Here is a 115,343-nt window from a genome sequence, read left to right as displayed (position 1 = left end):
TCACCCACAGCTTCGGTAAGCAATTCGATGGCATCTTCGGAGGTTAAACCATTATTTTTTGGAAAGTGTGGCAATCCTTCGAAATCAATCAACTCATTTCCTTTGGGATCAATCAAAAATACTTTCAGCTCATTAGGTGTGTAGAACTTGGTGGCGCTGCGAATCAAAGTATCCAATACCACTGATTTCCCGGAACCCGTTGTTCCAGCTAAAAGTAAATGCGGGGAGTTTGTGGAGGAATAATTCACACTCTGAACCTTGCCTTCAATGTCTGCACCAAATGGAACCCGGAATTCTTCATTCCGCTCAAATAGAGGCCAGATGTTTGAAGTCGTTACCATTACTTTCTGATTGTCCTGTTTTGGAGCTTCCAGCCAGATTTTTCCTCGGTCAGAGAATATCCGAACACTGGATTCTTCAGGAAGGTGTAGCGCGATATTAAGCTCTTCGGCTGCACCTTTGATTTTTTTAATAGTTGTCGTTGGTTCAGGCTTGATCTCAATTCTGTAAAATGCTGGTCCCTCAATAAAACTAATGTCTTGCGGCATTTCTTTCTTAATGCCAATATTGATTGCCGTCAACTTTTCATAAATCGCTGTACTGATTGTGGCTATCTCAGATTTACCGATTAAATTAAAAGCCAGATCTGCTTGCTGCTCTCCCCGTATTTCTGTTGGCAGCGGTCTTGTAGACTCTTCTTTAGATATTTGAACCCTGTTTAGTAGCTGAGCGCTTATGACAATTTCCTCATTGTTGGTAGTACTATCAAACCCAGAACTAGATATTTCAGGACTTGCAGGCGCTCCACCTCTATCTGTGGACTGGACAACTTCTTCAATAGGATTGTCATTTTCATCTTCCGGTTCTTGAGACCCGTCAAAGCTATCCTGGGAGTGTAGGCGGTTACGTAGTAGTTTAAAAGGAGACAGACCTTCGATACCCCCTTCACCCATTTCTTCACTGAGATCGTTGAGGCTCCTTGTTAGGTAATCTAAGCCATCATGCTTTAACAGCGTCATCACGCAGCCATCATTTTCGTAAACGATTGAACGGGATAAATAGTCCGCACTCCATTTAAACGCAATGACACCATAATACCCTACACGATTATCCAGATCTGTGCTTATTTTGAAATCATCACTTAACAAACGTGCCCGATAACTTGCCGCATTTATCCATTTCGACTCATATTCGGGCCAAACATGATAGATTGCGCATTTTTCAGCGCCAATCAGGAATAATTTGGCAAAAAAGTTCCGGTAAATTTTACTCGACAGCAGTTCCTTTTCCATCAAAAATTTGCGTAGCAAACTTGCCGAGCGAAAACTTTGATCGATGGCTTTGGCTATTGTGCCTGATTCGACATGGCCAATTTTAACTTCCCATGGATAAACGTACATATGTAATTCCCCGCTCTTGTCCTCCAAACCGATCAACAGCAGGTCATCACTATGGATCCCTTCCTCACCCAGGTTTTTCACTGAAAACAAACCGTCTGCCTTTTTCAGTCCAACAGCGCCAGATATCCTTAGAATTTCTTCCAGTGATACAGGTACCCAGGTGATCTGCTCGTCATGTAGCACGGCCATAGCAGCTTTAACCGCACTCAAAAGACTTACCTTTTCCATACGGAAGTAAGGGCTATTGGTCTTTTGTGGCGTGTTCATGCCCAGTAACCATTCGCCGTTAAGGGTATTGAACATATCAATGATGTGTATCACATCCTGTTCGCTGACGTGAATATCCTGTTCTTTAAACAACTCTAAAATGGTCGTTTTATAGGGTTCCCACTTGCTGGTGATGGTGATTGCATCATAGCCGCTGGCATTGTTGTATTGATCGCTGTAATGAATGATCACTACGTCATCGTAACCTTCAAAGAAGCTCAGATTGACTTTAGGCTCAATAAAGGTAACCCACTGTGATTTAGCATAGATTGCCCTCACTGCATTACTGACACTGCTATTGATGACAAATGCTGCTGTCATCTCTTGCTGAAATTGGTGGTCAGTATTGATCACATTTGCAACGGCATTCAATCCTTTCGTTAATCTCAACAACTCATTCTCTTTGGCTTGAAGACCACTATACCCAAAACCTGTTCTGAAAGCACCTGCTTGACTGATGGAAGGAACGTCAGCCAATAAACCATCTAAACTTATACCGGATGAAACCTCCAACATATTATTAGAGGAGCGGCTAACTTCCTCATAACCAAATTGAAAAAAAGATAAGTGTGCGTAGTCAATTGAAAAGGCATCGTCTATTTTAAAGAAAGTCACCTTGCGATTGTAAAGGTCCAGCAAGTTTTCCGGTTCGTTGACTTTCGGCAGTTTAAAATCAAAGGCCCGCTCGATCAATCGAACATCGTCGCACAAGGCAATTTCCTCAAATTTGGTCATATAATCCTTTGATCCATAAATGCGCACCTGGATAGGTACTGCCTCATCCGGATTATCCTTGCGATAGTAACGAGCATAGTATAAGAATATACCCTGCAATATTTCACGAGTATCACCCTGGTTAAAAAGGTTTATCCTCAAGGTAGATTGCCCGTTGATGAACAGATAACGAAAGTGCTTTAGAAACTGCTCGATCTTCTGATCTACCAATTTGTCCACAAAGAATCTGGAAACCTGTTGACTGGATGTCTCATCGAAGAAATAATACAACCATTCCGGAGAATGGGCTTGCTCTAATGGCTGGTAAAAATTCTGGCCGCTGCGCACAGATTTTTGCGGACCTTTTATGTAGGGAACTAAATTCAGCGGACGTAGTTTGTCAAGTAGGTGGCTAACTAGTTTCCCATAAAGCACATTTTTTAGTTGTAACTGATATGCTACATTAAGCGGATGCAAAGGTGTAAACTTTAAAAGCTTATTCCCATCCACCATTTGTATGGTGCCAATTCGAAGCAAGTTCATTTGCCTTACACTCAATGGTTGGCCATTGATCAGTGTTCCTAACAACGTATTGAAAACCTTGACATATTTTGTTAGTAATTCTTCTAAAGGCTCTGTGATGTATGCCAGGCTGGGAAGTAAGTCGTTACTCTTGTAGTAGCTTATAATCTGGCGGTACGCATCGGTCAGTTCATCGTCAACAGCTACCTCCGGGTTGTGATATATTTTTTTATTAGCATCCTGGTAATAAGCTAAGTTGCCTTCAGCGATTATTTGGCGCTCAAGGATTAGGTTTTCTCTAAATTCATCGACACAATAATATTTGGCGGTGTCCTGGATAAGGGTAATGACATATCTACCTGTATTTTCGTCAAGCCAACTATGATACCGGAACGACTTTTTATTTTCGATCTTTTGATATCTTACCTCAGGTCCAGAAATGTACTGCGGCTTTTCCGTTTCTACAGGAATGTGAATCGGAATTAAATTATCCAGGTAATTCAGCCTAAATAATACTTCTTCCTGTTCGAATTGTGTATTGAGCTCGGGAGCTTTTAACTCAAGGGTTTGATTCTCCCGAATTTCAAATTCACTATCTTCTTCAATCGCGTCGATCAAACGGGCTGGTTTGCCATCATTAAGCACCAATGCCCCATCGATAGCAATTTCTAAATACCAGGCTTTATGTTTGGCCTGTCGTATTGTAAAGAGCGGTTTTATTTCTTTTATAAGATCTTCTGGAAAAGGCAGTACAAGAATGTGAAACTGATATTTGGCTGAAAAACCAGGGTGCTCATAAACGAGCGATTTGTAAGTTATTTGGTCAGGCTCTGCCAATGTGCAGGTCAAGATGATTTTCTTGCCAGATATCTGATATTCGTGTTCGCCCAGATTTATTTTAGTTCCAAAGCCCTCTTTCCTAGGCTTATTGTCAAAGGTTAGCGTGATATTGATTTTATCTCGGTGTTCGTAGTTAAATACGACGAGATTACGGATGCGCGATTTAGCCACTGTCGCACCACTTGCTTTATCCCACAAAACAAGAAGGTCATCGGATCTACCAGAAGTGTTTTCCAAATAACTGATGTTCTTTGTTTCAGCCTTCTCGTTCTCCCAATGGATTAGTTCAGTTAAGTCATATTTTGTCCAGTCATCTTCCAATAACCGATCCACACCCTTTTGACTAAATTCTTTCTCCAGCTTTTTCTCCAATCCACCATACTGATGACCCGTATTGATGTCTTCGAACCATTCCTCATTTTTTCGCAAGCGCTTTTCCGCTTCTTCTTTATTTAAAGAAACCAGCTTACTGTCCTGAAATAGACCCAGTTTCACGTAATCCTCGGATTCAATTCTTTGCTTACCGAGTACCTGGAGGAAAATTGAATAGTTGAATAGCGAATAGTCATCACTATTACCGACGCCAATCTTTGCCAATTTAAAGTTCAGCAGGTGCTTTTCATGAGGTTTAAACACATCATCGGAATTGATTTTCTTATGAATGCTTGCCCGGATAAAATCTATATTCAAGGGCATGCCAGTGTCAGATAAACTTTTACACCCACCAATTAGACTGTCTAATGAAGTGTTGTGAATAAACAGAATCGCAGTGCCTTCAAAACCATCCCTATTGTTATCTGCAACCCGGTTTCTCAGGCCAGTTAAAAAATCAACTTCCACTCCAGGGCTGCTTGCAGCGATGATTAATTTTAACTTACCAAAATTAATGAGGTAGGAAGAATAGTCATTAAAGCTGAAGGGTTCGATAGCATAGCTCTTGGCTTTGGCGACGTCAGGAATGGCATTGTACTGCTCTACGACCTGTTCGCGCTTTTCGTACCTGATGTGGTAACGCTCCCCTGCGGATATGTTAGCCTCATCAAAAAAATTCAGAAGAACTTCAGATAAATAATCGAATATATACTGCTTCATAACTATGCTAGACTGACATTAAACTTTTTGATGTACTGTGCATCACCACTATCACTTTTCTTTTCCAAAAGATTCACCCTCTCAAAATGTGAGATGACATGATCCTGGGAAACTTTGTCTAGAAGTATTCCCCGCTTTGAAAGGCCTTCCCAAAATTCCTTGAGCCGTACCTTTTCCCCGTTTCCAACGCATAACCTGGTTAACAAGAGCAGGAAATCTTTTTTGATCGCCAATGAATACCCTAGCTGACCCCGAGGCTTTCCGTAACCTCGTTTAGAGAAATCCATCATCCATTGTTGATAAGCATCGTAAGCACGCTTACGCTTACTCTCTTTAAATTGGAAGGACACGGCATCATATAGGGCGATAATTGCCTGCTCCACTGCTGATTTATGGGCATCAATTTTAGGTTCAAATTTTGCCCATGAAACATCAGTTATTCGACTCTGATATAATGAGGTTAATTCCCTGATTTCTTCAGCAAGTTGCTCTTGTTTTTCCTCATTTAGTTTGGCAACCAAATCTCTTATATTGGTATACGCAACTTGAGTGCCGATCCCATCGATGTGATTCAGCATCTCCAACGTAATTGCATGTGCAAAGATCGGAGAAATTTGATGGGTAAAGCTATCCCAGCCATTAATCATGGCATCGCGGTATTCCTGCATCTTTTCCCACTCAACGGAAAAATATAATGGAGCTGGATGGGGGTTAAAAAAGCCATTCAGACGAATGGAGAGATCACACACATACTTGAAAAAATAATAGCGCAGCAGGTCGTGGAATCCGGCAATAAACAATTGCTGATCTTCCATCAACACATTTAAATCTGCACGGAACAATTCCTTAATTTCCGGGCTTGCCTGATAGTATGGATCCTGGATGAATTCCGCTGGCTGATTACCGGGGAGGCACTCAAGAATTAATTTATAGAATAAATTCGAAGGATCGGCTTCAGCAAGAGTTTTAAGACGGTCCTTATCTTCCTGTTCGAACCACAGCGCTACCATAAAGCGTGCGATGTCCGTCAGGGTTTTATTCTCCTTCGGTGTGCTGTTTCGAATATGCTGATAGACCAGTATATCAAACAAAATCAATTGCCCATTCTCACTGAAGGCAATCTTACTAACTATGTTTTTCAGGTGCTCATCACCTGGTGCCCCCGCCAAATCACAGATCTTCCTTAAAAACTCATCGTTGTCGAAAGCTGTTTCATGACTTAAATTCAAGCACTCCCGATAACAGGCACCCGCAATCCCCTTGAAGTTTTCCAGATCATCTAAAACAGCTTCATCCTTTAAGGTAACAGCATTGGCGATAAAAGGAAATAACATAATCTTGTTGCCCGGCCTGTGGATAAATCCACTCTTTGTAAACATGTTGCGGGCCAATTCTTCGCGGTTAAGCTTAAAAGTCATCGTCTCGTGTAAATTGAAAAGTGTTGAAGCCGGTGGTATAGGTCAGCTTAAATTTCTTTCTGGTCTCTCCATTGAATTCCTGGATGGTAAGTTCTTTAGTTTCCGACTTATACTGAATAAGTTCGTTTACAAATTTCGAAAACTTCACTTGAGTGTCCTTATCGACCCTATTAGGCTTGTAGCCTTTATTAACTAGGGCAACCAGCTGAAAAAGTAAAAAGTCAATTTCCAGTTCGAAATATCTTTCACCATGATTTTGTACTGCGAAACGAAGCCTTAGTGTATCCATAAACCGGTTCAGCTCATTACCACGAACAGGATTGACCCCGAATGGTACAAATTCCAAAATCAGGCTTCTTGAAACTTTGTATACACCCTGTTTGCGGCCGATATCTAAATTTATGAAATCTGCACCAAGTTTAGTGCTACCGTTCCATTGATATATGGCCGTGGAAACCATACGGTATAGCGGCAACAAATTCCTTACATTCCCCCTGTTGTAATCCAGCAGATACTTGATGAAGCTGTTAAAGATCTCATCTTTTCTGAGATCAAAGGCATTGTAGATAAAACTAAGCCTTAGAAAAAGCTGAACCCGTTGCTTGATGCCGAGCTTTTCAAGTGTAGCGAACAGGGCATCGTCAACCGTAAGTATCCCAAACTTTTGAAAGTAGCTGCCCGGCTCGGCTGCGCTGGAAAGTTTTACAATGACTTCATCCAGCTCCTCATTATCATCGCTCGCAGGATCAAGTTTGACGAAACTCTTAAAGATACTGGAGGTGGCGGCACTTTCAAACAAGATTACTGGAAGCGTATGCTTATAAAATTCAGAACGAAATTGCGCGGACAGTACTTTGCCTTTAATTTCTAAATCCGACATGGACGACAGCTCTGGTGGCACAATTAAATCATAAACAAGATTCATCAGTAAACGTACTGAAATGATCAACTTGTCAGTAACAATCGACTTCACCAGTAAACTATTTACAGCTGTCTGCACATGCGAATTATTCAACAATTGGTAATTGTAGTACAAAGGGCAGGCTAAGGGCTCAGGATGTGCAGCATAGGTGGATTGAAACGCTTTGTGAAAGGGGTTATGCGCAACAGGCGCGGTGATTTTTCGAATGATATCAGTCAATACATCCGACCTTGCTCCCTCTTCTGACAAGGAGTAAATATGGTAATCGGTCAGATTGAGCGCAAAGAAATGGGTGTGCTGAGCAATTTCGCTCTGTTGGATCTGTTGTTCTACCAGATGATTTTCAGCCACATATTGTTTCAATTGATTGAAACCAATAGGACATTCTTCCAAAAAATTTGTTAACGTACCAAGATTTATAGCGATGATGGTCTTGGTATGATGATCTCTGCTGTCAATATTTTCGTCATTGTAGGGCGCGAATACTTCCGCGAGATTTTGGAGATAAGTTTTGTTGGTATAGACACTTTCCGTTGCATCATTACACAAGATAAAATTTTTCAACAACTCTGGATGGCTTTGCCACATTCTGGCCAGCAAATGTGACTTACCGTCGCCCACATTCCCAAGCACTAGGATGAGCGAGGAAAGAGGGCTACTGGCAGCGTGGGAAATCAATTTACTGAGATCTTTCTCGACAGGACGCTCAATGTGTAAATAAGTTTTAAGTTCATTAAAAGAGTTTTTTTCTCCGTCTACAATAGCCTCCTTAGCAGACAGCCGAAGCGTGTCCAAATGTTGTTTGAAACTCATCCAGTATATATTTGAATTGAAATTACTTCGACCTAGCGTTCTGGAAGCCCTCTGCAAAAAATTCAGCAAGTGAAACATTCATCCCGTCCAGAATCTTACACAGGGTTAGAAACTTAAGATTATCCCCAGTTTCGTAACGTCCATATTGGGTCCGGGATATTCCGTACTCATTCGCGAAGTGCTCATAGTTGGTATATCCTTTCTTTATTCTAAACTGTTTGAGGCGTTTACCTAACTGAGTGATCAGTTCTCGTTGTTCATCTGTCTGACTTTTCATTTCAGAAATCTTCTAAACAAATGTTGTAAAATAGAACTGGTTATAGTACCACTCTAAAGCGGTAATTAGAACTGAATATTATAATGCTGCTCCGCCTTGAAGGATTTAGTTTTTTGTCTTGAGATCGAATACTCTCCTCTCCTAACCTTAGTTTATTAAGGCAAAGACTGGAATCGGGGCAAGTTTACCTACGTGATAGTTATCGCGGGAACGTAGTCAGCCTGAACAATTACCACGATTTGTTAGACATTCAACTGACTTGCAATAAATGCAGCCAGTGGAGAAGCCGCTTCCAAAAGACTGAGGGCTGGTCATTTGCCAGAATATAATACCCTGGTTGAACATATTCTAGATTTTTATAATGATCAATTTAAGAAGCTAGGCTGGTAAGTTTGACGAATTAGAAATCAGTACGGATTTGCTTGGAGGTCATAATCTTGGAAGTCAGTATCTTGACATACTGAAGATCTTTTTCTTTGTTGAGATGACTTTCTAAATGTTGAATAATGTCGAAAATCTCTTCTTCGTCTTTGACAATAATATAGGTGATATCCCTAATAGTAAAGGCCAGCCTGGTATCTGAAAGTCTTTGGTTAATCAGCTGCTTGAACTCCTTATAATATTCCACGTCGTGGATAATCAGCTCGTTGTCATGCAATTGCTCAAAATCTGGACAAAACCGCCATTCCCTCTCGTCGTAAAAACGATAAACTTTGTTAACCAATTTGTTATTGCGATAGAGTGCACCCTCATAGTTCTTAGTAAAGCGAAGGAATCCTTGAACTGCTCGATTTCCTGAGTTTTCAAATTTCTCCTTTATCAAAACGTCGTTTAATATAGCGGAATGCTTCTCTAAATACAACACTGGGTTCAATCCCTTTCGTTTAGCCCAAGCCTTTTTCAAGCCAATACCATAACCACCATATTTATCTACGTGTGTAATTACCTGGGAGAGCGGAATGTCACAAAATGAAGCCATTGGTACAGCATATGTTATAACTCTTTGCTTCGCCTCAATGGTTTCGACGCAGTATTTTATCCTAAAATTTGAAATGAGGATGCTTTTTATTGCTTCTATACTTTGAGTAAAGTGGAAAACGGAATTAGTACTAAGTGCCATGAGCGTATAGTGATTAGTTTAGACGGGTGCCTTTGAATGGCTATACCTTCTGATTGAGTAAAAATACTAAAAGATCTTCATAGATATATTGAGCGCGCCTACGATGTAGTTTTACAGTATGCGTTGAAAGTTAGCGGAGTCGATCTTCCATGCATTCATCTGAGAGCTCTTTTAACTAGAGCTGTAGGCTATGTAGTTTAGAGAGCATAATTAGCCCTGTTAATAAAGAGCACTTCTCGGGTCTAACCAACGGACACATCCAATATTGAGGGGAATGTTCAGCAGGCTTATTGATGTAGCCGACATGATTGACCACATAGGAGCAGGGAAAATCTCAACGTCATGCAGCTAATCAAAATGTCTTGATGCATTTCAAAGGGCGATTACACGCTTGCTTATGCGGTTCAGACATGCACGCATTTTATTTAAGCATTCGTCGCTTTCGAAATTGAAAAGTCTGTCATTTTCCGAATCTTTCTTGTATTTTGGCAAGAAGACAGCCCCCCCTCATCTCAACACCGAACTCTTCAGATAATACTCCTGCCGTCCACTCTTCCTCACCACCCAGCCATCGGTCTTCCTCCTCCTATAAAAAGTCCTCACCCCAATACAAAGCATTTCGATCACCGCCTCCCTGGTCAGCCAGATCTCCTCCTGCTCCGCCGCCGAAGCATCCAGGGCAGCTACCAGCTTCAACTGCCCCGTGCCCAGCCGGGCCAAACAATCCGAAACCTCCCGTTGCCAAGCCCGGAGCGCCTCCACATCTAGCCTCAGTTCCTCGCGCAGCGAACCATGCAATTCCACAAGCTGCCGCTGACTCTTCAGCACCTTCCGCTGGTCAATAGCCAGCGCATGCAGCTGGTCCAGCACCTCCTCGTTATTTTCCATGAAATTTTCTTAGAAAGGTTCCGCTCCCAAAAAGACGAACCAGCAGAAATCAGCCTGACACGCTACTCAGCACCAGTCCCCTCAGCCAAGAGCGCCAACTTTTCATCAATCCACTCCAGCAGCGAAGCATCCACCGCAGGCCGGTATCTATTATACCGCAGCTCCGTCACCAATTCCGCACGAGCAATCAACTCCCACTGCTCCCGCAGCACCCTAGCGCGATCAGCAGCGTCCAACTCAGCAATCAAACCCTCCATATACTCCACATAATAAGCCGCAAAGCGTACGCTATTAAAACCCAAGCCCACCAGATACAGCCTCAACAACTCATCTACATCAACTGCCTCCTCACCAAATCCCTCCTCAACCAGCCGAACCAACGCCTCACTGTACACAATCAAATAATGATAATCACACCACTTAACATCCGAATTCACTTTAAACTTCCGAAACGGAATACCCGCCAGGTTAACCAGTTCTGGAGAAACACCAGCACCGCGTAAGCTATAGTTAATCCGGCTCCACATATCCCAATACAGCGGGAACTGCGACTCGACCTCCGGGGCCGGCACAACTGCATCAGGATTTAACACCTCATCCCCAGACCCAGCCACAACGAAGCCATCAACTTCACCGCTACCCCGCACTCCCGAGCCCGAAGCAGCCTCCCATGCCCAGCCCAAAATCTGCGCTATAGTCTTATTCAATACTTCTAACTCCCGATCATTGTTGATATCTATACCACTTACAGTACTTCCGTTATTCTGCGCGTGAAGCACCAAACCATAGCACCCATACAACACAACAGCAAGTACCGACTTAAAACTTACATCTGTACCGGCGAAATACTTGTCTGTCAAAGCCAACAGCCGACGCGCCTCCAACTCTCTCTTATCAGACACTGCCCGCATCAATTTGTCCTTCACCGTCATTTGTCTCGCAATCAACACCTGCATCTCGAGATCCTCCCAAAACACTTTCAAATTATCCTGCATCAACCGCACAAACAAATCCTTCAACACCACCGCATCCAAACCATCGACGTCCAAACCCTCAATTACCCCCTCAAACAACAACCGCCAATGATCTTTACCCTCCACATAAGCCTGCATCAATGCCCTCAAAGAACCAAAAGCCTGGTTCACTGCCGTAGGCGCTCTGCCAGCTTCACGACCTATCGCACTCGCATTCAACGCTTCAAACCCTTTTTCTTTCACTATTCTGGATGCTGCTTCAAGCAGCAAAGCCTTTGTCTTATCTTTATCTCTCACTTTGTTTAATTTTTTTCTTGTCACAGTAACTATAAAAAATAACTCTATTCAAAATTCTTAATATTCGCTTTCACCTTTACCCATTCCCAGGCATTCAGCACGTGATCTAAATGCTCCTGCGTATGCGTAGCCATCACGCTCATGCGTATCCGCGCATCCTTTTTCGCTACCGCAGGGTAGCCCACTTGGTTCGCATAAACTCCCGCCTCCATCAACAGCCTGCACACTTCGGCATTCACACCAGCATTGCCAGTCAATACCGGCACAATCGCCGAAGCAGAATTCCCGGTATTCAAGCCAAGCTCATGCAAACCTTTTTTCAAATAATCAATATTCCGCCAAAGCCTTTTCCTCCAGTGTGGCTCTTCGTCTATCAGATCAATAGCTTTCAGGATACAAGCAGAAGCCGGAGTACCAGACACCGAGAAGATGTGCTGCCTCGCATGAAACTTCAGATAGTTAATCATCGCCTTACTACCTACCACGTAACCTCCCAAATGCGCAAACGTCTTACTGAAAGTACCGGTGATCAGGTCAACATCTTCATAAGCATTATGTAATTCTAAAACACCGCGCCCAGTATCCCCAACCACGCCCACACCATGGGCGTCATCCATAGCCAACAAGGCACCGAACTCCTTGCACAGCGCCACAATCTCAGCCAGCGGCGCCAGGTCTGCAGGCTGGCTGTACACGCCATCAACCACTACCATTATTGTTCTGAATTTACCAATCGCTTCCTTCAGCAGCTTTCGCAAATGCTCCATATTGTTATGCAAGAACCGCCGAACATTCGTGCCTGAAAACCCATCATACATGCTCGCATGAACACTCATGTCCGCAAGTACCAGGTCCGATTTCTTCATTACCGCGTGCATCGTAGACACATTAGCCGTATATCCTGTGGTAAACAACAAAGCTGCCTCTCGTTTAAAAAACGCAGCGATCTTCTCTTCAATAAGCCGGTGGTAAGTCATATGCCCACCGATGGCCGGGCTGGCCGCAGCGCCAACGCCGTACCGAACAATCCCATCAATAGCCGCCTGCTTAAGAGCAGGGTGCTGCGCGAAGCCCAGGTAATCGTTAAATACCATGGCCACGTACGTTCTACCAGAACTGCCAGGCAGGCTTAGCTCAACCTCGGGTGCGCAGCCATTTAAAGATTCCTGCCTGTAGTTCCAGTGCCCCCGGCTATCCCAATCATCAATATACTTTTCAAATTCTTTGGCCTTTTCGTAAGGCCCGCATCCTTCTATATCTTCAAAATCTTTGAAGCTCGCATTACGATAATCAATCGTGCTCATCATTGTTGTTTTTTACGTTAATAAGTTAATGATGCAAATATTGATCGTGATTTGAGTTTTAGTTTTTCATTAAGGGACATATTTTAATTCATTGGTTTTTTGTTATAAACAGCCTTTGCCGTTTCTGTCCTGTCGGGCATCAACAACACTCTCGTAAGCGTCAGGCTCTTTCCGTCCTTTTCAAGTTCATAGGTTTCCGTTCTTGAGTAATCGAAAGGCTCACCCTCTTCCGGAACCGTATGGGTTTTTGATTTTACAGTCAGCAGCATTTTGTCGGCCGACAAGGTCAACGTGCGTTTCGTTTCACTCCCTCCTTTTGCCGACACCAATTCAGCACCATTCAGCTTGAGGACCTGCTTTGAAGGATCGGGCATACTGTTAAAGATCCGTTCAAAACTTACTGTGGAATCCGTCATTATTAGACTTATCGCAGCCGGCATCTCATTACTTCGAGAAACGCTGCTCAGGTCGGTGCCAGCATCCAGTTTCCAGGTGCCGTTAAAGTCAGCGGCTATCATTGTATAAGCACTATTTACCACAAGCACCAGCAATAGCGGTGCGATCACTTTCATTAATTTTTTCATGATGTTTGTTTGCTAAATTATTAGGTATTAAAAGATTTTTTCTGGCGGTACTGGTCGGGCGATACCTTCACCCGGTGTTTTGATTTCTGTATCGTATTCAAGGCCGCTGTCAATTCCTTTCATCGCTGCCGGAATCCCTCGTGTCATCCAACGTGGGGCCGGTGCGCCTTTGAGGTAATGGTCGAAGAATTGCTGCATGCGGATGGTGAAGTCTAGTTTGTTTTCATCTTTTTCGATTGTGTGGCCTTCTCCGTCGTACTCCAACATCCAGATTTTCTTGTTGATTCTTCTCAATCCCAAAAATAGTTCCATAGCCTGTGAAAACAATATGGCACCATCTCTTTTGTTGTGTACTAATAACAAGGGTGTGTTCGACTTGTCAATATGAAAAACTGGAGAGTTTTCAATAAATACTTCTGGTTGCTCCCATGGGAACACGCCCAAATTCCTTTGTCCTCTATCTGAAGATGATTGATTGCTAAAACCGCTTGGCCGAATACTTCCATACTCACTAATTATATTGGAGGGACCTGCCATAGCACAAACTGCTTTAAAGAATTTAGTCTGGATTGCCAACACATTTGATTCATAGCCGCCAAAGCTTTGGCCTTGCGCACCCATTCTCGAGGTGTCAACATAAGGTAATTTGGCTAATTCAAAGATGGCAGCTTCGGCACAATTAATCACACTTTTAGATGTCTCTCCTCTCTTATAGTAAAAATCAGGCTCAAAAACCAGATAACCTCTGCTAACATACCAGGGAATGTTGATGTTATGTCCTGAAAGTTGAGGTGTCCTATTTACATTGAGTAGTTCACTTCTGCGCTCGTAATAATTAAAAATAACTGGATACTTCTTTTTCATATCCAGATCATCAGGCAAATGCAGTATACCCTCCACTTGCCTGCCATCCGGTAGTGTGTAGGTAATCAGTTTGGAATAAACTTTTACATATTCATCACTTGCCTTGATGCCCGAAAGCTGTTTAAAGTTTTTAAAATCTAAGGTACTATACAAATTAGCAGGATTAGCCGAATTCATCTTTCTTAACACAAATAGATTTTTCTTAAAGGCTTTTATCGGCTTGAAACACTCGGGATTTTCAGCTGCATTTGCTGTAATGATTGGCGCAAGAGGAGCAAAAAAATATGCGTCATCAGACATAACTAGTTTCACGGGCTCTACTGACTTTCCGACACTGATTTTCCAAAAGCCGTTCTGTTTGGACCGATTGTTAAATGCCGACACCAAATATTCCTTATCATTTATTTGAAACGGTGCATTTTCCTGGTCTATTATTTTAAAACGGATATCATGTCGGTGACCATAAGCATTGGTCAGATTAATTGGTTTTCGAACTCCTAACGGATCCAGTTGCCATATGTCATTTTTAGAATGAACAATTAGTGAGGCATTGTTCGCCACCCAATACTGTCCGTTTTGAGGATATCCATGAGATATATAACCTGCCGACTCTGCGCGTTGATCTATTAATCTTAAAGAGTTGTCCTTGAATCTAGAAATATTGATGATTTTTTGGTTTTCAAAATTATAGCTATAGTAATTTCCGTCCTGACCATCAAACCATACTAAAAATTTGTCATCAGGAGAAATCCCAATAACTGCGAATCCAGGAAAACCTGCCTTCTTAACTAACTTTCGTTCTCCAGTAGTAGTCGAAAAGAGATACAGACTCATTTTCTCTGTATTCCAATAAAATTCGTTTTCATTTACCACATTGGTAAGCAATAAGTATTCACTTTGTTCCCGTACAGATACAATGTTCATAGAATCAGATTCCAATTGAATCGTTTTTCCAGTTCTAACGTTAATCATTGCGGTATATGCGTTATGCTTTTTCAAATTAGCTAATTGATTTTGCTGTACATAGAAGTCTCTATTTGACCAAACATTCACGTCTTTGGTAATGACTGACTCCGATTGATCGTCAAGATTAATAACCCGCTTAGCAATTTTAAAGAAAACATTCCCATGCCCATTGTCAAAAGATATTCGATACGGTTCAAGCTCCCACCTGCTTTTTAGAAAATCTGAAGATTCATCCAACAACGTGATGTTTTCTCCGGTATAAATATTTGCACACCTTAATTCGCGACCAGTTTCTGTGTTCAAAATATAAGCAATCTCATTTCCGCTTTCACTGAAATCAGCGGCGTCGATATTCGCATCTTTGGATAAAACAGTATGATGGTATGTACTTAGATCAAGATAGATTAAGCCATTTTTCCCCTTTATCAACATCCCCTTTCCACCTTTATGCAGCCAATAATCATCTACATAAGATATCTCTTTAATTTGCTTTCCATCGAGATCACATATTGTAAGAGATTTCTTGCCACTTGTTTCAGTCAAATATGCAAGCCGATTACCGTTGCTAGACGGAATAACAAAGCAACGATTTACCGCGTTAATATAATGATACACACCCCGTTCAGTATCAAAGATGGCCAGCGAATCTTTACCGAATTGAAACGCAAACATTTTGTCGTTGTTAAATAGCAAATCATTTCCAGTACTTTGAAACTTTCTTTCGCTACCAGATTGAATGTTTTTTAATATTGTCGTAGCTCCTTGTGTCTCAGATTTTTCTTTGAATAAAATGTAATTGCCATTGGCACTTAATAGACCACTTTTACCGTTTAACTCCTCTAATTGTTCCCACTTGTTACAGGCAGCAACGTCAACAATTTTTTTTTGTCCAAAAGCACTAGTGACAACTAACACCAGGCAGAGTAATATGAAAGGTGATATTTTCATAGCTTCAATAATTCATATAATTATGGTTTTGTCCAGGTCGCTGTACCAGCTTTTAATTTCTTAAGGACTTGTTGATATTCCTCTTTCCCAGGATCTAAAGCTATTGCCTTTTGCTCCCAAGCGATAGCTTCCTTCGTTCGCCCTAGCTTATGCAAAATATTTGCGTGTGTATCTATTAACAAATCATCGTCCGGACTATATTCCAAAGCATTCGCTGTCATCTCCGAGACTGCGTTTAATATTTTGCTATCTTCAATTTGCTCAAAAGCTTTCCACGCCAAACTATTTATAAGTCCGGTGTTCGTCCGGCTCCTTTGAACGCCAAATCTCGAATACCATGGAACAAGGGAAGATTCAAATAGCTGCCACTGTTTATTATTCACGCTAAAGACAACTTTTGATAACCAAACAATGCTCGTTCCTATTTCTCCGTATTTCGAGGTTACTCTTTCCTCAATTTCCTTCCAATTCGGATTTCCGTCTTTCGTATTTGGGGCAATTTCTGATTTCTCGATCGCTGCTGCGATACAATCTTCAGCTGCATATTCACCAAGAACCTTGTTTACCCTGTCGACATTATTAAGGAAAATAGAAAAGCCGATGTCTGTTGTATTTCGTGTAAAACGCTTCAAAAACTTAAGATTATTCTCTGAAAATGGATTTTTGATTTGCGTAAAATAGGCCTCTGATAAAGACCTGGTCCAATCCGCATTCCTTTTTGCTGATGCCAGAAGCGTCAGGCTTCTGAGAAATACAGAATCTCTTTTCCCTTGTTGATAAAGAGCAATCTGCTTATCAAAATCAATATCGGATGTATCCGCAGGCCCGATTCGTAGGTTTTTTTTGCTGGATACAACTGGCCAAAGTTTGCCATTTATTGCCCGCATCACTTCAAAGGGTATTTTTGTTTTTTCCCGGTCGTAGGTCATTAGTCCGTTTTGCTCTCCTTCCACATCATAGGGTTGAGTATATATAGAAGCACTTAGCCCAATTTTTTCAAGCTTGATCAAGGAATCTGTCATCGTAGAATAAATTCTTCTCATTTCGCCACAGCTAACCATTTTCCCATAGCTGTATACGCTTTGCAGATCATCCCAAAGGTGTCCTTCTACCGAAACGCCAATTCCCCCAAATTCTCCAAGCACCATTGCTTTTCCCGGAATGTAGTTAGGAATTGCAGGGGGCGGGTAAGAATGTACGTCGGTCATATCACTATTAATTGATTTATTGGTTACCTCTGCTATATGTCTTTTTTCCAGCTTTCCATTAACTATAGCCGACCCTGAGTGGCCATTCACTAATCTGGTCGGATCGGTTTCTTTTACCCACTGTGTTAGGCGTTCCTGGTCATAGACACCCCAGCCTTCATTAAACAACACCCATGTCGTTATAGATGGGAAATGATGAAGCTGTGTCATCATTTCAGCACTCTCTTTTTCAAATTCTTTTTTGGACTCTTCGCTAACTGGTTTGCCAAACTTTACACCCGGCTGGACGAAATCCTGCCAAACGAGCACACCCAATTTATCTGCATGGTAATACCACCTGGCCGGTTCTACCTTAATGTGCTTACGAATGGTATTGAAGCCCATTGCGTTTGCAGCTTCAATATCAAATTTCAGTGCCTCATCGGTTGGTGCGGTATACAAACCATCCGGCCAAAAGCCTTGATCCAGTACAGCGAGGTTATAAGTGTACTTGTTATTTAAGAAAATCCGGTCAATTCCCTTCTCGTCCTTCTTAATCTCCACCTTCCGCATCCCGAAATAACTTTTTACCTTATCCTTACCGAGCGTTACCTCCAGATCATACAGAAACGGATCATCAGGACTCCACAATTTGGCATTTGGTACTTTCAATGTAATATTAGTATGGTCGTCATCCTGAACTTGTTTCAGAATCCTGCATTCGCTACATCCGGGAACCTTGACGGAGATTCCGGTCTTCGCCGGAATGACGGAAGAGGCATTTACAACAAGATTCAATAGACCCTTATCGACATCTGGCGTCACCTTAATCGACTTAATATAATGCTCGGGAACTTTCTCCAACCACACTGTCTGCCAAATACCACTGCTAGCGGTATACCACATTGAATTGGGCTCTAAGGTCTGCTTACCTCTAGGCCCGATCCCTTTTTCCAAAGGATTCCATACCTTAACCTCTATGTCATTCTTCCCGGCTTTAAGCAAACCGGTAATATCTAGTGAAAAAGAAGTATAAGCTCCTGTATGTTTCCCAGCCATTTTGCCGTTGACATATACAAAGGCTTCCCAGCTCACCGCCCCAAAATTGAGCAGTAGCTTTTCTCCTGCTTTTAGAACAGGCCTGTTAAAAGCTCTATGGTACCAAAGCGCCTGATCGGGTTGTAAGGGTCTTTTTACTCCTGATAGAGCGGATTCCAATGGAAAAGGAACTAGTATCTTCCCATCATATTGCAGAATCTTATCTACTTTTGCACCAGTGATTGCGTAATTCCACAAACCGTTCAAGCTAATCCAGCCTTTTCTTTCCAGCTGTGGCCTTGGATATTCTTTTAACACGTTATTTGGCCCGGCCTCTTTCGCCCATCTGGTTTGGATGGCAATTTGTTTCATCCGGTAATTTGCACCATTATTTAGCTGTTGCGCTTTCAAGGATATCGATATCAGGAATACTAATAAAAAATTAAATACAGATTTCATGTTGGTGTTTGTTTATGAATAATTGAGTTTAAGAAGCCTGAATGTAGAGGCACAGCATTCCCCAGCCGATAGCTTTACACTTCTGCATTCAGGCCTAAATATTTAACAAATGTTACTGTTCGGTATATCCTGGATTTTGGTGTCCTCTCAAACTCGGATTGTTTAACAATTCATTTGCTGGTATTGGTAGTAATTTATCCGTTGATTGCCAGTTATTACCTTTTATCAGTGAAAGTACCTCATCTGCCCTGCCAGTTCGTTTCAGGTCAAACCAACGGTGGCCCCATTCAGAAAATAGCTCCAGTTGCCTTTCCTTTTCGATCGAAAGTAAAAGTTCTTCTTGATTAAGAGAACTGTACAGCGGAACACCAGCACGTTTCCTGATCACATTCAAATCGCCAATCGCTTCGGTAAGATTATTTAGATGAGCCCTGGCCTCCGACCTAATTAAATATTGCTCTGCTAACCGAAATATCATTGTATACTCAGTAGTTACGCTACCAACATCGGTAACTCCTTGCTTATATTTAAATGGATAGTAAAAGATCTCAGACCCAATTGAAACACCATTCAGCCAATTTATTCGTCTTTTATCACCGATAGTTAATATGCTCATCAAATTATCGCTCAAAATAACGGTTGGCATGACACTGGAAGAGGGAGGTATAAAGAAGGCACCATCTCCTGAATTATCACCGATTGAAATATCACCTTCAATTTGCCAAATAGCCTCTTTACTATTCATTAAAAATACTTCATTAGGTAAATCCAAAATCGAATAGTTAGAATTCTCAATAACTTTAGTTGCCTCAATTTCCGCTTTCTCCCATTGTTTATTGTACAAGTATACCCTCGCTAAAAGCGATGTAACTACTGCTTTATTCGCTGTGACGCGCTCATTTGTAACAGTAATGAGATCCGGCTTCAGGTAATCAGCACTTACCAAGTTTTGCGCTTCTGTTAAATCTCTTATAATTTGATCATATACATCATTAATAGAACTTCTGGGAAGTACCATATTAATTTTATAATCAGTTGAAATAACTAGGGGAACATCACCATAAAGATTAGCAAGATAAAAATAGATAAACGCCCGAAGAAATTTAGCTTGCCCAATTAATTCATTTTTTGAAATATCGGGTATTCCATGTGAGCTTTGCACCCCCTCTATTACAGCGTTGACACGAAAGATCAGATCATAGCAACTGCTCCAATAATTAAGTCCACTTAGGTTAGAAGACAAAGAATTGGAAAACAGAGCCTGCAAATATAAATTATCCTCATTATGAAGGAAAAATTCATCTGCTGTAAGCCCATTTATAACCGACGGACTACTTGTCCCCGTTGCTATTTTACTTCTTATTTGATAGTAGATATTAGAAAGGGCAGCCGATGCTCCACCACTATTACTAAACACTGCTTCTGCAGTCGTTTTATCAATTGGAAGTTCTACTTCCACTAGCTTTTTACATCCTGTATCTAACAATATGCCAACGCAGATCATCAGAATTGCTAATAAAGTTTTATGAGATTTAGTTTTCATGATCGTTATTATAAAGTAAGCTGGATGCCCGCAGTTATGGTTCTAAGTGGCGGCAATATATATGGATTCTGCGTTTCAGGATCAGTTCCCTTGTAATTCGTCCAGGTATAAAGATTTTGTGCTTGGGCAAAAAACCTTAGGTTCTTTAAATGCAATTCTTGTTTTGCAAATCTAGTCAGATTGTATGATAGAGAAACTGTCTTCAGACGAACGAATGAAGCATCCACCCAGCTAATGTCACTTTGATCTCTAACTGCGTTATATGCATTAGTTACACTAATTGCGGAAACTGGACTTGTTCCTCCGGCAAAAAAACGCTGAAAGCGATTTTTATCACCTGAAGTCCTCCAACGGTCCATCACTTCTATTGGTTGATTGAAAGCCAATCCTGGTGGTTGCTGGAATTGAAACAAGTAATTTTTCCCATGTTGTTTAACGAACTGAAGGAAAACATTCAAAGAAAAGTTTTTATAGATAAATGCATTATTGAATCCACCAGAAAATAGTGGTTGAATTCGTATTTCCTTTCTGGCAGCATCTTCTGGTAAAAAAGTTGGACTACCATCCTTTCCCAAAAATTGATATTGCCCTGTAACAGGATCTACCCCATTAAACACAACAGCAGAAGTAAATCCGTAAAAAGGTTTGCCTACACCAACATCTGTCCTGCCACCTTCAAAATCTGCAAGTCTTTTATTCCTAAGAAAACCGATATTCAACGAGGACTCCCATGAAAAGTTAGTTTTTGTAACATTAGAAGAATTGATTAAAAACTCCCAGCCCATTGTTTGAATCAATGCTGGTTGATTTACTCGCAAACTTCCTGGCCCTGCCATATCAGGTAATGAATATGTTCCCAATAAATTAGAAGAGCGGTTCCTGAAATACGAACCTGAAAGGTTTAGTCGATCAGCAAAAAAACTCAGATCTATCCCGAATTCCATTTTTTTCACATTTTCCCAGCCGAAATTAGAATTTGAAAGCCCTGATGAGCTTAACAGTTTAATCCCTCTATAGCTTTCAATACCAACCACAGGAGTATATAATTCAAAAAATTGGTAATCTCCTATACCATCATTTCCAGATGTACCATAGCTAAATTTCATCTTACCAAAGCTTAGGAAAGGAGCGAGATATTTAACTAAATTTTCTTGGGTAAATATCCATGCTGATCCTACGGACCAAAAATTTCCAAACTGCCGACCAGGACCAAACCTGCTGCTTCCGTCCCTTCTTGCGCTTACATTGACGAGGTATTTATCGTTTAAGTTGTAATTTAGACGGGCAAATACCGCATTGTATTTGTATTCAGATAAAGTATTACCTATTAATTGGTATCCGGTAGCTTGACTTAAACTTTGCATGACAGCGTCACTATTGAAACCATATCCCTGAATTTGGTCAGTGGATGCTTTTTGGCTTTGTAGGGATCCTCCTAACAAAGCTTCAAACAAACCTATCCTAATCTTCTTATTGTATGTTAATTGTGGTTCTACGCTCCAGCTCTCGCTACTACTATCCATAAAACTGGCCATGCGCAAAAAGGAGCCGTAACTACTTGCAACTGCAGGATCAGTTGAAGCTAAGTTATTTACAATAATAAATGACCTTCCGGCTAGTTTATTATAGCCCATCGCGGTCTTTATGAATAATCCGGGAATAATTTCATAACTCAGAGCGGCGTTGCTGATCAAATTATTAACTTTTTGAGAATTGGGCCGCTCTAATAACGAAAATGGATTCAACCAGGTGCCCTCTCCTCCGGGAGAATAGGTATTAGCCCCCCAGTTTAAATCTCCATTGGTCAGATACAGATTAGGAGCATTGGGCGACAAAGACATAGCATAGCGAGTAAGATCTTCTTGCAATAAGCTGTTTTTATTGAACGTATAGCTCGCACTAAACATCGACCTAAATTTTTGATTTGTTGATGCTCCCATCACACTTAAATTTGCAGTGCCTTTTTGGTCGTAACTTTCTCCCGGGAATACATAGGCTTCATTATGATATGTACCGCCTAACCTATATTGCATATTATTGGTCCCGCCTGACACATTACCCTGTATATCAGTATACGTTGCTGTATTTCCTATCAAAACCTTTTGCCAGTCAGTATATTGTTTCTGATCCCAGACCAACAAATCGGGATACACTCCAGCATAGACTGAAGGATCATCCAAACGAGATATCCTATTAGCATTTTTTAATCCTTCCCTTCTCATCTCAATATATTGCTCGGTATTCAATAGGTTAAGCTTCTTAGCGACATCTTGCCAGCCGGTATTCAAGATGACATCAACCGACGTCTCCCCTGCCTTTCCCTTTTTTGTGTTGATCAGAATTACACCTTTACTCCCTCTCGAGCCATAAATAGATGTGGCATCAGCATCTTTTAATACGGATATACTTTCAATTTCATTTGGATTGACAAAACTAAAGGCTGACATTTTCCCAGCATCAGTTCCACTGCCGCCTCCAGCAATTGATCCGAGCCCTGCAATATTATTTGCCTGCGGAACTCCATCAATAACGATCAATGGTTCATTGCCACCACCTTCATCTCTAAGAGAATACTCCCCTCGGATTTTAATATTCACCGGCGCCCCTGGCAGTCCATTTGACGTTATTACCTCCACGCCTGCAACCCTCCCTTGTAAAGCTAAAAGAGGATTATTAATATTTTGCTGGGAAATCTCCTTGGAGGTTATCATTGCTACGTTTCCTGTGCTAAGTCTTCTTGTTGTTGTGCCATATGTTTGTACCAGAACTTCGTCGAGTTGCGATGTGCTTTGTTGTAGGATTACATAGTTAAACTCCTTACTTGCTGACTGTTCTTTCGTAATATAGCCTAGATAGGAGATTACCAGTATGGCGCCTTCTTCTACGTTTTTCATGTAGAAGTCTCCGTTGGCTGCGGTAGATGTAGAGCCTTTCCCGTTCTTGATGCTTACGGTTGCTCCGGGGAGGCCGTTGCCTAGAGAGTCCACCACTTTACCTCGAACGTCAATCGCTTGAAATCGGGCGATGATCCGGTCTATGACGGATTCTTCTTTGGGTTTGAGGCTGATGTTTTTGTCGTCGAGGCTGTATTCCAGGTTCTGGCTGTTGCTGATGACGTCGAGGACTTTGTTTAGTTCGGTGTTCCTGAAGTTGACGTCGAGTCTGGCTTCTTTGTTTACTTTGTTTTCGGCGTATACCACGTAATAGCCAGTTTGTTTCCTGATCTCGCTGAAGATCTGTTCTAGCGTTGCGCCTTTTTTGCTGTAGGTGATTTTCTGGGCAAATCCGGCGGCGCTTACCTGCATCAGGCAGGCGGTCATTATGATGATAATGAGTTTCATAATGAGTAATATTTTGGGCGGCAGCCATGCTTGTGACAGCCGCAAGTTAAAAGCAGTTTTTTTCATACTTTTACTTTGGGTTTAAGTTTAATCGATAAATGGTTCGCACAATTGTTTTTGGGTTTGCTTAGGCCCGCCCGCCGGGTGGTGTTCCCGCACCATTCGGCTTCTTGTTCCTAATACCCCTTTCTGCTTCTGCTAACTTCGCTGTCGTAAATGTCTTTTCATGTTCTTTTGGTTAGTTTGGTTTATATTCTGTTTATGGTTTGATTCTGTATTTGTTGTTTAACTTTATCTGGCTTATTCTTTAACAAGTATGGTTTTTCCTTTAATTTCAAAGCGCACAGCGCCGGTGTTTTCCAGGGTTTTGAGCATACGGCTCACATTGTCGTTTCTGGATACAGCACCTCCTATCGGTACCTTCTTCAGGCTTTCTTTTTCATAGCTTACGCTTACATTATACCACCTGGCTATCTGCCGCATCACTTCCTCCAGCGGGGTATTGTTGTAGGCAAAGCTTCCGTTCTTCCAGGCTACCGCCTCCTCGGTATTCACCTCCGCTACGCGCAGGTTTTGGTTTGGGGTTAGCATGGCCTGCTGGCCGGGTTTCAGGGTTGCGGTCGTGGCCGCCGTTACACGTACACTACCTTCGAGAAGGGTGGTCTTTATATTCACTTCATCGGCATAGCCGTTAATATTGAAATGGGTACCCAATACCTCTACCCTTTGAGCTATTCTATCATCCAATTTTTTGACGTTTACTACAAAGGGTTGCTTTTTGTTCCTAAAAACTTCAAAGTAGGCTTCGCCACTTAATCGAACTTCCCGCGCGACTAACCCATCGAAGGAGCCGGGAAATTCGATTTTCGAAGCAGCGTTAAGCCATACCTTCGTTCCATCCGGTAAGGTTATCTGGTATGTTTGTCCGGGGGCTGTACTGGCGGTCAACGAAGCGGTCTCGTTTTGTACGATCTTCGCGCCATCGCTATATTCGATATCCTCTCCAATCACCACACCTTCTTTGGCCTCGCTTAGTGCAATCGTCTTCCCATTCGCCAGGGTAATCGTTGCGCCAAAGGTTCCGGGTTTGATGTCCGAGGCATAATTATGCTCGGTGTTATTGCTGGTCTTGCTTGTATTTCTGTAATTAAAAAACCACAACCCGAATATTATGGCCGCTACCGCAGCTGCCGATACTGCAATGCGCGGCCACAATCGGGTTATACGAGGTTCTTTATTTGAATGCAGATAACTTTCATTCAAACGCATCAGGATCGCTTCTTTCCGCGCCTGCAATTGCTCATCACTAATGCTGCTGCGCTCCTCTTCCGGAAGGCTCAGGTACCAGCCATCAAGCATCGCCTCATCCTCGGGGCTCAGCCTCCCCTGGCGAAATCTATTGATCAGTTCCTGTGCTTTCTTTGTATCCATAGTGTTCAGGGAATATTAATTTTCTCCCCTTATACCTACACTACAGTTCAGACCGCCCTTGGTAGTAGATTTATTTTAAATTTTTTTTTGAGCGGGTTGTGGGATAATTATTTCTACGGTCGTACCGGTGCCTGGTGTCGAATCCACCCTGACTTCTCCGTTCAGCAGTTTTATCTTACTTCGTATCGAAGCCAGACCAATACCTGGTTTGTTTGTTTTGGTGTCGGTCATTCCCTGGCCATTGTCTCTTACAACGATCGTAACTTGCTTGCGGTCTATATGAATGCTGACATCGCACACTGTTGCCCTGGCATGTTTCACAACGTTTGTCATCAGCTCCTGCGTGGTACGGTAGATGGCAAGTTCCAGGTATTTGGCCATGCGCGGACAAACGCCTGTAACCTGGCAATGGAAAGTGGTGTCACCGCTTAATTGGAAACAGATGTCATCTATGGCGCTTTTTAGCCCAAACTGTTCCAATGTGGTCGGCATCAGTTCGTGGGAGATCCGCCGCGTCTCAACAATGGCTTCTGTAAGCAGTTTGCTTAGGTAAGCTTTGTTTTCTTTAAAATCCTCGGGCAGCATATCCGGACGGAAGGCCGTCAAATTGATCTTGATCCCGTACAAAATCTGGGCAATGCCGTTGTGCAGGCTCTCGGAGATCCTGTACCTTTCTTCCTCGAGCGTACTCAGCGAGACCCTGAAAATTTCCAGCTGCTGTTCTGCCTCCATCTTGCGGATTTTTGCCTCAGACTCCCGCACTGTTCTGAAACGCTCGTTTTCTGCTTCCTTGCGGGAGCTGATGTTTACGGTATTCGTTGCAACCCCGTCATTCAGCTTTACGACCGATTGGTGAAACCAGCCGTTGAATTGCTCATGCACATAATGTTTTTCATACTGCTTTGGTATACCTGTTTCGGTCACTTCCACAAAAGCATCAAAAATGCCCTCGTCTTTTACACCGGGATTGTAGGTTAACAAACTTTTCCCGATCACATCACCATACACCTCCGCTGCAGCATTGTTATTCAAGATCCAGATGAAATCAATGATCTGCCCGTTTTGATCACGCACCGCCTCAAACACCTGGATCATTTCCTGGTTGCTGTCCAGCGTAGCCTGCAACAGCTTACGGCTGGCTTGTAATTCCTGGGTTCTTTCCTGTACTTCTGCCTCCAGCTGTAAGCGGTATTGCCGTTCGGTTTCCTGCAGCGCCGCCTCTGCCTGTTTTCGTGCACTGATGTCGATGGCAAACTCCACGATAGTCCCGTCGCCCAGGTCGCGGGCGGCGATGAGCATCCACACCCGCCGGCCATCTTTATGCAGGTACTCTTTTTCAGAGGGCGGGATGCTCCCGGTATTTTCGAGCTGTTGCACCAGCGAAGCACAGGATTCCAGCCATTCGGGCGGGGTCATCATTTGCCAGGTGAGTGCTCCTCCGTCGATATCCTCCCTGGTCCAGCCCAGGGTCTGACGGAAGGTTTCATTGGCATCGACCACCTTTCCGGTTTGATTAAAGAACAGCACCGACACTGCGCCGGTATCAATGATCTTGCGCGTACGTGCCTCGCTTTCCCGCAAAGCAGCTTCTGTCCGGGCACGTTTCACCGATTGCCAGAGCCGCTCGGCAACTTCTCCCAGCAGTTCACGCTCGCTTTCCAGCCAGTGCCGCGGAGTAGTATTTACCGCAGCAAGTGCCCATACAACTTTTTCCGGTCCCCTGCGTAAAGCCACAACTAAAAGCGCTCTCAGGTCTAAACCGGCCAATAATGCCTGTTCAGTTTCGGAAAAGCGTGAGTCAACCCGCACGTCCGGAATAAACATAGACTCGGTGGCCAGTTGCCGCATGGTTTCGGGGAAATCTGTAAGCTGGAAAACTTCCGGCATCGGCATCAGATCAGGCCGATGGTATTGCGGCGCTACCGTCGAATGTCCGTTCTCCTCAAACACTTCGCTGATCCAGCAGCGGTCAAGCCCGAGATATTCGCTAAGCATTTTAACGGTTTGCTCCTTAATAGAAACCTCGCTGGATAACGTACGCAACATATCCGAATATTCCAGTAAAAAGGCTTGCTGTTCCTCGCGCCGCTTGCGTTCGGTAATCTTATCAACGATTTCTGCAGCAGCCCACATCCTTTCCGCCACGGTTTCAACGAGTGCAACCTCGTTGTTGGTCCAGGTTCGCGGGGTGTTAACTGCAGCGGCAATCGACCATAGTACGTTCTTTTCGCCTTTTCGGACACTCGCGCAGATAAAAGCCTGCAGATTCACTGCGCGAAGGGAGTTTCTGTTTAGATCAGAAAGCCTGACATCGCTGTCGATATCATTGAACACAATGGTTTGGTCTTCGATCTGTCGCACGGTTTCTGGAAAATCCGACATCCGGACTTCGCCCAGTATAGATACGAGGCTTTCATTTCGGTATTCCGCCCGTACCACAGCCCGGTCATCAGCAGGATACAACACGAACACATAAGCCCGGTCCAGTTTCAGGAACTCAGCGAGCATCCGCAGGCCGGTCTCTTCAATTTCCGCTTCGCCCGGCAAGCTGCGTAACGAATCAGAAAATGCCAACAGAAACTCCTGGTGTTGCTGTTTCATTTGGTCAGTGTCGTTCTCGGATGGTCCTGTCATAGGCGAATTTCAGATATTTCTAAAACCCTCCGCGGGGCAATATTGTTTCCAACCGCTGAAATATCAATGCTTAATATATGCTTCGTTACGGAAACGTCCCCTTCAACAACGCCCCCATGCCTCTCTTTGAAGCACACTTTGGGGGGCTTCTTCGTTTATAGAGTTTTACAAATTGTCTAGAATATCTTTTTCTGTGGGTTTACTAAAGTTATAAACACCCAATATCTTGCGATCCCCGTCCAACATAAGCGAAAATGGAATATAATTGATATAATTATTTTTTACCGGCTCAGTCTGCCAGGCTTTTAAGTCAGAAACATTGATCCAGCTCCCTATTTGATCTTCTTTAATGGCGCTAAGCCAGTCTTCAGTGTTATTATCCAAAGATACGCTCACAATCTCCAGGCCTTTGTCTGCATATTTTTTGTAAAGTTCAACCAGTTTAGGGTGACCGGCACGGCATGGTGCGCACCATTTCGCCCAGAAATCCAAAACAATAATCTTTTTGCTCTTTAAAGAGGAAAGTTTAAAATCCTTGCCGTCTGTTGTCTTAAGTGCAAAGTCATCAAAGGTCGCACCGATTGCCAGGCGCTCTGATCGTTTGATATCATTTTGTACGTTCTGAATAAGTTCGTTTTGTTGCATTTCGGGGCTGAGGAGAGCGATATATTTTTTGGTAGCGTCCAAGCCAACAAAACTGCGGGAACTGAGAACAACTGCGGGAAGGAATTTGGAGTTGGGATAGTTTTTAAACAGACTGTCAGCGTAGGCCTCTGCTATTTTCCGCTGGGCCTCACCTCCCTTAATTGATGCGTCGATGAGAAAGTTTTTATCGACCGCTTCACTAAAGCGACCAAAAACACTGGCATCAGGCGGACCGTTCTTCACTACGATCTTCAATTGAGTGGACGTATGCCCTTGGGGTTTTTCTTCCTGGCAGCTAAGAAGATAATCGCCTGGCTCCAGCCATAACAAGCTTAAGCTTGAGCTGTCGAGGTGTAACGCTTCTAGTTTCGGCTCCGTTACCTCACCGGCCAGTTCGAAAGATCCGTCCTCTTGTATCGGAGCACTTAATCTCCCCATTTGGATCGTCTTGCTACCCGATATACGGTTGACATTACCTCTTATTTTGAAGGTTTGCTGTGCTTGTAACACGTTCATTTGTAAAAAAACACAAACGATTAGTACGGATGTCTTTAAGATACTGGTCATTTTTAACGGTTTAGAGAACTTTTAATATGATTTATATGAATTTAAGTATCACTTGGTTAGCCACAGATTAAAGGTAGCGAACAAAAGAAAATCTCCGCGTTAATTAACACTCTTTAACACAGTGCTCCCTACACACTGAAAGCCTTCGTGATGTCGATAGACTAACACGTCATTGCACTAAACTTAACCGGTTATAATTTGTATGATTTCTTGAAAAGCAATTAAACTTGCATTTAAAGAAAACAATCATGGAGAAGCACACCAAATACATTAACCCATTCGTCGACTTTGCATTCAAGCGTATTTTCGGTACTGAGCCAAATAAGGATTTGCTCATGGGTTTCCTAAATGCCATTTTCAATGGCCGTAAAACTATTGTCGACCTGATGTACAGTAAAACGGAATACCTTGGCGACAACACCGAGGAAGCTAAGACACTCTTCGACCTGCTTTGCACCGGCGAGAATGGCGAAAAATTCCTGATCGAAGTGCAGCACAGCAGTCCGGTTAACTTTAAAAAACGAAGTATATATTATACCTCGAGGCTGATCAGCGAACAGGCACCTAAAGGCGAAATGCGTCAATGGAAGTATAACATTTTGTAAAGTCCGAAGCCGAATGTAACGGAGAGCTCGACAAATGGTTATTCAATCTCAAACACCTGGAGGAAATGGATCATCTCCCACCCCACTTGAGAAAAACCATCTTTGAAAAGCTCTATAAGGTGGCCGAATACGCTAAGCTAACTAAGGAGGAACAGAAAATGTACGATCAGGACTTAAAACGCAAATGGGACAATGCCGCTGTACTCGCTCAGGCTGAAGAAACCGGCGAAGCTCGGGGCGAAGCCAGAGGTATGCGAAAAAAAGCAGAAGAACTGGCCAGGGTATTCAAGAAAAAAGGTATTGCGCTGGATTTGATTGCTGAAGGCACAGGTCTTTCAATTCAGGAGATCGAAAAGTTATAATCAGGTTCCAAAAGTTACATCCGGCACCTTAATTTATCTCAGCAACCTCCCCCATGCCTCTCTTTGAAGCACACTTTGGGGGCTTCACCGTTATGGAGTTTATTAAACCCAAGGGATAGTGTCCCCCCGGGCAGCCGAACGTATGGAAATATTCAGCTTCTCGCATCCATACATAAAAATCAACACAAACTGATGCCAAAAATCATTATCGCAGGTATTCTCCTGCTTTTTATAAATTTCAATGCCATCGCCCAGGTCGATACCCTTAAATGGATCGATAAAAATGCTCAGGTTTTAAATTCGGATGGTCGACTTGGTGAATCTGACTTAACATTTTTAAAAAAGGACCTGAAAGGCAAGACTATCGTCGGACTCGGCGAGGGGTCACATGGAACTCACGAATTTTATGCAATTAAACGCCGCATAATCAACTACCTTATTAAGCAATGTGGGTTCAGATCCGTTGCGTTTGAAGCTCCCGATTCCATAATGAGGAGCATAAACACATTTGTTCAGAATGGCCGGGGCGATCTTAAGCAAGCTATGCTGGGAATGGGATTATACCGTACCGAAGAAATTCATGAATTGTTCTTAAATATCCGAGATTATAACCAGCATCAGGATTCGGGAAAACAAGTAACGCTAACAGGGTTTGACAGAAGGGAGTATTGGCCGGACCCTTTCTCCCGAGATAGCTTTATGGCTAAAAATGTGATAGATATAGTCAAGGATAACGATATGAAAGTGATTCTCTGGGCGCACAATGTTCATATCATGAAGGACACGACGGCCGAGTACCTACCCATGGGCGGACATTTACAGAAGCATTTTGGTGACCGGTATTTCGCGCTTGCACTGGATACTTACCAGGGATCGGTAAGCGTGCTTGATCAGCACAGAAATTTTGAGTCACATCAGTTCCAAACCAATGAAAATACATTATCGGGCCTGATGTCCAAAGCAAACTCCGGCCGGTTTTACCTGAAATTTAATGAAAAAACCGACCCTTTCCATGTCGGCACAAGCTTGATCACCAATATATACTCGAATTGGGGAACTCAAAAAACCCTCCCTATCCGTCCGGGAAAGGATTTCGATGCCATTCTTTTCATTAGGCAAACCACACATTCGATTGAACTGAAATAAGCAATTTCATGAAACATTGGCGGTATCCACGCGGAATATGTCATTGTATGCACTTAACCGGTTATTATTTGTCTGTTTCGTTAAAGGTAACTAAACTTGTCATTCAATATCTATATACGTAGTGGAATATGCTAAGCTAACTAAGGAGGAACAGAAAATGTACGATCAGGACTTAAAACGCAAATGGGACAATGCCGCTGTACTCGCTCAGGCTGAAGAAACCGGCGAAGCCAGAGGTATCGCAAAGGGAAGACACGAGGCGAAACTTGAAAGCGCTCGGTCATTAAAGGCACAGAAGATACCCATGGATGTCATTGCAGAAGCGACCGGCCTTTCGATTCAGGAGATCGAAAAGTTATAGTAGGTCTACTGATGTGAAAACTTGTCCCTCATTGATTTGTTATTTTGATACAATCATTGAGCGTACTGTAATATGAATAGCACAGCAGATCATAAAAATACATTGGAATTAGCAAATGCCGCAGCTTCCCGGGGCGACTATGAAGCTTTTTTAAGCTATTGCACAGACGACACCAAATGGGATTTCGTTGGTGAGCAGGTGCTCCAAGGCAAAGAGGCGGTCCGGCAGTATATGGCGGAAACATATCTCGAGCCGCCACAGTTTGACGTGGAACACATGGTTGCTGAAGGAGATATGCTCACTGCCATCGGCAAAATCAGCCTGAAGGACAAACAAGGCAAGACAACAAACTACGCCTACTGCGATGTCTGGACCTTCAGAGCTGGAAAAATGCATGAACTGCAAGCCTTCGTGGTGTCCGGAGACTAGGCCTAAAACAACTCAATCTGGTAGCTGAACCTGGTTGGCTTGGCATAAACCAGGTAAGGCTCCAGTGGTCTCGGACCGCATCCGTAGGAGCCGACCCCGAGTGTCTTGTGACTCACGCATAATACCGTTCCCTTGCTCTGCGGAAGGTCTATCTTGTATTCCACAGGCTCCAGTTCTTCATCGCTGTAGGGCAACGCGGAAACCTGCATGAGCGAGTCAACCCGCTTCACGGCAATGCCGCTGCCTTTGTGCGACGTTAGCTTCGCCCAGCGCACATCTTCGTGGTTACCGCATTCCATCGGCTTTTCATAAGGAGTCAATTGCTGCATTACGCTGCTGCTGTATTTCCCGACATCAAACCCGCTTTTTCGGTCTGCATAGTTTTCCATCGGGCCTCTCCCAAAGAAATCGAAACGGTCCAGCGATTTGTCCAGGAACATGCGGACACCAATTCTTGCCAGGATCAGCTTGGGGTCGCTAAAGCTGACGTCGTTTACAGACTTGATCACGCCCTCCCCGCTTATGGTATAGGTCACTTTATGCTGGACCGTAAAATTCTGTTTTCCCGTTCCTGTCAGACTTACCTTGATTTCCACAGTACCAGATGCAAGCTGCGTGCTGCTGACTTCATTGGTTACCCAGCTCAGGTTCTTCAAACCGTTCCGCTCCCAGTCCGGATAGGCCCACATATCGTCTATCTGGTGCGGCGCCCGCCATAAATGCAGGGCCGGACCGCCGTTCTCGCGGATCAGGTTTTCGCCCGACTGCATCATTTTGGTGAAAGTGCCTTTGACTTTGTCAAAATCAAGACTGAACTTGTCGCCGCTCACCTGTACGAGATCCTTGGTCTCGGTCAGTGTAAGCTTATCGCCCTGAGCACGCTCAATCTGTGCTGCCAAAATACCCTCCAGTTTCAACTGCTGCCAGGCCACTTCATAGCCTTTCGGTGCCCAGGGCAGGTCTTTGTTCAGACTAAAGGAGATTCTGACAAAATATTCTACGCCTGGCTTAGGGTTAAATGCAAAGGGTATCGTAACGTCTTTTTCTGTGCCTGGAGCTATCGTACCAACGTCGAGCTGGCCTTTCGACAAAGGCATGCCGTCAGCTGTAAGCTCCCAGGTCGCGTTCAAATGATCCAGGTTAAGAAACTGGTACCGGTTCTTGATGCTGACGATGCCTTTCTGAAGATCTTTGGCGCGGATGCTGATCCACTGGTAAGCATGTTTTAACTCAGGAAAATGCGGTTTCGGGGAGCGGTCTGAGAAAACAACGCCTTTGTGGATATAGTAGCGGTCGTTCGGGAATTCTCCGAATCCCCCACCAAATGCGGTGATCGGATGCTCCGGGTTACGGTTATTGTATATGCCCTGATCCTGCCATTCCCAGATAGCGCCGCCAAGAAGCTGCGGATACTTATCAAACATCTCATTATAAAGGTCAACCGACCCCATGGAATTAAACATGGCATGGGCGTACTCGCATAGATAGAAAGGCTTAGTAAGTGTAGTATCCAGCGCATGTTTTACCATAGGGGCAATCTGCGTATACATCCGGCTGTCTATATCTGCGGGGTTTTTAGCGCCGAGCCCGAATCCCTCGTAATGGGTCGGACGGTCGGGGTCAATCGCTTTAATGGCGGCCAGCGCAGCCCTGAAATTGGATCCGCCTTCACCGTTCTCGTTGCCGAGCGACCAGATCAGGACGGATGGATGATTTTTGAAATTTTCTACGTTAGCCACATTCCGGTCGATGATGGCTGCTTTGATCGTAGGCTCTTCGTTAAATTGGTTCTGCACGTCATGGCATTCTACATTGGCTTCGGCAACGAGATAAATGCCGTATTCGTCACAGAGCTCATACCACCTCGGATCGTCCGAGTAATGGCTGGTGCGCACATGGTTGCTGTTGGTCTGCTTGATCAGGATGATGTCTTCGATCATCTGCTTTTCGGTAACGGCGTGACCGTTATCGGGATAGTTCTCATGCCGGTTTACGCCTTTCAGCTTTATCGGTACGCCGTTGACCAGGAACAAGCGTCCTTTGATTTCGATTTCCCGGAAGCCGGTGCGCGACGACAAGGTTTCCTCGGTGCGCTTGCCATCGGTCAGCGTAAGTACTGTGGTATACAGGTTAGGGGTTTCGGCGGTCCATTTTTTAGGGTTTTTCACGGGGAAACTCAGCTCAACGTTAACCTCCTCACCTGGTCCCAAGGCTGGAACGGCTTTTTTGGCCCTGGCACCTGCTACTGCGGCATTCCCGTTGTACAGGGCGACATTCAGCACCCGGGCATTGATACGTTTGCTGCTGTAGTTTTTTACTTTGGCGCTAACCTTCACGGTCGCATCCCGGTACTGCTGGTCTAGATCTGTTTTAACGAAATAATCCCTGATATGCATTTGGGGTGCACTCCAGAGCCTTACACCTCTGAAGATCCCGCTTAAACGCCACATGTCCTGGTTTTCCAGATAGCTCCCGCTGGTGAAGCGGTAGACCTCCACGGCCAGGACGTTCTTGCCGGGTTTTACATATTTCGTCAGATCAAACTCAGCGGCATTCCGGCTGTTCACGCTATAACCGACCTTCTTTCCATTTACCCAGAGAAAGAAACCGGCATCCACACCGTCAAAAGTAATGAAGGTGCGACGGCCGGCCCAGTCAGAAGGCAGTTGGAAGTCGCGGCGGTAGCTGCCTACGGGGTTTCGCTCCCGGAAGTTGGTATACTTCTCCGGCGGCGTGCTCATCACCCGGGGGAAGTCCTTTTTAAAGATATATGTAAAATTGCTGTAATTAGGGGTACCGTATCCTTCAACCTGGAAATTCGAGGGTACCCTGATGTCTTTCCAGCGGGAAACATCATAAGCCGGATCATAAAAACGAACCGGACGCTTCTGGGGCCAGTCTACCCAGTTGAACTTCCATATGCCATTCAGACTGCGGGTAAACGTGGAAGCTTCCCGTCTTCCCTTGAGCGCTTCCTTCAGCGATCCGTAAGGCATCAACGCAGCATGGCTCAGCTCCTTATTGATCCCGATAACCTCCGGGTCCTCAATTTCCTTTGGCACGCCTGCGGTGTCCCGGGCCGACAAAAATTTCCCTGCGTCTGCCTGACCAAAACCTGATAAGGGAGACACTACGTTGAAAAAGCAACTGCAGATACTTAAGACAAGTAAGCGTTTGAATGATCTGTTCATGCTTACAAAGGTCTGTATCAGCAGCATCGTTAGTCCTGCCAGACATGCATTTTTCTTGACAATATGTACTTTTCAATACCTGGAATTCCTGTTGGGCTATGAAATTCCTACCTTCATCTTCAGAATCCATGAACTGTTTCAAGAAATACGCTTTACTGTTAATTTTTATTGGATGCATTGTTCATGTTGATGCGCTGGGACAATCTTTCCCCTTTAAATTCAGTTATTTAACGGTCGACGAGGGATTATCACATACCGATGCGAACGACATTACCCAGGATCGCCGTGGTTATATCTGGGTGGCGACCAACTTCGGGCTCGACAGGTACGATGGCTATACCATCAAAAAGTATTATAACCAAAACGTTCCTTTAAACAATTCCTTCAAAAACCGGATCACCTGCCTGTTCCCCGACAATGATGGCACGATATGGCTTGGCACCGAGGGCGGCGTACAGCGTTTCGACCCGGTGCAGGAAAAATACACGGACTATCACCTGAAAAATGCTGCACCCGGTCCGCGGCTCTGGAAAATAGGGAAAGCTACCGGGAATGTGATTTACGGGCTTACGGATGGCCGGTTTAAAGCCTACCGCGCTGAAAATGGCGCACTCCGGGAAATACCCCTGAACGCTCCCAAAGGAATCACTTTTACGCATTTCGCCAGGGCGCCGGGCAACCGGCTATACTTGTCGGGTAGCAAGGGGCTGTGGGTGGCCGACCAGAACATGAAGTTTCGCAAAGTGGTTGTTGGCGGTCTGCCAACGGAAAATCTGTCCCGGGTGTATGTCGACCGCGCCAATAACCTGATCCTGTCTGGAGCAAACCAACTATTCAGGCTGAAAAAGAACGCATCAGGGGTCGCAGATAGCTTCGTCAGGCAGCAGGAATTTACCATGCCTCAGGATGCTCCTGCATACGATATTCAGCAAAGCGCCAATGGCGATTACTGGATCAATACCGGAGCGCAGCTGCTGCGGCTCGACCCTGATTTGAACCTGGTTCAGACGGTAAATAACCACCAAGCCTACAGCCTCAACTCGAACGCACTGAACGGGATGTTTATCGACCGCTCGGAGTGCCTCTGGGTTTGCACCTTTGGCGGGGGCGTCAATTATTGCGACCTGAACCAGAAATTATTCTACACCCTGCAGCATCATCCGGGCTCCGGCAACACCTTGTCGGGCAACCACATCCGTTCCGTACTGGAAGACAAACAGGATCTCTGGGTGGGTACCACGGCCAACGGGTTGAACCTTTATAACCTCACGACGCACCAGTTTAACCATTACAACACCTACAATTCACCTGTTCGCCTGAAACACGATGAGGTGGCCGCGCTGGCCCTCGATGATGAACGGAACTTATGGATCGGGACCGGCGCGGGCATCGATATTTTAAAACCAGACAGAAAAAGCCTGTGGAAACCTCTTGGTTACGAGCATTTCCCGAATTTTAAGATCGAAACGCTGACCAAAGATATGTTCGGCAACATTTGGTTTGGCAATCATACCGACCGCTTTGGGGTGATCTGGAAGGACAAAGCAAACCGCTGGCATGTCAGGTACTACGATGAGGGCTATTTTATTTTTGCGGAGCAGAACCGGCCGCAATTGTTTGTCTCCAGCACAAAGGGGCTGAGGCGCATGGTCATCGACAAGGAGGGGAACATCCTCCGCAGCTACCATTATTCGGCCTCCTCAAAACCGAATGCCCTGAGTTCAGACTATACCTATCCTATTGCCCGGCAAAACGACAGCACTTACTGGATTGGCACGATCGGCGGGGGATTAAACCGGCTCGCCATCCAAAAAAACAACGCTTACACCATAAAGGCTTTTGCGGACCGCTACGGAATTTTCAAAGATGTGGAGAGCCTGGAGATCGACGACATGGGCAACGTCTGGATGGGCGGAAACGGCTTGCTGTGTTTCAATCCATCCTCGCAACAGCTAACGCGGTACGAGCGGAACGACGGTCTGCAGGGAAACAGTTTCAAGGTCGGCGCATCGAATAAAGGTTCGGGGGGCCGACTATATTTCGGCGGCATCAACGGGCTGAATTATTTCTATCCGCAGCAGATCAAAACCAATAAGATCCCGGCTACACCCGTGCTTACCGGCATTTTGATCAACAATGAAAAACCACGCTACGGATCAGCCTCCGAGATAGCGCTCGGGTATCGCCAGAATAACTTTGTGATCTTCTTTTCTGCCATGCACTTCGCTAACCCCTTGAAATGCCTGTATCGTTATAAGCTCGAGGGCTTCGACGCAACATGGAAATATACCGACGGGACCAACCCAAGTGCTTCCTACAGCAATCTGCCCTATAAAACCTACCGGTTTGTGGTGCAGGCCTCTAACAACGACGGGCTCTGGAGCAGCGCAACGGCGGAAAGCCGGATCACGGTCAGTCCGCCCTGGTGGAACTCGAACCTGGCCAGGGCTTTTTACGGACTGCTCCTTGCATCGGGCTTAATCGGAATATATGTGTATCAGGCACGCTGGTACAGGCTCAAACGGGAGGTGGCAGTCCGTGAGCTGAATGAAAAGCTTTATCAGCAGCAGCTCACCTTTTTCACCAATATCTCCCATGAGTTCCGGACGCCTTTGTCCCTCATTATCGGCCCCCTCGAAGGCCTAATCAGCCGGAATACCAACCCGGCTGTACAGCAGTCTTACGAACTGATGCTCCGGAATGCCCGTCGCCTGATCAACCTGGTTGCCGAACTGATGAATTTCAGGAAGGCGTCCGACAGCTTGCTTAAGCTGCGCGTGCAGAGAGTGTCCGTCATAGATTTTTACAAAAACGTAGCCGAAGAATTTCAGCCCCTTGCGGTCAACAAAATGCTGCGTTTCACCTTAGCGGACCGGGATGCAGCGCTAAGGGCCGGCCAGCCGGACGGCTATTTTGATCTCCAAATCGTCGAGAAAATCCTCTACAACCTTTTGAACAATGCCTTCAAATATTCCGGTGCAGGCGGAAGTGTATCCTTTGAAATCCTGGATGACATCGGCCAGTTCAAGCCCTCCTTCGCTACGGGCTTCAGTTTGCGGAACGATTACCGGGGGAAGCGCTATGTGTACTTTAAGATCAGGGATGAGGGCATAGGGATCTCAGCGGAGTCCATAGATAAGATTTTCGACCGCTATTACCGGGTGAGCAACGACCATCTGGGTTCCGGCATCGGTTTGGCCCTGGTTAAAAGCCTCACCCACCTGCATAAGGGGGATCTGCACATTTACAGTGAACGCCACAAAGGCACAGAGATCCTCGTAGGAATCCCAATTGATGAAGAAGACTATAATGAATCTGAAAAAGCGGGCAACGAAAATGATCCGGGGATGTATCTGGAAGCGACTGGGGCTTCCGACCAGGAGGCAGTTCCTGGCGCACCCAGTGAGCCTGCTGTAATTCCGGGCAATAAACGGATCTTGCTGGTGGAAGATAACGATGAACTCCGGGGTTTCCTTAAGCAAACGCTCGGAGCCTATTACCAGGTATACGAAGCCGAAAATGGCCGTGCTGCCTTCGATATAGCTTTAGAGGTTAAGGTTGATCTGGTGATCAGCGATGTTATGATGCCCGAAATGGACGGCATTGAGTTATGCCGGCTGATGAAGGACACTTTTGAAACCAGCCATATCCCCTTTCTCATCCTTTCGGCCAGGGATGCATTGGATACGAAAATAGCGGGGATGGCCTCGGGTGCCGACTACTACTTCGAGAAGCCTTTGAACATGGAATTGTTGCTGCTAACACTGCAAAACCTGTTTGCGAAGGGAGAAAGATTGAGGGAAAAATATATTGAAAATTATCTCTCACAGGCAACCGAACTTGTCTCCTCCGAGAAAGACATCAGCTTCCTCAATAAAGTGCTTACTGTTATTGAAGAGAACATCCAGGAGCCCAACCTTGATGTGGAGTTTTTGTGCGAACACTTATACATCAGCCGGACGAAGCTGTACAACAAGATCAAAGATATCACCGGCCAGTCCGTCGCAGAATTTGTCAGGACCTACCGATTGAAAAAAGCCGTCGAGATGATGACCCACGAAGATGTCAGTATGGCGCAGGTAGCCGACCGCATCGGCATGCAAAGCAGCACAAACTTTTCACGGGCATTTAAAAAAGCCTATGGAAAACCCCCGCTGCAATTCATACAGGATTTAAGGAAGTGACACTTTCTATACTTGACAATGCTTAATATTATTAGCATTTTTGTGCAAAACGCCTAAAATATTAAGCATGAGAACCAAAAAACCCATTTTATTCCCTAAGCACAAAAAGATCCTCGAAGTAGTGGGCGAGAACATCAAGCTGGCGCGTAAGAGACGTGAACTTACCATCATGCAGATTTCCGAACGCGCAGGCCTGAACAGAAATACCGTTGCCAGTATCGAAAAAGGCAGCCCAAATGTTTCCATGGGAGCGTATTTCAATGTGCTCAGAGCAATGAACCTCCAAGGCGATTTCTACAAGCTTGCAGCCGATGACGAATTTGGAAAAAAATTACAGGACCTTAACCTACTTAAAGGACAGTAATGGCAGAGCGTACAGACATCCATATCTATGCGCACTGGATAGGCATGGAGGAACCGAAGGAGATTGGTGTACTGACTGCTGTCCAGGGAAAAGCGAAAAAGACCTTCAGCTTTGAATATAACCGGGAGTGGCTCAAGGATTCGCGCTTCTTTCTGTTGGACCCCGACCTGGATCAATTCACCGGCCCGCAGTATCCAAGGAACAAGGAGAACTTTGGCGTCTTTATGGATTCCATGCCCGACACCTGGGGAAGGACATTAATGAGAAGGCGCGCCGCAGATGTTGCAAGGGAGCAGGGTAAGCCAAACCCCACGCTGTATGATATCGAATACCTTTTGGGAGTAAACGATATGAGCAGAATGGGCGCACTAAGGTTCAAACTCGATCCAGGCGGGCCATTTCTTGATGACAACAGGGATTCCCCAACGCCACCATGGGCACATATCGGCGAACTGCAGGAAAGTGCTTCACGCTACGAAAAAGACGAGGATGCTATCGATGTTAGGAAAGATGTAAAAATATTGCTCGCACCAGGCTCCTCACTGGGCGGAGCAAGGCCAAAGGCGAACATTATCGACGAAAAGGGACAGTTATGGATCGCCAAGTTTCCGTCCAATAGCGATACAACAAACAAGGGGGCTTGGGAATATCTCGCCTATAGACTCGCAACCGGTGCAGGAATAAACATGGCAGAATCACAGCTCCTGCACGTATCGGGAAAATACGATACTTTCCTGACCAAACGCTTCGACAGGGAACTGGGGCACCGCATCCATTTTTCCTCGGCGATGACCATGACCGGCAATATTGAGGGTAATATTCCTGAAGAGACCGGTTATCTTGACATTGCTGAATTCATACAGCGATACGGCAAATCGATAGAGGCAGACCTGCACCAGCTCTGGAGAAGGATCATCTTCAATATCGCCATTTCCAACACTGACGACCATTTAAGAAACCATGGTTTTGTGCTGACAGACAAGGGATGGACATTGTCCCCCGCCTATGACATCAACCCATCCATCGACAAAGACTCTCTGGCGCTGACCATCGACAGCTCAAGCAGTGCATTAGATTTTGACCTGGCCTTCAGTGTCGGAGAATATTTTCGTCTTGACAAACGCCAAATGGAGGATATTTTTCACCAGGTCAGCAAATCGGTATCGAACTGGAGAACAATTGCCAGGGAAATCGGCATCTCCAGAAGCGAGGTGGAGCAGATGTCCACAGCATTTCAGTTCGATCAATAATGATCACCTCCGTGCGATTCATATTTCTTGTAAAGTTCAAGCAGTTCAGGGTGACTTCGATTGCGCTGCTGTTAAAACTTGTTGCTGGGTGAATTGTTAGTGTGATGCAATCATGCTAATGAAAAACTTGGAACATAGCCAATGAGTACGATTACAGGTATAGATAAACTAGCCGGGCAGGTCTCGGCCGAGCAATTAAGCAAACTTAACAAAGCTGCCGAACGGCATGAACGAGAGTCGAGCATCACTTTCAGCATTAAGTATACAGACGAACATGTCACTGAGATTGAATGCAGGCAGCAGGAAAACAGATCCGGCAACTACGCCACCGAAGCTACTTTAATCAAAAGAACACGAGAACTGTTCAGCAAGTTTCTGCCCCAGTCCGAACTGGTCATCCTGCCTGTCACCTTTCGCCCTTCTCCGGCGAGTGAAGTAACGCCCGCCTGGCTCGATCAGAAAATGAACGAAAAAGGTATACGGATTAAGCAGATCGCATTCGATACGGGTGTAGACCGGGAAAGCATCTCAGACTGGGTTACAGGAAAACGGAACATGAGCCAGATCGTTAAGGCCATGTTTTATTATTACTTCGCCAGATAGCCAGCGCGGATCCTTAAGCTAAACAAAGCCGTTTTAGCGTTATTTTTGTTGGAAAGGGCTTCCTTTCTTATTCGGTGAGGGAACACCTTTATTGGAGTCTTTAACGAGGTTAACGGCATAAACCGCCAAAATGATGAATGCGATCAGCAGGATAATCTTTAATACTTTGTTTCTCATACCCTAAAAAAACCAAATGCACTTCGAAATGTTTCAATGGTCAGACATGATCATCCTTGTGCGTCTCAGGTTTGATTTCAGCATTGATAGATTCCTGTTCAAACTTCTTCCTGTCTTTGGAATTTCTCCGGATCAGCCAACCAACGAGCAGCAGCACAACCAAGGCAACGGGAATGACAATGACATAATTAACTTCCATAATACAATTTATTAGGTTAAGTTACACAAAGCGAAGACATTATCAGAACTAAAATGAGAATTTAATAGTCGCTTAACGTTCCAGTACCTGGAACAGCGGTTAGTGAACCCTTAATTCCCGGACATGTTCATATTGAGCGAAACAGCCACCCCCATGGAGCGCAGCCGGGTATTGTATTCGCCGATGCCTGTAAGCGGCACCTTCAGGAAGGGCTGCAGACCAACATTTACCTTGTTGCTCAGCTGGCGGTTCAGGCTCAGGGAAATATTGCCGACACCGAAAAGGTGCTGGTTCTTGTTTACGATCTCGCGCCGTGACACCTGTGCAGGTGACCCAGCCTCCCCGATATGGTATTCATATTTTTCATTGAGCATGAGATAGCTGGATATTCCGGGATTGATGGTCAGGGAATTGCGACCCTTTTCAAAGATCATATAGTTCAGGTTGAGCGGAATATCAAGTACCCGGCAGTCGGCAAATACGTCCGACGACCTGGATCCAGCTCCGTAGGCGCCGATGGTTGTCGACCCATAGCCATACCGTTTCACAGCATACACCAGTCCGGTCGTCACGCTAAGCCTGTCAGACAAGGCGTAAGTACCCAGCACACCTATGTTGGTACTGATCTTAGTGGAAAGGTTTGAGGGACTGGTAGAAATGTCCGGCGCAGCGATAATGCTCAGCACAAAGGGTTTGCCTCCCGCACGAAGGGGTTTGGCTTCGCTGGGCGGTGGTAATTCCGTTGCGGGTTCCGTTACAGTTTCGGTTGCGGGTTCCGTTACAGGTTTCGATACAGGTTCCGCTACCGAAGCAATAGCTTCGGTCGGAGGCTGCTGCGGAATAAGGGTCGGTTTAGCTGCTGTATCAAGATCTACCAGCCCTTGAACCTCGGCGAGCGTCTCCCCTGCTATGCGGGGCTGTTCAGATTTCGCAGTCTGCATGGGGCTTGGTATTTGTACCGCCGTTTGCTCCTCTGCCTGCACCGGCTCTTCCGATGGCTTTTGCTTCGGCTCCCGTGCAAGATTTTGTTCTTTTGCCGGGATCAAGGTAGGCTGGTTAAGCACCACAAAGAGCCCGATCAGCAATGCAGCAGCGATGCTGCCTCCGGCGATGAGCCATAGCGGAAGTACGCGCCGGGGTTTATGGTCGTCGAGCATGGCCGACATCTTCTCCCAATGGGCCTCATCGAATGGGATGTCGGGCTCGGCTAATCCCTTTTTGAAATACTCGTCTATATTATTTTCAGTTTTCATTTGCCGTATGGTATTGCAGACTCATCACGAGCCGTATTTAATGGTTGTTTCCGGAGCATCTGCTTTCTGCGCGGCATCTGTTTCGCTAAGCATCTCCTGTAGTTTTTGCCGGGCTTTGAACAGATTTGATTTAGATGTCCCCACGGAAATGTTCAGCATTCCGCTGATCTCCTCGTGCGTGTACCCGTCGATCGCAAAGAGGTTGAACACCATGCGGTAAGCGGGCGGCAGGCGCTGCACCAGCAGCAGCAGTTCTTTATATGCGAGATCGGCATATACACTCGCATAACTGCCGATGTCCTGGTGATCCGACAGATCTTCGTGTCCGCTGAACCGGAGATTGGCCCGGTAATGGTCTATCGCCGTATTGGTCATGATGCGGCCGATCCAGGCCTTGAAGGGCTTGGCACTGTCGTACTTTTCGATATGCGTAAACACTTTCAGAAACCCATCATTTAATACGTCAGCAGCCTCAAAATCATTGATGGCATACCTGCGGCAAATGGCCATGCAGTAGCCATAGTATTCCTTATACAGTAAATGCTGACTGGATCGCTCCCTATTGATACAACCTCTGATGATGGACTGCACTAGCTGTTTATTTCATTGATATATACCGCGCATACGCATGGCAACCGGAAAAGGTTGCCCGGCATAGCAAAAATATATTTTTCCCGACTTAATTAAAGCGGGACAACCTTCCCGGGCTTCGTCCCGTAATGCAGATATGAACAAAATTTTAACCTTCGCTATGCTGACATGCTTTTACCTGACTATGGTAAGCTGTTCAAAGAAACAGGCCGCCGAACTGAAACCTGATGACGGCCCGCCCGATCCGCCGGCAGAGGAGATCACCTACGCCAACTTCGCACAGGCTTTGTTCCAGAACAAATGCAACGCTTGCCACGCTCCGGGAGGGACTGCCTCGGGCATGTGGACTTTCAACGGACATGCTTCCGTTGTGGCCAATTCGAACAGGATCCGCCAGGCCGTACTGGTCAACAAAACCATGCCCAAAACAGGCAGCCTTTCGGCAGCTGAGCTGACTTCGCTGCAGACCTGGTTCGACAATGGTTTACCGCAATAGCCCAATCTATGAAACAGATCTCAACCCTATTTGTGCTGCTGTTTACGTTGGTACAGGTGCATGCCCAGGTGCTGATCAGCAGAAACGCAGCGATATCCTTTTTCTCGAGCACGGTGGTCGAAGACATTGAAGCCAAAAGTAATACGGCAGGTTCTGCCATAAACACCGGCAGCGGGGAAATCGTGTTCCGGGTGAGCAACACCTCCTTCAGGTTCCAGAAGAAGCTGATGCAGGAGCACTTCAATGAAAACTATATGGAATCGGACAAGTTTCCCCATTCAGAGTTTAAGGGTAAGATCACGGGCGCCTTCGATCCGCAGAAAGAGGGCAATTACCCGGTGAACGTAAGCGGCAACCTGAATGTACATGGGGTGACAAAAGCGTATACGGTTCCGGCTAACCTCACCGTGAACAAGGATAGCATAACGGCACGCGCCACCTTTAAAGTCAGGATAGCCGACCATGGCATTAAGATCCCTTCGCTGGTATTTAAAAACATCGCAGAATTTGTAGAGGTGAGGGTTCAGGCCCTGTATCTCCAGAAAAAATAACATCTATATGAACATAGAATTTAACCAAACGAATCAAAAAATCATGTTTGTTCTGGTCTTGTTGTGCCTTGCCCTTTCGGGAATGGCGCAGCAGGATCTTGAAAAGGAACTGGAGACCATACCCCAGGAACGCGAGAAAGTGACCGCCACGTTTAAGTCGGGTAAACTGATCAACCTGCATACCAATGAAACCATCCACCGCAATGAGCTCGACTTTAAGGTCGACCACCGCTTTGGTGATATTGCAGGTGATAACGGTGGCATCAGTCAGTTTTTCGGACTCGACAACTCTACGGATATCCGCATTGGGTTCGACTATGGGGTAAGTGACCGCCTCACTGCCGGGCTTGCACGTGCCAAGGGAGCTACGGCCGTTCAGCAGCTCATTGAACTCAGCCTGAAATTTCGCCTGCTTCAGCAAACAAGCGACGACCGGATGCCGCTGTCGGCCACCGCTTTTGTCAGCAACACCATCGCTGCAGTAAAGGCCAACAAAGACGACCCAACTGCGGCAACCTCTTACAGCAGTTTTACCGACCGGATGAACTATGTAAGTCAGCTGATCCTCGCCCGCAAATTCAGTCCGGGCCTATCGCTTGTACTCATCCCAAGCTATATTCACCGCAACTACACCCAGTTCAATGATCAGAACGACCTCTTCGCACTGGGCGCGGGAGGCAGGTTAAAACTAAGCAAACGGATGTCACTCGTGGTAGATTATACCGTTCCTTTCCGCAACAAGGAGGAAAAGCAATATCTGGAAACACTCAACCAGACCAGGTTTTACAACGTGCTGGGCGCCGGACTGGAGATGGAAACCGGCGGCCACGTATTCCACTTCAACTTCACCAATGCCACCGCCATTCAGGAAATGCAGTTTATTCCGCAGACCACCAGCTCCTGGACAAAAGGCCAGTACCGCTGGGGCTTCAGTATATCAAGACGGTTTTCTTTTAATAAAAGGTAGCGCGGCCACATCCTCACGTCTTTATCCCAACCACAACGGGTTATACCTGAAATTCACGCCGGCAAAACCTTTTCCCGATAATGGTGCTATATTCTTATGATTCAGCTTTTAATCGTAGATGACCATCCCATTGTCCGCGCCGGTTTGATACAACTTTTTGCTTACGAACCCGATATCGTAGTCAGCGGAGAGGCAGAAAATGGTGCCGTGGCCCTGAGCCTGATACGCGGCGGCGTCCCTTGTCAGGTAGTGCTTACCGACCTTAACATGCCGGAAATGGACGGCATTGAACTTACGAGGACCCTGACAGCTGAATTCCCGGAGATCAGCGTCATCCTGCTTACCATGCATGCGAAGGAAGGCTTTGCAGAAAAAGCCATGGAAGCAGGCGCCAAAGCATTCGTCTTAAAAGATACCGAAGCGGAAGAGCTTATTGGCACCGTTAGGGCAGTAGCGGCCAGGGGCAACTAAAGCCTTATCGTAAAGGTTGTACCCCGACCCACTTCACTCTCCACGGCAATCGTTCCTTTTAAAGACTCGATCTGTGTCTTGGTCATATACAAGCCCAGTCCTTTTCCTTCGCGATCTGAATGCAGTCTGCCGTACAGTGCAAAGATCCGGTGCTGATGCAAATCCAGGTCTATTCCCAGGCCATTGTCCTGGATAGAAATCACGGTATGAGTTCCCTCTTTGTAAACGTTTACGGCAATGACGGGCGGTCTCTCCGGCGAACGATACTTCATCGCATTACTGATTAGATTGAACAGTGCGCTCTGGACATAGCTTTTGATGCTGGTCAGTTCATCTGCCAGAGGATCCACGGTTACATGAATGCGTGCAGCACTCTCATCTATCTCTTTTTTCAGGTTGATGCACACCAGCGAGATGATCTCACTTAGCAAAAACGTCTGCATTTTTTCCTCCAGGCTGGACCGTACAGACAACACTGTGTTCAGGTCACGCAATACATGATCCATCGACTGGGCGGCTTTGAGGATATACCCCGTGGTCTCAGCCAGTGATGCTGAAGGAACATCTTCATGGAGAAGCTGTGCCAGGCCAAGGATATTCGCCACGGGCGACCGCAGATTGTGCGATACAATATGGCTGAACTGCATCAACTCGTCATGTCTCCGGTTGAGCTCCGCAATCAGTCGCTCGCGTTCAAGTTCTGCTTCTTTACGTGCTGTAAAATCACGCGCCGATGCGTAAAACTCCTGAATGCGCCCGGTTTCATCCAGGATAGGGACGACATAATCTTCCAGCCAAACGTACTTTCCTGTACGTTTATGCTTCATACGGTACACCCGGGTTCTCGGACTTTTAGACGTAAACATCTCTTTTGTAGTCGCTTTCACCCCTTCCAGATCCTCCGGATGTATGGAGTTCAACCAAAGCAGCGGCTCGTTGCGTACATCATCCACCGAGAACCCGATAATGCCTTCTACATGCGGACTCAGATAAGTGAAGGTATTTTTAAAAGGGTCTGTCTGGTCTATCGAAACAATATAAAAAACCTGGTCCGATGAGGTGATCAACCGCGTCACCAGCTGATTGGTTTTTTCAAGTTCTTCACCAAGCCTGTTCAATCCCGCAGTCACCGTATTCAGCGGATCCCCGTCATCCGAAACATCCAGCCGGACAGCGAAGTTACCCCGGCTGAATTCTGTAAGCGCTAATATAATCCCATCCAGCCGCGAAGCGGTTATTTTGCACATATCCAAATCTTTGAAAAGTGAAGATCGGTTATTGCCGCGAAATAACAGCCATGTAAATACTAATCTACCTTACTTTTTATTAAGTTTGATCATCACCTGCTGATATGAAACATCTGGTCCTCTACATACTCACCGCAATTTGGCTGCCGGCTGCGGCACAATTGAAAGTGAGCCCCGACAAACGCTATCTGCATACCAGTACTGGAAAACCGTTTTTCTGGCTGGGTGATACTGCCTGGGAGCTGTTCCATAAATTGGACCGACGGGAGGCAGACCGGTACCTGCGGGATCGGGCATCCAAGGGCTTCACCGTCATCCAGGCCGTGGTGTTGGCTGAACTTGATGGGCTCAGCACACCGAATCCTTACGGCGACACTCCGCTTATAGACAATGATCCAGCAAAGCCGAACGAGTCATACTTCAAACATGTAGATTACGTGGTTCAAAGGGCTGAAAGCCTCGGACTGATCGTCGCCATGCTGCCGAGCTGGGGCGATAAGTGGAACAAAGCCTGGGGTCAGGGACCGGAAATATTCACGCCTCAGAACGCGAAAGCTTTCGGGGAATACCTCGGTCGCCGGTATCGTAAGTATCCGATCGTTTGGGTGTTAGGTGGCGACCGCCATATTGAGAATGCCGAAGACCGGCATATCATTCATGCCATGGCTGAAGGGCTTAAGTCGGGCGACGGCGGCAGGCACTTAATCACCTTCCATCCAACGGGCGCCAGATCCTCTTACGATTACTTCAAGGACGCCACCTGGATAGATTTTCATATGTCCCAAACGGGGCACAGCCAGGATTCCAGGAATTACCGTTTTAATCGGCGGAACCTATCGCCGGTATTACCACATCTGGACGGCGAACCACGTTATGAAGATCACCCGAACAAATTCAAACCGGGCGAATTTGGCTGGATGGATGATTTCGATGCACGGCAGACAGCTTACTGGAGTATGTTGTCGGGTGCGTGCGGGCATACTTACGGGAATCATAATATCTGGCAGTTCTATAACGGCAGCAAGCCCGTATCCTGGGCACGCACGCATTGGACAGTCGCACTGGATCAGCCTGGTGCAAGGCAGATGGGGTTTATGCGAAGATTCTTTGAACAGTATAACTGGCAGTCCCTGCAGCCCAACCAAAGCGCCATAGGGAAAGATAACCCTGAAACGCCGGAGTATGAGGTGGCCGCCACCTCCGCAGATGGGCGATTGCTCATCGCCTACCTGCCGTATGGCCGGAAAACGACCATCAATACATCCATGCTAAAGACCGTTAAACTGAAGCTGTCTTTATTCAATCCCAGAGATGCACAGATACTGCCCCTCGGGGAATTTAAGAATGAAGGAAGTAAATCCATTGTGCCGCCCTCGGAAGGCCGCGGCAGCGATTGGGTTGTCGTGGTGGAGGGATTATAATAATAAGTTGTTTATTTTTGGGCATGAAAACAGCAGATCAAGATCAAGCGCGGGAACTTACAATCAGTGCCGGTCAGGCACAACTCAAATCGATCGCCTATTTTTTACCCTTTGCATTCGTATTCGTGTTGGTTTTTTATTTGCTCTGGCCTAACCAGCTTTCCCTCGCTCATTATAAAGAAATTTTACCTCCAGGTGTCCAGGGTTTAGTTTGGCTGGTTGGCATCATGCTAGCCGGCATTGTTGTGCATGAACTGATCCATGGCCTTGCCTGGGCGCTTTTCGCCAGTTCAGGCTTCCGGACCATCAGGTTTGGGATACTATGGAAATCTTTGACGCCCTATTGCCACTGTACGGAGCCATTACGGCTCAGGCATTACCAGATTGGGGCGGCTGCGCCCGGAATCATTCTTGGAATAATCCCTACACTGATCGCCATACTTACCGGCAGCATTTCATGGCTGGCTTTCGGACTGTTCTTTACGCTGGCCGCTGGCGGGGATCTATTGATTATCTTAATGCTGCGAAACGAATCTAAACAGAGCTTTATACAAGATCATCCTAATAAGATCGGTTGCCTGGTCTATAAAAAACCCTGACGGGACAAGCCCTGAACTTCATGTATGTATTTCAGAAATACACATGATATTACGGCACCAACAACCCTCTTGTTATGAAAAAGAAAATTATTTTTATTGTGACCTCAGTGCTGTCAATAGCTTGCCTCTGTGGCCTGGTCTATTTTATTAAGGTCGACAGCTTTGCATTCGCGTGGGTACTTAATTTCCTGCTCATGGCATGCGCGGCATTCCTCTCCGACGCGATGCAAAGCAGATATGCTTCCCCCTACTTCCTTGAGAAAAAATGGGAACAGAAAGGCAAGCTGTACGAATACTTTGGCATAAACATCTACCGGAAATTATTGGTTTGGACCGGCTGGGAAAAGCTGACCAGAAAAACGCTCCCCATAGGAAACAATACTGAAGCCCTCACTAAGCTTTATCAGCAGACAAAAATATCCGAACTTAACCATACCGTCATCTTCATGATCGTGCTTGGATTCAATGTGTACGTAGCGTTAATATTCGGTTTTTCTAGATCCCTTTCGCTGCTGATACTAAATATCCTGCTAAATCTGTATCCCATATTTCTCCAGCGCTATAACCGCCCGCGAATAAAGCGGGCTTTGACCTTAAGTCAAGTCAGACATCAATTAATCAACTGAAATTTAGCTGACCATATAGGACTTTTATATAACTTTTTTGTCATACAGGTAAGTAAGTCTTTTACTGCTAACCAAAAAACCACTACGTATGACATTATTCCGCCTGGCAATACTGTGTGCGCTCTTTCTGCTGTCGTGTGCAGAAACTGAAAAAACCGCTCAAACACATGTAAGCCCTAAACCTCGTTTCAAACTGCTCGACTCTTCTTCCACCAGCATCCTGTTCAACAACGTTATCCAGGAGAAATTCGGCAAGGAAGTCACCAGCTTTTACCAGGGCTTCTATAATGGCGGCGGCGTGGCCACCGGGGACCTTAACGGCGACGGGCTCGACGACATCTACTTCTCCGGAAACATGGTCAGCAACAAGCTTTACCTGAACCATGGAAACATGCGGTTCAGCGACATTACACGTAAGGCAGGCGTGGGTGGCAGGCTTTCGGGATGGCGAAACGGTGTCAACATGGCCGACGTGAACGGCGACGGCAAGCTTGATATTTACGTATGCCACGCCGGAAGGGTCGCGGGTCCGAGGTCGCGCAACCAGCTTTTCATTAACCAGGGACTGAACAGCGACGGCATCCCGACTTTTGCAGATGAAGCGCTGACTTACGGCCTGGCAGATACCGCATTCAGCACACAGTCAATCTTTTTCGACTACGACCTTGATGGTGATCTGGACTTGTTCCTGATCAATGAGAACATACAGGTACTGAGTAACCTGGACGATGTGGCCATAGAAGCCTTGAAAAAGCAGGCCGACCCGCTCTCCTGCTCTAAACTTTATAAAAATGAAGGCCAACGTTTCCGGGAGGTGACCAAAGAAGCGGGCTTGAACATGTCGACCCTCTCGTACGGACTTAGCGGCGGGGTGGGCGACATCAACAACGACGGCTGGCCCGACATCTACCTGTCAAACGATTATGCTATTCCCGATGTGTTGTATATCAACAACGGCGATGGAACGTTTAGCGATCAGATGCAGAAACAGCTGGACCACATCTCCCTCTTTTCCATGGGTAACTGCATCGCCGACGTAAACAATGACGGTTTGCAGGACATCTTCACGCTCGACATGCTTCCGGAAGATAACAAACGGCAGAAGCTCCTGGCAGGGCTCGACAACTACGAACTGTTCAACATCAACCTGCGCAATGGCTTTTACTACCAGTATATGCGCAATATGCTTCATATCAACAATGGCAACGGCACATTCAGTGAGATCGGGCAGCTTGCCGGGGTTTCAAATACCGACTGGAGCTGGGCGCCGCTCTTTGCCGACTACGACAACGACGGCTGGAAAGACCTCTTCGTTACTAATGGTTACATGCGCGATTTCACAAACCAGGATGTCCTAAAGTACAATGAACAATACATGCAAAGTATTCAGGGACAGATTCAGCCTCACCATCTGGAAGAAATGCTGAAACGCGTGCCCTCTTCCGATGTGAAAAACTATATCTTCAGAAACAACGGAAACCTCACCTTCAGCAATAAAGGAGCCGAGTGGGGCATCACCCTGCCATCTAACAGCAATGGCGCTGCCTACAGCGACCTTGACAATGACGGCGACCTGGATATTGTAGTCAACAACATCAACAAGGCCGCATTTATCTACGAGAACCAGGGCGACACCACTTCCAGCTACCTGAAGGTTAAACTGAAAGGCTCCGGAAAGAATACAGACGGACTGGGCGCTACCGTAACCATCTATCAAAAGGGCAGGCAACAGTGCCTTGAACAGATGCCATCCAGGGGCTTCCTGTCCAGCGTTTCAGCCAACCTGCATTTCGGCCTGGGCAACGCGAAAACGGTGGACTCCGTCCGGGTGGTATGGCCGGGCGGCAGGCAGCAGGTGCTCAGCAATATTCGCGCAAACATGCAGTTGCTGCTTTATGAACGTGATGCCACGCAGCGGTATGTGAGGCAGAAGTCTCCCGACCCTCTGTTTAAGGAAATCTCTTCCCCTATAGCTTACAGCCAGAAAAAGAATCACATTAACGACTTTAAAAGACAACCCAATCTCGTGAACGCCCTTTCGTTTTCAGGTCCGTGCATGGCAAGGGGCGACCTGAATGGCGACAGCCTCGAAGACCTCTTTATCGGCGGCGACGTGGATCAGCCCGGGGCAGTATTTATTCAGCAAAGAAACGGACAGTTCAGGGCAGACAGCCAGCCCTTTCTAGCAGACGTGGCCAGTGAAGATACCGACGCCGTTTTCTTCGATGCGAACGGCGACACGCATACTGACTTGTATGTAGTGAGTGGCGGTTACGGAAACTTCAAAGAGGGCGACTCCCTGTTTCAGGACAGACTCTATCTAAACGACGGCAAGGGACGGCTTACCAAAGCGGCCGCTGCCCTGCCTAAGATGCACTCAAGCAAAAGCTGCGCGCGGGTAGGTGATTTCAATGGCGACGGGAAGCCGGATCTTTTTGTGGGGAGCCGCGTTAAGCCAACCAGATACCCTGAAACACCGGCAAGCTACCTGCTGATCAACGACGGCAAGGGCCGGTTTACCAATCAGATCAGGAAGATGGCCGCCCAGCTGGAGCACATCGGTATGGTTACCGATGCCGCCGTAACTGACCTGAACCAGGACGGTCGGGACGACCTGATCGTGGTGGGCGACTGGATGCCTGTGACAGCTTTTTTAAACGAAGGCGGGCAGCTTAAAAACCAGACGAAACAATATTTCGGCAAATCGTACCAGGGCTGGTGGAACACCATTCAACTCGAGGACCTCAATGCCGACGGCCGCGCAGACCTTGTACTTGGCAACCTTGGCCTAAACAGTCAGTGCCGGGTAAGTGACGCCAAACCCGCAGAAATGTTCTACAAGGATTTCGATATGAATGGTGCTATGGATCCCATTCTGTGCTTTTACCTGCTGGACAAAAGTTATCCCTATATGAGCCGGGATGAGCTGCTCGACCAGATGAGCATCATGCGCCCGCGCTTTCCCGATTACAAAAGTTATTCAGAAGCAGGTTTGAAGGAAATGTTTACCCCCGATGAACTCGAGGGGGCCAGACGACTGAAAGCAAACTGCCTGAAAACAAGCTTTTTTATAAGGCAGCAAAATGGCAGATTCAAAGAAAAGGCACTGCCCATACAAGCCCAGTTCGCACCAGTGTTTACCATAACTTCTCTGGATTACGACAGCGACGGATACAAAGACCTGCTCCTCTGCGGCAACATCAACCAGTCGAGGATACGTTTCGGAAAATACGATGCCAACCACGGTATACTCCTTAAAGGGAACGGAAAAGGCGACTTCAGCTACGTGCCCGAACTTCAAAGCGGCCTCCGCCTGAAGGGCGATGTACGCAGCACCGCCATCATCAACAATACCCTGTTTGTCGGTATCAACCAGCAAAAGCTTCGCGCATTTCGTTTCGGATCTGGCAAATAGCGTTGCCATAGTGGTTTGATTTTTGAATGTAGCAGGGCATGAGAGAAATTTTCCTTGCGATCAGAAACTTCATTTCCTACCGCTTCAGTTTGCATGAAGACAATGCCGACGAACAGGATACGGTGGAAGCCCTGAGGCGGAATGTAGAGTTTAAAGGGGCCAACTTATGGACGCTCATTTTCGCGATATTCGTGGCCTCCATCGGTCTCAATGTCAATTCAACAGCTGTGATCATCGGGGCTATGCTCATTTCACCGCTTATGGGGCCGATCATGGGCGTCGGACTTGGCATTGGCATCAATGATTTTGAGCTCGTTAAAAAGGCGGCGCGCAACCTGGCTATTGCCACGGTGATCAGTGTGATCACCTCAACCTTATACTTTTTGATAACACCTTTGCATGATGCCTCCTCGGAGCTATTGTCCAGAACATCTCCCTCGATCTGGGATGTGTTCATCGCCACATTTGGCGGACTTGCCGGGATCGTTGCTGCCACGCGCAAGGAAAAAGGCAATGCCATACCCGGCGTGGCGATCGCCACGGCACTCATGCCTCCGCTTTGTACCGCCGGGTTCGGACTTGCTTCGGGCAACCTTTACTTCTTTCTTGGTGCCATGTACCTGTATTTTATAAACAGCGTCTTTATCTGCGTGGCCACTTATTTAATTGTCCGCTACCTGAAATTTCATAAAAAGGAATTTGAAGATAAGGCCTATGAAAGAAAAGTACGCCAGTACATCTGGATCCTGGTGCTGGTCACAGCCGCCCCCAGCGTTTACCTGGCCTACCGGATCGTGGATAAGAGTATCTTCGAGACCAACGCCAATGCCTTTATTCAGAAAGAGATGAACTTCGCAAGCACACAGGTCATCACCAAAAATTTTAATTACAGCAGAAGCATGGGCAATGAAATTGACCTTTTGCTGCTCGGTGACGAGTTAAGTGGCCAACAGATTGATACGCTGAAATCCAGGCTGCCTGCTTATAAGTTAAACAATACCGAGCTCCGCATCCGGCAGGGACTGAACGCCAAGAATGAATTGGATTTCAGCCAGATCAAAGCCAGCATCCTGGAGGCCGTCTATCAAAACGACTCCACACGAAAGAGTTCCTCAGCCAGGTTAGACATGCCCATACCAGATGTCCGTGCTGAACTCGCAGCATTATATCCAGCACTGAGCAGCTACAGCATTGAAAATGTAGTCCGACAACGCATGGATACCCTTAGGCAGGATACGGTAACGCTTGCCCTGGTAAGCTTCCGAACCGATCCGGCACCGGCGGAGCTTGTACGTTTAAGAGACTGGTTAAGATCAAGAATTAAAGCCGACTCCCTTACCCTTGTAGTTTCCGATTAGAACGCATGAAAAAAAACAGGAACGACTTATTCCGGAAACAATTGTACGTGATCATCTTCCGGTCTGATACGCCCGCAGGTAAGCTCTTCGACCTTGCGCTTCTTGTCTTTATCCTGCTCAGCATTCTGTCTGTCTTCCTGGAAAGCGTAGCTTCCGTAAGGGCCCGGTATGGTCACATCATTCATGTATTTGAATGGCTTTTCACCATCCTGTTTACCGTAGAATACGCCCTTAGGATTTACAGCAGCCACAGACCATGGCGGTACGTTTTCTCTTTTTACGGCTTTATAGATCTGATCGCATTCCTGCCTACTTACCTTAGCCTGATGCTAACAGGCGCACAATACCTCGTAGTAGTACGCGCCTTAAGGCTACTTCGGGTGTTCAGGATATTGAAGTTGACGCGGTTCATGTATGAGGGCAATATCCTGCGTGCAGCCCTACGAGCAAGCCTGTACAAGATCGTCGTATTTCTGACCAGCGTCGTCACCCTGGTTACCATAATCGGCACACTCATGTATATCGTTGAAGGAGAGGACAGCGGCTTTACCAGCATTCCCGTATCGATCTACTGGGCGATTGTCACCATTACTACCGTTGGCTATGGAGATATCTCGCCTCAAAGCCCCTTGGGCCAGTTTCTGGCAAGCATCCTGATGATCATCGGGTATGGCATTATAGCCGTTCCGACAGGTATAGTTTCTGTGGAAATGGCAAGAGCTACCGAAGAGGCCAAACGAAAATGCCCGCATTGTCATCATGCCTTACACAGCCCCACAGATAAGTACTGCGCTCACTGCGGTACCCGGGTATAATCTTACCTCGTCACCCGCTTTAGCACTATTGTACCAGCGATACCGGCCACAACAGAGGCAATCAGGATACCGTATTTCGCCTGATCAATAAAAACCGGATGCTTAAAGGCCAGTCCGCTGATGAAAAGCGACATGGTGAAACCTATACCTGCCAGCAGGGAAACGCCTGCCAGGTGGTTCCAGCCTGCGCCCTCCGGCAGTCCGGCAAGTCTTGACTTTATCATGATCCAGCAAAAACCCATGATGCCGATGAATTTTCCGATGATCAATCCGGCCGCAACACCAAACGAAACCGGGTTCGATACAGAACTCAGGAAATCGGAACCGATCACAATACCAGCATTTGCCAGGGCAAAGAGCGGCATAATGCCGAAGGCCACCCAGGGATGCAGGGCATGTTCTATCGTCTGCAGTGGTGTTTCAGCGGCCATACTCAGCCGCTTAACACTCTGTATTGTCTTATTTTGCTTGGGTGTGATCAGTTTGCCGCGCTCCGGGATGTCAGACTCAAAATCATACGACAGCTTACGGAGGTTACCTGCATACACTTCCTCGTTGATCCTGGTAACCGCGGGAATGGTAAAGGCAACCAGTACGCCCGCAATCGTAGCATGAACGCCGGAGAGCAGAAACCCGATCCAGACACCGATACCAATGATCAAATAGAACATGCTAGCCCGGATACCTATGATATTGCCTAATATCAATACGCCAAGAAATGCGGCTCCGATGCCCAGCGCGAGGAAATTAATCTCAGCTGTATAGAAGAACGCAATGACGAGAACAGCGCCCAGATCATCTGCTACGGCTAGTGCCGAAAGAAACACTTTAACTGATGTTGGGATGCCTTTGCCGGCCATGGACAGCAAAGCCAACGCGAATGCGATATCGGTAGCCATCGGGATGCCCCAGCCGTGCGCGGCCTCGGTGCCCGCGTTAAAAGCGGTATAGATCAAGGCCGGGACGATCATCCCGCCCAGAGCCGCCGCCATCGGCAGTGCGGCTTTGCTTACCGAGGATAGCTCGCCTTCCATAAACTCCCGCTTAAGTTCAAGGCCGATCACAAAGAAGAAAAGCGCCATCAATCCATCGTTGATCCAGACATGCAGCGGGTGGCTAAGCAGAAATTTATCAAAGCCTATCGAAAAATTGATGTGCCAGAGGTGTTCATAAAAATCGTGGTAAGCAGAATTTGCCCAGATGATTGCCGCCACCACGGCGGCCATGAGCACAAGTCCGCTCGTATATTCCAGATGTACAAAACGGCTAACCGGCGCCATGATTCTCTCAATCGTCGTTTTTTCCATGCAGGCAAGATAAGCGAAATAATATTATTACCGATATTTTTGGCAGGTAGATTGCTTTTGGTGAACCGCAATACAAATAGCTTATGACACCGGCCAAACGATTTTTTAGCCTGCTGAGGCTCGACAGGAAAGATGTCACACAGATTTTTTTCTACGCGTTGTTCGCGGGTTTGATCAGCTTGTCCCTTCCCCTCGGTATACAGGCCATTATCAATTTTATACAAAGCGGCAGGGTAAGCGTTTCATGGATCGTGCTGGTTGTCATCGTGGTTGGGGGAGTGGCATTGGTAGGTATACTATCTTTGATGCAACTGCGAATTACCGAAAATCTTCAGCAGAAAATATTTGTTCGTTCCTCGTTTGAATTCGCGTACCGCCTGCCCAAAATACGCTTTGATGAACTGTACAATAACTTCTATCCGCCCGAGCTGGCCAACCGCTTTTTTGACACCCTGACCATACAAAAGGGGGTCTCCAAGCTGCTGATCGATTTCTCAGCCGCGCTGCTTCAGATCGGCTTCGGAATTATACTGCTGTCATTTTACCACCCGTTTTTTATTGTGTTTGGCCTCTTGCTGGTGGGCTTGCTTTACCTGATCTTTAAATTCTCTTACGCCCCGGGGCTAGAAACCAGTCTCAACGAATCCAAGTACAAGTACCGGGCGGCCGACTGGCTTCAGGAAATAGCCCGCAATAATTCATCTTTCAGAGCAAAGCTGAATTTCAATTTTGCCCTGTCTAAAACAGACGATATCGTTGGCGGCTACCTCACCTACCGGGAAAAGCATTTCGGGATTATCAGGCGCCAGTTTATCCAGCTCATCGTATTCAAGATCATCATCACTGCCGGTCTGTTGCTTATAGGCGGCCTGCTGGTATTAAACCAGCAGATGAATATCGGCCAGTTTGTCGCTGCCGAGATCATCATCCTCCTGGTGATCAATTCCGTGGAGAAGATCATCCTGGGTCTGGAGAGTTTCTACGATGTGCTCACCGCCGTAGAGAAAATCGGCGAGGTTACGGACCTGGATATAGAGGATCAACCGGACGCTGCGGAAATCACCAGTGAAAAAGCCATAACGATCAAAACTGATGCTTTAAGGTTCCGTTATCCCGGTGCCGCAAAAGACACGCTGAAAAATATTTCGCTGACTATAGCGCCCGGCGAAAAGATTCTGCTGAAAGGTAACAACGGCGCAGGAAAAACCACCCTGATCCGTATACTGTCCGGGCTGCTCCAACCCAGCTCCGGTACACTGTCTGTAAACGACGACACCTTCGTCAAAATTGAGGGCGCTGCTTACAGGGCAAAAATCGGCCGCATCATCCAGGGCGAAACCCCGTTTGAAGGTACAATACTGGAAAATATCACCTTCAGCGACCCCGCAATATCACCTGAAGATCTGAAATGGGCGCTCGACGCCGTTCAACTCAGCCAGGTGATCAAATCACTGCCTGAGGGCCTGAACACCAAGATCTTCCCCGAAGGCAAACAACTATCCTCATCAAATGCTCAGAAGATACTTCTCGCACGCAGTATCGTGCATAAGCCTGCTGTACTCTTCTTTGAAGACCCGACCGACCGTATGGACAGAGATGCTGCGGCAGCACTGATCGACTTTATATTTTCCCCGGAAAACTCCTGGACCGTGATCGTATCCTCCGCAAACGTGCATTGGGAAGCCCGGGCCACCCGGCAGATCACTATGGAAAACGGAAAAATAATCCATGATACAAAACAATAAGCCATGCTAAATATTTCGACCAACAAAAAGGCTCGGCTTGAAACCTTACAGCATTTCAGCACTGTACGGCAGCTATCCAACAGGCCGCACTATAAAATATTAAACAGGATAATCCTTGGCCTCTGCCTGCTGGCCCTGCTGATCCTGTTTCTGCCATGGACACAAAACATCTCGGGCACAGGCGCAGTTACTACACTGAAACCGGACCAGCGGCCTCAGACCATACATACCGCGATTGCAGGACGTATCGAAAAGTGGTATGTACGGGAAGGCGATTACGTGGAAAAGGGTGATACCATATTGTTTATTTCCGAAACAAAGGAGGATTACTTCGATCCCAACCTGGTAAACAACACCAAACAACAGGTAGACGCCAAGAAAAACGCATTAAAGTCTTATGATAGTAAAGTACAGTCGCTGGAATCACAAATGGCTGCGCTGGCGAATGAACAACGTCTGAAAATTCAGCAGGCCAACAACAAAATACGGCAGGCCCTTCTGAAGGTGAAGAGCGACAGTATTGACCTGGAAGCCGTAAAAACGCAGCTAAAGATCGCCACCACACAGTTTGACCGGGCAGTTCAGCTTAATAAAGAAGGCCTTAAACCGCTTACTGATGTAGAGGAGAAAAGGCTGAAGCTGCAGGATGCCCAGGCGAAAATCATCACGCAGGAAAACAAACTGCTCGCCGCGCAGAATGACCTGATCAATGCTCAGGTGGAGATCGGAAGAATAACCGCTGAATACAATGAAAAGCTGGCAAAGTCGAGCAGTGATAAGTTTACCGCATTGAGCAGCCAGTTCGATACAGAGGCCCAGGTCAACAAGCTGCAAAATCAATATGTGAATTACTCCATCAGAAACGGCATGTACTACATCAAAGCGCCTCAAAGCGGCTATGTAAACCGGGCGCTGCAGTCGGGCATCGGCGAAATACTCAAGGAAGGAACGCCAATAGTCAGCATTATGCCTGCCGGGTATGAGATCGCGGTCGAAACCTATGTAAGGCCGATCGATCTGCCCCTGCTGAAAAAGGGTGACGAAGTGAGGGTATGGTTCGACGGATGGCCAACCATCGTATTTTCCGGATGGCCCGGAATGTCATACGGCACTTTTGGCGGCCGGATCGTGGCTATTGAGAATTTCATAAGTCCCAATGGCAAGTACAGGGTGCTTATCGCCCCCGATAAGCGCGACGCGGCATGGCCAAAGCAGCTGAGCATAGGCGCGGGGGCACAAACGATTGCCCTATTGGAAACCGTCCCGGTCTGGTTTGAAGTGTGGCGTACGTTAAATGGTTTCCCGCCCAACTACTACCAGCCTGCGGCGGCAAATGAAACGGCGAAAGACAAATGAGAGCCGTTATCTATATCCTGTTATGTGTGCTCTGCACGCTTCATGCAGCGGCCCAGGAGCGCTTGGCCGGGCAACTGAGCTTTGCGGAATACCTGGGCTACGTCAAAAAATATCATCCGCTGACCCGGCAGGCCAATCTTACGCTCAGCCGTGCCGAAGCAGAACTTATGGCTGCGCGCGGCGGCTTCGACCCAAAGCTGGAGGTCGACTACGATAAGAAAGAGTTCAAAGGAACGGGATACTATTCGCTCCTGAACAGCAGTTTTAAAATACCCACATGGTATGGCATTGAAATTAAAGCTGCCTTTGATAACAGTACCGGAAAGTATGTCAACCCACAAAACATTACCCCTGAAGGCGGACTCAGCTCTGCCGGAATCACCATCCCGCTGGCACAGGGATTACTGGTCAACAGAAGGATGGCAGACCTGCGCTCGGCCAAGGTGCAGCTGCGACTGAGCGCGGCCGAGCAAAAGTTGCAGGTTACTGAAGCCGTTTACGCCGCGTCGCTCGCCTATTTCAGCTGGAAACGTGCGTTTGACGAGGTAAAGCTTTATCAAACCTATCTTGATTTTGCAAGGGTCAGATATACGGGTATCACCAAACTCATACAGGCAGGGGACAAGCCGGCGATCGACAGTATTGAAGCGGGAGTGATCGTGAAGTCGCGCAGGCTAAGTCTGGCCGATGCGCAGCTCAAGCTGACTAAAGCACGCCTGGAATTATCCAATTATCTCTGGCTTGAAAACGTGCCTGTAGAACTGGCCGAAAATATCGTCCCTGAAGAAAACCCCGCCGAACATGCGGCTTCTATCCTGAACCTAACCGATGCAGCAGCAATGCTGCAACTCGGTGAGCATCCTAAGGTACAGGCATTACAGGGCAAACTTGAGCTTTTGGAGATAGAACGCCGGTACAAGGCGAACCTGCTGCTGCCTAAGGTCGATTTAAGCTATAATTTCCTAGCTGAACCGAGGTATGTGGACAGATACCGCTTTCAGGATTACAAACTTGGCGTCAATTTCAGTCTGCCGGTATTTCTCAGAAAAGAACGCGGTGGTTTAAGACTTGCAAAACTTAAAATACAGGACGGACAACTTGACCTCGACCTGGCCCGTGTGGCATTGAGAAACAAGATATTGGCCCAGCAAGCCGAGATCGATGCCCTTGAAAATCAGAAAGTCACCGCATCAGAACTTGTGAAAGACTATTCCACTATGCTCACTTCAGAAGAACGCCTGTTTTCTTTCGGTGAGAGTTCCCTTTTCGTCATAAATTCCCGGGAAAACAATGTGGTCAGCAGCAGACTTTCTGAAATCAGCATGGAGAACAGGCTGCTCATCGCCATCGCAGATCTTTTCAGGACTTTAAGCAATCCTCAGTAGTCTTTGATGGCTAGAGGCCAAAGCCTTGACTCAAAATTTGTGCATTTTTCTTGTTTGCAACATAATTGCATTTATATTTGCAGCATGAAATCACTACTGAAATCAGAAAGACTTGACCAGCTCGGCATAACAGCCTCTGTGGGATGCGCCATTCACTGCGCCGCGCTTCCCCTGATGGTCACTTCCCTGCCGCTAATCGGCATGGAGTTCCTGGCCAGCCCCTGGGTAGAAACCAGCATGATCGTCCTCTCGGTGATCATTGCCGTAACTTCGCTATCCACAACCTACAAGAGACACCGGAACACGACGCCGCTGCTCGCCCTTCTTTGCGGATTTGCCCTCATCGCATCCGGACACTTCCTGTGGCATGAGGCGGAAGCCCTGCTTATCCCTTTAGGCGGCATCACCATCGCCGCTGCACATTACATCAACTGGAAACTTAACCGGGTATGTACCCACAATATCGACCAGCGTGAAAATCCATAAACTCATATTCGGCACCTTCCTTCTATTGATCAGCATGATCAGCCCCGGCTGCAGGCACGGAAAAGCAAACGAGGAAAAGGAATGTCGGCATTCAGAACCTCATCTGCATTGGAAAAGTCATAACAATTGGAACAAAAGATAATAGCTGGCCCAAAGCGTAGCGCTGAGAAACACAAGTGCCGGCAGAATGACAAGTCGCTGAATTTTCCGGTAATTGACCAAAAGAATACTTACAGCCATACAGCTGCATACATTGAGCAGTATAGCAGTGTTTGCCAGTATTTCGAGAAAGCCACCGCTCAGAACGAGGGCCACCGTAATGGAATATTGTGCCAGAACAGCACCCAACGGTATCCCATCGCTCCCCGGCTTAATCACGCGCGGCCCAACCCAGATCATCGCACTCATACCAGATACGAGCAGCAGACTGACCATACCTGAAACGAGCTTGGCTACGGATGCCCCAAAAATCTTCTCGGCAGCAAGTGCGCCCACTTCAATAACTCCGGTAAGCTCCTGAAGCGGCACAACCTTCAGAAATATGTAATTCAGGAGAACATACAATACCGTAACCAGCAGGGTACCAAGCGTGATGGAAAGCCGTATATTCCTGAGCGGCATCGCGATCTCGTCAAAAATATAGACACTGGCATTCCAGCCGGAATAAGCGAACGACACATACACAAGCGAAGAGGCAAACGCGGGGCTGAACACGAGCTCTGCGGTTGTGGAGATCTGCAGTTCTTTACTGTAGGAAATCCCAGAGTGTGCCAGTCCCGCAATGATGAATACCAGGATGAGGAGCAACTTAAGCAAGGTAGTGATGAGCTGGAACCGGCTGCCCAGTTTCAAGGTAAAGCAGTGAAAGCCCGTGATGACGGTGATGACCGCTATGGCGGATACTTTAACATCGACTTGCTGCAGGAGCTGTGCAAGATATGCAGAGAAGGCGAGTGCACTGAGGGCAACGGGTGCGGCGAAACCGGCGAGAACCGAGACAATCCTTGCCATCTGGCCGGCCCAGGGGTGGTAAGCCGACTTTAGATAATGGTATTCGCCGCCCGAGCCCGGAAAGAGCCTTGCAAGCTCTATATAGCAGAACCCACCGCACAGCGCAACAATGCCACCGCATAACCAAAGGAGCATGAGCACGGTTACGTCCGGCAAAGCTCCGGTCTGAAAACCGAGACTGGTAAAAACCCCTGTGCCGATCATATTGGCCACAACCAACGCCGTTGCTGTTAAAAATCCGATCTTATTTTTCAACTTCCCTCAATAAATGCTTCAGAAGTCTGTAGGCGTCCAGGCGCTGGTCGCTCTTCTCGTACTTCTTACGGTACAACTGGTAGCGCGAGAGCCAATAGGCAGCCCTGGCTTTGATCTGTTCATCCCGGGCAGAAGGCTGACTTCCCTTGGGGAGAGCATAGACGAAACGGCCCTTCTGATTACTGTGAACCGGTATCTGGTAAAAATCACGTGCCACAAAATCTCCGGTTTTTTCTTTGCTTTGTTCTGCTTCAACAAAGAAGTTGACCGCACGTGGCGGATAACCGAAAAGGTTGCCATAGGACCGGAAGCGGATCAGCTTGTTTTCATATTCCGTAGTATTGATAAGCAGCCTGGCATCAGCGCCTGCCACGTAGCCCATTTCGCGATAAAATGGCGCGTTCGCCCTCACCATGGAATCTACCAGACTCTGCCGGTAAACGTTGATCTGAAGGAGGCGTTCCCCATCTTCATGCAGGCGGAAGGGAGTCATCACAAACGCCAGGTCGCCAAACTGAAGGGTGTTGAGCACGCGCTGGTACTGCAAGAGCTTTTGACGATCGCTAGTAAGCGTATCTCTAACACTAAAGCGGATATCGCCTGCTGAACTGATGGGCTTAAGGCGTCCGATGACAGTGAAGAGCCCTTCGTTATCGAGAACTTTCTTAATCAGCGTATCGGCAAGAGCCTGGTCGGCCGCGCTAAGTTCTTCATAACCTTTACCCTGCGGGGAACGGCCATTTGCAGCGTGTGGCACTATGGCGCAGCCGCTGAAGAACATGCTGGCCAGCAGTATAAGGCTGCAGCATATCATGAGTTTCAAAAAATCAAGGTACATGTGGCGTGGAATTGGTTACGGTTTGTACGGTTAAACGGATAGTCCTTTGCCTGGTGGGCAGGGGACTGGGTAATGTAAGCCAAGGAAATCCGGTAATGCCTTTCAGCACTCCGGAAACGGGCATGTGCACAAAAGCCACCTTCGAGGTAGCTGCTGCTCAGGAATTGATAATCGGGCCGGATCAATAGTTCCGACATAAGTTGAGGGGCATTGATCTTTAATTCAGCCGAAAGGTTTTGGTAATAGCCTAAGCGTGGTTCGGCCGTCAGGGAAAACCGGGAGGAAATCCTGTACCTGTAACTTATCCCTGCGGTAGCACCGGCCATTATGCTGGTCCAGTCAGTTTCGGCGATCTGCTCAAAATAATTGCTGTAGCGAACGGACGGATCGACGCTCAAAATGAGCAGATCGCCCCGCTCCCGGTGTTTCCACCAGTTGAGGCTGGCATTCAGGCCCGAAAGGTAATAAGCCGGGTTGATGGCTTGCTGACTCTCATCATAGCCGCTTCCGTCGCGAAACCAGCCATGGGCCCCCAGCGACCAGCCCGTGTTTAATCCTTCTTGCTCAAAACGTGCAATCAAAGACCACCGGTGCTCATCAAGCCCCCCTACGAGCAGGCCGGCATAGCCATCACTGACATCCTCCCGGCGAAGCCCAAATTTGGCCGAAGCAAAGAAGGCATTCCCTCCCTGCCGGTATTGGTAGTCGGCGCCCGCCTCCCAGCCCGGGCCGCCTCTCAGCCGTTCAGCTGTTACAACCGGGCTAACCGTGGCATATCCATAGCCACGAAGGGTATACAACAGTGGATTATTCCGCGAGTAAGCGCCAATTTCCACAACTTCATTCACCTTGCTGAACGCCGCGTTGAAACTAATTCTATCGTGTTGGCTAAGCTGGTAGGAAACTGCCGGGTTAATGCGATAGTTGATCAGCCGGTACAGGGGCCTTGGCTCATTTCCCCTGGCGCTCTGCTCGGCCTCATAGTCGACGCCCAGACCTAAAACCCATTTGCCCAGACTGGGTGTGACAAACTGAAACTGTGAAACAAGCTGGTCCCCTTTCCAGTTGCCTCCGGCCAGGTCGGCCACCATAAAGGGATTCCCATCAAAAGGCCTGGCGGCAAAGCTGTATTTCACACTATCGTCCACAATTTTGCGGTAGGACACCGCGCCCTGAAAGCGCCAGCTTCTGTAGGTTTTGATGCCTGAAGCACCAAAGCCCGTTGCCCTTTCTGACAGGGCTTGCTGCGGGCGTTTAAAGCGGCCCTTTGCATACTCATAATGAAATCCGGCTTCACCGAAATCCGGCAATGACTGTTCATTGAGCCATACCGGATTTCGTGTCGCCGTCCAGCTTGCACCATAAACCTGGTGGCGGACAAGTTCAAGACTGTCGGAAAGGTCCTGGGCCCCTACCCCGCCCGCCATCAGGAGCAGCGTGCTGAATAAGCACCTGAAGGTGTTTATTATTTTCATGGTTTATTTAAATGATTTCGGGGTCGGCACCGTCAGCTTTTCAAAGTCAGTGCCGCTGTTGTTGGTATCCTGCAGGATAATGCGGCCGCCCGATACCGAGGCTTGTTTCCTGCGGAAGCTCTCGGCAGTATAAGTTCCCGAGGCAAAACCGAAGCCCGCATCCAGCGCCGCAGGAATACGTTTAAAACTTCCGCTATTGCCGTCTTTAAGCGCCTCGAATGCGTCCAATACGATAGTGTTCGGAACCTTAACATATTGGGTCGTACCTCCGGGCACAACAACCTTCTCAAGAGCGTTTGCATCCTGCGGCTTGTAGATAACGATGCCAGGACCGAATACAGTGACGAGCCAGTCAAACCCACCCGTAAAATAAACCCGTTCGAGGTTTGGAACGCCGGGAGCATCTGCATCTCGGTTGTCCGGCCGCTCGTTATATGTTTCCCAGTCGGCCTTCGACAGGTCTACCGGACTGTTCGGGTTAAGTGTAGCCTCTTTGTGGTTTACGCCATCCTGGGCGATGATGATGCTGGCTCCCGGGTTCAGCGGATGCTGCTTGCCCGTTCCCGGAATCCGCCATACATTGCTTCCATAGACGTGGTCATGATCAGTGTTGAACGGCGTGGGCAGGGAGTTCGTATTGATCAGCCCCGAATTGCCATAAATATCAGAAATGCATAGCCCGTCCAGGTAAATCACTTCCGCCGAATTGTTATACAGTTCGATAAACTGGTCAGAAAAATAGGTTCCGCCGCTGGCGGTCTTGGAGCCGGTATAATAAACCTCTTTGATCACCAGGTTTCCGGCCGCAGAACCAGCGAGTTTCAACGTGATCGTGGATACGCCGGGGTTTACAGGCACATCCGGTTTGCTGGCATTTAGCGACATCGCAAGCAGACTGCCGGTCTGCGCGGCATGCTCTTCCGCGCTCAAGGTCCGGCTGCTGCTCAGATCGTAAGTTCCTGAGATCACTTCAGCAAACGTGGCAATACCTTCAGCGTTGGTGGTCGACGTGAGCACCGTTCCGGTACCTTTGTTGATCAGTTTCACCTCCGCAGAAGCGGCAGCGGTGTTTTTGAAGCCGTCAGGGAAATCGACTTTAACGGTTAGGTTAACTTTTTGGAGTTCTGTTCCTTCGCGTTTCTTGCAGCCTGCAATAATGGCTGCGGTCATTAAGATGAGCAAAATGCTTCTTCTCGTGATGTTCATATGCATAGTAGTTAAATTTTGATGGTGAATTCGGCCCCGAAGAAGAGGTCCTGATTGCGTTTGATATTTTCCCTGCGCACCTCACTGAAAAAAAGTCCACGGTCGCCAGGTATATTGTTGATATAAAAAGATAAACCGCTCCTGTTGCTAAACTCTTTCGTCGCGCGAACGTTGAATAGCCACAAGGGTTTCTGAAAATCTGTTCCGGTTAAGACGATGCGCTTTTCCAGGTCCTTGTAAAGTTCCGACCTTGCCTCAGCCCGGCTGAGATAAACCTTCCTCCCGCTATTGTCCAGAAAGCCGATCGCGTCCGGCGCGTCATTATAATTTTCGTTGCTGCTCATCCAAACGGTTTGCACAAGGCCCGAAAACAGGAATTTAAATGCAGGAATCCGGGTAATGAACCTGAGGCTGGTGTTAAAGCGCGTGCCTTCTACCCTGTTTTCATAGCCGTTTGAAAAGATGCCGATCCTGCTGACCTCCGCCGAGGAGAAACTGCGTGCCACATCAATAAAATCACCGCTGCTGTAAGACTGGGTGCGGATCCAGGCGCCACTGACGTCGAACGAGGTGTTGATACTCCTCAATGCCTTGGTTTCCAGCTGGAATTCAAATCCCCGGTTCTCTATTTGCCGGTTATTTACCGGCATATCATAAGCCGCAAAGAAGGCCTTTGTTCCAAAGGGGACGGGGTCGAGCACAGGCGGCTGTCCGACAGGAAATTCCAGCGCACGCAGCTGGTCTACCTGGATAACCTGCACATCCCGGTCGGTACCAAAAGCATTCCTGGTACGCTCTATGAACGCCGTCACATACCCGCGGAAAAAAGGATGCTTATAGTCTGCGCCCAGCTCCGCCTTACGGCTGGTATAGGCCTTAAGCCGCTCATTGTTCAGGTCTCGAACATGCGTGGTCAGCACAACAAGCCGCTCAGCCGGGTTTGCCGCGTAATAATTGAAATTCTGGAGGTCATAATAGCGTGGGCCGGGGTACAGGAAGGAGAGCGTGGGCGACTTAGCCGTGAGGCCATAACCCGCTTTAAGACGTAAATTGGAGAAGGCTTCGACCGCGAGGTTAATGCGCGGGACGAGAAGGTCGTCACAGCGAAGTCCTGCATGGAAACTATAGTTGCGGCCCAGGAACGTTCCGGCCGACCTGCCCTCCAAATAGTAGGCAAGCTGGCTGATAGCCGGCACTTCCGCATAGCTACGTGGCCGGTCGCCCGTACTGTAGTTTTGTCTTGGCGGCCGGAGCGCATCGAACTGGCGCCCCGCACCTCGGTTTACATCATGCCGGTACTCCGCACCTGCAATAAAACTGCCTCCCATAGTGTTCCTTGGACTGAATTTTTTATAAAACTTCAGCATGCCTGCCTCTAAACGGCCGTATATCGACATGGGACGACCGGATACTTGCACCTGGCTCAGATACTCACTGTCTCCGAACCGGGCCACATGCCGTCCTTCCGTTTCCCTGTCGGTCACCGGGTATACATCACGAACCACACGCTCCTGCAGGAAGCTTTCCTGGCTGGTATAGCTCAGTCCGGCGTCGTACGACAAGTAAGAAATCAGGATGCTGCCCGGGGCATATTTTCCGTTGCTGCTCAACCGGAAGCCCCTATCCTTGCTTGAATACTTCCGCATTCCAGCCTGATCGGCAGGGTCCTGTTTATGAGTATCCCTGGTCTGGAAAAGTGACAGACGGGTGGTCGTCAGGATTTGCTTATCCAGCCAGGGCTTGGTCCATGCAAACTGCGATGTAAACCGGCTATAGCCGGAGAGCTCGTCACGTGGATCGGCGTTCCCGGAGGCCAGGTCGCCATCAAAGCTGACGATACCTGCATTTGCGCCGAGCTTCACGCCAAGGCCTGCCGATTGCTGGATCAGGTTGGGATTCACGCGCGTGGTAAATTCCGGCGCAAAAACACCCGCTCTCGTAGCAACTACAATTGCCCCGGAGGTCAGATCACCATACCTGGCAGAAGGAACCCCTCGTATCACCTCGATGCTTTCGATCTGATCGGCCGGAATCTGCCGAAGATCATTGCCACGGCCTGCCACCGAAGCAAAGGCCGGCAAAGTTCCCGGTGCCGCATTCAGGATATTGACGGTGGTCTGCATATTGGCGTTATTAGACAAAGGGATTCCATCGAGCACAAGGGCTGTCCCCAATGCATTGGCCCGGGCGGCCTCGGCCGAGCTGGGGACCTGGCGCAGGTTGATTTGCGCAACGGCAGATAAATCTGGGTTAACGGCCAGTTGCCCGGGGATAAGCTGAAGCGCGTCGGCCAGGCTAGCTGGCTGCGTATGCTGTATAGCCGTTTTTTCCAATAAGGAAGACGAACCGGTAACCGACTGCCTTGCCACCACAGGAACCTCTTTCAGGCCGAGCGACAACATTTCCATGGAAAGGTTAATGATCGTGTCCGATCTGAGGTTCACTTGCAGCGCCACAGTTTGAAAACCCAGGCGCTTGTAAGTCAACGTATAGTGGCCCGACTTTAAGCCGCGGATCAGGTATCGGCCCTTCTCATTACTGATCGAGAACCGGCCATAGGCATCAGCCTGTACCTGAACGTCGGGCAATACTGTTTCTGTACCCTTTTGTGTCAGGTTGCCGCCGATCGTGAGCTGGGCCTGCGCAAAGGAATTCGAAAACAGTACTACGCACAATGCACATAGTAATTGTTTAAGCATTAAATTTTGTGTTGTTTAAAGAATACGGAACTGACAGGGAATATCAACTCCGGGGCGGGCCCCTGCTGCTGGAAGCGTCTGTATACCTTCGAGGGCTGAACAAAACGCGGGCATCAGATCTATCTTTTAAACTGACCTCAAAGAAAGTAAACCTGTAGCCCGGAACAGGCGCCTCTGCGGGCTGTTGGTGGGCCAGGTAGTCACATACGGGACACTTGCTATCTGCCGCAGCATGGCCGTGGCTGTCTGTCAGGGAAACCTTATGAAGATCGTCAGGATCACCAAGCTGATGGTGCTCCTGAAATACATGATGGTGATGATGCACAAGCTGCGCGAAAGGCTGCAACACAAATTGCAGCAACAGCACCGCAGCAACCACTCTTATCATTGCAGTTACATCAACAGAACCAAATATGCCTCTCTTTTTCAATTGCACCAAAGTTGCATTTATTTTTAAGACCAGTCAACTTTTTTTGCAATGATTTTTTCTGGACCCGAAAACACGAAACTGAAAAAGGCCCGTACGAACGCGGGCCTTTTTCAACGAAGATATTTTGACCCAGCAAAAATCTCAACACTTGGAGAATCGAAAATTGCCATTTCAAAGCTCCAAAGCGCTTCGTATCGCCTCTTCGACCGGACTATCACCCCTCTTAATATCGAACGCACCTCTTAGCAACAAAGGCGGTTGCGCCATAAACTTGGGCGCCGTCCCGCGATGCTTTTGCGCGGCATGGACCAGGAAAGGGTGACAAAGATATACGGTACCAGCTTTTCCAGTGGTGAGCGCTTCCTCTCGTTCGGGCAACCCGGCAAGCCTGCCCGCGAGTTCCATAAACGAAAGCCCTGTCTCCCCTTCGGGCTCCAGCAGCCTGGCCACATCATTATGCGACCCCTTGCGTATGCGGGTGGGTGCGTCATGTTCACCCACATCTGAGAACAGAAATAGCATAAGCAAAGCACGGCCTTTGGAATGCACGTTAACCCGCGCGCTAAAAAAGTCGGCCGGATCCTCGCCAGGAAAACCGGCATCTACATGCCATCCGGTATCACCTGAATCTACCGCCGAGGGAAACCGAACCGGGAAGGCGCCCATGCTCATGCAGGGAATCCACTTACCTTTACCTGCCAGCTGGTCGAATGCACTGTGCAGGGCCGGGCTGTTAGCGGCTTTAACAAACGGTTCCTGTGTATACATGCCGAGCCATACCACGGGTTTCGTCCAGGTAGATGGGTCATCGGGTTTCGCAGGAATATCTTTCCAGAGAATTTCTCTCGCCTGTGCAGCAAGATCGGCAGAAAAAGCGTTGTCCAGACGGATAAAGCCGTCGGTAATAAATGACTGTATTTGTTGAGTGCTTAAGGTGTTGTGCATAATGTTTCATATAAAATTCAGACAATAAAGAATTCGTGCTCCTTCCGGAACATTGGTCTTTTAAGACGTGAAATTGATATTATAACATTACGGTCATCCTCATATACCAAATATACGGACTTATTGATCATTTTACCAACTGTAAAAACTCCGCCAGTCCAATTGCTTCCGTGTTTTCTTGTAGGGGATATCGCTCTTTGCCGCCGTAAATGACGAATTTCTGCGTCGCCCCGATATCCTCACATGCGGCGTAAAAGCCCCGGCCCGGCCGCGGAGCAGAGGATCGCTTCACTTCCAATGCCCATACCTGATTGTTCGGCCCTTCCAGTACAAGGTCGACTTCGGTCTGGGTTGTTGTTCTATAATAGCTGTATTGCCATGTACCCGGCAATTGCACGATGATGTTTTCTATGACAAAGCCTTCCCAGCTTGCGCCGAGAACAGGATTTCCCATGAGATCGTCGAAACCCGGTATATTGAGTAGCTTGTGCAGTAAACCACTGTCACGGATATATATCTTCGGTGACTTGACAAGCCTTTTCTTTGTGTTTCCAGACCAGGGCTGAATCTGCCTGACCATGTAAAAATCTACCAGGATATCCAGATATGACTTGATGGTTGTATGGCTCACTTCTAAGCTTTTGCCCAGTTCTGAATATACTGCCTGCTGGCCGTGATAATGTGCTAGCATAGACCAGAACTTCTTCATCCTGTTTGGCTGAATTTGCGGTCCCATGAGCGGGATATCACGTTCCACATAAGTGGAAATAAAGTCGTTACGCCATTCCCAGCTCTGCTCATCGCTAGAAGCCAGGTAACTATCAGGAAAGCCCCCTCTGAACCACAGTTTATCGGGATTAAATCCGAGCGGGTCATGGTTTATGATTTCAAGTGCATTAAAGGGCGTTAACTCAATATACCTGATTCTGCCTGCAAGCGTTTCGGAAGATTGCTGCAGCAAATCGCGGGAAGCTGAGCCGAGCAACAGAAAGTGTCCCGCTTTTTCTCCGTTGCGCTTTCTCATGTCTACCAAACCTCTTAATACACGGAACAGATCGGGTTTACGCTGTACTTCATCGATGATTAAAAGCTGACCCGAGAACTTCCTCAGGTAAGCTTCCGGATCGTCCAGTTTATTCATATCTGAATCCAACTCTAAGTCGAGGTATTCAGAAGTTTTGGAAAGCTGCTCGGCTATCTGCAATGCCAGTGTAGTTTTACCAGCCTGCCTTGGCCCTAATAGTGCCACGACTGGTACATTCTGTAGCCCAGCAATCAGCTTTTCAGTTAAATTACGCCTAATCATTTTTTCTGCAATTTGAAAGTTAAGCTTTCAATTATATATCAAATATACGCTAAAACCTTGCAATTTGAAAGTTAAACTTTCAAATTGCAAGGTTTTGCTGGCTATGGTAATGCTTCGTTGCGAAATTCAAATCGTGAATTTTTGTTTAGTTATGCAGATTTTGAGTTATATTGACTTGGATAGCACACACTAACCAAGATCAAATGAGAAAGCTTATTTATGGAATTAACCTCACAATGGACGGCTGCTGCGAACACACCAGTATCCCGCACGTTGGAGATGATGTTCACCAATACTTCCGCGAATTGCTGGAAGATTCCGGCACGCTGCTGTATGGGCGGAAAACGTATGAACTGATGGTTCCGTTCTGGCCGGATATTGCCCGGTCGCAGTCCCTGGACGAATCCTCTAACGCCTTTGCCAAAGCATTTGACCGGCTTGAACGCGTAGTGGTTTCCAGAACGCTCGACAATGCAGATGAGCGTACGACGATCATTCGCGACAACCTGAAAGAAGAGGTTCTGAAACTTAAGCAGCAAGCGGGAAAAGCTATCTCCACCGGAGGCGTTGCGTTACCCGCTGAACTGATCGAACTGGGTCTTATCGATGAATTTCATGTGGTAGTCCACCCCTTCCTCTGCGGTCAGGGGCGTCGCCTCTTCAGCGAAATGCACCTGCCCGAAACTATGGAGTTGAAACTGCTAAGCACTAAAACACTCCCCAGCGGTTGTATTGCACTACGGTATGAAAAATTTTGATGCTTCTATGAAAGGACTTCTCACCGCCTTCTTGCTCGTAGTAACTATTTTTAGCTGCGATGCCAGGCAATCTACCCGAACCGATACGACATTTGCTAAAGGTTCAAACATCAAACTCGCCAGCCCAAGCCCGCAGCAGGTTTCCAACCTCGCTTTTCTCGGACAATTTTGGGGCTTTCTGAAATACCATCACCCATCGGTTGCGAAGGGCGCTTACAACTGGGACTTTGAGTTGTTCCGCATGCTGCCTGGGGCGATTGCTGCAAAAAACAATGAGGAGTTGAGCAAGTCGCTGGAAGCTTACCTGGAAGGCCTGCCCAGACCCGCATCATGCCCCGACTGCGGCATAAAATCCAAAAAACGGATCGCACTTAACCCCGATTACGGCGAACTTTTCAACGGTAAAATTGCCAATGCATCCCTAACCGAAAAACTGAATTACATCAGAGACAACAGGCACCTCGGTGCGGGATATTATATAGCCTATGCCAGCGTTGGCAACCCCGATTTCAGGAACGAAAATGACTATGCTGATATGCCCTACCCTGATGCTGGTTACAGGCTGCTTAGTTTGTACAGATACTGGGCCATGATCAACTATTTCTTCCCTTACAAAGACCAGATTGATCAGGACTGGAACCAGGTGCTCAAAGATTTTATACCGGCCTTTGTGCAGGCAAATGACGAACGGGCTTACGTGGTGGCAACAACCAAACTTATCGCAAAAATAAGCGATACCCATGCCAATCTCTGGGGCAGCCGTCGTGCGGTGAACCTTTTAAAAGGCGACTATCTTACCCCGGTTCAGGCAAAATTCATTGAAAATAAACTGATCGTTACAGGCTTCTATACCGATACTCTCGGACTAAAAAGCAAAATGACGATTGGGGAAGAGATCGTGGCCATCAATGGCAGGCCTGTACCCGAGCTTGTCAAAGCATATCTCCCCATGGTAGCAGCATCCAACTACGACACACAATTAAGGGATCTGCCCTTTAACTTTTTACTTCGCGGCCATGAACCCAGCATGAAACTTACCGTTAGAGGCGACAAAGGCAACAGAGAGGTGATGCTAAATATGCTTACACAGGGTTTCAGGTTCACAAACATTGATTATACCAGACCCGGTGGGTATGAACTTATTGATGGTAATATAGGCTATGTGTATCCGGCAAAATATAAGAATACCGACCTTCCCGCCATAAAGAAGCTGTTTGCTAACGCGCAGTCGATTGTCGTTGATATGCGGTGTTATCCCTCCGACTTCATGCCGTTCACTTTTGGCAATTACATCAAAAAAAAGCATTCCCCTTTTGTGAATTTCACCAGAGCAGATCTTCAGCGCCCGGGTGAGTTTAGCTTCGCGGACCAGCCTTTAAAGAATGGAGGTGGTGGACAATTCAGCGGAAATGTCATCGTCATAGTTGATGCCAGCAGCCAGAGTAATGCGGAATATACGACTATGGCATTCCAAAGCGCAGCAAACGTAAGAGTGCTCGGCAGCACAACTGCCGGTGCCGATGGCAATGTCTCCCGCATCGTTTTACCCGGCGGCTTGTCTACCATGATCTCTGGAATTGGCATTTTCTATCCTGACGGCACCCCTACCCAAAGGGTTGGCGTTAAAATCGACTACCCGATGAAACCGACCATTAAAGGCATACAGCAAGGCAAGGACGAATTGCTCGACCGGGCCATTGAACTGCTGCGCAAGGGCTGGTAAAAATCCCGGCGAACAGCCCTCGATTTATCCACCTTTACCCTTGCTTTTGAACAGCCCTGGCCATTCCGGACTTGTATTTTTGCCTTAAAAAAACACTTTATGGCAAACATGATGAAGAAGGCGGTAGACGGCCTGCTGGAAAGACTATTAAAACCGGCCCGGGTGCTCGACATCAGGGAGTGGGATGCTGCACCGGTATTTGAAATAGACCTTTCCTTCCCGGCAGCGAAGATGATGACCTGGAATGCGGTGAAACGTTTGAAGTGCAAGGTGGGCATGCTGGAATACCGCGATTATACCCCCGCCCGCTGGGATGGTGTACGGCAAACCTGTACCTTGATAGTGGAGGCGGGTCACCGTGGTGCCGGAAGCCGCTGGGTTCGTGAACTGCAGGTGGGCGACGAGGTACTACTCGACGAGGCGCATGGCGCAAACCTGCCATCGGCTCCGGGCCGCGTACTGGGACTGGGTGATGGTAGTGCAATAGGCCATTTTATTGCCTTAAAGAATCTTCTGCATGAGCAGAATCCGCTTGACACGACTTTGTTCCTGCCTGAGATTTCGACAACGCTATATCATACGCATGACGACTCGTTTGAGAATAGGTATTCAGACCTGACCTTCGTCCGTGGTGCCGAAAGGTTTGCGGCACATCGCAACTGGCTGCTGGAGCAAGACCTTTCTGTTTATTCTTTTATTTATCTTGCGGGTAATATCCCGATGATTAAAAAGCTTCGTGCTATGCTCAAAGAACGAACCGCCCCGAACGTAAAGATATATACCCATGGCTTCTGGTCGTAAAATCGCGCTGGTGCCCATGCAAAACGGCTTTTCCGGATTCAGCATTATGAGTTTCGACTTTGACCATGAAAAAGCGACTTCCAATCCGTATCTGCCGCACCGCCACGACTATTACTGCTGCTTCCTTGCCCTTACCGGATTTGTCCGTTTTGTGCTCGATTCGGTCGCGCTTGAAATAAACGAACCCTCCCTGATGATTTGCCGGCCGGGCCAGGTACATCATGTTGAGGCAGCCGATGGGATCAGGGGCTGGATGCTCTGCTTTGAGTCGGGGCTGGTCGACGATGCAGCACGCCAGGTATTCGAACAGCACCCGTCAGATGCGCCCCTGATCCTGTCGCTGAACCATGCCAACCAGTCCTGGTTTTCCGGTCTTCTGGAGAATATTGCGCAAAATGTCTCTTCCCTTCAGGGCGACCGCTTTTCCAGGCAGACGAGCCATGCATTGATCAGCGCCTTTATTTACCGGACAGCATCGCTGCTGGGCGGGCGGCAACCGGGTCTGCAGGTCGCAGCTCACGCGTCTAGAGCTAGTGAAATCGCTCAGCAATTTCAGGAACTTGTGAGCAGAAATTACACGAAGCTTAAGAATGCATCAGCTTACGCCGAACTTTTAAACATATCCACCGGACACCTCAACGACTCCGTCCAGCGAAATACCGGACTCTCTTCTTCTGACATCATCCAGCAAGCAATATTGGTCGAGGCCAAACGCCTCCTCGTATACACCACCAAAACCGTCGGCGAGATTGCCCGGCAGCTGGGCTATCAGGATGAGAAGTATTTCAGCAGATTCTTCAGCAAAAAGGCGGGCATGAGTCCGTCAACATTTCGCAAGCTCAGCTTATAGCGATTACCACAACACCGTAAAATTGATGTTGTCTTTCAGGATCTTAATAGCATTTCCGACCTGCTTCTTTACCGTTTTGTCGGAAATGCCTAACTGCTCGGCGATTTCCTTATGGCTTAGATTTGCGTTGCGGCTGAGAAGAAAAATTTCCTGCATTTTCCTGGGCATACGGCTCACCTCTTTCTCGATTTGTTCCGCAAGCTCTTTGGCACGCATGGCTTCGTCCGTGTTGAAGTCGCCGGCGTCTATATATTGCTGCAGGGAATCGAGGTAATTGGTTTTGATGTGCCGGTGTGCCAGGGCATTGATCACTTTATTCTTCACCGCCCGGTACAGGTAGGCGGATAGCGCGCCGCCAAAATTAAGTTCCGAGCGTTTTTCCCAAATGGTTATAAAAAGATCGTGAATGAGGTCTTCGGCCTCGTCTTCATCCTTAAGTCGTTTCCGTGCATGCAGGTAAAGCAGCTCCATATAGCGGTTATAAATCTCGGTAAACGCATCGCGGTTGCCCTCGCGGAGCATTTGAAGCAGGTCCTGATCGCCATATGTGCCCAAATCCGTCATTGAATATTACATATTCCTTAAACGAATTTACTCATTTCTCCCCGTTTTAACAAAGGAGGAAATTTTGACTTCTGCAAAATTCCTCCGCCTGATGGTTGGGTATCTCCTGGGCATGACTGGGCTCAAAGCATGCTTAGCCCGGTAAATGCCCAGCAAATGCGCAGCCAGGCCCAAGCGAAGCCAGAATTGATATTTTGGTAGTATATATGGTTATAAAATGATTCCTTTGTAAAATATTTCTGGACCGCATTTTTAAAACCCTTACACCCAGCACATGCAAGACGCAACTATTCGTTTAAATAAGTACATCAGCGAGAGCGGCCTTTGTTCGAGGAGGGCGGCCGACAGGTACATTGAGCAGGGAAATGTATTCATTAACGGGAAACGCGCTAAGGTGGGCGACAAGGTCTTCTTTGGTGATGTGGTTACGGTAAACGGCCAGACCATTGAACCGGCGCAGGCAGAAAACACGGTGCTGATCGCGTATAACAAACCCGTGGGTATTACAAGTACTACCGAAGCCGGGGTTAAAGGCAATATTGTAGATCATGTGAATTACAGCGAGCGGGTCTTCCCTATCGGGCGTCTCGACAAGGATTCGCAGGGACTGATCTTTCTGACAAACAATGGCGACCTGGTGAATAAGATCCTGCGCGCAGGAAACAATCATGAGAAGGAATATGTCGTGACGGTGAACAAGCCGGTAACGGATGCCTTTGTGGCCAATATGGCTAAAGGCGTGCCTGTGCTTGGCGTTATGACCAAAAAGTGCAAGGTGATAAAGGAGTCGGCCAACGTATTTCGCATTACGCTCATACAGGGGCTCAACCGGCAGATCAGGCGCATGTGCGAGCATTTTGGATATGAAGTAACCAAGCTGGAGCGTGTGCGGATCATGAACGTCAGTCTGAAAGGCATTCCCCTGGGTGAATGGCGTGAACTGAGCCCGGAAGAACAGCAGGAGCTGTATAAGTTGCTGGAGAAATCGAGTTCACTGGAGCAGGCTTCCAAACCGCAACCGGCAAAGAGTTCATCCAAACCGCAGCGCGAGAAGCCGGCAAAGGAAAAGGCTAAAGGCCGGCCGGAAAAAACTTCTAAGGCGGCTGCGGCTACAGGCAGGAATGCCGACCGACGCTCGGGCAAGAAACCGGCGGCTGCGGCGGGCGACTGGAACCGGACGGGCGGGCCGCCTAAACGTGCAGCAAAAAGACGTTAATTTTTTTTGGTATCTTTGCACCCGCAATGCTTCCTACGAAAAAAACAGATATCCGCGCACTCGATCTTACTCAGTTACAGCAACATCTTGCTGAAATGAAAGAGCCAGCCTTCCGGGCCAAACAGGTTTACCAATGGCTTTGGGAAAAGTCTGCCCGCAGCTTCGAGGAGATGAGCAACCTCTCTAAAGACCTGCGACGAAAACTTGATGAGCATTACTCGATCAACACGGTGGAAGTGAACAACGCCAAAATCAGCAGTGACCATACCATTAAGAGTACGTTCCGGCTGCACGACGGCAACCTGGTGGAAGGCGTCCTGATTCCTATGGATGAACGCATGACGGCCTGCGTGAGTTCACAGGTGGGCTGCAGCCTGACCTGTAAATTTTGCGCCACAGGCTATATGGACCGCAAACGCAACCTGAATGCCGACGAAATCTATGACCAGGTAGTGCTCATTGATCAGCAGGCGAAGCAGAACTACAATGCGCCGCTGACCAATATCGTTTATATGGGCATGGGCGAACCCCTGCTGAACTATGCCAACGTGTTGAAATCGATTGAGCGCATCACGGCTCCTGACGGCCTCAATATGTCGTACAAGCGCATCACGGTGTCTACAGCCGGTATTGCCAAGATGATTAAGAAACTGGGCGACGACGGTGTAAAGTTTAACCTTGCTTTGTCGCTCCACGCAGCGAACGACAAAAAGCGAAACGAGATCATGCCGATCAATGAGGCAAATTCGTTGAAGTCGCTGGAAGAAGCGCTGAAATATTATTTCGCAAAGACCAAGAACCCAGTCACCTACGAATATATTGTGTTCAATCATTTCAATGATGAGCTGGAGGACGCAAAAGAACTGGCCAGGTTCTGCAAGCATATCCCCTGCAAGGTTAACCTGATTGAATACAACCCCATCCAGTTTGCCGATTTTATAAATGCGGAGGGGGACAAAATAGATGCTTTCTCCAATTATCTGAAAAGTCAGGGCATCACCACCAACATCAGAAGAAGTCGCGGTAAGGATATTGATGCGGCATGCGGTCAGCTCGCCGTGAAAGAAGGTCAGTAAATACGGCTCCCGCCTACCGCGGAATAGCGGAAATTCATTAGCTTAGCCCGTGAAATTTCTCTTTAATGCAGTGGCCGATCTGACGGCGCTGCTCTTCCCTGTACGCTGCTGTGCCTGCAATCGTCACCTGAACCGTGGCGAGTCTGAGCTCTGCACGATGTGTTTGTTTCAGCTGCCTTTTACCGATCATCACCTGCATCGCGACAACCGCGTGGCGCGTAAATTATGGGGAAGAGCGGAGGTCGCACATGCCATGTCGCTCCTCGCTTTTAAAAAAGGGAACTTGACCCAAGGTCTGGTACATCGCCTGAAATATAAGGGCAGGAGATCTGCAGGTATTATGCTGGGCAGAATGATAGGCAGGAGGCTGGAAGAGGCGGCGCAACAGCATGAAGGCCGTGGTGGGTTCCGAAACATCGACCTTATTATCCCGGTACCGCTGCACAAAACCAAACAGCGCATGAGAGGTTTTAACCAGAGTTATTTTCTGGCAGTCGGGATAGCCGAACATCTGTGCATCCCTGTAAGCACAACAGTGCTGCTTAGGACACGTGCCGGTTCCAGTCAGACCACCAGAAACCGCTACGACCGGACGGAAAATCTGTGTAATGCTTTTCAATTGAAAAAGCCGGGGGCGGTAGCAGGCAAGCACATCCTGCTGGTCGATGACGTCATAACCACAGGCGCTACGTTGGAAGCCTGCTGTCTGGCCCTGCAGCCGTACCGTCCAAAGCGTGTAAGCATAGCCGCTCTGGCAAGTGCCGACTAGTTTTTTAAAAAAAATAAAAAAATCAAAACCTTTTGTACGCTGCCGGGTTATTATACCCGAGAGCGTTAATTTAGATGGTAAGAGTCGGTATTTTCTTCGTGAAGTACCGGCTCTTTACTTTTATAGCTTTTTTCCTTTTGAAGGCCAGGCAACTAAACAAATAAGTAAGATTTATTTTGCTAATACCGGTAAAAGTCGCATCTTTGTGGTGAGAGCGTTAATTTAAGGGTCGACGCTTCAACGCCAGTTGATTGTCGGCCCTTTATTTTAAAAAGATTGCCCCTTAAATAACGCTAAGCAAGTATTTTCTAAATAGATCGAGTTACCGAATGGCTTTGCTCTTTGGGCTTATTTTCTTAGATAGCTATCTAAAATAGCTTTCATATCCGCGGGGCGGAATGGCTTCAGCAGATGTCCGTTCATGCCTGAGGCTTTGAAACGGCCATACTCATGTTCCAGGGTAGAGGCGGTAAGCGCAATGATGGGAACTGTTTTGAATTGTTCGCCCTCCATTTCACGGATAATAGAGGTTGTATCGAAACCGTCCAGTCCGGGCATATTGATATCCATAAAGATCAGATCATATGCTTTAGCAATGATCTTTTCAATAGCCTCTTTACCGTTAGATGCAGAGTCGACCTCAGGCCCCCATTTGTTCAGGATACGGTTGGCAATAAGTATGTTGACGTCATTGTCGTCCACCACCAGTATCTTGCATCCGGCATAGGAGCCTGCCTGCTCGGCAGCGGGGGCATTCTGGTCGTCATGGTCAACCTTTTTATAGCTGATGCTAAAGGAAAAGGCCGTGCCCTCGTGTTCCCTGCTCTGCACCTCTATATCTGAGCCATGCAGTTGAAGCAGTCGGCGCGTAATAGCCAGACCCAGTCCGGTTCCTCCGTACTTTCTGGACACATCTGAGCCTGCTTGGGTAAATGACTCAAAAATATACTCCAGCTTGTCGGCCGGGATACCAATACCATTATCGCGCACTTCAAACAAAACATCTACGGAATCCGCCCGTTCAGCAACCAGCCGGGCGCTGATGTGTATGGTACCGTGACTGGTAAACTTAACCGCGTTGCCCAGCAGGTTCATCAGGATCTGGTACAGCCGGGTCTTATCGCCAAGAATACGCTGGGGAATCTGGTCGTCTATGTTTACTTCCAGCTTGTTGCCCTTTTCCATGGCACTTACCCGGAGCGAATTGGAAATATCGCCGATCAGCGTGCGGATACTGAATGGTATCGATTCGAGCTGCATATTGCCCGTCTCAATCTTAGTCAGGTCGAGGATATCGTTGATGATGTTAAGAAGATTCTCGGCCGAAAACTTGAGCACATTAAGGTCTTCGATCTGCGAGGGTTTCGGGTCGTTGTCTATGAGAAGATTAGTCATGCCGATCACCGCATTGAGGGGTGTGCGTATTTCATGGCTCATCACCGATAGAAACATCTCCTTGGCCTCGCTAAGTTTTACAGCCTGCTCTCTCGATTCAATAATATCCTTTTCTACACGCTTCTTTTCGGTAATATCAATGAGGATCTCTACCTCGCTCTCCAGTTTGCCCTGCGGGTCGAGCACCAGGGTGTTATGTATGGAGAGCCATATCGGCACATTGTCTTTCCTGTAGGCCAGGAGATCTACTGTGAACGACTTGTTTTCCCGGGTCATCGCCCTTGCCCGCTCCATGGCAGCGTAGTCGGTATCAGGGCCAGAGAGCAGATCGCCCAGGCGCTTGCCTCTCAGATCTTCAATGGTATAACCGGTAATATTCGTGAAAGCCGCGTTTACCCACGCTACCTTACTGTTGGCATCGCTGATGACAACGCCGTTATTGATTTTGCTGGCCACGAACGAAAGGCGCATCAGTTCGGTACTTCTCTGCCTCAGCGTAATGTGGGTGATGATTTCATTGGCGAGGGTTTTAAGTCCCTCCCGCTGTTCGGGCGTAAGTTCCCTGGGCCTGGTATCAAATACACCCAGTACGCCCAGCATATGGCCGTTGTCGTCTGTTAAAGGCGCTCCGGCATAAAACCGCACATGAGGATCACCCGATACGCCCGGGTGATCCTTAAAACGCGGATCTTTTGTGGCATCCCGGACCTCCAGGATGTCTTTGCTTTTAATGGTATGCCCGCTGAAGGAGACCTCCCGGGGGACCTCTATTTCGGTTGTGCCCTGAATAGATTTATAAAAAACACGTTCCTCGTCAACCAGCGAAATAACAGCCATCGGAGCCTGACAGATCAGGGCGGCGACTTTACTGATGTTATCAAACTCCTGTTCCCCGGGCGTATCGATGATGTTGAGATTACGCAGGGCTTTCAGTCGCTCAATTTCACTGGCTGAAGGACCGGTACTTTCGGGCATAGGCTACTTATAAAGTGGGAAACTGGCAGAAAGCTCGCGTACACGGGCCCGTACTGCAGACAGATTTGACTCATCTTCCGGATTACTGATCACCTGATCGATCAGATCCACGATGGTTTCCATCTCAGATTCCTTTAGGCCCCTGCTGCTGATCGCCGCCGTTCCAACCCGGATACCGGAAGTTACAAACGGTGAGCGGTCGTCAAAAGGAACCATGTTTTTGTTTACCGTAATATCGGCCATCTCCAGAGCGTGCTCTGCAAGCTTTCCGGTGATGTTCTTATTGCGAAGGTCAATCAGCATCAGGTGGTTATCGGTACCCCCAGAGATAATACCGTAGCCTTTTGCGACAAAAGCTTTGGCCATGGCCTGTGCATTTGCCTTCACCTGCTTGATATAAGCAAGATACTCGTCGCTCAATGCCTCACCGAAAGCGATAGCTTTGGCCGCAATGATGTGCTCAAGCGGACCGCCCTGTGTTCCGGGGAATACCGCCATATCAAGTACAGAAGACATCATTCGGGTCTCCCCTTTAGGTGTCTTCAATCCGAATGGATTTTCAAAGTCTTTGCCCATCATGATCATACCGCCACGTGGACCTCTCAGGGTTTTGTGCGTGGTGGTGGTAACAATATGGCAATGCGGCAGCGGATTGCTAAGCAGTCCGCGGGCGATCATCCCGGCCGGGTGGGAAATATCTGCCAGTACCAGCGCACCGATCTCGTCGGCCACACTGCGGATAAAGGCATAATCCCAGTCACGCGAATACGCAGAAGCACCGCATATGATCAGTTTCGGACGTTCTGCCAAAGCCACTTCTTTAAGCTTTTCGTAATCAATAAGGCCGGTTTCTTTTTTTACTCCATAAAACAAGGGCTGATAGAGCTTTCCCGAAAAGTTGACCGGAGAACCATGGGTAAGGTGTCCGCCGTGCGAAAGGTCGAAACCTAGGATCTTATCACCAGGCTGAACCACAGCAAGCATCACCGCTGCGTTGGCCTGTGCGCCTGAGTGCGGCTGTACGTTTACCCACTCGGCGTTAAATAGTTTCTTTGCACGCTCAATAGCAATGCTCTCCACTTCATCTACCACCTGGCATCCGCCATAGTACCGCTTGCCCGGAAGGCCTTCGGCGTATTTATTGGTCAGGCAGGAGCCCGCAGCTTCCATTACCTGCCTGCTTACAAAGTTCTCTGACGCGATCAGTTCAAGGCCGTTTTCCTGGCGGTCCAATTCCCTGTCAATCAGATCAAAAATTACGTTATCTCTTGTCATTTATAGAAGTATTATTTTGTAAAATTAAGATTTTCCTTCTTAGTTTGACAACAAAATACCTTACTTTGTAGTTTCTATTCTATAATTACTGCATGGAAGACAACAACGGTCCTTTATTACTGCCTGCCATCAACTACCCTGCTGATCTTAAGCAGTACAAGGAACAAGACCTGGAGCAAATCTGCAGGGAACTCCGCCAGTATATAATCGACGTAGTAAGTGTAAACGGCGGTCATTTTGGCGCCAGCCTGGGCGTGGTAGAACTGACTGTTGCCCTGCACTATGCGCTGAACACCCCCTACGATAAACTGGTTTGGGACGTTGGGCATCAGGCCTATGGCCATAAGATACTCACCGGTCGCAAATCTGTTTTCCATACGAATAGAATCCTGAACGGCATCAGCGGATTTCCGAAGATCAGCGAGAGTGAATATGATACTTTTGGTGTGGGCCACTCTTCTACCTCCATTTCTGCCGCACTCGGTATGGCCGTGGCTTCCCAGTTGAAGGGCGAGACCGACCGTCAGCATGTAGCGGTAATAGGCGACGGGGCCATGACTGCAGGCCTTGCCTTTGAGGGCCTGAACCATGCGGGCATTGAAAACTCTAACCTGCTGGTGATCCTGAACGACAACTGTATGTCGATAGATCCCAATGTGGGCGCACTGAAGGAATACCTGACCAATATTACGACATCCAAGTCGTACAACCGTTTCAGGGACGATATCTCGAACGTCCTGATCAAATTATCAGAGCTCGGCCCGAATGCCCATAAGTTTGTTAAAAAGATTGAAAAGAGCATCAAAGGCACTTTGCTAAAGCAGAGCAACCTGTTTGAAGCCCTGAATTTCAGATATTTCGGCCCGGTAGATGGCCACGATGTGGTGCGACTTACGCAGATCATCAAAGACCTTAAAGATATACCCGGACCTAAACTGCTGCATTGTGTAACCGTAAAGGGTAAGGGCTTTGCCCTGGCAGAGAAAGACCAGACCAAGTGGCACGCCCCTGGTTTGTTCGACAAGATCACCGGGGAAATCAAGAAGCCGGTGTCGGAGAAACCGCAGCCGCCCAAATACCAGGACGTGTTTGGACATACGCTTGTGGAACTGGCAGAAGCGAACAGCAAAATTGTGGGTATTACCCCGGCTATGCCTTCCGGCTCTTCCATGAACATCATGATGAAGGCGATGCCCAAGCGGGCCTTCGACGTGGGTATTGCCGAGCAGCATGCGGTAACCTTTTCGGCCGGACTGGCCACACAGGGCCTCGTACCCTTCTGTAATATTTACTCAAGCTTTATGCAACGCGCCTACGATCAGGTGATCCATGATGTGGCCCTACAAAACCTCAACGTGGTGTTTTGCCTTGACCGTGCCGGACTTGCCGGCGCCGATGGCGCCACGCACCATGGTGCATACGACATTGCTTTTATGCGCTGCATTCCTAAGATCGTGGTGTCTTCGCCGATGAATGAGGAGGAACTGCGCAACCTGATGTATACCGCCCAGCAGGAAAATATGGGTACCTTTGTGATCCGATATCCGAGGGGCAGCGGTGTGCTTACCGACTGGAAGCGGCCTCTCAAAGCCATTGAAGTCGGAAAAGGCCGGAAGATCAGCGATGGCGAAGATGTAGCCATCCTCACCATTGGCCATGTGGGTAATTTTGCTGTGGAAGCCTGCCGCGAACTGAACAGTGAGGGCATACACCCGGCACACTACGACATGCGTTTTGCCAAGCCTATCGATGAGGAACTGCTGCACAGTGTGTGCGCCCGTTACAAGCATATTATTACGGTAGAAGATGGCTGCCTGCAGGGTGGAATGGGAAGTGCGGTACTGGAGTTTATGGCCGACCACCAATACACCAATCATGTCATACGCCTGGGCATACCTGATGACTTCATTGAACATGGCGAGCAGCCTGAACTGTGGGCCATATGCAAGTACGACACAGCGGCGATTATGGCCGAAGTGAAGAAACTTGCTGTGGGTCGGACCACAAAGACCATGGCTTCCTAGCGCGGTTACCGCCTGTACAATCTCGCCAGGCGGAACAAACGGTTTTCAAGTTTCGCATCAAGTTCTTTATGCTTTAAGCGCCAGGCCCAATTGCCCTTAATGGTGGCAGGAGTGTTCATCCTCGCTTTTGCCCGTTTGGCCAGAACGTCCTGCACGGGCACAATAGCTATTTTAGCTACTGAGGCATAAGCCAGCCGCATCATCGTTTCCACCACATTATAGCCCGTTACCTTATGCCCTGCATACTGCTCCAGCCGCTTGCCGGTAGCTCCATCGGCCTCCTGCTCGTACCAGCCCTGCATGGTGTTGTTGTCGTGCGTTCCAGTATATACAATACAGTTGCTGTCGGGATAGTTGTGCGGGGTATGTATCGACTCCGGCATGTCTTCGCCAAAACCGAACTGCAATACCTTCATACCAGGAAGCGCATACTGATCGCGCAGCTGGTAAACGTCTTCCGTGATCTCACCCAGGTCTTCCGCGATAAAAGGCAATTGCCCGAAGCGTTTTACGAAGGCGTCGAACAGTGCTTGCCCCGGCCCCTGCACCCAGCTACCCTCTTTAGCTGTCGAAGCTTGTGCCGGCACTTCCCAGTAGGCCGCAAAAGCCCGGAAGTGATCAAGCCGGATGATGTCATACAATTCCAGGTTCTTGGCGATACGGTCGACCCACCAGCGGTATTTGTCTTTAGCCATCGCCTTCCAGTTATACACCGGCATACCCCAGAGCTGTCCGTCGGCGTTGAAGTAGTCGGGCGGCACCCCGGCCACACCCTTTAGCTTGCCTTGCGGACTCACCGAAAAGTATGCCCTGTTCGCCCATACATCGGCAGAATCATAAGCGGTATAAAAAGGCAGGTCGCCAATAAGCTGTATGCCAAGTACCCGGGCGGTCTGACGCAGCTCGTGCCACTGCTTAAAGAACACATACTGCTGCCACTTGATCTCGCGGAGCATATCCTGGTGTTCACCTTCGAAAGCGGCGAGCGCTTTTTCGTCGCGGTTGCGCAAAAGCGCAGGCCAGTCGAACCATGCCCTGCCCTGGTGGGCCGACTTAATGCCCTCGTACAGGGCGTAGTCGGACAGCCAGGGTGATTCCTGCTGACAAAATTCCTCGAAGGCCTGGTCTTCTGCACCGTCCAGTTTCTCTTTGTATTTACGATAGGCCTTAGCAAGCAACTTCTTTTTAAGCTGTTCTACCGGCTGGTAACTGATTTTCTTTTTAGCGCGCGACCAGTTCTTACGGATATCCTCATCGTCGAGCAGCCCTTCCTGGTGCAGCAGTTCGGGACTAATGAGCAGCGTATTCCCGGCCATCACAGAGGTGGCGCTATAAGGCGAATAGGCCTGGTCTTCGGTAAGCGGGTTCATGGGCAGCACCTGCCAGTATTTTTGTCCCGCTCTGGCCAGAAACTGCAGGAAGTCGGCAGCAGCCGGGCCAAAATCGCCTATTCCAAATGCTGAAGGCAGCGAAGAGATGTGCATCAGGATTCCCGCGCCACGCTCAGAGGGCGGGATTTTGGCATAAATCAGGGAAAAAGGCATATCGGCAAAGATCTCACTCAGCGGCAGCTCACGTGAGGCCTTGCCCTCGGCCGACTGCAGCAACTGCTGATACTCGCCGGGAAAAGCTTTTGGCAATACCAGGCGAGTGTCGGCCCAGTCGACCCCAAACAACTCCACAGCCCCTGAACCTGTGATAGACACCAGGCTAACCGGAACGGTGCAGATGACCCACTCCTGGTCGTAACGCCTTGCAAAGGACACCACCGAAGAAGCATGCTTACCCTTCACTTCCACCGGCAGGTAATCGCCCTCGCTAAACAGCGCCGGGTATTTGAGCCGGAGCTGCAGGAGTTTATGCAGCAACAGGAGCTTAACCTTACCGGTATGCGCCTCGCTCAAAAGCGAAGGCAAGGCCGCATCACCCGTCTCAAACTCCTGCAGGTAAGCGGAGCGCAGGGTATAGTCGACCGCCCTGCGGTTGTCCGGGTCTACCATACTGAGGTCCCAGAATTCTGTACCCTGGTAGGTGTCGGGGATCCCGGGACTGCACATCTTAATGATCAGCGCCGCCAGTGAATCGGCCTGTCCGAACTCAGCTACTTTATGGAGAAATGCGGCAAAGACCGGCCAGAACACACCTTTGGTATCGAGTAGGGCCAGGATAAAGTCGCGCGTACCTTCTTCATACACCGTGTCGGGCTCATCCCATTCCGAATTCCGTTTGGATTCCCTAAGTGCCTTTTCTATATATTCGAGCAGACGCTGCTGGTAGTCTTCCGCCTCAGGCCCGGTTACGGGACAGGTGGCTACCAGGGTCTGGTAAATGAAATACTCGTCGTTGGCATCCGGTGCGCCGTTCTGCTTCAGCTCCGCATTCAGCTCGCGCCAGTTGCGCACCTCATCGAGCCATTCCGAACCCAGATCAGTGAGCACATTGAGCCGCGCCCGGGCATCCTCGCCCCGCTTCGTATCGTGCGTGGCCGTGGCATTCATGGCCAGGGGCCAGTCGGAGTAACGCTGGGCAATGGTGTCATGAAACTCTTCCGTCGTGATGCCGAACTGTTCAGGCGAATCGCCCACCTCATTGTTGCCGATAAAGCGGTTGTACGTATACATCAGCGTGTCTTCCACACCCTTGGCCATCAGCGGACCGGTAAACTGCATGAGGCGCTGATACAGCGCAATGTCTTTACGGAACAGGATCTCTTTAAGCGTTTTGATTTGCTCGTGATTATCTCCATGATCGAGTTCTTTGAACAGGTCGCCAAACACCTCAGTCTCCTCCTCCGTAAGGGGATACTGATTGCTGTAATACCTGTACACCGGGCACCTGACGAGGATTTCTGATAGGATTTCCCTGTACGCCGGCAATGCCGGATCTTGCTTCCCCTGCTCCAGATGGGCCGAGACCAACCGCGTAAGGTTATTCAACTCACCCTGCATATAGGCCTGCAGAAACTCGCGTTTCTTGGTATGGATCTGCGATTGTATGGAACTGTCGTGCCGCTCCAGTCCCCGATAAAAACGATTGAATTTCTTTTCTGCTTTGCGGTTGGTAAAGAGCTGATTTAATGTACCCAGGTAGTCGTAGCCCGTAGTGCCCTGGATAGGCCAGGAGACAGGCAGGAGTTCACCGGGCTCAAGGATCTTCTCGACCACAATATAGGTATCAGGTCCGAGCAGCGCTCTTAAACGCAGCAGGTATTGTTCAGGGTCGTAGAGACCATCAACATGGTCGATACGCACACCCTGGAAAATGCCCTGGTCGACCAGCTCCTTTGTAAGCCTGTGATAGGCTTCGAACACTTCTTCACGCTGTATATTAAGGCATATGAGGCTGTTGACCGTAAAAAAGCGCCGGTAGTTCATCTGCTCGTTGCTTTCCTTATAGCTGCAGAGCCGGTAGTGCTGCTGCGCAGCAATATCTTCCAATGGTGCGGAGGTATCCGTATCCGGGCGCAACGGCCAATAGCTGTCGAAATACTTAAAGAACCACTCACCCCCGCGTTCTTCTACGGAGAGTTCATTTCTTTCGATGACCTCCTCGAGAGTACCGCCCAGGAAAGGCACCATAAGCGGCTCTTTCGACAAGTCGCCCGAGATAATATCAAAATAATGCCGGTAAGTTGATGACTCCCCGTTTCTGAGTACATCCATAAGCCAGGTATTATCCTGATGAAAGCCCATGTGGTTGGGCACGATGTCCTGAATCCAACCCATTCCCCGGGCTTTCAGTTTACCCGAGATGCGGACCAGCTCTTCAAGCGTGCCGATCTCCGGATTGATCTCTTCCGGATTGATGCCATCATAACCATGCATGCTGCCCGGAACGGCCTTAAAGATGGGCGAGGCATATATGGTTTTTACACCCAGCCGGTCGAGATAAGGGATGATGTCCTCGAAATGACTGAGGCTGAACTCCTGATTGAACTGTATGCGGTAGGTGGAGACGGGATTATACATGGATGGTAGAATAAGCGATAAAAGATTGTGGTTGGAGGTCGACCGCAGCAGCACCCTCGGCTTGTTCCGGTGCTGCCGCAGGGCCAAGCCATTGCGGATCGGCTGAGTCGATAAGTTTATGCAGTTGAGCCCCGGTGTCTGGCAGCTTTACATGCTGAACCTCAGCAGAGAAGTTCATCAGGCAGATCAGCACATCGTTGCTCCCCTGTGCTTTGCGGGTAAGGCGCAGGCAGGAACCGCCCGGGAGCACTTCGGCATCAACGGCCAGGCGGTCGGTACTGCGCAGCAGAGGGTGACTTTTGCGCAGGGCGATCAGCTCCTTATAAAAGCGGAACATTTCGGCCTGCCCTTGCTCCCTGAGGGCGTCCCAATTGAGGCGCGAACGCTCAAAGGTCTCCTCCGCCTGCGGATCGGGCGCCTCGCCTCCGTTGTGCATGGCGGCAAACTCTTCCTTACGGCCTTTACGGACGAGCTCCACAAGGTCCGGATCGGTGTGGCTTACGAAATACAGGAAAGGATTCTTTTCGCCCCACTCCTCGCCCATAAAAAGCATGGGCAGGAAAGGTGAACACATCACCGCGGCAGCGAGCAGCTTTTGCATCTCGAAGCTGTAAAGCTCCGACGAACGCTCCCCCAACATGCGGTTGCCCACCTGATCGTGGTTTTGGGAGAATACGATAAACTGGCTGCCATCACGGCCCGTTGCTTCCCTTCCAAAGGTTTTGCAGCGTTCCTCAGAAAACATGCCGGTGTATACGTAGGCATCGCGGTAAGATTTGGCCAGGTGCTCCGCACCGTTGAAATCACAGTAGTAGCCCTGCTTAGGTTCGCCGGCGGCAACCCGCAGGGTATGGTGAAACTCGTCGACCCACTGCGCGTCCATGCCCAGGCCGTTTTCACTGAGCGGACTAATGTAACGCGGGTCGTTCAGGTCGGACTCTACAATAAGATAATGCTTTCGGCCGGTCTGCGCCATCAGCTCGTCGGTATACCTGCGTATCTCCTGCAGGATGTGCACAGCGCCAAAATCTTTAATGGCGTGGACGGCATCCAGCCGGAGGGCGTCGATGTGGAAGTTGCGGAACCACATGAGCACGTTCTCAATGAAATAATGCCGCACACCGTCGCAGCCCGAATCGTCGAAGTTGATCGCGTTGCCCCAGGGCGTATGGTATTTGTCGGTAAAGAAGGGGCCAAACTGATCGAGGTAATTGCCTTCCGGTCCCAGATGGTTGTACACCACGTCGAGTACCACAGCTATGCCTTTTTCATGGCAGCGGGCGACCAGCTCCCGGAGTCCTTCGGCACCGCCATAGGCGGAATGCGCCGCAAAAGGAAACACCCCGTCATAACCCCAGTTCCTGTTGCCCGGAAAAGCGGCGACCGGCATAAGCTCGATAGCCGTAATGCCCAGTTCCTTCAAATGATCCAGGCGTTCGGCGATACCTTCAAAATCGCCGCGCGGGCTGAAAGTACCCGTATGCAGTTCATAGATGATATACTCCGACAGCGGAGGGTTCTTCCAGTCGCCCCCCTCCTGCCTGTCCTCGAGGTTCACAGCCAGCGATGGACCGTGCACGCCTTCGGGCTGACAAACCGAGGCCGGATCGGCCAGACGATGCTGCCCGTCGGCCAGGAACCAATAGGTATCTCCCGGCCTGAGTGCGTTGGTGCTCAGATGCCAGTAGCCGTACGACTGCGGCGTGAGCGGCAGTGTTTTATCGCCGGTTACGAGCGAAATCTCTTTTAATTTAGGTGCCCACAGGCATACCTCGGCCAGTCCTTCAGCATTAAAATGAACACCCAGGCCTCTTCGTAATACATCTATCTGTTTCATTTACCTTTTGCTTTCAATACCATGACGGTCCTGCCCCCGACCTCTACCATATCGGAGGCCTTGTAATCCCGGTCGCTCTTGCCGGGCTCACTGGTATCCAGTACAATTTGCCATTCGGCGCCATAGTGCGATACAGGCAGTTTGTACTGCAGGCCTTCGTGGTGTGCGTTAAATATGACGTAAAAACTGTCGTCGGTAATCCGCTTTCCTTCTGTATCCACGCTCCTGATGCCCTTGCCGTTCAGAAACACGGCGAGCGACTTAGCGAAGTCTTCTTTCCAGTTATGCTCCTGCATTTCATCGCCCTCGGGAAGGAACCAGGCGATGTCTTCCACACCGGAGCCTTTGATGGCTTGCCCCTGGAACCATTTACGGCGACAAAAAACAGGGTGCGATTTGCGCATCTGGATCAAGGTTCGGGTGTATTGCAGAAGGTCCTGATCTGCCCCCTTCCAGTCGAGCCAGGAAATCTCGTTATCCTGGCAGTAGGCGTTGTTGTTGCCGCCTTGCGTGCGACCAAACTCGTCGCCCGCCACCAGCATGGGCACGCCCTGCGAGAGGAACAAGGTGGCCAGGAAATTTCGCTTCTGCTGAATTCGAAGATCGTTGATCCGCTCATCGTCGGTCTCTCCCTCTACCCCATAATTGCAGGAGCGGTTATGGTCTTCACCGTCCCTATTGTCTTCGCCATTGGCTTCGTTGTGTTTTTCGTTGTAGCTAACCAGGTCGTGCAGCGTAAAGCCATCGTGCGCGGTGATAAAATTCACACTTGCCGTCGGACTGCGATCGTCGTCCTGATACAAATCGGGACTACCGGTAAAGCGCGAGGCAAACTCGCCAAGCATACTCTCCTCGCCGCGCCAGTAGTCGCGTATGCAATCGCGGTACTTGCCGTTCCATTCGGCCCATCCCTGCGGGAAATTGCCTACCTGGTAACCGCCCTCACCTATATCCCAGGGCTCTGCGATCAACTTCACCTGCGAGATGACGGGATCCTGGTGAATAACACTGAAGAATGATCCGAGCATGTTGACTTCATTTAAGCCCCGCGCAAGCGTAGAAGCGAGGTCGAACCGGAAGCCGTCTACATGCATTTCAGATACCCAGTAACGCAGACTGTCCATCATTAAACGGAGCACGCTCGGAAAATGCGCATTCAGGGTGTTTCCCGTGCCTGTATAATCCATATAGTAGCGCTTATCGTCGGCCAGCCGGTAATACTCCGAATTGTCGATACCCTTGAAAGAAAGTGTAGGCCCCATATGGTTGCCCTCGGCGGTATGGTTGTACACCACGTCTAGAATAACCTCTATGCCTGCCTTATGCAGCGCCTTCACCATATCTTTAAACTCCTTTACCTGTCCGCCCAGCGTACCCGATGAAGAATACCTTGTGTCGGGCGCAAAGAAGCCTATGGTATTGTAGCCCCAGTAATTGCTCAGGCCCTGTTCTATGAGGTGCCTGTCGTTGATAAACTGGTGTACCGGCATCAGTTCGATGGCGGTGATGCCTATCGACTTCAGGTATTTGATCATGACCGGGTGCCCTATGGCTGAGTAAGAACCCCGGATCTCCTCCGGAATGTCGGGGTGTAACTGGGTAAGCCCTTTAACGTGTGCCTCGTAAATGATGGTCTGATGATACGGAATCCTTGGCCCGGCAACGCCTTCCCAGTCGTAGTTTTGGTCGACCACCACCGATTTCGGGATAAACCTGGCGCTATCGGACGCATTGAAGCTCAGGTCATCTTTGCCCGGCTCGTAACCGAACAGCGAATCGTGCCAGTCTATGCGACCCGAAATGGCCTTGGCGTAAGGATCTATCAGCAGTTTGTTGCGGTTGTAACGGTGACCGTTTTCGGGCTCATAGGGGCCGTCGACACGGTAGCCGTAACACTGTCCGGGCCCCAGGCCGGGAACGTACACATGCCATACCTGCCTGCTTTGTTCAGTAAGCGGGATGCATTGTGCAGCCTCATCGCCGGGCGCATCAAAAAGACAAAGTTCTACGCCCTTGGCATTGCCGGCAAACAGCGCAAAGTTTACGCCTTTCCCATCCCAGGTGGCACCAAGCGGATAGGGTTGTCCGGGGTACGCTCTTTTAGTCTTGCTGCTCATAAACCTTACAAAAGTCTGAGAAGATAATCCGGACGTTTACGTTTGATTAACTTTTTAACCGGGACGTTTACTTGCCCCGCACCTTTATGTACGGTAAGCAGGGGAACTCCGGCCTTATCAAAAGCATCGGTCGTGTTACTTTTAAGTTGTTGCGCTTTCATAGAAATCAGTTGTGAGTTGTATTAACGCAGCACAAAAGTTTTTGTTTACCAGCCCGCGTGATTAACGTAGTTTTCCGCCTTGGTGCGTACTTTACAGCACTTTGTCAGCTTTTCTCCGGGTCTACCGGCTTTTGCTGCTGATGCATATTGTGTGCAGCCGCACTATCGGGCAGTACATTGCTCATGGCCACCTGTATTTTATTCTTCAGGCCCGATGTTACCTTGTCTTTCCCACTCATTAGTGCTTCATAGCCGTCCTTCGCTACATCTGCCGGATCAGACATGGCGTCTTTATCCTGAACAATTGTGCTGCTTTGCATATCGGCCTTATTGAAGAAGTCGGTATCTGTAACGCCTGGAAGTAGTGCGGTAACCGTGATGCCTGTCTCTTTCAGCTCCTCCCTGATGCCTTCCGAGAAAGAGAGCACGAAAGCCTTGGTACCATGGTAAACGGCCTGCCATGGTCCCGGAACCTTACTGGCTATAGAAGCGACGTTCAGGATCTTACCGGCATCCTTTTGCAGCATGTCTTTGAGAAACAGTTTGGTGAGTATAACCAGGGAGGAAACGTTGAGCTCTATAATATCAAGCTCCCGCGCTAACTCGTTGTCCTGAAACAGCCCATACACACCCTGACCGGCATCGTTTACCAGTACATCGATGTGTATCCCCATGGATTTAACCTTTTCGTGTACGGCAAAGGATTCGTCGCGGTTAAACAAATCTGCCGCAATGGCGTGCACCTGCACATCCTGCGCACGGAACTCTTCGGCTTTGCGGTCGAGCTCCTGCTGATCGCGTGATACGATGACGAGGTTGTAACCATCGGCAGCAAACAACTTTGCCAATTCATAACCGATGCCGCTTGTAGCGCCCGTAATCAGGGCAAATTGATTTAATGTTTTCATATTCTGATAGGTAGACTGCAAAAAGAACAGTGTACATCACAGAAAAGTTTACGAAAATTACGTGGAGTTGCGATTGACCTGAGTGATCTGAAATAATAAAGGGAGTTGAAATTAATCTCCTCCCCTTATAATCATCCCTATTGTTATAACAAATATAACATGTTTATTTCAATTGCAAAAAAAATAATTATTTATTTTCGCGCGGCCCGGCCCTACAGGAGTGCGTTAATCTTTTGAAGGATAACCTCCCTGCTCAGATTTTGCTCCGCATAGTCGCGTGCATTCCTTCTGATCTTACTGAAATCTGAGCTACAGCATCTTAGTATTGCTTTAGCCAGTGCTTCATCGTCTTGTGGCGGAACCACCAGGCCCATCTTATTTTCTTTAATCACCTTATACAGCGAAGTACCGGGATGTGTGGTTACGATGGCAAGTCCGCCTACCGACAAAATGGTATTGAGCTTAGATGGCATCACCATATCAGCCTGATCTTCCTTGTGCAATACGAGATGGACCGTTCCGATATTCAAAAAGTTGTTGAACACCCGGTTCGACTGTACGGGCAGAAAGGACACGTTGCCCAGGTTCAGTTCGGCGGCCATCCTGACCAGCCGCTCCTTGAACGGGCCCGTGCCGCAGATGATGAACTTGATATGTGGCTGGTCGCACAGCCGCTGGGCCACCCTTAACAGGCCGTCGAGCCCTTGCTTTTCACCGATACTTCCCGAATACACGACGAGTTCATCGGCAGAAGAGAACCCCCATCTGCGCTTCAGGTTGTCGGCATTTACGACCGGATAGTAACTTATCGTATCTACCCAGTTTGGAAACAGGGACACGGTTTTGCTTGTTTTCTGTTCCACCTTCTTCCTCATTCCTTCGGCCACCGTGCTGATATGGTCCATAGCGTTGAGCATATGCCGCTCAACCTTTAGCAGCCAGGACAGCAACCGACTGGAGCGTATCATTCCCAGGCGCTGGGCCGACTCAATCTGAAGGTCCTGAATGTGGTAGGTTACCGGCGTACCTCTCAGCATCCGGTAAAACAGGCCCAGGTAGCCAAGATGAAAAGGCGGCGCTATCACAAAAGTCATATCGTAGCGCCTCTTGAACAGCAGGCGGCAAATCATCAGAAATGCAGAGAGAAAGAAGGTCAGCTCGTGGAGCCCACGCTTAAAGGCAGTTGGCCTGGAGGGGATGTACATGGGGCAGCGATACAGGGTGATGCCTTTGGAGGGCCTTTCCTTCCGGTAGCTGAGCCCTGAAGTGGGCTGCTGCAGTTTCCATTGGGGATAGTATGGATAGGCGGTAACCATCGTGACTTCATAACCCTTTTCGGCCAGCCAGGAGAGCATCTCCCCGGTGTATTTCCCTATTCCTGTAGGCTCTGGTAAACTGTTGATCCCGATGACCAGAATTCTCTTTACATTACTCATCCCTGAGGTTATTTGGTTAGCGTTTTCCCCATCTTGTTCATAAAAATGCCCCGACCATGCCAGGCAGAAGGCAGCATATCGCCGGTGCAAGCGCTGAGAACGTCGTTTTACCCGTTTAGTTATCCTATAGTGTGCAATTGCAGTACCAATTGCTAAGTAGCTGTCTTTACGGTAAATAAATTTCAAAATCCAAAACAAAATCTGCGGCTTTAAGGTTTATACGGTAATCAAAACCTTAAAACTATGGGACTATTAAAAACAGCGTTAATTGGCGCCGCGGTATATGGCGCTATTAAATATGTAACCAAGAAAGATGAGAATGGCAGATCCATCGCAGACAATATCAAAGAAAAGGCGCCTGAATGGATGGAGAAAGCCCGGAATATGAATGCGCAAATGAAAATGGGCGTATGACAAACACATCTCAAGTGATTATCCACGCGGCAAGACAGGGCAACCTGGACTTGCTTAGCGAGTTGATACGCATGGCAACAAACGTGAATGCGCGTGATGAACGGGGACTTACCCCGCTGATCAATGCCTGTTATCATAACAAGTATGCGGCAGCAAAACTGCTTATTGATTCCGGAGCAGACGTTAATGTGGTTGACGGCGCCGGACAAACAATTTTGATGGGTGTCGCTTTAAGAGGGCATGCAGATATAGCGCAACTGCTTATTGACAGTGGTGCGCAGCTGGAACATGCCTGATCGGGACATTTAAGATCTAAGCATATGTAATCGCCCCCAGTGGGGCGATTTTTTTTTACTCTTTTTTTGTATATTTATCACGCAGCCTGTCCCAAACAGGTTGCTATAACCAAATTTAGCCTCCTAACTACCTGATGAACCATACCCGATATTGTTCTTCTCATGCTATTTCTGCGTCCGCTAAGCACGCATTATCCTGCGCTATTCAATTAACCAATATATCAAACCAAAAACTATGCTTAGAAAAAATCATCTATTTTTCCTATTGCTCATGCTTGCCGGAGCGGCAGGCTGTTCAAAAAAACAGGAGGAGCTTCCGGTTGTTGACTTAAATCTCGACAGAGCGAAGCTGGCCCTGCTTCCCAATCAAAGCGCAGAAGTAAAAATTGAGTCGGGAAATGGCGAATACACCGCCGTATCATCAAGCCCTGAAGTCGCTAAGGCGACCGTATCGGGAAACACCATTACCGTTACTGCGACAACTACGGCCGACCGCGCCAATGCTGTTATTGTGGTAACAGACAAAATGTTTAAGCGCAAGAGTATCGACGTGGAAGTAGCGAAGTTGTTTGAGCTGACGCTCGACAAATCGGAGGCCGCGCTTGAAGTGGGCGTGGCAGGTAAGGACCAGATTACGCTGAGCGTGAACAGCGGGAATTATGGCTACGAGACCACATTTATTGAAAACGCGGAGCAACTTATCCAGATAGATAAGTCGAAGCTTGAATCACATGGTAAGCTTGTGGTGAAGGCCCTGGCCGCCGGAACGGCAAAACTTAAGCTGAGCGATGCCAAAGGTAAGGAAAAGACGCTGACCTTCACGATCACTGCGCCAAACCAGGTAACCGTCGACAAAGCCAGTGTAACCTTCGAGCAGATTCAGGCAAAAACGGAGGTCAACATCACCAACGGAAACGGGGGCTATAAAATTTCTGTGGCCAACCCGGCCATCGCCCGCGTGGCCCTGAATGGCACTAAGCTCTCCATTATGGCTAAAAGCGCCGGTACCACTGCCCTGAACATTGAAGATAAGAAGGGACAGAAGACCGTAGTGAACGTAACCGTGTCGGCATCCGAAAATGCAATGAACCTTGGTACAGACTACTTTGCTTATGCCAACTTCTCCGATATCGCGGTGGTGGACCAATCGGTGAAATCCCTCAAAAAAGCTACGTTCGAGATGACCTGTAAAATCGATAGCTACCGGGGACTGCAAACTTTCATTGGGCTGGAAGGCAACCTGATCATCCGCGGTAAGCACGACAGTCACCTGCCCACTCATCCTATACAGATTGCGGGGCTGGGCGACAAGATCATGCTGGAAAGTAAAAGGAGTTTCAATCTGGATGAGTGGATGCACATTGCTTTGGTGGTGGATTGCGACCAGGCTGATGTAAAGAACAAATACAAGCTTTACATCAATGGCGAGCAGGACGAACTGGTGGTGGTAAAAGATGCGGAGACGCACACAAAACTGGATCTTACGAACAGCGGAGACGGCAACAGGTTCCAGATAGGCCGGGCCTTTGGTCAGGATTTCAGAGCGATGCGCGGCACGGTAGCTGAAGCGCGGGTGTGGACGGTGGCACGCAGCGGTGCCGAGATAAGGGCCAACATGTGCGACGTAGGTGTTACGACACCAGCCGGCTTGCTTGCTCGGTGGAAGTTTTCGTCGGGACTGGAAACAGGATTCATCCTCGACAGCAACAGCGGCAAGTATGAAACCAACCTGATTATAGCCAATGCCAAAGCAAACGGCAGCTACACGCAGGTTAAGGCACCTGCCAGCGTATTTGTAAGTAAAGGATGTCCAAACCAATAAACTCGAAACATGAAACATATATATATACTATGGGTCGCCCTTGTACTCTCGGCCACCATCCTATCCTGTAAAAAAGGCGGGGTTGCCCCGCTTCCTGAAGATAACATCGGGACTACGATCAGCCCTGTAGCGCAATTGAAAGCGCAGGCGACCACCGAAGAAAATGAGCTGGCCTTGAGCTGGACAAATCCGGAAGACGAACACCTGATGAAAGTAGAGATCAGTTATAGTCCGACCGCTACACCGACGGCAGCTTCGCCTAACCCGGTACTGGTCGACGCCGCATCGGGCGCACAGGCTACACTCAAAATAAAGCTTCCTGTGCATGCAAAATACACGATCAGGGCGGTTACCATCAACCGCGCCGGTGTAAGATCGGTACCCGCCACTGTTGAGGCAACACCGTTTAAGCCAGGCACTGTTGTAGAGCCGGAGCCTGAAGACCTGGCCAACCGCTTTTTAAAGCGCACGGATACATTAATGACTTCGCTGGTGGCTCATTTCCTGGAGGGCAAGTACATGGATATGTGGACGAATGATTATCCCTATCAAGTCGGTGACTTCTGGCAGAACGCGGCGATGGCTTGGGGGCATGGCGCTGCTTTTTCTGGCTATGCAGCATTTAAGGAAGCCGCTGAAGGAAAGACTGATTATAAAACCAAGATTCAGAATTTGTATGATAACCGCTTGCTGACCAGCATTGATAAGCTGCGCAACAGAAAGAATGGCAAGGCCGAGGCTTATGCGGTATGGCCTGGCGATACTGATGAGCGCTTTTACGATGACAACATCTGGATCGGTATCGACATGGCGGATCTGTATATGCTGACTAAAAACCAGAAATACCTGGACCGTGCAGAGATGGTGTGGACTTTCGTGCTTGAGGGTACCGACAATGCCATGGGCGGCGGGGTGTACTGGAAAGAGTATGGCGACAGCAAGAATACCTGCTCCACAGCACCAGCGGCTGTATTGGCGGCGAAATTGTATGAAGCAACCAAGAAACCGGCATACCTGAACAGCGCAAAATCCTTGTATTCCTGGGTGAAGCAGCATCTGCAGGATCCTTCAGACTACCTCTACTGGGATAACGTGAAGCTATCGGACAAAAACAACCCGAATTCAGCGCTATTGGTAGACAAAAGCAAGTTCAGTTACAATTCTGGTCAGCCCATGCAGGCAGCTGCATTACTGTACAACATTACGAACGAACAGCAATACCTCACGGATGCACAGAATATTGCAAAATCGGCCTATAAGCGTTGGTTCATTCCGTTCAACTCTTATACGATCGGTCAGTCGTTCCGCATTCTTGCGCCCGACCACGTGTGGTTTCAGGCCATCATGTTCAGGGGCTTTGTTGAACTGTATAAGATTGATAAGAACCGGGCATACGTATCTGCCTATGAGAAAACGATGGAAAATGCATGGCGATCAAACGCCCGCAATCGTGGCACGAATATGATCAATGATGACTTCAGAGGCGGTACTACGCAAACGAGCTGGGAGATATTGTTTCAGGGTGCATGCCTGGAGATGCTCGCCAGACTAGCGGCCTTGGAACAGCAGGGTTTGTGATAAGCTTTAGGCCTTCAAATCAAAACATAGAAGAATGGTCATAAAAAAAGGTGCTTCCCGTGGGAAGCACCTTTTCTTTAATTATTTGAAAAAACTCTTATCTGTTTTTACAAGCCTCAATCAAGAGCTTTCTATTGTAGTCAGCAGCGTTGCCTCCTAAGAAGCCTTCCTCATCAACTACAGCAGAATTATCTAACTCAGTAATCATACGCTTTATAACCGTCTTAGTCTGACTACCCCAAGTCGCACGGAAGTCATATTCAGTACCAACTTTCAATAAAGTGGTTTGCAAAGCACCTTTCTCAGCAGTCCCTAAAATCTCGAAATTACCTTTATTGTGTTCACGATAGAACAAAGTAAAGTTCGGCACTACGATTGGTCCTACTCCAGGACAATTTACCCCAATTAAAAGCGAAACATTCTGAATTGGCGTGCCGTTAGGCTCTCCTAAAACTATCGTGATATTTCCGCCTGAGCATGGCTCAGAAATTGCTCCCTCAGCTAGCAGTTGACCATTGGTATAAAGCACTTTATATCTTACACCAAAAGATGGCAAGCCGTCAAATGGTTCTATTTTACCATTGCTCACAATCACTTGTTCCGAGGCTAATAATTTGGTGCCGGCATCATTCCAGATCTCAACAGTCATTGGTGCTGTACCTGTATTCATCCACGGCGCAGAAAAGGTGATCTGAGGAACAGCACAAGTAGCAGGCTTAGGTACTACATCCCCTACAATAAAGATGGTTAAGTGAGTAGTCTGGAAGCTAACTGCCAACTTTCCTGTGCCGTCTGTTATAACCTCACCCATGCCCTCATACTTGAACTGGCCGTCTGAAGGGCTGTAGCTGTATATTGACAATTCGTCGCCCACTTTAATCGGCTGCGAGGTAGATCGAGGTGTAAACGAAGGGTCAACCTGGATAGAGATTGCGATGGGATTAGAAAACTGCTTCACTTCAACACCGCCTACAAACATTTGAATGTCTGCAAAACCGGCAGGTAGGAAGAATGCCTCGCCCGTGCCACCAGTTGGCAACTGAACATTTGGTGCAATTAATTGGCCGCCGGGGAACAAGGCAAGTGCTGCAGGCTCTTCCGGATCAAAATTGACCGCCCGAGCAGTAAGGGTAGAACCGGTAACCGCATTACCGTTTGCGTCCTTAAATGTTACGCCTGCAGGGATAGTTATCGTTGTCGTCTCCTCAACTGTGGCAGAAGTGGGGGTAGTCACTATAACAGGATCTGTAGTAGCACCGGTAGGCGATAGCTTCGCATCCACACTCCTCACTGTCGAAGCTGGGCTTGGAGTAAGAGTTTTAAGCAGAGTGACATTTACAATTTGCTGAAATTGATTGAAAAGGATTGTCATTGGAATACGCTTGTCTTCATAACCCGGTGCAGTAATCAATACATCAAAAGCAAGATCTTTAGTTGCGGTCGGCTCAGATTTTGGGGCAACACCGATAGTTACAATACCTGCGGGTGCATATATCTTTTTCGTACCGGAAAAATCGTAAATACCTGCGGCGTCAGGCCCTTCAACAGTGATATTAACATTGTCGGGCAGGGATCCACCTGTAGAGGTTTTTAAGATCAGCGTAGCTTTATATTTGATCACATCCGCATCAAATATAATGTTCATCTCACTAGCGGGGTTTTTGCAACTGTTAAAGAGGCAAACCGCAGCGAGAAGAAAGGTTAAAATTTTTGTAAGGTTTTTCATATTGTAAATGTATTAAAGGGCAAAATTAAAATTGATCTGCAGCACCGGCATAAATCTGTAGTGCGACATGTTCTCACGGAACTGCGCTTCGTTTTCGCTGTTATAAGCAAGCATTTTGCTTCCTGTAAGCGTTACGTCAGGCTTACCCAAGTAATATGTACCGATAGCAAAACCAACGTTAAACTTGTTTCTTGGGAAAACATGGTCAAAACCAAATCCTAAGTAAGGGGCAACATTGTTCCATTCTACAGTTCCTGTCAGCTGACCAAGATCATCGCTCGGGATCAGGATGTCGCCATACTTGTACGTACCTTTATAGCTAACTACCGCATCACCTTCAGCTTTCCAGAAATACCCGGCACCTGCAGTAACCACGATCTTGCGTGAAAGGCTTGTTTCAGCAAGGAAAGGATGCCAGTCAAACATGACATGCGCATTGCCAAAATCAACGTCAAAATCAACACTCGTGGGTTGTGTACCTACACTGTAAACAAAATCTCCCTTGACAGGCAAAATACTCGCGCCGCCACGTACTGCAAAAGCTGGCGTAGGAGCGTATTTCAATTCCAGACCAACACCCTGAGTGGCAATGTGTGCGCTGATGTAATATTTACTCCGTGCAGCGCTATCAACCGGCGTACGCATATCCTGTTCGCTGCTTTCCTGTGCCTGCACACCGAAACCTGTCAGTAATAGCAAGCCTAAACATAAATTCGTAAGTTTTACTTTCATAAGCTAATTTTATGGGGGTATCTTGTTAATTTTTAATGGTTACTTATTGTATAATTCACACTTTATCACAAATCACGGGCTAATATAGTCATTATCACCGCATTATATCGTTAGTTATGTTAATTTTTTTTTAATTTTTCATATAAAAACATTACATTTTTGACATACACCCACTAATATGCATTCTTATGACCAGCAAAGACCTGCCAAAGCGTCAAAAAAGCAATTTTCAGGTCTAAAAACATAGACCAATTCTCTAAATACCATATATCAGCAGAAACACGGCCTTCCATAGATCCCTCTTCTGAGGTTTCGCCCCGGAATCCCGTAACTTGCGCCCAGCCTGTAATACCCGGCATAATGAAATGCCTTACCATGAAACGATCTATCATCTCTGAGTAGGCATCTGTATGCTGAAGCATATGCGGCCTAGGACCAACTACAGACATATGGCCGACAAACACATTAAAAAACTGTGGCAGTTCGTCTAAACTCGTCCTGCGCAGGAAGGATCCCAAACGTGTAATCCTGTGGTCGCCTTTTATCGCCTGGCGGCTGTCACTGTCATCATTGACGCGCATGCTCCGGAACTTCAAACAATAAAATGGCAAATTGCCTTTCCCTGAACGCAACTGCTTAAAGAAAATCGGCCCCCGAGAGTCGAGCCTGATTAGCAAAGCCAGCAAAGGAATTGCCCAGCTAAGTATTGACAGGATAACAATAGACGAAAACACAATATCAAATGCACGTTTCGCAATCTTGTTTTGCACCAATTCCAACGGCTCCTGCCGCGGACTGATGACCGGGAAATGTCCCAGCATACGAACGTTCACATTTTTATGAAAATGATCCTTGACGTCAGGCACCAGCCTGAACCGGATCATCTCCCTGTCGGCAGCCAACATGAGTTCCTTTATTTTTTTTTGTGCCCGATCAGGCAGGGCGCAATAAATTTCCTTAATGCCGTTTTCTTTTGCATAAGAAATGCAGTCACAAACCCGGCCCAAAATCCGGACGTTGGCCGCCTGTAAATTGGGCTTGTCATCGAAAAAACCGACAACCTTTAAACCAAGATTCTTGCGAATTTCCATCACCTTTTCCAGCTCAACCCCCACCGGGCCGGCGCCAACAATAACCACTTTGGCATATTCAACCAACGTCTCCCTGTGCGTCCTTCTGAAAAGAAGAAAAGCAATTTTTCCAACGATCACAGAAGGTGCAAAAATCAAGGCAGCATAAACAATCTCCCGACGTTCCAGATCAAACTCACTAACATAAAACGAAAGGCAACTCACAGCAAGGCCGAACAGGAACAAGGATAAGATCGCTTGTTTAAGAGTTGGAATAGCTTCCTTGGCTACAGCATGTCGATAAAGCCCCATAACCCTGGTCAGATACAACCACAAAAGGTTTATTACAACCACATTTATGGTATTTAGCTGTTTGTCATTTTCGGGATGCAATAGAGCGTATACCAAGTATGCAGAAGCGTTAAGAAGCAACAAGTCCAGCACTACGCCGATAAGCTTGTAGATAAAAGTATACTTGTCAGCTATGGAAGAGCTGAAACTCAAATGATCTAACCTACTCGCCTGAGGCAGGGAACTTGCAGAAGACCATAAAAAAGAGACAGAGCTCACAATAAAAAACTACTTTATTCGTTATCAAATATTTAAGGGCGCAAACTTAACCAAATTAAATCAATAAAAAAATTATGGAATTTAACTAATATGCGTTGTCCTCTCCTTTCAACATGTTAATCACGGTCATAAACACAATCTTGACATCCAGCATACCGGTCCAGTTTTCCAGATACCAGATGTCAAATTCTACGCGCTTGCGCATTGCCTCATCCTCTTTGGTTTCGCCACGGTACCCATTCACCTGAGCCCAACCCGTAATACCCGGCTTAGTAAAATGTCGAACCATAAACTGTCCGATGATAGCTTTATATGCTTCTGTATGGCTCAACATATGCGGGCGCGGTCCAACCACGCTCATACTTCCGTAAAAAACATTGAAAAACTGAGGAAGTTCATCAAGACTGGTTTTTCTCAGGAAACGTCCTATCGGCGTTATCCTGTCATCATCTTTAGTGGCCTGCTTCCGGTCACTTTCTTTATTTACCTTCATGCTCCGGAACTTGTAGCACCAGAACGGTTCATCATTCCTGCCGCTACGAAGTTGCTTAAAAAGTACCGGGCCAGGACTTTGCAGCTTTATCAAAATGGCAATGATCGGATATAACCAGCTTAAAATGAAAATAATGACCAATCCGCTAAAAACCACATCGAAAGCACGCTTTTTGAAACGATTACCCATTATTTCAAGCGGCTCATTACGTAAAGTGATTACAGGAAATTCACCACCCATATAACTAATCGTGTATGGTGCCGCCAGCGAGCCTGCGATGTCTGGAATAAACTTTAGCCGAAGGCACTGCTTATCGGCTTCCCGTACCAAAGTGTGGATATGCGACATTCGATCTGGTGGAACCGCTACATAAAGATCCTGAACGCCGTTTGAGGCGGCCAGCTCCATCTCTGTAACCGCCTCGTCAGAAAGCAACCCTGTTTTATAATTGAAGCCACTGTCGGTATTTCCTACAAAGCCATAAAAATCAAAATTTTTCCGCTCTTTCAGGTATTCCGCCAAACGCAGTCCCGTTGGATTTAAACCCATCACAGCAACCTTCTTCGTTACATTATACTTGTTGATCAGCAAGAACTGTAGTGCGGTACCCACAAAGCGGTTCAATATAAAAGCAAGCCCCAGGAGGACATAGAATATAACAATGAAGGTCCTCGAAAAATCGGTGTCCTTTTGAAACATCAGGTACAGCGAAAACAAGATAAAATGCATTAGGACGCTGCGTGAAGTACCCCGATAAATCCGTTCGAGCTTGCGGGCACCATATTCTGTATACAGGCCAAAAAGCATAGCGTTAAACAGCCAGATCAGATTGCAAACAACTACATAGTGCTTCAAAAGCTCAATCCAAACATCCTTGCCCAGTAAGTTTGTCACATAGTAGGCGACAAAATATACGAGGTTAAGCATCAATAAATCTGTTACTGCAAGGATGTAGCGTAGAAGATAGAGGTACCGTGTTTGCATTTAGCGATTAAAAAATTAAATAAAATAGCCCATCTCATTTATTTTTTACTGGTTCACAACAAAATTACAAATTAATACTGTTTGTTTTAGAATTATTTTCTGTTAACGACGTTATGAAATGATATATTTACTATAAAAAAAACGTTAAATTTTAAATTGCTAATACGTTTTATTAATTATTAGCGTAAATTTATACCGAGATTGCGATGCAGTCTTAAATTTTCCTCCCTGTTCGAATATTTTACCAGCATTCCGTAAATAAAACCCTAATTGGACATGGAAAAGCATCCAGAACTTACATGGCTGAGCGAAGCCCGGGCCTATCAGAAATGCCCAAGATGCAAAATAGGAAACCTTGATACCCGAATCCACAGAGGGTTTTTGGTTAAATATTTCCTGGGCCAGAGCTTCAAAAGATACAAATGCAATAACTGCGGCGCAAAAATATACTTAAAAAGCTAAAGGCCCGCTCGTAAAGCGGGCCCAAACTTTACTAAGCCCATAGGTTCGCTGGATAGACCCCCTCGTCTACCAGTTTTTGCAACTCCTCGCGAACAACTGCGGCATCTTCTCTGAACGTCACTCCAAACCATTTGGCTGGCGTGGGAATCATTTTCAGCTCAGCTTTTCCTGCCTTGATACACAGATCCGCAACTTCTGGAATTAAAAATTCCGCTTTCATATCAGTTTCAAGATGCTTATCCAAGAACTTGCTATACTCGCCTTCACTCCATTTCACAAATTCCGGCATAAAACAAAAGAAATTCATACTCACCTTCGTGTCCAGAGGCAATTCTTTTTCTGAGTCACCTTCTGTTGTAATAGCCTTTCCGTCTACCTTGTAAATCTCCTTACGCTCAATAATTCCGCTCACATTACCATCATCATCCACACTGATCTCGCCGCGGGTCACGGATCCGTTGTCACTTAAAGTATTTTTTAACAGATAGCCCATACTGGCATATTTGCCATCCGCAGCCTCGGTGGTTAGGAAGTCATATGCCAGTTTAAATGACTCATAACCGTAGAAGTCATCGGCATTGATTACCGCAAAGGGACCATCTATCACATCTCTGGTACATAAAAGTGCATGTTGCGTACCGAAAGGCTTAACTCTCCCTGCGGGTATTGACCGGCCACCGCTAAATTTTTCGGGCGATTGATACACATACTCCAGTTCAATTTTACCGGACAGCTTCGGCTCTATTGCTGCCCTAAAAGCTTCAGCGAATTCCTCGCGGATAATAAAGATGACCTTACCAAAGCCGGCTTTGATCGCATCATAAATAGAGTACTCCATGATCGTTTCCCCAGAAGGACCAAACGATTCCGTTTGTTTGTTACCACCATAACGGCTAGCCATACCGGCAGCCAGAATTACAAGAGCAGGTTTCAATTGAGACATAAGTTGTAAATTATTTTTCAAAAATTATTTGCATTTATCAAACCAAATAGCAAAATTCAAAATCGGATACCTAAAAAACAATAACACCGAAACAATGTTATTGTTATAATCAACTTAACCAAATATTATGAACGTCGAAATAATCATCTGCACGTTAGCGTTTCTCTATGTCCTGGTGTGGCTTTGGCTGTGGTTTCAAATGAAAAAAGCAGTTACGACCGAGGATTAAAAAAATGGCTTCAGAGATAACTCTCCAAAGCCAAATATATCATTATTAAATACACTGTCCTATTAGTTACAATTTGGTAACTTAAATTGTGCTAAAACGTTAACAGTGTTTGTGGACTGAACGTAAGTCGCTGTACCGCTTACAGTACCCGGAAAAGTAAAGTTTTCCTTTTTGAAGAGGATCTCTGCAGTTTTCCAGTTGTTACCATATTGTGCTTCAACCACGTATTCAGTGTTATTTTTTAACTTTAAGTTCAGCTTTCCAAGCTTCACGTAAACGGTGGTGCCTTGTGCCCGTGTTTTGCCCTTTTCGTATACAACAGCCCAGGAATCAATGTTCTCATTCAAAGGCTTATTCGGGCAAACACCCTGAAGCGTCATCGCAACATTCACCAGATCCACGGCTGCTTTAGGGGGGAAGTTTACAGTGATGCTGCCACTGCAGCCATCAAAGTAATCTGTCTCCGTGATCAGAATAGGGCCGGAGTACACCCTTATTTTAAGATTGCCAGAAGGAACGCGTTCTGAGATGGTCTTGTTGTCCGATACAACCATCGTAGTTGAGTACCTGTATCCATTAGACGCTTCCACTTCTACACGGTAAGCGGAAACCTCATAATTCGGCGCACTGAAAGTGATACTCAATCTATTCTGACAGAAAGAATTAATCCAGTCGAAGTTCCAATACGAAAGGTGGCTGGCCTGAAAACTTGCGCTAAGCTTGCCTTGTGCGTCTTCCACGATAGTGGCATTCGATTCAAATTTCCACTGACCGGTTTTATCATCAAGGCTCCATACAGGTACAATATCACCTTCTTTTACTGTGGCGCCGGTCTGACTGTTCACAACAGCCGGGTTAACGTCCATGGTAATCTCAAGCGGCTTGGAGAAACTCTTAATCTCCGTGCCGCCCGCATACATGTCCATCGCAATGAAGCCTGCCGTTACGAAAGCCACACCTCCGGGAATAGGCTGCCCGTTTTCCCCGATAATATTAGCCACATTAAAACCACCAGGGAAAGCCGCAAGGGATTCTGCCGATTCTGTACCGAACTGTACCACCCGGCTTTCAAGCTGAGCTGCATTAATTTTGTTGCCTTGAGCATCCCGGAATTCAGTTCCGGCAGGAACCACAATGGAAGCCTGTTCAGTCATGGCCCCGTTGGACGATGTTTCAATACTAATCGGAGCAGTATTAACACCCCCCTGCAAGGGAAACTCCTCAACTACCACAGCCGTTCCAGGAACCGGGTTGGCGTATTCAATCACCGGAACAACCACCGATTGTGGTTCATCTGCAGTAATACGGAAAGTATGCGTTGCCGGCGTAAATCCAGGAACTTCCGCCGCTACGGTAAAGACGATAGGATCCGACTCGGAAGGCATTACCCCTTTCTTTAAGGCGAGGAAAATTCGACCTTCCGAAGCATTAAAAGTCGTTTTATTATCGGCAGTTACCACCTTATCAGCGTCCGGCCCACCAATAGTTACCGGAAAATTGTTAGGCTGGGTTGCCGCACCATCTACAGCGTTCACAAACTGAACAGCCGTCGGTGCCTTAAGTACATTGGTATTTATGTTAATGGTTACACCCTCACCAGGGTTTTTACAAGCATACAGCACTACGCCAGCCGACAGCAATGCGAACAGTATCAGAAGAATATCTTTAGTTTTCATAGCAGGTTATTTTGAGAGTTTAAAGGTCAGATTAAGTTGCAGTACCGGAAGCCACCTGTAGTCCTTCATGTTGCGTTCCAATATAGGGCCGTTGTGACCGTTATCTGCAAGGTACTCCGTGCCCACCATGGTCACGCTTGGAGAAGACAGATAATAAGTTCCCAAGTCAACGTTCACGTTGAACCGACCTTGAGGAATACCTCTGCCCACGCCTAGTCCGAAGTAAGGCGCAAATTCTTTATAAGTCGCCGTAGTCGTTAACTTACCTATTTCCTCAGGTTCAAGCGTAATACCATCCTGGGTAACAGACTCATTAGGTATCGTTTCCATCGTCGCCTTCGCTTTAAAGAAGTAGCCTGCGCCCGCATTAATCCGCAGCCAGCTAAGCGGACTAAATTCTGCCCACAAATGCATATTCGAAGCCTCGGCTTTCAAGGTGTTATCAGAAGATAAATTGTCAAAGCTAATACCCTTTTCAATTTTTACCGATCCGAAAGAAGCCCCGAGGCGGGCAGAAAGGTTCGGCAAGAAAGCGTAACGGGCTGCTACGCCGAATCCCTGTGTACCAACGTGGGCCTGTACGGCAGCGTTTTCCAATGAGAACTTAAGGCCAGAAGCAGATTTCGCAGAATCGGCAGGCGCGTCCTGAGCCCAAACTGCAACAACACTCAAGCACAAGACAAGGAACGAGAGGAAGCGTTTTTTCATAATTTCATAATATTTGCGGCAAAAATCTCTAAAATGCATCAAAATCCAAAGAAAAGACTTCATTTGAGCGCAAAATCCCTGTAAACGGGTATTATGCTGGAAACGAAATAGTTTTAGCAGGACATTTTTGCTGCAACGATCACAATATCCTCTACATGTATTCATTAAAGTGCTGGAAAATTACCTAAATTTGCTTACAAGTAACTAACCTCTTAAATATTGAAAGCAAATTATACCCAAACCGAACAGCACCTTATCCGAAACAGTATAGCAGAGATAGCAGCCATCGCACACAAGCTGCCCGGCGTTGTCGTCATTCACGATCTGGCCGACTGGAGCGTAGCATGGGTATCAGAGCGTGGGCTGAAGGAACTTGGCGCGTCACTCGAGGAAATAACGGCACTCAGTTCAGAACAATATCATGCCCGATATTTCAATCCGGAGGACTCGAGCGACTATGTTCCTAAAATATCCGCGCTTATGGAAAGCAATATAACCGACCAAACCTGCGCCTATTTTCAACAGGTTCGCCTTGCTGGCGAACCGGATTTTACATGGCACATGGCCAGCACCATGGTATTGCTCCGTAACGATCAGGGCAAGCCCCTTCTAACCATTACCATGGCCTTCCCTATGGATTCCATGCATCACATGGCCACAAAAGCCGAGCGACTGATGGAAGAGAACAACTTCCTGCGCAGCAACTACCAGACCTTTGCCGCGCTTAGCGAACGCGAAAAGGAAATCCTGCAATACATGTCGCGGGGCTACTCCGCCATTCAAACCGCCGATTCCCTTTTCATTTCCAAACAAACCGTGGAGACACACCGGAAAAACATCCGCAAAAAACTAAACGCACAAACCAGTTACGAGCTTACCATGTATGCCCGCGCTTTTGATCTGATATAAATGAAAAAAACCCAATGTTGCGATCTGCAGCGCTGCTTTATGTGCCAATGTACGATGAAGGAATGGCAACCCGCTATCGCGGCACACAAGAAAAACTTCGTGGTCAAAAAGAACGAAGTTATCTTCCGAGAAGGCGATCCGGTGACCGGCATTTACTTTGTTTATACGGGCAATGTAAAAGTGCATAAGCATTGGGGCGACAAAGAACTTATCATCCGTTTTGCCAACAACGGGAAAATCCTGGGTCACCGCGGTCTGGGCACTGCCGATGCCACTTACCCTATATCGGCCACCGCACTCGAAGAAACCAAACTCTGCTTTATCCCGGCCGAGTTCTTCATCAGTACGTTAAAAGTCAATCACGATTTCGCGTTCAAGCTGATGATGTTCTATGCCGCCGAATTAGAAGAATCGGAAAAGAAAATGCGGAACCTGGCACTTATGCCCGTAAAAGGCAGGCTTGCCGTCGCTTTGCTCCAGCTTAAAGAGCAGTTCGGGCTCGATGAAAACCAGTGCATTGCGGTGGATATGAGCAGACAGGACCTTGCAGCCTTTGCAGGGGCAACTTATGAGACCGTATTCCGCACCATGAACGAAATGATCCAGGAAAACCTTATCAGCCTTTCAGGCAAACGCATTGCGATCTCTTCCGAAGCAACGCTGACTGCGCTAATCACTTCTTAAAACTTATATCCCAAACCAATCCCCGCGTTCCATTTACCATTGGCAGTGGCGGTCTTTGGATTATATAAGAAGGGAACCTGCAGGGCAATATGCTTATATATCAGCGTAGCGCCGAAGCCAAGAGAAGGTATCACACTTGCATTTCGTGTTGCATTTGCCGGGGCATTGTCCTTTTTGATTTTTAGGCTGGGCAGCATTCCGGCTAAAAAGCTAAAAGGCCTATGCGTAACCTTAATGGCCGGACCAGTAAAATTAACCGTGGCACCACGGTCGATATAACCCACCGCCACTACACCCTCAAACAGGCTCGCCCGCACCGTTGTGCTTTGTGCTTTCAGGGAAAAACAAGACATGCAAACAACCAGGCCGCCAATTACAGCAGCTAAAAAAGTAACTCTCCACATAAATATTAAATAGAATTGGTAAGCACCTGTTCCTTGCTCTTTCCGTAAGTATAATAAATCGCAGCACCGGTGAACAGCAGTCCGCCTACGATATTTCCAGCCGTCACAATCAGTTGATTATACAACCACCAGTCGCCCACTGTTACCTTAGCGCCAAACATCATGCCCACGGGGATCACGAACATATTGACTACCGCATGCTCATACCCGAGTGCAAAAAAGATAAAGATCGGAATACCCGCAGCGAGGATTTTACCTACGGTCGATTTAGAAGTCATCGCCATCACCACACCCATACACACCATCCAGTTGCATAAAATAGCCTTCACAAAAGCCCCGAAGAGGCCCGCACCACCATGCGCCGCATAGCCAATGGTCTTTTTCTCAGCGGCCGTCACCAGCATCAGTTCAATATTGCCCAGCAGCGTCGCCGTACCCATTTCCGAAGAGGCACTCCAAAACAGAAAAGCAAAGAGCAAACTACCGATCAGGTTGCCAATAAACACCCAGAACAAATTCATGATCATCACAGTAGCCGATATCTTCTTCTCCAGCCAGGCCAGTGGCACCAGCGAAAAACTACCTGTTACCAGCTCAAGTCCGAGCAGCACAATAATCACAAAGCCCACCGGAAAAACCAGCGCCCCCGCCATACTCAATTTCGTTTGCGAGGCGGCCAGATAAGCCAGCGTTACCGAGATCCCCAGCAAGGCGCCCGACATCGCACCGCGGATCAGGAGATCCTTAACCGTTAATGCAGATTTAGCAAGTGCCGAACTCATCATCGTTCCGGCCACTTCTTTAGGAGATACATAATCCATCGTCTTAATTGCTAGCGGTTAAACCAATATATACCGTACCATCCTCCACCTTAACAGGATAAGTCTTCAAGCTTCCGCACGACTCCGCACTTAAGCATTCACCCGTACTCAGCGAAAAAGTCTTCTTATGAAAGGGACAGGCCACCTTAGGTTCGTCGGTAGCCGTACCAATCATCCCCCGGCTCAAGGCCATCTGCCGGCGGTGCGGACATTCATTCTGCGTGGCATACCACTCATTTCTGCGTTTAAAATAAAACAAGGCGATTTGCTCCTCCTCATGCTTCACACACACACCTCCATCTTCAGCGGCATCCTCAATACGGCAGGCTGCCAGCCAGTTTGTGTTTAGTTCCATATTCATTGGGTTTAAAAGTTTATTGCTTTATCCATTCCGCGGCCTTCTTCTGCCCGCGCATTTCCTCAAATCTTATCGACGGATCTTTAGCCACCGGGTCGTTCACAAAATAGCGGAAGCGCTTCCTGATCTCCGGATTCTCGATGGCCTCCTTCCATTCACAGGTATAATTTTTTATCAAAGCGTCCATTTCCCCTTCCCATTGTCCGGCCATACCCAGGCTATCGTTTACGATCACATTGCGCAGGTAATCGATACCACCCTCCATCTTGTTCAGCCAGGTCGCCGTGCGCGTCAGCGGATCAGCCGTGCGAATGTAAAACATCAGGAAACGGTCGATATACCGGATACAGGTATCACTGTCCAGATCGCTCGCCAGCAATAAGGCATGCTGAGGCTTGCTGCCACCATTGCCGCACACATACAAGTTCCAGCCCTTTTCGGTAGCTATAATTCCAAAATCCTTGCTTTGCGCCTCCGCGCACTCGCGGATGCAGCCGCTTACGGCCGACTTAAACTTGTGCGGCGCACGGATACCCCGGTAACGCTCCTCTATCCGGATCGCAAAGCTTACACTATCGTGCAAGCCAAAGCGGCACCAGGTGCTTCCCACACAGCTTTTCACCGTGCGCAGGCCCTTACCATAAGCATGTCCGCTTTCAAACCCTGCAGCAATCAATTCCGACCAGATCAGCGGCAGATCGTTCAGATAAGCACCAAACATATCAATACGCTGCCCGCCCGTAATCTTTGTATACAAATTGTATTTCTTGGCCACACCGGCAATCACCATCAGTTTATCCGGCGTAATCTCACCCCCCGGAATCCGTGGCACCACCGAATAAGAACCACCCTTCTGAATGTTTGCCAGAAAACGGTCGTTACTGTCCTGCGCCACGTCGTTACCCTTCTTCAGGATCATCTCGTTCCACAAACTCGCCAGCAGCGATACCACCAGCGGCTTGCACACCTCGCAGCCATCGCCCTTACCCAGCGCGTCGAGCACCTCATTAAAACTCTTTAGCTCATGAATATGGATCAGGTCGAACAACTCCTGTCTGCTATAGGCAAAGTGCTCACAAATCACATTTCTGATGTACTTACCGTTCAACTTAAGCGTATGCAGCATCAAATCTTTCATCATAGGCACACAACCACCACAGCCAGTACCCGCCTTCGTGCACGATTTTAAAGCATCCACCGTTTCACAACCACCCTCGGAAACAGCTCCGCATATCTGCCCCTTGGTTACCCCCTCACAACTGCAGATTACGGCACTGTCGGGCAAACCGGCCAGACCAGCCCCGGCAGCTTCCTGTCCGCCACGGGCGCCCAGCACCAGATCCTCCGGATCAGGCGGCAAAACAATCCTGTTATTGACCGTCTGCAGCAGCATATTATACGCTGCCGCATCACCGATCAAAATACCGCCAAGGAGGTATTGCCCGTCATTACTGATATTAATCCTTTTATAAACACCCTTGTGCCTATTCTCAAAAACAATCGTCCGGCAATGCGGTTCCGATACCAGGTTATCACCAAAACTTGCCACATCCACACCAATAAGCTTCAGCTTAGTACTCATGTCAAACCCGCTAAAGCGCTTCTGCGCGCCGCATAAATTGGCAGCCACCACCTCAGCCATCTCATAACCCGGCGCTACCAGACCGTAAATCATCTGCGCATGCAAAGCACACTCACCAATCGCAAAAATCGACGGATCGCTGGTTTGAAGCCTGTCATCTACCACAATACCACCGCGACTGCTCACCTCAAGTCCACACAGCCTGGCCAGTTCATCCCGCGGCCTTATGCCTGCCGAGATCACCAGCATATCCGTCTCCAGCACGCTATCGTCAGTAAAACTCAAAGCAGAGATGTGGTCGCCACCTTCAATAAGCGAAGTATTCTTATTCAAATAAATATCCAGCCCAAGGCTTTCCAGTTTAGCCTGTAGGATCGCACTGCCCCGCTGATCGATCTGCCTCGGCATCAGCCTGGACGCAAATTCCACAATACCCGTTTGCGGAACACCCAGATCCATCAATGCTTTCGCAGCCTCCAAACCCAGCAAACCACCTCCCAGCACCATCGCACTTTTAGCGCCAACGGCATAATCCCTGATCATGTCCAGATCCTCTATGGTGCGATAGACAAATACCCCTTGCTTCTCCACCCCCGGTATATCCGGCACAAAAGCCGCAGAACCCGTCGCCATAACCAGGTAATCATATTCTACCCTAAGGCCCCGATGCGAATGCACCGTTTTCTCCCGGGTATTGATTTCCTTGACCGGATCACCCAGGTGCAAAGTAATTTCGCGCTCCCTATACCAGTCATATGAAGCAAGTGCGAGGTCATCCGCACCCTTTCCACTAAAGTATTCACTCAAATGCACCCTATCATAGGCGATTTTAGGCTCTTCTCCGAACAC

The 115,343-nt window shown here is 47.8% G+C and carries 88 protein-coding genes (2 of these 88 cut by a window edge); 37 read left to right on the top strand and 51 right to left on the bottom strand.

The window, feature by feature from the left end; genetic code table 11:
• The 16 genes from J3P40_RS05010 to J3P40_RS04935 all read right to left on the bottom strand — a co-directional run.
• Positions 1-4,835, bottom strand: the 5' portion of a protein-coding gene (locus tag J3P40_RS05010) for an FtsK/SpoIIIE domain-containing protein (RefSeq protein WP_256003488.1). The gene continues 454 nt to the left of window position 1, outside the view; 4,835 of the gene's 5,289 nt are visible here — the first part of the coding sequence; it begins with the start codon at positions 4,833-4,835; its stop codon lies beyond the left edge, outside the window.
• 2 nt (positions 4,836-4,837) lie between these two features.
• On the bottom strand, positions 4,838-6,253 hold the full coding sequence (gene dptG, locus J3P40_RS05005; RefSeq protein WP_256003487.1) for a DNA phosphorothioation-dependent restriction protein DptG: 1,416 nt from the start codon (positions 6,251-6,253) through the stop codon (positions 4,838-4,840).
• Positions 6,243-7,988 (bottom strand): DNA phosphorothioation-dependent restriction protein DptF, encoded by a 1,746-nt coding sequence (gene dptF / locus J3P40_RS05000; protein ID WP_256003486.1) that lies wholly within the window; start codon positions 7,986-7,988, stop codon positions 6,243-6,245. The genes dptG and dptF overlap by 11 nt, the downstream gene beginning before the upstream one ends.
• 22 nt (positions 7,989-8,010) lie before the next feature.
• Positions 8,011-8,265, bottom strand: coding sequence for a helix-turn-helix domain-containing protein (locus J3P40_RS04995; protein ID WP_256003485.1), 255 nt, complete (start codon positions 8,263-8,265; stop codon positions 8,011-8,013).
• Positions 8,266-8,665: 400 nt separating this feature from the next.
• A complete protein-coding gene (locus J3P40_RS04990; protein ID WP_256003484.1) occupies positions 8,666-9,385 on the bottom strand; it encodes an abortive infection system antitoxin AbiGi family protein in 720 nt (239 codons plus the stop codon).
• Positions 9,386-9,892: 507 nt separating this feature from the next.
• Entirely contained in the window at positions 9,893-10,273 is a 381-nt protein-coding gene (locus J3P40_RS04985) for a hypothetical protein (RefSeq protein WP_256003483.1), read from the bottom strand.
• A gap of 62 nt (positions 10,274-10,335) precedes the next feature.
• Complete coding sequence (locus J3P40_RS04980) at positions 10,336-11,544, bottom strand: TetR/AcrR family transcriptional regulator (RefSeq protein ID WP_256003482.1); 1,209 nt, start codon at positions 11,542-11,544, stop codon at positions 10,336-10,338.
• Positions 11,545-11,588: 44 nt separating this feature from the next.
• Positions 11,589-12,851, bottom strand: a complete 1,263-nt coding sequence (locus J3P40_RS04975; protein ID WP_256003480.1) for an aminotransferase class I/II-fold pyridoxal phosphate-dependent enzyme — start codon at positions 12,849-12,851, stop codon at positions 11,589-11,591.
• An 80-nt stretch (positions 12,852-12,931) separates the two neighbouring features.
• Positions 12,932-13,432, bottom strand: a complete 501-nt coding sequence (locus tag J3P40_RS04970) for a hypothetical protein (protein WP_256003477.1) — start codon at positions 13,430-13,432, stop codon at positions 12,932-12,934.
• Positions 13,433-13,459: 27 nt separating this feature from the next.
• Positions 13,460-16,210: an alpha/beta hydrolase family protein gene (locus J3P40_RS04965; RefSeq protein ID WP_256003474.1), complete on the bottom strand. Its 2,751-nt coding sequence runs from the start codon at positions 16,208-16,210 to the stop codon at positions 13,460-13,462.
• Between the two features lie 20 nt (positions 16,211-16,230).
• A complete protein-coding gene (locus tag J3P40_RS04960; protein ID WP_256003472.1) occupies positions 16,231-18,894 on the bottom strand; it encodes a sugar-binding domain-containing protein in 2,664 nt (887 codons plus the stop codon).
• Between the two features lie 112 nt (positions 18,895-19,006).
• Positions 19,007-20,437: a RagB/SusD family nutrient uptake outer membrane protein gene (locus J3P40_RS04955; RefSeq protein ID WP_256003470.1), complete on the bottom strand. Its 1,431-nt coding sequence runs from the start codon at positions 20,435-20,437 to the stop codon at positions 19,007-19,009.
• An 8-nt stretch (positions 20,438-20,445) separates the two neighbouring features.
• Positions 20,446-23,844: a SusC/RagA family TonB-linked outer membrane protein gene (locus J3P40_RS04950; RefSeq protein ID WP_256003469.1), complete on the bottom strand. Its 3,399-nt coding sequence runs from the start codon at positions 23,842-23,844 to the stop codon at positions 20,446-20,448.
• 234 nt (positions 23,845-24,078) lie between these two features.
• Positions 24,079-25,209: a FecR family protein gene (locus J3P40_RS04945; protein ID WP_256003468.1), complete on the bottom strand. Its 1,131-nt coding sequence runs from the start codon at positions 25,207-25,209 to the stop codon at positions 24,079-24,081.
• 75 nt (positions 25,210-25,284) lie between these two features.
• Positions 25,285-27,810 (bottom strand): GAF domain-containing protein, encoded by a 2,526-nt coding sequence (locus J3P40_RS04940; protein WP_256003467.1) that lies wholly within the window; start codon positions 27,808-27,810, stop codon positions 25,285-25,287.
• A gap of 198 nt (positions 27,811-28,008) precedes the next feature.
• Positions 28,009-29,004 carry a TlpA family protein disulfide reductase gene (locus tag J3P40_RS04935; RefSeq protein ID WP_256003466.1) on the bottom strand — a complete coding sequence of 332 codons (996 nt, stop codon included), beginning with the start codon at positions 29,002-29,004 and terminating at the stop codon, positions 28,009-28,011.
• Positions 29,005-29,303: 299 nt separating this feature from the next.
• Here J3P40_RS04935 and J3P40_RS04930 point away from each other — a divergent pair, with 299 nt between their 5' ends.
• The 5 genes from J3P40_RS04930 to J3P40_RS04910 all read left to right on the top strand — a co-directional run bounded on the left by J3P40_RS04930 (position 29,304) and on the right by J3P40_RS04910 (position 31,958).
• Positions 29,304-29,660, top strand: coding sequence for a PD-(D/E)XK nuclease family transposase (locus tag J3P40_RS04930; protein ID WP_256003464.1), 357 nt, complete (start codon positions 29,304-29,306; stop codon positions 29,658-29,660).
• A gap of 56 nt (positions 29,661-29,716) precedes the next feature.
• Complete coding sequence (locus J3P40_RS04925; RefSeq protein ID WP_256007053.1) at positions 29,717-30,022, top strand: hypothetical protein; 306 nt, start codon at positions 29,717-29,719, stop codon at positions 30,020-30,022.
• 192 nt (positions 30,023-30,214) lie between these two features.
• Entirely contained in the window at positions 30,215-31,168 is a 954-nt protein-coding gene (locus J3P40_RS04920) for an erythromycin esterase family protein (protein WP_256003462.1), read from the top strand.
• Positions 31,169-31,289: 121 nt separating this feature from the next.
• Positions 31,290-31,529 (top strand): hypothetical protein, encoded by a 240-nt coding sequence (locus J3P40_RS04915; protein WP_256003460.1) that lies wholly within the window; start codon positions 31,290-31,292, stop codon positions 31,527-31,529.
• A gap of 72 nt (positions 31,530-31,601) precedes the next feature.
• On the top strand, positions 31,602-31,958 hold the full coding sequence (locus tag J3P40_RS04910; RefSeq protein WP_256003458.1) for a nuclear transport factor 2 family protein: 357 nt from the start codon (positions 31,602-31,604) through the stop codon (positions 31,956-31,958).
• A 2-nt stretch (positions 31,959-31,960) separates the two neighbouring features.
• Here J3P40_RS04910 and J3P40_RS04905 read toward each other — a convergent pair whose 3' ends face one another.
• Positions 31,961-35,149: a glycoside hydrolase family 2 TIM barrel-domain containing protein gene (locus J3P40_RS04905; protein ID WP_256003456.1), complete on the bottom strand. Its 3,189-nt coding sequence runs from the start codon at positions 35,147-35,149 to the stop codon at positions 31,961-31,963.
• A gap of 98 nt (positions 35,150-35,247) precedes the next feature.
• On the opposite strand from J3P40_RS04905, the gene J3P40_RS04900 reads away from it, so the two are divergent.
• The 4 genes from J3P40_RS04900 to J3P40_RS04885 all read left to right on the top strand — a co-directional run bounded on the left by J3P40_RS04900 (position 35,248) and on the right by J3P40_RS04885 (position 41,550).
• Entirely contained in the window at positions 35,248-39,333 is a 4,086-nt protein-coding gene (locus J3P40_RS04900) for a hybrid sensor histidine kinase/response regulator transcription factor (RefSeq protein ID WP_256003454.1), read from the top strand.
• Positions 39,334-39,400: 67 nt separating this feature from the next.
• The gene (locus J3P40_RS04895; RefSeq protein WP_256003452.1) at positions 39,401-39,697 is read left to right on the top strand and encodes a helix-turn-helix domain-containing protein; all 297 of its coding nucleotides are present in this window, start codon (positions 39,401-39,403) and stop codon (positions 39,695-39,697) included.
• Positions 39,697-40,947: a type II toxin-antitoxin system HipA family toxin gene (locus J3P40_RS04890; RefSeq protein ID WP_256003450.1), complete on the top strand. Its 1,251-nt coding sequence runs from the start codon at positions 39,697-39,699 to the stop codon at positions 40,945-40,947. Before J3P40_RS04895 ends, J3P40_RS04890 begins: the two co-directional genes overlap by 1 nt.
• 141 nt (positions 40,948-41,088) lie before the next feature.
• Positions 41,089-41,550 (top strand): helix-turn-helix domain-containing protein, encoded by a 462-nt coding sequence (locus J3P40_RS04885; protein ID WP_256003448.1) that lies wholly within the window; start codon positions 41,089-41,091, stop codon positions 41,548-41,550.
• Positions 41,551-41,589: 39 nt separating this feature from the next.
• On the opposite strand, the gene J3P40_RS04880 is transcribed toward J3P40_RS04885, so the two are convergent.
• From J3P40_RS04880 to J3P40_RS04865, 4 genes are all read right to left on the bottom strand, one after another.
• The gene (locus J3P40_RS04880) at positions 41,590-41,727 is read right to left on the bottom strand and encodes a hypothetical protein (RefSeq protein WP_256003446.1); all 138 of its coding nucleotides are present in this window, start codon (positions 41,725-41,727) and stop codon (positions 41,590-41,592) included.
• A 40-nt stretch (positions 41,728-41,767) separates the two neighbouring features.
• Complete coding sequence (locus J3P40_RS04875) at positions 41,768-41,926, bottom strand: hypothetical protein (RefSeq protein WP_256003443.1); 159 nt, start codon at positions 41,924-41,926, stop codon at positions 41,768-41,770.
• Positions 41,927-42,036: 110 nt separating this feature from the next.
• The gene (locus tag J3P40_RS04870; protein ID WP_256003442.1) at positions 42,037-43,179 is read right to left on the bottom strand and encodes a hypothetical protein; all 1,143 of its coding nucleotides are present in this window, start codon (positions 43,177-43,179) and stop codon (positions 42,037-42,039) included.
• A gap of 24 nt (positions 43,180-43,203) precedes the next feature.
• Entirely contained in the window at positions 43,204-43,770 is a 567-nt protein-coding gene (locus J3P40_RS04865; RefSeq protein ID WP_256003441.1) for an RNA polymerase sigma factor, read from the bottom strand.
• Positions 43,771-43,906: 136 nt separating this feature from the next.
• Here J3P40_RS04865 and J3P40_RS04860 point away from each other — a divergent pair, with 136 nt between their 5' ends.
• The 4 genes from J3P40_RS04860 (at position 43,907) to J3P40_RS04845 (ending at position 46,255) form a co-directional block, all read left to right on the top strand.
• Positions 43,907-44,266, top strand: coding sequence for a hypothetical protein (locus J3P40_RS04860; RefSeq protein WP_256003440.1), 360 nt, complete (start codon positions 43,907-43,909; stop codon positions 44,264-44,266).
• 8 nt (positions 44,267-44,274) lie between these two features.
• Positions 44,275-44,817 (top strand): YceI family protein, encoded by a 543-nt coding sequence (locus tag J3P40_RS04855; protein WP_256003439.1) that lies wholly within the window; start codon positions 44,275-44,277, stop codon positions 44,815-44,817.
• A 7-nt stretch (positions 44,818-44,824) separates the two neighbouring features.
• Positions 44,825-45,784 (top strand): DUF5777 family beta-barrel protein, encoded by a 960-nt coding sequence (locus J3P40_RS04850; protein ID WP_256003438.1) that lies wholly within the window; start codon positions 44,825-44,827, stop codon positions 45,782-45,784.
• 96 nt (positions 45,785-45,880) lie between these two features.
• Positions 45,881-46,255: a response regulator gene (locus tag J3P40_RS04845; protein ID WP_256003437.1), complete on the top strand. Its 375-nt coding sequence runs from the start codon at positions 45,881-45,883 to the stop codon at positions 46,253-46,255.
• Here the strand turns inward: J3P40_RS04845 and J3P40_RS04840 are convergent.
• Positions 46,252-47,502, bottom strand: coding sequence for a sensor histidine kinase (locus J3P40_RS04840; RefSeq protein ID WP_256003435.1), 1,251 nt, complete (start codon positions 47,500-47,502; stop codon positions 46,252-46,254). The genes J3P40_RS04845 and J3P40_RS04840 overlap by 4 nt on opposite strands.
• 104 nt (positions 47,503-47,606) lie before the next feature.
• Here J3P40_RS04840 and J3P40_RS04835 point away from each other — a divergent pair, with 104 nt between their 5' ends.
• From J3P40_RS04835 to J3P40_RS04810, 6 genes are all read left to right on the top strand, one after another.
• Complete coding sequence (locus J3P40_RS04835; RefSeq protein ID WP_256003433.1) at positions 47,607-48,923, top strand: glycoside hydrolase family 140 protein; 1,317 nt, start codon at positions 47,607-47,609, stop codon at positions 48,921-48,923.
• Between the two features lie 23 nt (positions 48,924-48,946).
• Entirely contained in the window at positions 48,947-49,522 is a 576-nt protein-coding gene (locus J3P40_RS04830; protein ID WP_256003431.1) for a DUF3267 domain-containing protein, read from the top strand.
• A 74-nt stretch (positions 49,523-49,596) separates the two neighbouring features.
• Positions 49,597-50,148: a glycosyl-4,4'-diaponeurosporenoate acyltransferase CrtO family protein gene (locus tag J3P40_RS04825; RefSeq protein WP_256003429.1), complete on the top strand. Its 552-nt coding sequence runs from the start codon at positions 49,597-49,599 to the stop codon at positions 50,146-50,148.
• Positions 50,149-50,236: 88 nt separating this feature from the next.
• The gene (locus J3P40_RS04820; protein ID WP_256003428.1) at positions 50,237-53,563 is read left to right on the top strand and encodes a VCBS repeat-containing protein; all 3,327 of its coding nucleotides are present in this window, start codon (positions 50,237-50,239) and stop codon (positions 53,561-53,563) included.
• Between the two features lie 38 nt (positions 53,564-53,601).
• The gene (locus tag J3P40_RS04815; protein ID WP_256003427.1) at positions 53,602-54,921 is read left to right on the top strand and encodes a TIGR00341 family protein; all 1,320 of its coding nucleotides are present in this window, start codon (positions 53,602-53,604) and stop codon (positions 54,919-54,921) included.
• A gap of 5 nt (positions 54,922-54,926) precedes the next feature.
• Entirely contained in the window at positions 54,927-55,736 is an 810-nt protein-coding gene (locus J3P40_RS04810) for an ion transporter (RefSeq protein WP_256003426.1), read from the top strand.
• 2 nt (positions 55,737-55,738) lie between these two features.
• Here J3P40_RS04810 and nhaA read toward each other — a convergent pair whose 3' ends face one another.
• The gene (gene nhaA, locus J3P40_RS04805; protein ID WP_256003425.1) at positions 55,739-57,043 is read right to left on the bottom strand and encodes a Na+/H+ antiporter NhaA; all 1,305 of its coding nucleotides are present in this window, start codon (positions 57,041-57,043) and stop codon (positions 55,739-55,741) included.
• Positions 57,044-57,126: 83 nt separating this feature from the next.
• Between nhaA and J3P40_RS04800 the strand changes: the two genes are divergently transcribed.
• The 4 genes from J3P40_RS04800 (at position 57,127) to J3P40_RS04785 (ending at position 62,015) form a co-directional block, all read left to right on the top strand.
• Positions 57,127-58,788, top strand: coding sequence for a peptidase domain-containing ABC transporter (locus J3P40_RS04800; RefSeq protein ID WP_256003424.1), 1,662 nt, complete (start codon positions 57,127-57,129; stop codon positions 58,786-58,788).
• Between the two features lie 3 nt (positions 58,789-58,791).
• Positions 58,792-60,144 carry an HlyD family secretion protein gene (locus J3P40_RS04795; RefSeq protein ID WP_256003423.1) on the top strand — a complete coding sequence of 451 codons (1,353 nt, stop codon included), beginning with the start codon at positions 58,792-58,794 and terminating at the stop codon, positions 60,142-60,144.
• A complete protein-coding gene (locus tag J3P40_RS04790) occupies positions 60,141-61,529 on the top strand; it encodes a TolC family protein (RefSeq protein WP_256003422.1) in 1,389 nt (462 codons plus the stop codon). Before J3P40_RS04795 ends, J3P40_RS04790 begins: the two co-directional genes overlap by 4 nt.
• An 84-nt stretch (positions 61,530-61,613) precedes the next feature.
• A complete protein-coding gene (locus tag J3P40_RS04785) occupies positions 61,614-62,015 on the top strand; it encodes a MerC domain-containing protein (RefSeq protein ID WP_256003421.1) in 402 nt (133 codons plus the stop codon).
• Positions 62,016-62,132: 117 nt separating this feature from the next.
• Here J3P40_RS04785 and J3P40_RS04780 read toward each other — a convergent pair whose 3' ends face one another.
• From J3P40_RS04780 to J3P40_RS04745, 8 genes are all read right to left on the bottom strand, one after another.
• Positions 62,133-63,281: an APC family permease gene (locus J3P40_RS04780; RefSeq protein WP_256003420.1), complete on the bottom strand. Its 1,149-nt coding sequence runs from the start codon at positions 63,279-63,281 to the stop codon at positions 62,133-62,135.
• The gene (locus J3P40_RS04775) at positions 63,271-64,119 is read right to left on the bottom strand and encodes a hypothetical protein (RefSeq protein WP_256003419.1); all 849 of its coding nucleotides are present in this window, start codon (positions 64,117-64,119) and stop codon (positions 63,271-63,273) included. The genes J3P40_RS04780 and J3P40_RS04775 overlap by 11 nt, the downstream gene beginning before the upstream one ends.
• A complete protein-coding gene (locus tag J3P40_RS04770; protein ID WP_256003418.1) occupies positions 64,101-65,594 on the bottom strand; it encodes a DUF6850 family outer membrane beta-barrel protein in 1,494 nt (497 codons plus the stop codon). The genes J3P40_RS04775 and J3P40_RS04770 overlap by 19 nt, the downstream gene beginning before the upstream one ends.
• A 3-nt stretch (positions 65,595-65,597) precedes the next feature.
• The gene (locus tag J3P40_RS04765) at positions 65,598-66,800 is read right to left on the bottom strand and encodes a DUF4876 domain-containing protein (RefSeq protein WP_256003417.1); all 1,203 of its coding nucleotides are present in this window, start codon (positions 66,798-66,800) and stop codon (positions 65,598-65,600) included.
• Positions 66,801-66,811: 11 nt separating this feature from the next.
• Positions 66,812-69,499, bottom strand: a complete 2,688-nt coding sequence (locus J3P40_RS04760) for a TonB-dependent receptor (protein ID WP_256003415.1) — start codon at positions 69,497-69,499, stop codon at positions 66,812-66,814.
• A 43-nt stretch (positions 69,500-69,542) separates the two neighbouring features.
• Positions 69,543-69,929 (bottom strand): DUF2946 family protein, encoded by a 387-nt coding sequence (locus J3P40_RS04755; RefSeq protein ID WP_256003413.1) that lies wholly within the window; start codon positions 69,927-69,929, stop codon positions 69,543-69,545.
• Between the two features lie 171 nt (positions 69,930-70,100).
• Positions 70,101-70,874, bottom strand: coding sequence for a phytanoyl-CoA dioxygenase family protein (locus tag J3P40_RS04750; protein ID WP_256003411.1), 774 nt, complete (start codon positions 70,872-70,874; stop codon positions 70,101-70,103).
• A 127-nt stretch (positions 70,875-71,001) separates the two neighbouring features.
• Positions 71,002-72,180, bottom strand: a complete 1,179-nt coding sequence (locus J3P40_RS04745; protein WP_256003409.1) for an ATP-binding protein — start codon at positions 72,178-72,180, stop codon at positions 71,002-71,004.
• Between the two features lie 203 nt (positions 72,181-72,383).
• Between J3P40_RS04745 and J3P40_RS04740 the strand changes: the two genes are divergently transcribed.
• The 4 genes from J3P40_RS04740 (at position 72,384) to J3P40_RS04725 (ending at position 76,312) form a co-directional block, all read left to right on the top strand.
• Positions 72,384-72,938, top strand: a complete 555-nt coding sequence (locus J3P40_RS04740; protein WP_256003407.1) for a dihydrofolate reductase family protein — start codon at positions 72,384-72,386, stop codon at positions 72,936-72,938.
• Positions 72,925-74,661, top strand: a complete 1,737-nt coding sequence (locus J3P40_RS04735) for a S41 family peptidase (RefSeq protein WP_256003405.1) — start codon at positions 72,925-72,927, stop codon at positions 74,659-74,661. The genes J3P40_RS04740 and J3P40_RS04735 overlap by 14 nt, the downstream gene beginning before the upstream one ends.
• A 99-nt stretch (positions 74,662-74,760) precedes the next feature.
• Positions 74,761-75,462 (top strand): ferredoxin reductase domain-containing protein, encoded by a 702-nt coding sequence (locus J3P40_RS04730; RefSeq protein ID WP_256003403.1) that lies wholly within the window; start codon positions 74,761-74,763, stop codon positions 75,460-75,462.
• Positions 75,446-76,312 (top strand): helix-turn-helix domain-containing protein, encoded by an 867-nt coding sequence (locus J3P40_RS04725; protein ID WP_256003401.1) that lies wholly within the window; start codon positions 75,446-75,448, stop codon positions 76,310-76,312. Before J3P40_RS04730 ends, J3P40_RS04725 begins: the two co-directional genes overlap by 17 nt.
• A gap of 3 nt (positions 76,313-76,315) precedes the next feature.
• Here J3P40_RS04725 and J3P40_RS04720 read toward each other — a convergent pair whose 3' ends face one another.
• The gene (locus J3P40_RS04720) at positions 76,316-76,876 is read right to left on the bottom strand and encodes an RNA polymerase sigma factor (RefSeq protein WP_256003399.1); all 561 of its coding nucleotides are present in this window, start codon (positions 76,874-76,876) and stop codon (positions 76,316-76,318) included.
• A 274-nt stretch (positions 76,877-77,150) separates the two neighbouring features.
• On the opposite strand from J3P40_RS04720, the gene rluF reads away from it, so the two are divergent.
• Genes rluF through J3P40_RS04705 form a run of 3 tightly spaced genes read left to right on the top strand, consistent with a single transcriptional unit; the run spans position 77,151 to position 79,937 of the window.
• A complete protein-coding gene (gene rluF, locus J3P40_RS04715; RefSeq protein ID WP_256003397.1) occupies positions 77,151-78,092 on the top strand; it encodes a 23S rRNA pseudouridine(2604) synthase RluF in 942 nt (313 codons plus the stop codon).
• A 26-nt stretch (positions 78,093-78,118) separates the two neighbouring features.
• Positions 78,119-79,168 (top strand): dual-specificity RNA methyltransferase RlmN, encoded by a 1,050-nt coding sequence (rlmN, locus tag J3P40_RS04710; RefSeq protein ID WP_256003396.1) that lies wholly within the window; start codon positions 78,119-78,121, stop codon positions 79,166-79,168.
• Positions 79,169-79,217: 49 nt separating this feature from the next.
• On the top strand, positions 79,218-79,937 hold the full coding sequence (locus tag J3P40_RS04705) for a ComF family protein (RefSeq protein ID WP_256003395.1): 720 nt from the start codon (positions 79,218-79,220) through the stop codon (positions 79,935-79,937).
• Positions 79,938-80,285: 348 nt separating this feature from the next.
• Here the strand turns inward: J3P40_RS04705 and J3P40_RS04700 are convergent, their stop codons facing one another.
• On the bottom strand, positions 80,286-82,307 hold the full coding sequence (locus J3P40_RS04700) for an ATP-binding protein (RefSeq protein WP_256003394.1): 2,022 nt from the start codon (positions 82,305-82,307) through the stop codon (positions 80,286-80,288).
• Between the two features lie 3 nt (positions 82,308-82,310).
• Positions 82,311-83,582 carry a serine hydroxymethyltransferase gene (gene glyA / locus J3P40_RS04695; protein ID WP_256003393.1) on the bottom strand — a complete coding sequence of 424 codons (1,272 nt, stop codon included), beginning with the start codon at positions 83,580-83,582 and terminating at the stop codon, positions 82,311-82,313.
• 92 nt (positions 83,583-83,674) lie between these two features.
• On the opposite strand from glyA, the gene dxs reads away from it, so the two are divergent.
• A complete protein-coding gene (dxs, locus tag J3P40_RS04690; protein WP_256003392.1) occupies positions 83,675-85,606 on the top strand; it encodes a 1-deoxy-D-xylulose-5-phosphate synthase in 1,932 nt (643 codons plus the stop codon).
• Between the two features lie 5 nt (positions 85,607-85,611).
• Here dxs and treY read toward each other — a convergent pair whose 3' ends face one another.
• From treY to J3P40_RS04660, 6 genes are all read right to left on the bottom strand, one after another.
• Positions 85,612-89,661: a malto-oligosyltrehalose synthase gene (treY, locus tag J3P40_RS04685; RefSeq protein ID WP_256003389.1), complete on the bottom strand. Its 4,050-nt coding sequence runs from the start codon at positions 89,659-89,661 to the stop codon at positions 85,612-85,614.
• A complete protein-coding gene (gene treZ, locus J3P40_RS04680) occupies positions 89,567-91,411 on the bottom strand; it encodes a malto-oligosyltrehalose trehalohydrolase (RefSeq protein ID WP_256003388.1) in 1,845 nt (614 codons plus the stop codon). The genes treY and treZ overlap by 95 nt, the downstream gene beginning before the upstream one ends.
• Positions 91,408-93,528, bottom strand: coding sequence for a glycogen debranching protein GlgX (glgX, locus tag J3P40_RS04675; protein WP_256003387.1), 2,121 nt, complete (start codon positions 93,526-93,528; stop codon positions 91,408-91,410). Before glgX ends, treZ begins: the two co-directional genes overlap by 4 nt.
• A gap of 5 nt (positions 93,529-93,533) precedes the next feature.
• Positions 93,534-93,689: a hypothetical protein gene (locus J3P40_RS04670; RefSeq protein ID WP_256003386.1), complete on the bottom strand. Its 156-nt coding sequence runs from the start codon at positions 93,687-93,689 to the stop codon at positions 93,534-93,536.
• A 104-nt stretch (positions 93,690-93,793) separates the two neighbouring features.
• A complete protein-coding gene (locus J3P40_RS04665) occupies positions 93,794-94,597 on the bottom strand; it encodes an SDR family NAD(P)-dependent oxidoreductase (RefSeq protein ID WP_256003385.1) in 804 nt (267 codons plus the stop codon).
• A 212-nt stretch (positions 94,598-94,809) separates the two neighbouring features.
• Positions 94,810-96,033 carry a WcaI family glycosyltransferase gene (locus tag J3P40_RS04660; RefSeq protein WP_256003384.1) on the bottom strand — a complete coding sequence of 408 codons (1,224 nt, stop codon included), beginning with the start codon at positions 96,031-96,033 and terminating at the stop codon, positions 94,810-94,812.
• A gap of 243 nt (positions 96,034-96,276) precedes the next feature.
• Between J3P40_RS04660 and J3P40_RS04655 the strand changes: the two genes are divergently transcribed.
• The 4 genes from J3P40_RS04655 (at position 96,277) to J3P40_RS04640 (ending at position 100,143) form a co-directional block, all read left to right on the top strand.
• Positions 96,277-96,447, top strand: coding sequence for a YtxH domain-containing protein (locus J3P40_RS04655; RefSeq protein WP_256003383.1), 171 nt, complete (start codon positions 96,277-96,279; stop codon positions 96,445-96,447).
• Positions 96,444-96,743, top strand: coding sequence for an ankyrin repeat domain-containing protein (locus J3P40_RS04650; protein WP_256003381.1), 300 nt, complete (start codon positions 96,444-96,446; stop codon positions 96,741-96,743). Before J3P40_RS04655 ends, J3P40_RS04650 begins: the two co-directional genes overlap by 4 nt.
• A gap of 235 nt (positions 96,744-96,978) precedes the next feature.
• Positions 96,979-98,565: a LamG-like jellyroll fold domain-containing protein gene (locus J3P40_RS04645; RefSeq protein WP_256003379.1), complete on the top strand. Its 1,587-nt coding sequence runs from the start codon at positions 96,979-96,981 to the stop codon at positions 98,563-98,565.
• Between the two features lie 9 nt (positions 98,566-98,574).
• Positions 98,575-100,143 carry a glycoside hydrolase family 76 protein gene (locus J3P40_RS04640; RefSeq protein ID WP_256003377.1) on the top strand — a complete coding sequence of 523 codons (1,569 nt, stop codon included), beginning with the start codon at positions 98,575-98,577 and terminating at the stop codon, positions 100,141-100,143.
• Positions 100,144-100,240: 97 nt separating this feature from the next.
• Here the strand turns inward: J3P40_RS04640 and J3P40_RS04635 are convergent, their stop codons facing one another.
• The 7 genes from J3P40_RS04635 to J3P40_RS04605 all read right to left on the bottom strand — a co-directional run bounded on the left by J3P40_RS04635 (position 100,241) and on the right by J3P40_RS04605 (position 109,736).
• Positions 100,241-101,869 (bottom strand): hypothetical protein, encoded by a 1,629-nt coding sequence (locus tag J3P40_RS04635; RefSeq protein ID WP_256003375.1) that lies wholly within the window; start codon positions 101,867-101,869, stop codon positions 100,241-100,243.
• A 12-nt stretch (positions 101,870-101,881) separates the two neighbouring features.
• Complete coding sequence (locus J3P40_RS04630) at positions 101,882-102,601, bottom strand: hypothetical protein (protein WP_256003373.1); 720 nt, start codon at positions 102,599-102,601, stop codon at positions 101,882-101,884.
• Between the two features lie 173 nt (positions 102,602-102,774).
• Positions 102,775-104,241 carry an undecaprenyl-phosphate glucose phosphotransferase gene (locus J3P40_RS04625; RefSeq protein WP_256003371.1) on the bottom strand — a complete coding sequence of 489 codons (1,467 nt, stop codon included), beginning with the start codon at positions 104,239-104,241 and terminating at the stop codon, positions 102,775-102,777.
• 85 nt (positions 104,242-104,326) lie between these two features.
• On the bottom strand, positions 104,327-105,661 hold the full coding sequence (locus J3P40_RS04620) for an undecaprenyl-phosphate glucose phosphotransferase (protein WP_256003370.1): 1,335 nt from the start codon (positions 105,659-105,661) through the stop codon (positions 104,327-104,329).
• A 550-nt stretch (positions 105,662-106,211) separates the two neighbouring features.
• Positions 106,212-107,123 carry a nucleotidyltransferase family protein gene (locus J3P40_RS04615; RefSeq protein ID WP_256003369.1) on the bottom strand — a complete coding sequence of 304 codons (912 nt, stop codon included), beginning with the start codon at positions 107,121-107,123 and terminating at the stop codon, positions 106,212-106,214.
• A 291-nt stretch (positions 107,124-107,414) separates the two neighbouring features.
• Positions 107,415-109,028 carry a hypothetical protein gene (locus tag J3P40_RS04610; RefSeq protein ID WP_256003368.1) on the bottom strand — a complete coding sequence of 538 codons (1,614 nt, stop codon included), beginning with the start codon at positions 109,026-109,028 and terminating at the stop codon, positions 107,415-107,417.
• Positions 109,029-109,034: 6 nt separating this feature from the next.
• Entirely contained in the window at positions 109,035-109,736 is a 702-nt protein-coding gene (locus J3P40_RS04605; RefSeq protein WP_256003367.1) for a hypothetical protein, read from the bottom strand.
• Positions 109,737-109,955: 219 nt separating this feature from the next.
• Between J3P40_RS04605 and J3P40_RS04600 the strand changes: the two genes are divergently transcribed.
• Both J3P40_RS04600 and J3P40_RS04595 read left to right on the top strand, forming a co-directional pair.
• On the top strand, positions 109,956-110,645 hold the full coding sequence (locus J3P40_RS04600; RefSeq protein ID WP_256003366.1) for a helix-turn-helix transcriptional regulator: 690 nt from the start codon (positions 109,956-109,958) through the stop codon (positions 110,643-110,645).
• A gap of 54 nt (positions 110,646-110,699) precedes the next feature.
• Complete coding sequence (locus tag J3P40_RS04595; RefSeq protein WP_256003364.1) at positions 110,700-111,329, top strand: Crp/Fnr family transcriptional regulator; 630 nt, start codon at positions 110,700-110,702, stop codon at positions 111,327-111,329.
• Here the strand turns inward: J3P40_RS04595 and J3P40_RS04590 are convergent.
• The 4 genes in view from J3P40_RS04590 to nirB are tightly spaced (at most 19 nt apart) and all read right to left on the bottom strand, a layout consistent with a single transcriptional unit that may run on beyond the window.
• On the bottom strand, positions 111,326-111,733 hold the full coding sequence (locus J3P40_RS04590) for a hypothetical protein (RefSeq protein ID WP_256003362.1): 408 nt from the start codon (positions 111,731-111,733) through the stop codon (positions 111,326-111,328). The two genes, J3P40_RS04595 and J3P40_RS04590, sit on opposite strands and share 4 nt — an antisense overlap.
• A 5-nt stretch (positions 111,734-111,738) precedes the next feature.
• Positions 111,739-112,554: a formate/nitrite transporter family protein gene (locus J3P40_RS04585; RefSeq protein WP_256003360.1), complete on the bottom strand. Its 816-nt coding sequence runs from the start codon at positions 112,552-112,554 to the stop codon at positions 111,739-111,741.
• Positions 112,555-112,558: 4 nt separating this feature from the next.
• Positions 112,559-112,909, bottom strand: coding sequence for a nitrite reductase small subunit NirD (gene nirD, locus J3P40_RS04580; RefSeq protein WP_256003358.1), 351 nt, complete (start codon positions 112,907-112,909; stop codon positions 112,559-112,561).
• Positions 112,910-112,928: 19 nt separating this feature from the next.
• Positions 112,929-115,343: the 3' portion of a nitrite reductase large subunit NirB gene (gene nirB / locus J3P40_RS04575; RefSeq protein WP_256003355.1), read on the bottom strand. 96 nt of this gene lie beyond the right edge of the window; only the last 2,415 of its 2,511 coding nucleotides appear in the window; its start codon lies off the right edge, out of view; the stop codon is at positions 112,929-112,931.

Origin of the sequence: Pedobacter deserti (genome assembly GCF_024436415.1) — a bacterium.
Classification (GTDB): domain Bacteria; phylum Bacteroidota; class Bacteroidia; order Sphingobacteriales; family Sphingobacteriaceae; genus Pedobacter; species Pedobacter faecalis.
The sequence above is the reverse complement of the archived record's forward strand: the minus strand, read 5'-3'. Positions and strand labels throughout refer to the sequence as shown.

Bases quoted from the DNA above. Each gene is read 5' to 3' on its own strand.
- dptG (WP_256003487.1), bottom strand. From the start codon at position 6,253: ATGACTTTTAAGCTTAACCGCGAAGAATTGGCCCGCAACATGTTTACA.
- dptF (WP_256003486.1), bottom strand. From the start codon at position 7,988: ATGAGTTTCAAACAACATTTGGACACGCTTCGGCTGTCTGCTAAGGAG.
- J3P40_RS04995 (WP_256003485.1), bottom strand. From the start codon at position 8,265: ATGAAAAGTCAGACAGATGAACAACGAGAACTGATCACTCAGTTAGGT.
- J3P40_RS04990 (WP_256003484.1), bottom strand. From the start codon at position 9,385: ATGGCACTTAGTACTAATTCCGTTTTCCACTTTACTCAAAGTATAGAA.
- J3P40_RS04985 (WP_256003483.1), bottom strand. From the start codon at position 10,273: ATGGAAAATAACGAGGAGGTGCTGGACCAGCTGCATGCGCTGGCTATT.
- J3P40_RS04975 (WP_256003480.1), bottom strand. From the start codon at position 12,851: ATGATGAGCACGATTGATTATCGTAATGCGAGCTTCAAAGATTTTGAA.
- J3P40_RS04970 (WP_256003477.1), bottom strand. From the start codon at position 13,432: ATGAAAAAATTAATGAAAGTGATCGCACCGCTATTGCTGGTGCTTGTG.
- J3P40_RS04965 (WP_256003474.1), bottom strand. From the start codon at position 16,210: ATGAAAATATCACCTTTCATATTACTCTGCCTGGTGTTAGTTGTCACT.
- J3P40_RS04960 (WP_256003472.1), bottom strand. From the start codon at position 18,894: ATGAAATCTGTATTTAATTTTTTATTAGTATTCCTGATATCGATATCC.
- J3P40_RS04955 (WP_256003470.1), bottom strand. From the start codon at position 20,437: ATGAAAACTAAATCTCATAAAACTTTATTAGCAATTCTGATGATCTGC.
- J3P40_RS04950 (WP_256003469.1), bottom strand. From the start codon at position 23,844: ATGAAAAAAACTGCTTTTAACTTGCGGCTGTCACAAGCATGGCTGCCG.
- J3P40_RS04945 (WP_256003468.1), bottom strand. From the start codon at position 25,209: ATGGATACAAAGAAAGCACAGGAACTGATCAATAGATTTCGCCAGGGG.
- J3P40_RS04940 (WP_256003467.1), bottom strand. From the start codon at position 27,810: ATGAAACAGCAACACCAGGAGTTTCTGTTGGCATTTTCTGATTCGTTA.
- J3P40_RS04935 (WP_256003466.1), bottom strand. From the start codon at position 29,004: ATGAACGTGTTACAAGCACAGCAAACCTTCAAAATAAGAGGTAATGTC.
- J3P40_RS04930 (WP_256003464.1), top strand. From the start codon at position 29,304: ATGGAGAAGCACACCAAATACATTAACCCATTCGTCGACTTTGCATTC.
- J3P40_RS04920 (WP_256003462.1), top strand. From the start codon at position 30,215: ATGCCAAAAATCATTATCGCAGGTATTCTCCTGCTTTTTATAAATTTC.
- J3P40_RS04910 (WP_256003458.1), top strand. From the start codon at position 31,602: ATGAATAGCACAGCAGATCATAAAAATACATTGGAATTAGCAAATGCC.
- J3P40_RS04905 (WP_256003456.1), bottom strand. From the start codon at position 35,149: ATGAACAGATCATTCAAACGCTTACTTGTCTTAAGTATCTGCAGTTGC.
- J3P40_RS04900 (WP_256003454.1), top strand. From the start codon at position 35,248: ATGAAATTCCTACCTTCATCTTCAGAATCCATGAACTGTTTCAAGAAA.
- J3P40_RS04895 (WP_256003452.1), top strand. From the start codon at position 39,401: ATGAGAACCAAAAAACCCATTTTATTCCCTAAGCACAAAAAGATCCTC.
- J3P40_RS04890 (WP_256003450.1), top strand. From the start codon at position 39,697: ATGGCAGAGCGTACAGACATCCATATCTATGCGCACTGGATAGGCATG.
- J3P40_RS04885 (WP_256003448.1), top strand. From the start codon at position 41,089: ATGAGTACGATTACAGGTATAGATAAACTAGCCGGGCAGGTCTCGGCC.
- J3P40_RS04880 (WP_256003446.1), bottom strand. From the start codon at position 41,727: ATGAGAAACAAAGTATTAAAGATTATCCTGCTGATCGCATTCATCATT.
- J3P40_RS04875 (WP_256003443.1), bottom strand. From the start codon at position 41,926: ATGGAAGTTAATTATGTCATTGTCATTCCCGTTGCCTTGGTTGTGCTG.
- J3P40_RS04870 (WP_256003442.1), bottom strand. From the start codon at position 43,179: ATGAAAACTGAAAATAATATAGACGAGTATTTCAAAAAGGGATTAGCC.
- J3P40_RS04860 (WP_256003440.1), top strand. From the start codon at position 43,907: ATGAACAAAATTTTAACCTTCGCTATGCTGACATGCTTTTACCTGACT.
- J3P40_RS04855 (WP_256003439.1), top strand. From the start codon at position 44,275: ATGAAACAGATCTCAACCCTATTTGTGCTGCTGTTTACGTTGGTACAG.
- J3P40_RS04850 (WP_256003438.1), top strand. From the start codon at position 44,825: ATGAACATAGAATTTAACCAAACGAATCAAAAAATCATGTTTGTTCTG.
- J3P40_RS04845 (WP_256003437.1), top strand. From the start codon at position 45,881: ATGATTCAGCTTTTAATCGTAGATGACCATCCCATTGTCCGCGCCGGT.
- J3P40_RS04840 (WP_256003435.1), bottom strand. From the start codon at position 47,502: ATGTGCAAAATAACCGCTTCGCGGCTGGATGGGATTATATTAGCGCTT.
- J3P40_RS04835 (WP_256003433.1), top strand. From the start codon at position 47,607: ATGAAACATCTGGTCCTCTACATACTCACCGCAATTTGGCTGCCGGCT.
- J3P40_RS04830 (WP_256003431.1), top strand. From the start codon at position 48,947: ATGAAAACAGCAGATCAAGATCAAGCGCGGGAACTTACAATCAGTGCC.
- J3P40_RS04825 (WP_256003429.1), top strand. From the start codon at position 49,597: ATGAAAAAGAAAATTATTTTTATTGTGACCTCAGTGCTGTCAATAGCT.
- J3P40_RS04820 (WP_256003428.1), top strand. From the start codon at position 50,237: ATGACATTATTCCGCCTGGCAATACTGTGTGCGCTCTTTCTGCTGTCG.
- J3P40_RS04815 (WP_256003427.1), top strand. From the start codon at position 53,602: ATGAGAGAAATTTTCCTTGCGATCAGAAACTTCATTTCCTACCGCTTC.
- J3P40_RS04810 (WP_256003426.1), top strand. From the start codon at position 54,927: ATGAAAAAAAACAGGAACGACTTATTCCGGAAACAATTGTACGTGATC.
- nhaA (WP_256003425.1), bottom strand. From the start codon at position 57,043: ATGGAAAAAACGACGATTGAGAGAATCATGGCGCCGGTTAGCCGTTTT.
- J3P40_RS04800 (WP_256003424.1), top strand. From the start codon at position 57,127: ATGACACCGGCCAAACGATTTTTTAGCCTGCTGAGGCTCGACAGGAAA.
- J3P40_RS04795 (WP_256003423.1), top strand. From the start codon at position 58,792: ATGCTAAATATTTCGACCAACAAAAAGGCTCGGCTTGAAACCTTACAG.
- J3P40_RS04790 (WP_256003422.1), top strand. From the start codon at position 60,141: ATGAGAGCCGTTATCTATATCCTGTTATGTGTGCTCTGCACGCTTCAT.
- J3P40_RS04785 (WP_256003421.1), top strand. From the start codon at position 61,614: ATGAAATCACTACTGAAATCAGAAAGACTTGACCAGCTCGGCATAACA.
- J3P40_RS04775 (WP_256003419.1), bottom strand. From the start codon at position 64,119: ATGTACCTTGATTTTTTGAAACTCATGATATGCTGCAGCCTTATACTG.
- J3P40_RS04770 (WP_256003418.1), bottom strand. From the start codon at position 65,594: ATGAAAATAATAAACACCTTCAGGTGCTTATTCAGCACGCTGCTCCTG.
- J3P40_RS04765 (WP_256003417.1), bottom strand. From the start codon at position 66,800: ATGAACATCACGAGAAGAAGCATTTTGCTCATCTTAATGACCGCAGCC.
- J3P40_RS04760 (WP_256003415.1), bottom strand. From the start codon at position 69,499: ATGCTTAAACAATTACTATGTGCATTGTGCGTAGTACTGTTTTCGAAT.
- J3P40_RS04750 (WP_256003411.1), bottom strand. From the start codon at position 70,874: ATGCACAACACCTTAAGCACTCAACAAATACAGTCATTTATTACCGAC.
- J3P40_RS04745 (WP_256003409.1), bottom strand. From the start codon at position 72,180: ATGATTAGGCGTAATTTAACTGAAAAGCTGATTGCTGGGCTACAGAAT.
- J3P40_RS04740 (WP_256003407.1), top strand. From the start codon at position 72,384: ATGAGAAAGCTTATTTATGGAATTAACCTCACAATGGACGGCTGCTGC.
- J3P40_RS04735 (WP_256003405.1), top strand. From the start codon at position 72,925: ATGAAAAATTTTGATGCTTCTATGAAAGGACTTCTCACCGCCTTCTTG.
- J3P40_RS04730 (WP_256003403.1), top strand. From the start codon at position 74,761: ATGGCAAACATGATGAAGAAGGCGGTAGACGGCCTGCTGGAAAGACTA.
- J3P40_RS04725 (WP_256003401.1), top strand. From the start codon at position 75,446: ATGGCTTCTGGTCGTAAAATCGCGCTGGTGCCCATGCAAAACGGCTTT.
- J3P40_RS04720 (WP_256003399.1), bottom strand. From the start codon at position 76,876: ATGACGGATTTGGGCACATATGGCGATCAGGACCTGCTTCAAATGCTC.
- rluF (WP_256003397.1), top strand. From the start codon at position 77,151: ATGCAAGACGCAACTATTCGTTTAAATAAGTACATCAGCGAGAGCGGC.
- rlmN (WP_256003396.1), top strand. From the start codon at position 78,119: ATGCTTCCTACGAAAAAAACAGATATCCGCGCACTCGATCTTACTCAG.
- J3P40_RS04700 (WP_256003394.1), bottom strand. From the start codon at position 82,307: ATGCCCGAAAGTACCGGTCCTTCAGCCAGTGAAATTGAGCGACTGAAA.
- glyA (WP_256003393.1), bottom strand. From the start codon at position 83,582: ATGACAAGAGATAACGTAATTTTTGATCTGATTGACAGGGAATTGGAC.
- dxs (WP_256003392.1), top strand. From the start codon at position 83,675: ATGGAAGACAACAACGGTCCTTTATTACTGCCTGCCATCAACTACCCT.
- treZ (WP_256003388.1), bottom strand. From the start codon at position 91,411: ATGAAACAGATAGATGTATTACGAAGAGGCCTGGGTGTTCATTTTAAT.
- glgX (WP_256003387.1), bottom strand. From the start codon at position 93,528: ATGAGCAGCAAGACTAAAAGAGCGTACCCCGGACAACCCTATCCGCTT.
- J3P40_RS04670 (WP_256003386.1), bottom strand. From the start codon at position 93,689: ATGAAAGCGCAACAACTTAAAAGTAACACGACCGATGCTTTTGATAAG.
- J3P40_RS04665 (WP_256003385.1), bottom strand. From the start codon at position 94,597: ATGAAAACATTAAATCAATTTGCCCTGATTACGGGCGCTACAAGCGGC.
- J3P40_RS04660 (WP_256003384.1), bottom strand. From the start codon at position 96,033: ATGAGTAATGTAAAGAGAATTCTGGTCATCGGGATCAACAGTTTACCA.
- J3P40_RS04655 (WP_256003383.1), top strand. From the start codon at position 96,277: ATGGGACTATTAAAAACAGCGTTAATTGGCGCCGCGGTATATGGCGCT.
- J3P40_RS04650 (WP_256003381.1), top strand. From the start codon at position 96,444: ATGACAAACACATCTCAAGTGATTATCCACGCGGCAAGACAGGGCAAC.
- J3P40_RS04645 (WP_256003379.1), top strand. From the start codon at position 96,979: ATGCTTAGAAAAAATCATCTATTTTTCCTATTGCTCATGCTTGCCGGA.
- J3P40_RS04640 (WP_256003377.1), top strand. From the start codon at position 98,575: ATGAAACATATATATATACTATGGGTCGCCCTTGTACTCTCGGCCACC.
- J3P40_RS04635 (WP_256003375.1), bottom strand. From the start codon at position 101,869: ATGAAAAACCTTACAAAAATTTTAACCTTTCTTCTCGCTGCGGTTTGC.
- J3P40_RS04630 (WP_256003373.1), bottom strand. From the start codon at position 102,601: ATGAAAGTAAAACTTACGAATTTATGTTTAGGCTTGCTATTACTGACA.
- J3P40_RS04620 (WP_256003370.1), bottom strand. From the start codon at position 105,661: ATGCTTAACCTCGTATATTTTGTCGCCTACTATGTGACAAACTTACTG.
- J3P40_RS04615 (WP_256003369.1), bottom strand. From the start codon at position 107,123: ATGTCTCAATTGAAACCTGCTCTTGTAATTCTGGCTGCCGGTATGGCT.
- J3P40_RS04610 (WP_256003368.1), bottom strand. From the start codon at position 109,028: ATGAAAACTAAAGATATTCTTCTGATACTGTTCGCATTGCTGTCGGCT.
- J3P40_RS04605 (WP_256003367.1), bottom strand. From the start codon at position 109,736: ATGAAAAAACGCTTCCTCTCGTTCCTTGTCTTGTGCTTGAGTGTTGTT.
- J3P40_RS04595 (WP_256003364.1), top strand. From the start codon at position 110,700: ATGAAGGAATGGCAACCCGCTATCGCGGCACACAAGAAAAACTTCGTG.
- J3P40_RS04590 (WP_256003362.1), bottom strand. From the start codon at position 111,733: ATGTGGAGAGTTACTTTTTTAGCTGCTGTAATTGGCGGCCTGGTTGTT.
- J3P40_RS04585 (WP_256003360.1), bottom strand. From the start codon at position 112,554: ATGGATTATGTATCTCCTAAAGAAGTGGCCGGAACGATGATGAGTTCG.
- nirD (WP_256003358.1), bottom strand. From the start codon at position 112,909: ATGGAACTAAACACAAACTGGCTGGCAGCCTGCCGTATTGAGGATGCC.